Source organism: Burkholderia sp. BCC1972, from assembly GCF_905339605.1.
Classification (GTDB): domain Bacteria; phylum Pseudomonadota; class Gammaproteobacteria; order Burkholderiales; family Burkholderiaceae; genus Burkholderia.
Genome location: NZ_CAJPGH010000011.1, coordinates 113,799 through 214,412 on the forward strand (window position 1 = coordinate 113,799; position 100,614 = coordinate 214,412).

Sequence of the window (100,614 nt, forward strand, 5' to 3'; positions counted from 1 at the left end):
TTTCACGCGCGCTTGCCGCGGCGCCGGATGAAGCATTTTTCATGTAACGCCGGACGGCGGCCGCGTCGCCTACGATAGTCGCGGGCGCATCGTGTGCGCCCGACGTGACGTTCATTGCGAGGACAACCATGCGAGTGCTGACAGTCGAGGACGATGCGGTGACCGCGAACGAGATCGTCGGCGAGCTGACCGCGCGCGGGTTCGAGGTCGACTGGATCGACAACGGCCGCGACGGGATGATGCGCGCGATGAGCGCATCGTACGACGCGATCACGCTCGACCGGATGCTGCCGGGCGCGGACGGCCTCGCGATCCTCACCGCGATGCGCACGGTCGGCATCGATACGCCGGTGCTGATGCTGAGCGCGCTCGGCGACGTCGACGAGCGCATCCGCGGGCTGCGCGCGGGCGGCGACGACTACCTGACGAAGCCGTTCGATTCCGGCGAGCTGAGCGCGCGCATCGAGGTGCTGCTGCGCCGCCGGCAGGCATCGGGCGTGCCGCAGCAGACGCTGCTGAAAGTCGGCGCGCTCGAACTCGACCTCATTTCGCGCTGCGCGCGCCGCGGCGGCGACGAGATTCCGCTGCTGCCGACGGAATTCCGCGTGCTCGAATTCATGATGCGCAACGCGGGCCAGACCATCACGCGCACGATGCTGTTCGAGACCGTGTGGGGCTATCACTTCGATCCCGGCACCAACCTGATCGACGTCCACATGGGCCGGCTGCGCAAGAAGATCGATCCGCCCGGCGCGCAACCGATGATCCAGACGGTGCGCGGCTCGGGCTACATGCTCGCGTGACGGAGGCGGGAATGGACGCGGCTCGCGCGGCGAACTTCACGCGCCGCTGGCATACGACGACGTTTCGCTGGCTGTGCGCGTATGCGGCGATCTTCTCGGTGTCGCTGCTGCTGCTCGCGGGCGTGATCAACGTGGCGGCGACGCACACGATGGCGCGCGACACCGACGAGGTGCTCGCGTGGCAGCTGATCTATTTCGATTCGATCCCCGATGCCGAGCTGCCGCTCGCGATCCACCGGCGGCTCGAGCACGAGCACATGCATACGAGTTTCTACGGGCTGTTCGACGCGGCCGGGCACCGCGTGGCCGGCGACATCGCAACGCCGCCCGCGCTGCGCGCGGACCGCCAGGGGCGGACGCTGAACCGCACGCTCGCGCCGCTCGACGGCCAGCCCGCGCCGATCACGCGTGCGATGGCCGTGCGCCGCGACAACGGAATGACGCTGGTCGTCGCGCGCGACCTGTCGCATTTCATCCAGATCCGCGATGTCGCGATCCGCGGGCTCGTGATCGGCGGCGTGATGATCCTGATTGCGGGTATCGCGGGCGGCAGCATGCTCGGCATGCGGCAGATGCGCCGCGTCGCCGCGATCCGGCGCGTCACGCGGCAGATCGCCGAAGGCGATCTCGGCAAGCGGCTGCCGGTCGGCCGCTATGACGAACTCGACCTGCTCGCGCATCTGGTGAACCACATGCTCGACGAAGTCGAGCGGCTGATGGGCGAGGTGCGCCATACCTGCGACGGCATCGCGCACGACCTGCGCACACCGCTCGCACGCGTGCACACGATGCTGGCGCGGCTGGCCGACCAGCCGTTCTGCGCGGACGATCCTGCGTCGGCGGCGCTGCTGGCTTGCGCGCGCGACGAAACCGACCGGTTGCTCGAACGCTTTCGCGCGATGCTGCGCATCTCCGAGATCGGCACACTGAGTCGGCGCGGCGGCTTTGCCGCGGTCGACGTCGCGGCGTTGCTGCGCGACGTGTGCGAACTCTATGAACCGCTGGCCGAAGCCGCCGACGTGTCGTTCATGCTCGATGCGGCATCGGTCGACGGCATTCATGGCGACCGCGCATTGCTGTTCGAGGCGTTCAGCAATCTCGCCGACAACGCCATCAAGTTCACGCCGCCGGGCGGTCGCGTGCGCGTCGTGCTCCACACGACCGCGAACGGCCCGCTCGTGCGTTTCGAGGACACCGGTCCCGGCATTCCGCCCGGCGAGCGCGACGCGGTACTCGAACGCTTCTATCGCGGCGAGCGCACGCGCCATGTGAACGGGTCGGGGCTCGGCTTGAGCATCGTGTCGGCCGTGATGCGCGTGCACGGTTTCGCGCTGCGGATCGGCGCTGCACAGCCGGCCGGCGCGGCGATCACGGTCGAATGCTGGCCGCGCTCGCTCGCATGACCGCGCAGGAGAACGATCGATGCGCATCCTGCTGATTGCGCCGCCGACCCCGGAGGCCGCGCGGCTCGACAAGGCATTTCGCGAAAGCATGCACGGGGTCGAACGCGTCGACGGATGGCGCGACGGCTGTTTCGCGGCGACGCAGGACCGGTTCGATGCCGTCGTGATTGCTGCGCCCGATGCCGCGGCCGACCCGGCGATCCTCGCCGGACTGCCGCGACTCGCCGTCTCGGCCGGCGGCGCGACGATCGCCGCGATCGTCACCGGCGCAACACCCGCGCAGCGGGCGCGGATGCTGCAGGCCGGCTGCGACGTATGTCTTGCCCACCCGTGTTCGTTCGTTGAACTGCACGAGCGGCTGCGCGCGCTGTGGCGCCGCGCCGGTGCGATCGACAAGCGTGAATCGGTCCGGCTCGACGCGGCGACACGCGCACTCGAGGAGCCCGGCAGGCGGCTGGCGCTCAGCGCGCGGGAATTCCGTCTCGTCGAATGCCTGCTGCGCGAATCGGGACGGCCGGTCGGGCGCGATGTCGTGCTGCGGTATGCATGGGGCGACGCAGACATCGAACCCGAAACGGTCAATGCGCTGGTCGTGCGGTTGCGGCGCAAGCTGGCCGCGCATGCGTTCTCCGCGCGGATCGAAACGGTTGCGCGATTCGGGTTCCGGTTCGACACGGGCAGGTGACGGCGCGATATCGCGCCGCGCGTGCCGCGCGCCGCACGGCACGCACGCTTGCGTACGGTCAGTGCGAATAGAGTTCGCGATTGAGTTGCGCGAGCTGGCCGTCGCGTTCGGCGTGGACGAGTTCGCGGTAGACCTGCGCACGCGTCAGCGGCGCGGCTTGCGGGGCATTCCATGCCGATTGCGATGACACCCGTGCGGGTGCGCTGGAGGCGAGCGTCTGCGAAGCCGTCGGCGCAGCGGGCGGCATCGCGCTGGCCCGGCCGGGCAGCGCGATGCAGAGGGCGGAGAGGAGGGTGGCGGACATCAAGGTCTTCATGGCGTGATCCTTTTCAAGTGACAGTGGCCGGTGCCGCGACGGCGATGCCGGCAGGTACCACGTTATCGGGCGCGCCGGTGCGGGCACCGGGCGTGCCGATGAAGAAACGTTCATGAACGCGCGGCGTGCCAGCCGCCGCCGAGCGCGCGCACGAGCCCGACGGAGGCCTGCAGGCGTCGTGCCTCGGCATCGAGCGACGCGATCTGCGTATCGAGTTCGGTCGTCTGCGCCGTGACCACGTCGAGATAGCTGACCGCACCGTCGCGATAGCGCGACATCGCGAGTGCGAGCGACTGCCGTGCCGCGACGAGCGCCGCGTCGTCCTGGTCCGATTCGTCGCCGAGACGGTGCAGCAGCGCGAGATCGTCCTCGACCTCGCGGAACGCCTGCAGCACGACGGCGCGATAGCGTGCGCCCTGTTCGGCGAACTGCGCGCGCGACTTGCGTACGCCGGCGGCGCGCAGGCCGCCGTCGAACAGCGTCATCGCGAGACGCGGCCCGATCGACCAGATCTCGTTCGGCGCGGCGAGCCACGGCGAAAACGTATCGCTCTGGAAGCCGGCATCGAGGCCGAGCGACAGGTCGGGGAAATAGGCCGCGCGGGCGACGCCGATCCGTGCGTTCGCGGCCGCGACGCGGCGTTCGGCGGCGGCGACGTCCGGCCGGCGTTCGAGCAGCGTCGACGCGAGTCCGGTCGGAATCGACGGCACGCCCGGCAGCGCCGCGACGGGGGGCAACGTGAACGTCGACGCGGATGCGCCGACGAGCGCCGCGATCGCATGCTCGTCGAGTGCGCGGCGCGCGGCGATGTCGGACGCGCGTGCCTGGGCAAGCGAGAGTTGCGTCTGCGCACGCGACACGTCGAGCCCCGACGCGAGGCCGCCGCGATGGCGGCTGACCGTCAGCTGCCACGCGCGGCGGTACGTGTCGATCGTTTGCGCGAGCGTGTCGGCTTCGCGGTCGAGGCCCGCGAGGTCGAAGTAGGTGCTGGCCACGCCGGCCTGCAGGCTGAGCCGGACCGACGCGAGATCGTCGTCGGCCGCCTGCGCATCGTTGCGGCTGGCCGCGACCGTGTTGCGGACCTTGCCCCACAGATCGACGTCGTAGCCGATGCCGGCTTCGAGCGTGTTCGATTCGTAGACGTCGGGCTGGCCACTGCCGCGCAGCGGCCGGCGCGCCGACTGGCGGTCGCGGTCGGTTTCGGCATCGATGCCCATGGTCGGCAGCAATGCCGCATGCGCTTCGTCGAACAGCGCGGCAGCTTCGTCGTGGCGTGCGACGGCGACTGCAAGGTCGGGATTCGCCTGTGCGACGAGCGGTTCGAGCCGGTCGAGCGTCGCGTCGCCATACACGCGCCACCAGCCGTCGCGCGGCAGGCGATCGGCCGGTGCGGCATCGACCCACGGGCCCGTTTCGCGAAACGCGGCCGGTAGCGGAACGTCCGGTGCGCGATAGGTCGGCGCAAGCGAACAGCCCGCGAGCAGCGCGATGCTGCCCAGCCACGCGGCAAGCAGTCGGTCAGCCATGCGCGCGCTCCGTGGTCGTGGTGCCGGCGACGCGCACGCGGTCGCCATCTGCGAGCGAATCGGGCGGGTTGTCGATCACGCGGTCACCGGCCGAGAGCCCCGACGCGATCTCGACGCGCGTGCCGAGATCGGTCGCGATCGATACGTTGCGCAATCTTGCATGGCCGTTCGCGTCGAGTACCGCGACCTGCAATCCGTCATGGCGGAAGATCAGCGTGCTGGCCGGAATCGTCAGCGCGTGCGGGGCGCCGGGCACCGCGATCCGCACCTGCGCGTATTCGCCGGGAAACAGCGTGCCGGCCGGGTTGGCGATCGAGAACTGCGCGAGCAGCGTGCCGGAAGCCGGATCGATCGACTGCGCGGAATCCGCGAGCGTCGCGTCGAACGTCGTGCCGGGGCGCTCCGGCACGGTCAGCGCGACCTGCATGCCAGCGCGGATCGCGGCCGCGTCGTCTTGCGGCACGTGGACGTACAGCCGCAGCCGCCGTGCATCCGACACGGTGAAGAGTTCGGCGCCGTTGCCGCTGCCCGCGTCGATCAGCGCGCCGACGTCGGTCTTGCGGGCCGTCACGACGCCGTCGAACGGCGCGGTGAGCCGCTTGAACGATTCGAGTGCTTCGAGCCTTCGCACGTTGGCGGTGCTGGCCTCGACCGCCGCGCGTTTCGCGTCGAGGTCGCTGCGCTTCTCGTCGGCCTCCTGCTGCGATACGGAGTCCTGCGCAAGCATCGCGGCCCAGCGTGCGGCCGTGACGGCGGCGAGCCGCTCGTTCGCGCTCGCGCTTTGCAGGTCCGCGCGGGCCTGCTGCAACTGCTGGTCGAGATCGGGCGTGTCGATCGACGCGAGCAGCTGGCCGGCCTTTACGTGCGCGCCGATATCGGCGTACCACGCATGCAGGTAGCCCGGCACGCGTGCGTAGATCGGGGCGTCGACATACGCGTCCAGGCGGCCCGGCAGCACGAGTGCGTCGGCCGCGGCCGGCTGCGGCGCGACCGTTGCGACGGTCGGGATCGCTTGCTGCGCGGTCCATGCGGCGACCGCGTGCGCGTCGTGCAGGCGGGCAAAGACGCCGGCGGCCGCGACGGCGAGCGCGGCGGCAGCGCCCGCGATCGCGAGCGGCTTCAGGTAGCGCGGCGTGCCGGGGGGACGGACTTCGAATTCAGTGGACATGCTGTTCTCCCGGAGTAACGGAAAGGGATTCGGAGCGCGGCGCGCGATCGCGCCGATGAACGAGGCTGAACACGACGGGCACGAACACCAGCGTCGCGACGGTCGCGCACAGCAGGCCGCCGATGACCGCGCGGCCGAGCGGGGCGTTCTGCTCGCCGCCGTCGCCGAGGCCGAGGGCCATCGGCGCCATGCCGATGATCATCGCGAGCGCAGTCATCATCACGGGACGAAAGCGCGTGAAGCCGGCCTCGAGTGCGGCGACGGCCGCGTCGGCGGTGTGCGCGAGCCGTTCGCGTGCGAAGGTGACGACGAGGATGCTGTTCGCGGTCGCGACGCCCATGCACAGGATCGCGCCCGTCAACGCGGGTACCGACAGCGGCGTGCGCGTGACGAACAGCATCCAGACGATGCCGGCGAGCGCGGCAGGCAGCCCGCTCACGATCACGAACGCGTCGCGCCACGAATGGAAGTTCACGACGATCAGCAGGTAGATCAGCAGCACCGCGCCGGCGAGGCCGGCGAGCAGCCCGCCGAATGCGCTGTTCATCGTCTGCACCTGGCCGCGCACCGTCACGCGCGACCCTTTCGGCAGGTCGGCGGCGCTCGCGTGCAGCACGCGCTCGATGTCGGCGCTGACCGCGCCGAGATCGCGATCCTGTGTGGTCGCGAAGATGTCGTACTGCGGCGCGATGTCGTAGTGCGACACGACCGCGTCGGTCTGCCCGCGCACGATCGTCGCGAGGCCGCCGAGCAGTTGCGGGGCGCCCGTGCGGCCGGTGACGGGCAGCGCGCGCAGGTCGGACAGCGACGTCATCCGGTATTGCGGCGTCTGCGCGACGATCGGATAGGACACGCCGTTGTGCGGATCGAGCCAGTAGGTCGGCGACACCTGGCTCGTGCCGGACAGGCTGGCGACCACCGCATTGGTGACGTCCTGCTCGGTGACGCCGAGCTGCGCGGCGCGCGCGCGGTCGACCGACACCGTGAACTGCGGATAGGTCGACGCCTGCTGCACGCGCGCATCGGCGACGCCCGGCACCGCGCGGATGCGGCGCAGCAGCTCGGTCGCATACGCCCGGTTGGCCGCCCGGTCGGGGCCCGTCACTTGCACGTCGATCGGGGCCGGGGCGCCGAAGTTGAGGATCTGGCTCACGATGTCGGCGGGCAGGAACGAGAACGTCACGCCCGGAAAGGCACGCGGCAGCGCGGTGCGCAGCTGCTTCACGTAGCGGGCCGTCGGCGCGTGGTCGCCGGTGAGCGACACGAGGATGTCGCCGTCCTGCGGGCCGATCGTGCCGCTGTTGCTGTACGTGAGGTTGATCCCGCTGTTCGGCAAACCCATGTTGTCGACGATGCTCGCGAGCGCGCGCGGCGGCACGACGCCGCGTACCGTGCGCTCGACGCGGTCGAACAGCGCGGCCGTTTCCTCGATGCGCGTGCCGATCGGGGCGCGCACGTGGAGCGCGATCTCGCCCGAGTCGACCGACGGGAAGAAGTTGCGGCCGAGCATCGGCACCAGCACGAACGACACGGCGACCGCCGCGAGGAACGACACGACGAAGCGGGCGGGGTGGGCAAGCGCGAGGCCGAGCACGATGCGGTAGCCGCCGCGCAGCGCGGCGAAGCGGCGCTCGAAGCCCTGCTGGAACGCGACGAGCGGATTGCGTGCGCGCGGCGGCGCGAACGGCGCGCCGTGCGGTGCGAGCACGGCCGCCGGATGCGCGGCATGCGGCTTCAGCAGGTAACGGGCCATCATCGGCACGAACGTGCGGGACAGCACGAACGACGCGATCATCGCGAAGATCACGGCTTCGGCCATCGGTACGAACAGGAAGCGCGCGACGCCGTCGAGCAGCAGCATCGGCACGAACACGATGCAGATGCACAGCAGCGACACGAAGGCCGGCGCGACGATCTGCGATGCGCCGTCGAGGATCGCGCTGCGCACGTCCTTGCCCTGTTCCAGATGCCAGTTGACGTTCTCGATCGTGACGGTCGCGTCGTCGACCAGAATGCCGACCGCGAGCGCGAGCCCGCCGAGCGTCATCACGTTGAGCGTCTCGCCCGCGGCGGCGAGCGCGGCGATCGCCGCCAGCACCGCGAGCGGGATCGACGCGGCGATGATCAGCGTGGAGCGCCAGCTGCCGAGGAACAGCAGGATCATCGCGGAGGTGAGCGCGGCGGCGATCAGGCCTTCGCGCGCGACGCCGCTCACGGCGCCCTTGACGAACACCGACTGGTCGCCCATCACGACGAGCCGGAGCGACGGCGGCAGCGTCGCCTCGATGCGCGGCAACTGCGCCTTGACGCCCGCGATGATGTCGAGCGTCGACGCCGAGCCGCTTTTCAGCACGCTCATCAGCACCGCGCGGCGGCCGTCGACGCGCACGATGTTGCCCTGCGGCGGAAAGCCGTCGCGCACGTGCGCGACGTCGCGCATGAAGATCACCGCGCCGTCGACGGTCCGGATCGGCAGCGCGTTGAGCTGGTCGATGGTCAGCGGGCTGTCGTTGAGCCGGATGTTGTATTCGAAGCCGCCGATCTTCTGCGTGCCGGCCGGGATGATCTGGTTCTGCTGCGCGAGCGCGGTCGCGACGTCCTGCGCGGACAGCCCCTTGGCCTGCAGCGCCTGCGGATCGAGGTCGATCTGCACCTGGCGCACCTTGCCGCCGTACGGCGACGGAATCGCGACGCCCGCGACTGACAGCAGCTGCGGCCGGATCACGTTGGTCGCGTAGTCGCCGAGCTGCTGCTCGTTCAGCGTGTCGCTCGTCAGCGCGAGCTGCAGCACGGGCACCGTCGACGCGTTGTAGTTGAGGATCTGCGGCGGCGTGGTGCCGGGCGGCATCTGCTTGAGCACCGTCTGCGAGATCGACGTGACCTGCGCGGTCGCGGTGCGGATGTCGACGCTCGGCTGGAAGAAGATCTTGACGATCCCGAAGCTGCGGAACGACTGCGACTCGATGTGCGCGACGTCGTTGACCGTCGTGCCGAGCGTGCGCTCGTAATACGTGACGATGCGCCCCGACATGTCGGCCGGCTGCAGGCCCGCGTAGTTCCAGACGACACTGATGACCGGGATCCGGATGTCGGGAAAGATGTCGGTCGGCGTGCGCAGCGCCGCGAGCGGCCCCGCGATCAGGATCAGCAGCGCGAGGACGATGAACGTGTAGGGGCGCGCGAGCGCAAGTCGGACGAGTTTCAGCATCGGCGAGGTCTCCGCCGGCGCGGGGCGCCGGCCTGTCAGCGAAGTGCCGAAGCGTGGCGGGAACCCGATTCGGCTCGCGCAGTGTGCGTGGCGCCGCTTAACGCCGGGCGCGGGGCAGGATGAAAGATGTTTTAGGAAAGGACGCGAAGCGGGTGGGACGGGCGCCGATTGTTACAAGACGTTAGCGCGGCTTCCCGTTGCGATGCCGCGCATCAGTTCTTACAAACTTGAAATATGCGGAGAAGGGGCTTGCCGTTATAGTCGGATCACACATGAAACAACCAGAAGAGGAATCCATGAAGACTTTGCGTGTTGCCTCGCTCTTGACCGGTATGACGGCCTTGCTCGTGTCGGGCGCAGCAATGGCGGGAGTCAATGTCGGGATCAACGTCGGCGTGCCGGCACCGGTCTACGTCGCACCCGCGCCCGTGTATGTGCCGCCGCCCCCGCCGCCGGTCGTCTACCAGCCTGCGCCGGTGTATGCACCGGCCTACGCGCCGGCGCCGACGATCGTGATCGGCTGGCACGGCGACCGTTACTGGGATGGCCGCCGCTACTGGGGCCGCGACGAGTGGTATCGCCGCCATGGTCGCGGCTGGGGCGACGATCGCGGTCACTGGGATCATGGCCGCCACAACGGCTGGCGCTGATCGGCGCGCCGCGCACGCGTGATGCGTGACGCGTGCGCGCTGTCTGCCGGCAAACAGGACAAGAAAACCGCCCGCGTGGCGGTTTTCTTTTGGCCCGACGGATTGAATGGGTAGAATCGTCCCACGTTACAACCCTCATTCGACCGACAGGGCCTTTATGACGAAGGGTTCGCCCCGGGCCGCCGCCGCGCGAGCCTGCCTCGGCGCGCGGCGTGCCGTACGGGCCGCCGGCCGCGTGGCCGCGGCGTTTGCGCTGTATGCGGCGCTGGCCGCACCGGCCGCTCACGCGGCCCATGCGATTGCGCAGTACGGCGAGCCGAAGTATCCGCCGGGCTTCAAGCATTTCGACTACGTCAATCCCGATGCGCCGAAGGGCGGCACGCTGGTGCTCGCGAACCCGAACCGGCTGACGTCGTTCGACAAGTTCAATCCGTTCACGATGCGCGGCAATTCCGCGCCGGGCATCGACATGCTGTTCGAGAGCCTCGCGACCGGCAGCTCCGACGAACCGGCGTCCGCCTACGGGTTGCTGGCCGACGACATCGACATCGCGCCCGACCGCCGTTCGGTCACGTTCCACCTGAATCCGCGCGCGCGCTTCTCGAACGGCGATCGCGTCACGGCAGACGACGTCAAGTTTTCGTTCGATACGCTGAAGAGCAAGCAGGCCGCGCCGCAGTTCGGCGCGTATTTCGCGGAGATCGCGAAGGCCGTGGTGGTCGACCCGGCCACCGTGCGCTTCGAGTTCCGCAGCGCGAATCGCGAACTGCCGCTGATCGCCGGCGGCGTGCCCGTGTTCTCGCGCAAGTGGGGCTTGCGCGCGGACGGCTCGCGCATCCCGTTCGACCAGCTCGCGTTCGAGCAGCCGATCGGCAGCGGCCCGTACCTGATCGAGCGCTACGACAACGGCCGCACGATCACCTACCGGCGCAACCCTGCGTACTGGGGCGCCGACCTGCCGGTGCGGGTCGGCACCTACAACTTCGAGCGGATCGTCTACAAGCTGTACGGCGACGGCGTCGCGCGGCTCGAGGCGTTCAAGGCCGGCGAATACGACGTGCTCGTCGAGTACATCGCGCGCAACTGGACGCGGCGCGACGTCGGCAAGCGCTTCGACAGCGGCGAACTCGTCAAGCGCGAATTCCGCCAGCATAACGGCGCCGGCATGCAGGGCTTCTTCATGAACCTGCGCCGGCCGCTGTTTCGCGACGTGCGCGTGCGCCAGGCGCTCGACCTCGCGTTCGACTTCGAATGGCTGAACCGCCAGGTGTTCTACAGCGCGTACACGCGCCTCGACAGCTATTTCGCCGATACCGACCTGCAGGCCACCGGTACACCGGGCGAAGGCGAGCTGAAGCTGCTCGAGCCGCTGCGCGCGCAGCTCGACCCGGCCGTGTTCGGCCCGATGGTCACGCAGCCGGACACGAACCCGCCGGGCTCGCTGCGCGCGAACCTGCTGAAGGCGCGCACACTGCTCGCGCAGGCGGGCTGGACCTATCGCGACGGCGCGCTGCGCAACGCGAAGGGCGAGCCGTTCACGTTCGAGATCCTCGACGATTCGGGCGCCGCGATGGAAGGTATCGTGACGGCCTACCAGCGCAATCTCGCGAAGCTCGGCATCGACGCACGCTTTCGCACGGCGGATTACGCGCTGCTGCAGAAGCGCCTCGACGCGTTCGACTACGACATGACGACGATCCGCCTGCCGGGCGTGCAGGTGCCGGGCTCCGAGCAGTACTCGCGTTACGCGAGCAAGTTCGCCGACGAGCCGGGTTCCGACAACCTCATCGGACTGAAGTCGCCGGCCGTCGATACATTGCTGCACGCGCTCGGTACCGCGCAGACGCGCGAAGACCTGCTCGATGCGACGCACGCGCTCGACCGCGTGCTGATGCACGGCTACTACGCGGTGCCGCAGTGGTACAGCACGACGCACCGGATCGCGTACCGGCGCACGCTGGCCTATCCGCAGACGCTGCCGCTGTACTATTCGGCCGAAGGCTGGGTCGTGTCGACCTGGTGGGCAACGCCCGATCACTGACCCGCGCCGCCCCTTCGTCAAACCCGCCACAGATCACGAGTCGACGCCCTATGTGGAGCTACATCCTCAAACGCCTGCTGCTGATGATCCCGACGCTCGTCGGCGTGCTGACCCTCACGTTCGCGGTGATCCAGTTCGTGCCGGGCGGGCCCGTCGAGCAGGCCGTGCAGGAATTGCGCAAGGGCGCGACGGAGCAGGGCGCGGTGCCGTTCGGGATGCGTGCGCACACCGGCGTCGACGCGCAGCAGCTCGCGCAGCTCAAGGCGCTGTATGGCTTCGACAAGCCGCCGCTCGAACGCTACTGGCTGATGCTGAAGCGCTTCGCGCGCTTCGATCTCGGCGAGAGCTACTTCCGCCACCAGAGCGTGTGGTCGCTGGTCGTGCAGAAGCTGCCGGTGTCGATCAGCATCGGGCTGTGGACGTTCTTCCTCACGTACCTGATCGCGGTGCCGCTCGGCATCGCGAAGGCCGTGCGCAACGGGTCGCCGTTCGACGTCGCGACGAGCCTCGTCGTGCTCGTCGGCTATGCGATCCCGGGTTTCGTGCTCGGCGTGCTGCTGCTCGTGCTGTTCGGCGGCGGCTCGTTCTGGCAGCTCTTTCCGCTGCGCGGCCTCACGTCGGACAACTTCGCGCAGCTGTCGCTCGTCGGCAAGGTGCTCGACTACCTGTGGCACATCGCGCTGCCGATCACGGCGTCGGTCGTCGGCAGCTTCGCGGTCGTCACGATGCTCACGAAGAACGCGTTCCTCGACCAGATCCGCCGGCAGTACGTGCTGACCGCGCGCGCGAAGGGGCTCTCCGAGCGCAGCGTGCTGTGGAAGCACGTGTTCCGCAACGCGATGCTGCCGCTGATCGTCGGCTTCCCGGCAGCGTTCATCGGCGCGTTCTTCACGGGCAGCCTGCTGATCGAGACGCTGTTCTCGCTCGACGGCCTCGGGCTGCTGTCGTACGAGTCGGTCGTGCGGCGCGACTATCCGGTCGTGCTCGGCACGCTGTACCTGTTCACGCTGATCGGGCTCGCGACCAAGCTGATCTCCGATCTCTGCTATGTGTGGGTCGATCCGCGCATTCAATTCGACAACCTGGAGCGCTGACATGAAACGATCCATCCGCCTGTCCGGCGCCATGGGGCGAGGCGCGCGATGAACCGGGCCATCGCATCATCCCGCATCGACGCCGCGCGCGCGCGCGTGTCGCCGTCGCCCGCGCGGCGCGTGTGGCAGCGCTTCAGGCAGCAGCGCCTCGGCTACTGGAGCTTCGTGATCTTCGTCGTCGCATTCGCCGCGAGCCTCGCGGCGCCGCTGTGGTCGAACGACAAGCCGCTCGTCGTGCGCTACGACGGCCAGACCTATTTCCCGATGTTCCATGCGTATCCGGAAACGACCTTCGGCGGCGATTTCCCGACGCCGGCCGACTATCTCGATCCGTATGTGCGCAAGCGGCTCGAGGCGCCCGGCAACTTCGTCGTCTATCCGCCGAACCGCTATTACTACGACACGCTGAACTACTTCTCGAACGTGCCGAACCCGGCGCCGCCGTCGCGCGAGAATTGGCTTGGCACCGACGCGCAGGGGCGCGACCTGCTCGCGCGGCTCGTGTACGGGTTCCGCATCTCGGTCGAGTTCGGGCTGATCCTGACCGTGATCGGCACGCTGCTCGGGATCGCCGCGGGTGCGGTGCAGGGCTTCTTCGGCGGGCGCATCGACATCGTCGGGCAGCGGCTGATCGAGATCTGGAGCTCGCTGCCCGAGCTGTACCTGCTGATCATCTTCGCGTCGATCTTCGAGCCGAGCTTCCTGCTGCTGATCGTGCTGCTGTCGCTGTTCGGCTGGATCGGGCTCGCCGACTACGTGCGCGCGGAATTCCTGCGCAACCGCACGCAGGACTACGTGCGCGCGGCCCGCGCGATGGGGCTCACGAACGGGCAGATCATCTGGCGCCACGTGCTGCCGAACAGTCTCACGCCGGTGATCACGTTCCTGCCGTTCCGGATGAGCGGTTCGATCCTCGCGCTCACGAGCCTCGATTTCCTCGGGCTCGGCGTGCCGCCGCCGACGCCGAGCCTCGGCGAGCTGCTCGCGCAGGGCAAGGGCAACCTCGACGCGTGGTGGATCTCGCTGTCGACGTTCGGCGTGCTGGTCGCGACGCTGCTGCTGCTCACTTTCATGGGCGACGCGCTGCGCAACGCGCTCGACACGCGGATCGCCGATTCGGTGCGCGCGGCGGGAGGCCAGCGATGAGCGAGACGACCGTATCGACGCAGAGCGAACCGCTGCTGTCGCTCGAGCGTCTGCACGTGCGCTTCGGCGACACGGTCGCGGTGGACGACGTGACGCTCGCGATCGGCCGCGGCGAGCGCGTCGCGCTCGTCGGCGAATCGGGTTCCGGCAAGAGCGTGACCGCGCTGTCGATCCTGCGGTTGCTGCGCGACGCCGAAGTCGGCGGCGCGATCCGGTTCGCGGGGCAGGACCTGGTGGGCAAGAGCGAGCGCGAGATGCGCGGGCTGCGCGGCTCGGACATCGCGATGATCTTCCAGGAGCCGATGACGGCGCTCAACCCGCTGTATACGATCGGCGTGCAGATCGGCGAGACGATCGTGCTGCACGACGGCGTATCGGCGGCCGAGGCGCGCAAGCGCGCGATCGCGCTGCTCGCGCGCACGGGCATCGCGGAGCCGGACAAGCGCGTCGACAGCTATCCGCATCAGTTGTCGGGCGGCCAGCGGCAGCGCGCGATGATCGCGATGGCGCTGGCGTGCCGGCCGCGGCTGCTGCTCGCCGACGAACCGACCACCGCGCTCGACGTGACGATCCGCGCCCAGATCGTCGATCTCCTGCTGGAGCTGCAGCGCGAGGAAGCGGAAAAGCGCGGGATGGCGATCCTGCTGATCACGCACGACCTGAATCTCGTCAGACATTTCGCCGAGCGCATCGCGGTGATGGAGCACGGCCGGCTCGTCGAGAGCGGGCCGGTCGAGCGGATCTTCGCGAACCCCGAGCATCCGTATACGCAGCGGCTGCTGAACAGCCGGCCGCAGCGCACGGTCATGCCGGTGATGCCGATCGCGCCCGTCGTGCTCGACGCGCGCCACGTGAGCGTGCAGTTCGCGCGCAAGCGGCCGGGCATCGCGGGCTGGTTCGGTACGGTGCCGGTGACGGCCGTAGCCGACGTGTCGGTGTCGGTGCGGCAGGGCGAGACGCTCGGCATCGTCGGCGAATCGGGATCGGGCAAGTCGACGCTCGCGATGGCGCTGCTCGGGCTGCAGAAGACGGCCGGCGGCGAGATCGAATTCCAGGGGCGCGCGCTGTCGACCTATCGCGGGCGCGAGCAGACCGCGCTGCGCTCGAACATGCAGGTGGTCTTTCAGGACCCGTTCAGTTCGCTTTCTCCGCGTCATACGATCGAGCGGATCGTCGGCGAGGGGCTCGAGCTGCATCGCCCCGACATGACGCCCGACGCGCGCCGCGCGAAGTCGCTCCAGGTGCTGCGCGAAGTGGGCCTCGACCGCACGGTGCTGCACCGGTATCCGCACGAATTCTCGGGCGGGCAGCGCCAGCGGATCGCCATCGCCCGTGCGCTGGTGCTGGAACCGCGGATCCTGATCCTCGACGAGCCGACGTCGGCGCTCGACGTGTCGATCCAGCAGCAGGTGCTGAAACTGCTCGCGAATTTGCAACAGAAATACAACCTCGGCTATGTGTTCATCAGCCACGACCTGGAGGTGATCGGCGCGATGGCGCACCGCGTCGCGGTGATGCAGGACGGCGCCGTCGTCGAGTCGGGGGAGGTGTCCGACATCTTCGCGAGACCGTCACATCCTTACACACAAAAGCTGTTGAAAGCGGTCTGGAAAGCGTGATAGGCGTCCAATGGTCTGACCATCTCGATTGTATTTATTAATTTGTTTTGACAAACGATTACGCGCTGGCTAGTATCGACCGAAATTTTCCGCCAATCAGCTGATTTTTAAGCACATTCCATCGACCAATGCAGCATCGATCCCTGACCCAGGCATGCGCGCGCACCATCGCCGGGCTGTTCATCGGCGCCCTGTTCGCAGCTGCTCCCGGCGCGTTCGCCGACGAAGTCAGCAGTTTTAACCAGAATGTCAGCAATTCGACTCAGATCGGGTCGGGTTCCTCCCTCCAGCAGGCCAGCGCACAGCCGTCGAGCGGCGGCGCGAAGTCGTTCCTTGCCGGCATGGCGGGCAAGGCAGGCGACGTGGTCGTCGGCGCGCTGAACATGATCGGCGTCCGTTACCGCTGGGGCGGCAACTCGCCGGATTCGGGCCTCGACTGCAGCGGCTTCGTCCGCTACGTGTTCCAGGACACGCTCGGCATGTCGCTGCCGCGTCGCGCGGAAGAGATGAGCCGCGTCGGCGAGAAGGTGAGCATGAGCAACCTGAAGCCGGGCGATCTCGTGTTCTTCAACACGATGCGCCGCACGTTCTCGCACGTCGGCATCTACATTGGCGACAACAAGTTCGTGCATTCGCCGTCGACGGGCAGCACCGTTCGCGTCGACGATCTCGACAGCGGCTACTGGGAAAAGCGTTTCACCGGCGCGCGCCGGATCGAATCGGAATTCCCGATGAAGCCCGAAGATCTCCGTCAGCGCGTGCGCGCGACGATCGGCGACGATTCGGCGAACGGCAACAACTGACGTTCGCGGTCGGTCAGGCCGAAAAAAACCCTGTCACCGAAAGGCGGCAGGGTTTTTTGTTTTGGGGGCCGAGCGGGCGACGGCTGGATCTCGCACGGCTGGCTGCAGCGCGGGGGCGACCTGGGCCGCCCCCGCGCTGACGGGTGCGACTACGCGGCCGCCACGCCGCGCGCGGCCGCCAGCTTGCGCTGCAGTTCCGGCATGATCCGCGCGACCGCTTCCTCGCCCGCGAGAATCGCCGCGTTGCGCTGGTTGAAGTCGCTGCCGCCCATCGCCGCGAGGTTCGGGCGGATCACGACGTCCGCGTACTTGTCGAGCTCGTAGGTCTTGATCGTCTGGCCCATGATCGTGAAGGTCTGCAGCAGCATCTCGATCGGGTTGTTGGTCGCCGCGCCGTCCGGCCGGGCCGAGATGTCGACCGCGATCACGAAGCTCGCGCCCATCTTGCGCGCATACGACGCGGGCACCGGGCTCACGAGGCCGCCGTCCACATATTCGCGGTTGCCGATCTTCACTGGTTCGAACACCGACGGCACGCTGCACGACGCGCGGACCGCGAGGCCCGTGTTGCCCTGCTGGAACAGGATCGGCTGGCCGCTTTGCAGGTCCGTCGCGACAATGCCGAGCGGCTTCGCCATCTTCTCGATCGGCCGGTTGTTCAGCGTCTTGTTCAGGAAATTCTGCAGCGCGACGCCTTGCAGCAGGCCGCGCGAGCGGAACGGCAGCGCCCAGTCGCTGATGGCCGCCTGGTCCATGTCGAGCGCGATCTTGTTGATCTGCAGCGCGTTCATGCCCGACGCGTAGAGCGCGCCGACCACCGAGCCCGCGCTCGTGCCGGCGACGATCTCGACCGGGATGCCGCGCGCCTCGAGCGCCTTCAGCACGCCGATGTGGGAGAAGCCGCGCGCGGCACCGCCGCCGAGCGCGATGCCGATCTTCACGGGCTTCTCTTGCGGCTGGGCGGTGCCGGGGCGGGACTTGTCGCCGAATGACGTGCAGGCGGCGAGGCTGGCGGACGCGCAGGCGATCGTGAAGTGGCGGCGCGACAGGCGAGGGGACGACATCGAATGGTTCTCCGGCGGCTTGGCGGCGGGTCACACGGCCCGCGGCGGCGATAGGTTTCGAGCGGCCGCGCGGCGGGTTCCGTGCGGCCGGCGCCGCGCCGGCTGGCGGCCGCGGCGCGCACATCATAAAGCAAGCGGTGCGCTTGGCGCGATGTCCGGCGCGAGTATAATTCCGGCTTCTTTCCCGTTCCGGGCGTCGCCGGCTCCGTTGCTGTCCGGGCTGCCGCCGTCGCGCCGCGTCGAATCATTCATGCGCCCCAGGCGTTCGAGTTACCGTTTATGACCCGTCCTGTCCGTACCCGCTTCGCGCCGAGTCCCACCGGCTTCATTCACCTCGGCAACATCCGCTCCGCACTCTATCCTTGGGCGTTTGCCCGCAAGATGAAGGGCACGTTCGTGCTGCGCATCGAGGATACCGACGTCGAGCGTTCGACGCAGGAAGCGGTCGATGCGATCCTCGAAGGGATGCAATGGCTCGGCCTGGATTTCGACGAAGGCCCGATCTACCAGATGCAGCGGATGGACCGCTATCGCGAAGTGCTCGCGCAGATGCTCGAGAAGGGTCTCGCGTACCCGTGCTACATGTCGGCCGAGGAGCTCGACGCACTGCGCGAACGCCAGCGTGAGGCCGGCCTGAAACCGCGCTATGACGGCACGTGGCGTCCGGAGCCCGGCAAGGTGCTGCCGGAGCCGCCGGCCGGCGTGAAGCCCGTGCTGCGCTTCCGCAATCCGCTGACGGGCACGGTCGTCTGGGACGACGCCGTGAAGGGGCGCGTCGAGATCTCGAACGAGGAACTCGACGATCTCGTGATCGCGCGCCCGGACGGCACGCCGATCTACAACTTCTGCGTGGTGGTGGACGACATGGACATGGGCATCACGCACGTGATCCGTGGCGACGACCACGTGAACAACACGCCGCGCCAGATCAACATCCTGAATGCGCTCGGCGGCGAGCCGCCCGTCTATGCGCACCTGCCGACCGTGCTGAACGAGCAGGGCGAGAAGATGAGCAAGCGGCATGGCGCGATGAGCGTGATGGCGTACCGCGACGCGGGCTTCCTGCCGGAAGCGGTCGTCAACTATCTCGCGCGCCTCGGCTGGTCGCACGGCGACGCCGAGATCTTCTCGCGCGAGCAGTTCGTCGAATGGTTCGATCTCGAGCATCTCGGCAAGTCGCCGGCGCAGTACGACCACAGCAAGCTGAGCTGGCTGAACGCGCACTACATCAAGGAAGCCGATAACGCACGCCTCGCCGAACTCGCGAAGCCGTTCCTCGATGCGCTCGGCATCGACGACGCGGCGATCGCGACGGGCCCGGCGCTCGACGCGGTGGTCGGCCTGATGAAGGATCGCGCGACGACGGTGAAGGAGATCGCGGAGGGCGCGACGATGTTCTATCGTGTGCCGGCACCGGAAGCCGACGCGCTCGCGCAGCACGTGACCGATGCCGTGCGGCCGGCGCTGGCCGATCTCGCCGCCGCGCTGAAGGCGGCCGACTGGACGAAGGAGGCGGTGTCCGCTGCGCTGAAGGCGACGCTCGCCACGCACAAGCTGAAGATGCCGCAGCTCGCGATGCCGGTGCGTCTGCTGGTGGCCGGCACCACGCATACGCCGTCGATCGATGCGGTGCTGGTGCTGTTCGGTCGGGACGTCGTGGTGTCGCGCATCGAGGGCGCGCTCGCCTGAGGTTCGTGCGTCGATGAAGCTGTCTGCGCGTGAGCGCGCGGCAGCTTCGCAAAATATTTCGCGCGAATCGCAAAAAGGGTATTTACAAGTTCAAAGTAGGTCCATATAATCTCATTTCTGTTCTGCAAGGGGGTATAGCTCAGCTGGGAGAGCGCTTGCATGGCATGCAAGAGGTCAGCGGTTCGATCCCGCTTACCTCCACCAACAGAACAAGCTGGATTGATTTGCGAAGCAGCGGTAGTAATAAATGCTTCACAAAATGATTCAAAGCAGTTAGAATTTCGGCCTTCGCTGTTGACCAGAAGTGAATAGCGAAAGTCAGACAGGTCTGAAAAGATCATGTCCCCTTCGTCTAGAGGCCTAGGACATCACCCTTTCACGGTGAGTACAGGGGTTCGAATCCCCTAGGGGACGCCAGATTCAGCGGCGTTTCGTAGAAGTGTCGCGAGGCTTGCAGGAACGTAACCGACGTCCTGCAGGTTGGGTAAGAAAGCTGGAGCGGTAGTTCAGTCGGTTAGAATACCGGCCTGTCACGCCGGGGGTCGCGGGTTCGAGTCCCGTCCGCTCCGCCAGAACGAAGCCCGTTCAAGACGTTTTTGAGCGGGCTTTTGTATTAAGGATGTAAGCAGTACGTTGTCCCCTTCGTCTAGAGGCCTAGGACATCACCCTTTCACGGTGAGTACAGGGGTTCGAATCCCCTAGGGGACGCCAGATTCAGCGGCGTTTCGTAGAAGTGTCGCGAGGCTTGCAGGAACGTAACCGACGTCCTGCAGGTTGGGTAAGAAAGCTGGAGCGGTAGTTCAGTCGGTTAGAATACCGGCCTGTCACGCCGGGGGTCGCGGGTTCGAGCCCCGTCCGCTCCGCCAGAACGAAGCCCGTTCAAAGAACGTTTTTTGAACGGGCTTTCTCGTTAAAGATGTAAGCAGTACGTTGTCCCCTTCGTCTAGAGGCCTAGGACATCACCCTTTCACGGTGAGTACAGGGGTTCGAATCCCCTAGGGGACGCCAGATTTCGGCGTCGTTCGAACAAACGACGCGCCGGCAGGAAGTAACCGACGCCTGCCAGGCAAGCAGCAAGACTGGAGCGGTAGTTCAGTCGGTTAGAATACCGGCCTGTCACGCCGGGGGTCGCGGGTTCGAGTCCCGTCCGCTCCGCCAGAAAATGAAAAAGCCCGCCTTGTGCGGGCTTTTTCATTTGCGTCGTCGATTGCGCCCGCTGGCGGGCGGGTGACTGCGGAGCGGAGGAAGCCGCCTGCGCGGCTTCCGGCGGGACTCGAAGGGATGCGCGTGCACGCGCAGCCGCGGCCTGCGGGATGTAGGCGAGTCCCGTCCGCTCCGCCAGAAAATGAAAAAGCCCGCCTTGTGCGGGCTTTTTCATTTGTGTCGTCGATTGCGCAAGCACCTCACCGCTACGAGAAATTCGCGATTGCATCCGCACGCGACTGCGCTATCGTGGCGAGATGCGTTCTTGACCCCTGCGTGATGCTCGATCCGACCGACCTGCGACTCCTGTATCAGCTCCGGCCCGCGGAGCCCGGCGACTTCCCGTTCGCCGAAGCGCTGACGCACGGCAACATGGGCAGCTACTACAAACGCCATGGGCTCGTGTGGCGCAGCGACCTGTTCTACGCGAGCTGGCGTGAATCCGAAAACTTCATCCTCGAGGCCGACGGCGAGCGCATCGGCGTGCTGCGCGTGACCGAGGAGGGCGATTCGCTGCACATCCGCGACGTGCAGATCGCGGCCGGCCATCGCGGGCAGGGCGCCGGCACCTTCCTGCTCGACATGTCCCATCGCTGGGCACGTGCGCGCGGGCTGCACGAACTGCAGTTGCGCGTGTTCGTCGACAATCCCGCCGCGCGTCTTTACCTGCGCATGGGCTACCAGGTCACCGGGCCGCGGCTCGCGCAACTCGGCTCGATCCGCCACATGGTGCGGCCGGTCTGAAGGCCTGACGATCCGGTGCGTGCGGTCAGCGACCCGTGTCGATCACGTCGTCGTCGGGCGTTTCGTCTTCCTCGAAGCTGCCTTCCGCGCCGCGATGCTCGTAGCCGCGCAACATGAATGCGCGCGGGCTTTGACCGAATGCGCGGCGGAACATCGCCGAGAATGCGCTCTGGCTCTGGTAGCCGAGTTCGCGCGCGATATGCGACAGCGGGCGCCCCTGGTTCAGCAGCGGAATCGCACGCGCGAGCAGCGCCTGCTGCCGCCACTGCGAAAAGCTCACGCCCAGTTCCTGCTTGAAGAGCCGCGAGATCGTGCGCGTGCTCGCGCCGACCTCGCTCGCCCAGTGTTCGAGCGACTCCGCATGCGCCGGGTGCGCGAGCACCGATTCGCACAGCATGCGCAACCGCTTCTCGTCGGGCATCGGGACCGCGAGCGGCAACGGCTCGGCGTGACTCAGTTCGTCGAGCACGAGCCCGCACAGCAGCCGCTCGCGCGCGGCGCTCAGGTCGCGTGCATCGAGCGCGACGATCAGTTCACGCAGCAACCCGGTCACTTCGACGACGCGGCACGCGTCGAGGCCGTCCGGCACGATCGATTCGTCGATATACAGCGTGCGCAAATACGCCTCTTCGACGATCACGACCTCGTGCGTCACGTGCGGCGGCACCCAGATCGCACGGGACGGCGGCACCATCCACGTCGTGCCGGTCGTCGCGACGCGCAGCACGCCGCGCGACGCGTACGCGAGCTGCGCCCATGCATGCGTGTGCAGCGGGATGCGGCGGCCGGCATCGACCTGCCGTGCGCGTACGCGCATCGGATGCACGGCGGTCGGCGCGAATTCGGGCGGGATGTCGATGACGTCGTACGGGTTCGAGGCGTCGGCTTGGACGGGCGAATTCATGGGCGGTTCGGGCAGCGCGGCGGCGATGCCGTTATTTTAGAAGGCGCAGCGCTTGCGCATGCGGCGGTTTTCCGGGAGATCATGCCGTGTTCAAATGAACTTTGTATGGGCGCCGGCGATTTCCGGACGGCGGCCCGCGGCCGCGCGCCGGCGGGTTCGAACCATCGGGCCGGTATCGTGGTCTATCGATGCAGGCGCATTTTCATGTGAATCGCGCACGAACACGGCAATCACAAATCGAAGAGGAGAACCACGATGCGCTACGTATTCGTCTACGGCACCTTGCGAGCCGGACAGGCCAACGACATCGGCCATGCGGCCGCACGACACGGCATCGCGACGCCGACGCTGCTCGGCGCGGCCGCGCTGCCGGGCGAGCTGTACGATTTCGGTACGTATCCGGGGATGATCGCCGGGACGGCGGCCAGCCGGTCGCTGGTCTGGGGCGACGTCTACGAAGTCGACGAGCGGCTCGTCCCCGTGCTCGACGAGATCGAGCGTGTCTATCCGGGCGTCGACTCGCTGTTCAAGCCGGAAGAGGTGACCGTCGAGCTCGGCGGCCGGCAGTACGCGTGCCTGTATTACCCGATCGCCGCACATGCGATAGCCGGGCGTCCGCGCATCGCGTCGGGTGACTGGGTCCAGCACCGGCGCGAGCAGGAAGCCGCCTGAACGTCCCGGCAGCAGCCGGGTTCGCGTCAAAAGAAATAGCGCCCCGCAAGGGGCGCTATTTTCATGTGGCCAGCGCATGCGACGGGCAGCGTGGCATGCGAGGTTGCCGGCCGCCGGTCGCTGCGTGCCGCGTCGTCAGATTTCCTCGTACAGCGGCAGCGTCAGGAATTCGGTGAAGCCTTCCGACGTCGACATCTGTTCGAAGATCGCCGCGGCGCGCTCGTACGGCTGCGTGTTGCCGCCGACCGAGCGCTTCACGTTGTCGAGCTCGGCCTTCGCGAACTCGCGCACGAGCTCGGCCGTGACCTTGCGGCCGTCGTCGAGCACACCCTTCGGCGAGCGGATCCACTGCCACACCTGCGAGCGCGAAATCTCGGCCGTGGCCGCGTCCTCCATCAGGTTGTGGATCGGCACGCAGCCGTTGCCGTCGAGCCACGCACCGAGGTAGTGGATGCCGACGTTGATGTTGTTGCGCAGGCCCGCTTCGGTAATCGGTGCTTCCGGCTGGAAGTCGAGCAGGTTCCTGCCTTCGACCTGCACGTCGTCGCGCTGCTTCGCGATCTGGTTCGGCCTGTCGCCGAGCACCTTGACGAACTCTTCCATCGCGATCGGCACGAGGCCCGGGTGCGCGACCCAGCCGCCGTCGTAGCCGTCGGTCGCGTCGCGCTGCTTGTCCGAGCGCACGCCGCCCATGGCCTTGTCGTTCGCTTCCGGATCGTTCTTGATCGGGATCAGCGCGCTCATCCCGCCGATCGCCGGCGCGTTGCGCTTGTGGCACGTCTTCAGCAGCAGCAGCGCGTACGCGCGCATGAACGGCACCGTCATCGTGATCTTCGAACGCTCGGCCAGGCAGAAGTCGCGGTCGTTCTTGAACTTCTTGATCGCCGAGAAGATGTAGTCCCAGCGGCCGGCGTTCAGGCCCGAGCTGTGTTCGCGCAGCTCATACAGGATCTCGTCCATCTCGAACGCGGCGAGGATCGTCTCGATCAGCACCGTCGCGCGGATCGTGCCGCGCGGCACGCCGATCGCTTCCTGCGCGGCGACGAAGATGTCGTTCCACAGGCGTGCTTCGAGATGGCTTTCCATCTTCGGCAGGTAGAAGTACGGGCCCGAGCCGCGCGCGATCAGCTCCTTCGCGTTGTGGAACAGGAACAGCGCGAAATCGAAGATGCCGCCGGACACGCGCTGGCCGTCGACCGTCACGTGCTTTTCGTCGAGGTGCCAGCCGCGCGGACGCACGATCAGCGTCGCGACCTTGTCGTTCAGCCGGTACGACTTGCCGTTCTGTTCGAGCGAGATCGTGCGGCGCACCGCGTCCTTCAGGTTGATCTGGCCGTCGATCTGGTTCGTCCAGCTCGGTGCATTCGAATCCTCGAAGTCCGTCATGTACGAATCGGCGCCCGAGTTCAGCGCGTTGATGATCATCTTGCGCTCGACGGGGCCGGTGATCTCGACCCGGCGGCATTGCAGGTCGGCCGGCAGCGGCGCGACCTTCCAGTCGCCTTCGCGGATCGACTTCGTCTCGGCCAGGAAATCGGGGCGCTCGCCCGCGTCGAGGCGCTTCGTGCGCTCGACGCGCGCCTGCAGCAGCGTCTGGCGGCGCGGTTCGAACGTGCGGTGCAGCGCCGCGACGAGTTCCAGTGCTTCGGGCGTCAGGATCGCTTCGTAACCCGGCTGGATGTCGCCGGTGATCGTCATGCCTTGCGGCAGCGTGATCGGGGTGCTCATGAGTCTCATCTCCTTGGTCGGTCAGTTGCGGTTTCGGTGAAGGGGGAAGGCGGCAGCTGCGAGCGTCATGCACCCGGGCCGGGGCGCGTGCGGTTTGCGGGCTTGCCGGACGGAGCCGGGGCGGCGAGGAAGTCGAGCAGGTCGGCCATGCCGGTGCCCGTGCCGTCGGGCGGCGCGCCGAGTTCCTCGGCGGGCGCGCCCGTGCGATTGAGCCAGAACGTCGTGTAGCCGAACCAGACGGCACCGGCGACGTCCCACGCGTTCGACGACACGAACACGATGCCGCGCGGGTTCGACCCGAACGCGGCGGTGCCGAGCGCGTAGGCGGCCGGGCTCGGCTTGTAGGCACGCACGGTGTCGGCCGACAGCACGCGATCGAACAGCCCGGACATGCCGGCGCTCTTGATCGCGATGTCGAGCATCTGCGGCGTGCCGTTCGACAGGATCCCGAGCGGCGGGCGCGGTTCGAGCGCACGCAGCTTGCGCAGCGCGGGCACGGTGTCGGGATAGGTGGACAGGCACGCGTATTCGTCCATCAGCCGCTTTTCGGCCGCGCTGTTCAGCGCGAGCCCGAGCCGGCGCGCGGCGAACCGCAGCGCGTCGAGCGTGATGTCCCGGAACGGGCGATAGCGCGCGCCGGCCGGATCGGCGAGCGTGCGCAGTTGCGAGTATTCGATCTGCTTGCGTCGCCACAGCTGCGACAACCGTTCCCCGTGTCCGGGAAACATCTGCTCCGCCGCGGCCAGCACCGCACGCACGTCGAACAACGTGCCGAATGCGTCGAAGAGGATTGCGTCGGGAGAGGAGAGTGTCGTTGTGGCCGACATAGCCTTGCGCTCCAGTTTCAGAGGTCGGATCGATTCTATTCGTGATCGTATTCACTAAAAAAGACGCTATTCATCACTTGATCTTTTACTTTCATATACCTAATCTTGGCGCTTTAAGCGATTTGAAGGGCGGCCGTGCCGTCCTTGCGACTCATGGACCGGTTCAAGCAGATCGAAACGTTCGCCGCGGTCGCGGCGAAGGGCAGCCTGTCGGCGGCCGCGCACGCGGAAGGCGTCGCGCCGGCGATCATCGGCCGCCGCCTCGACGCGCTCGAGGAGCGGCTCGGCGTGAAGCTGCTGGTGCGCACGACGCGCAAGCTCACGCTGACATTCGAAGGTTCGGCGTTCCTCGAGGATTGCCAGCGGATCATCAACGACATGCAGAACGCGGAGGCGAGCGTGTCCGCCGGCGGCGTCAAGGCGAGCGGCCACCTGCGGATTTCCGCGCCGGCCGGCTTCGGCCGGCGGCATGTCGCGCCGCTCGTGCCCGAATTCAGCGGCGGGCACCCGGACGTGTCGGTCACGCTCGATCTGTCCGACCGGATGGTCGATCTCGTCAACGAGGGGTTCGATTGCGCGGTGCGGCTCGGCGAGCTGCCCGATTCGTCGCTCGTGTCGCTGAAGCTCGGCGAGAACCGCCGCGTGTGCGTCGCGTCGCCCGCCTATCTGGCGCGGCGCGGCACGCCGACCACGCTCGCGGAGCTGGCGCGGCACAACTGCCTCGCGCTTGCGGCGAACGCGAACCAGCAGCGCGGCTGGGCGTTCCAGGAGGACGGCCGGGTCGTGTCGATCCGCGTGAACGGCACGATGGAATGCTCGGACGGCGCGGTGCTGCACGAGTGGTGCCTCGAAGGCTACGGCCTGGCATGGCGCTCGTGGTGGGAGGTCGGCGAGGACATCGCGGGCGGCCGGCTCGTCAGCGTGCTCGATGCCTTCGAGGCACCGCCGATCGGCATCCACGCGGTGTTCCCGCAGCGCCGGCACTTGCCGCTGCGCGTGCGCCTGTTTCTCGACTACCTGAAGCACACGTACGAGCAGCCCGGCTATTGGGGCGAGCAGGCGGCGCGCGCCCGCGCGTTTCCGATATGAGGGCGAACCCGCTGCCGGTGCCAGTCGGGCGATTTCGCGCACTACACTCGTAGGAGGCATGTCCGGCGCGTCGCGGCCGGTCCGGAAGGGATCGTTGCGTGCGGCGTGCGATAGACGAAGGAGGGCGCGATGTTCCGGCACATCCTCGTTCCAACCGACGGTTCCGAACTGTCGCGCAAGGCGATCGACGGCGCGATCGACCTGGCACGCGCGGTCGGCGCGCGCGTGACGGCGTACGCGTGCCTGCCGCAGTATCCGTACTCGCCGTTTTCCGAAGTGATCATCGAGCCGCCCGCCGATTTCCGCGCGCGCAGCGAGCGCGAGGCGCGTGCGCACCTCGACGAGGTGGAGGCCGCCGCGCAGGCGGCCGGCGTCGCCTGCGACACGTGGACGAGCGTCCACCCGTCGCCGTATCTCGGCATCATCGAGGCGGCCGAACGCGGCGGCTGCGACGTGATCTTCATGGCGTCCCACGGACGCCGCGGGCTCGGCAGCCTGCTGATCGGCAGCGAGACGCAGCGCGTGCTGACCCATACGAAAATTCCGGTGATCGTTTATCGGTAGGGCATCGCCGCCCGTGGCTGCACGGGCAGCGTCGCAAAAAAAGGCGCGCCGGACGAAGCCGGCGCGCATCGTTGCAGGCGGCCCGCAGGCCGCGCGGCCGGTCGCGCGATTGGTATCGCGCGCCTGCCGTCTCCTCCCTGATTGTTGTCCGGTGGCCGGTGCCGCGCCGTGATGAGGCGCGCACCGGCGTGACGCCTGTGCGTGTTACGCGACCTTCTTGCCGTCGAAGAACTGTTCGTCTTCGGTCGAGCCGTGCAGCGCGGTCGTCGACGCTTCGCGCTCGACCGTCTGCGTCACTGCGTCGAAGTAGCCGGTGCCGACTTCGCGCTGGTGCTTGACGGCCGTGAAGCCCTTGTCGGCTGCCGCGAACTCGGCCTGCTGCAGTTCGACGAATGCGCTCATCTGCGTACGGGCATAGCCGTGCGCGAGGTTGAACATCGAGTAGTTCAGCGCATGGAAGCCCGCCAGCGTGATGAACTGGAACTTGTAGCCCATCGCGCCGAGTTCCTTCTGGAACTTCGCGATCGTCGCGTCGTCGAGGTTCTTCTTCCAGTTGAACGACGGCGAGCAGTTGTACGACAGCAGCTTGCCCGGGAACTGCTTGTGGATCGCTTCCGCGAACTTCTTCGCGTACTCGAGATCGGGCTTGCCCGTTTCGCACCAGATCAGGTCGGCGTACGGCGCGTACGCGAGGCCGCGCGAGATCGCCTGGCCAAGGCCCGGCTTCGTGCGGAAGAAGCCTTCCACCGTGCGCTCGCCCGTCAGGAACGGCTTGTCGTTGTCGTCGACGTCGGACGTGATCAGGTCGGCCGCTTCCGCGTCGGTGCGCGCGACCAGCACGGTCGGCGTGCCCATCACGTCGGCCGCGAGACGGGCGGCCGACAGCTTCGCGACGGCTTCGCGCGTCGGCACGAGCACCTTGCCGCCCATGTGGCCGCACTTCTTCACCGACGCGAGCTGGTCCTCGAAGTGGACGCCCGAAGCGCCGGCCTCGATCATCGCCTTCATCAGTTCGAACGCGTTCAGCACGCCGCCGAAACCGGCTTCCGCGTCGGCGACGATCGGTGCGAAGAAGTCGACATAGCCCTCGTCGCCCGGGTTCTTGCCTTCCGACCACTGGATCTGGTCGGCGCGCGTCAGCGTGTTGTTGATGCGCTTCACGACGAGCGGCACCGAGTTCGCGGGGTACAGCGACTGGTCCGGGTACATTTCGCCCGCGACGTTCGCGTCGCCGGCCACTTGCCAGCCGGACAGGTAGATGGCCTTCAGGCCGGCCTTCACCTGCTGCATCGCCTGGTTGCCGGTCAGCGCGCCGAGTGCGTTGACGAACGGCTCGTGATTGATGAGGCTCCACAGCTTTTCCGCGCCGCGCTTGGCCAGCGTGTGCTCGATCGGGACCGAGCCGCGCAGGCGGACCACGTCCTCGGCCGAGTAGCCGCGCTTGATGCCCTTCCAGCGCGGATCGGTTTCCCATTGCTTTTGCAGTTCCTGTGCCTGTTGCTGACGCGACATGATGAGCTCCTTGATGCGGTGTGTTGCCTGATGTGCCGAATCCGACGATCGTGATGCGGTTCCCGAAGCGGGGCGCGAGGCATTCCGTTTCGCGAGGTCTTGTATAAGAGTCTAGGCAAATCGGCAGGCGCGAGACAGGGGGCTTGTCCGTCGAGCGGGTAAATTTTTAAGTGTTTTAAATCAAACACTTGCATTTCTTATTTCGAGATAAGAAACGCTTTTTTTCATCCCGCAATCGTGCGGGTTGTGCCGTGCAGCATGATTTTTTACGACGCAAAAAATTTTTCCGCATCGTGAAATGTGGGGCGGGACGAAAAAAAACCGGCGCAGGTGCGCCGGTTGGCTGGATGGGTAGGCGCCCATCCGTGGGGCGGCGGCGAGGCGCCGCCCGTGCGTGCTTACGACGCGGAGTTGCTGCGGCGCGGGCCGCCGCTGCGCTGACCGTCGCGACGCGGGCCGCCGTCACGGCTGCCACCCGGCTTGCCGCTCCAGCCGCCGCCATTGCCGCCGCCGTAGCTGCGGCCGTTGCCGCCACCGTTGCCGCCATAACCGCCGCCCGGCTTGCCGCCGAAACGTCGACCACCGCCGTTGCCGCCGCCCGGACGGCCGCGGCCGCCGGTGCCGCCGTTACGCGGGGGCGCCTTGCGCGGCTCGAAACCTTCGATCACGTTGACCGGCAGCGGCGCGCGCACGAAGCGCTCGATGCGCTTGAGCGCGCCTTGCTCGGCGTGGTGCACGAGGCTCACCGCCGTGCCCGAACGGCCTGCACGGCCGGTACGGCCGATACGGTGCACGTAGTCTTCCGCGAACTTCGGCAGGTCGTAGTTGAACACGTGCGTGATGCCCGGGATGTCGATGCCGCGCGCCGCGACGTCGGTGGCCACCAGCACGCGCACACGGCGCTCGCGCAGCGCACGGATCGTGCGGTTGCGCGCGCCCTGCGGCAGGTCGCCGTGCAGCGCAGCCGATTCGAAGCCTGCGTCGGCGAGACGGCCGGCGAGCTGGTCGGCGTCGATCTTCGTTGCCGTGAAGATGATCGCCTGGTCGAGCGCGTCGTCGCGCAGCAGGTGATCGAGCAGGCGATCCTTGTGGTCGCGGTCGTCGACGTAGTGCACGGTCTGCGCGATGTTGGCGCGCGACTCGAGGCGCTGCTGGATCTCGATGCGTTCCGGATCCTTCAGCAGGCGGCTCGTCAGCGAACCGATCTTGCCGTCGAGCGTGGCCGAGAACAGCATCGTCTGGCGCGACTCGGGCGTGGCGGCGACGATCGTTTCGATGTCTTCGATGAAGCCCATGTCGAGCATGCGGTCGGCTTCGTCGAGCACGAGCATCTTCAGTTCCGACAGGTCGATACGGCCGCGCTCGAGGTGATCGAGCAGGCGGCCCGGCGTGGCGACCAGGATTTCCGGGTTCTTCGCGAGCAGCATCAGCTGCTGGCCGTAGGCGACGCCGCCGAGGATGCTGACCGTACGCAGGCGCTTCAGGTGCTTGCCGTACGTCGATGCGGCCGTGGTGACCTGCATCGCGAGTTCACGGGTCGGCGTCAGCACGAGCAGGCCCGGGCGCGCGACGGGTTGCGGGCGGCGCGCACGGCGGTCGCCCTGGTTCGGTTCACGCGGCGTGCGCGGTTGCTGCGCCTGCGTCTTCTGGAGCTGCGCGAAACGTTCGATCGCGGGCAGCATGAATGCGGCGGTCTTGCCCGAACCGGTCGGGCTGGACACCAGCAGGTCGCGGCCGGCGATGCCGGCCGGAATCGCGCGCTGCTGGACCGGCGTCGGCTTCACGTAGCCGGCGGCCTGCAGCGCGGAGACGATCTCCGGCGACAACCCGAGCGACGCGAAGCTCGGCTCGTCCGACGCCGGTTCGACCGCGGCCGGTGCGGCGGCGTCGTCGAGACCGAGCGCCTGGTCGGCGATCGCGTTGAGCGGGCTGGAGTTGATGCTCGAAGTCATAACAATCCTTGAAACACAGTGGGTGAAACGTCGGCGCCAATCGCGCATACCCAAGTCGTCGGATTCAGCGAGCAAATCGGGAAACGGGTGCAATCCGCCGAACCGTCGGCGGATGAGGCATTAGAAGCTGTTTTGGGTGCGGCGCGCTTCAGGAGCGGGGCCGCCAGCCTAGTTGACGACCGCAAGGGTCGAAGCAGGAGGGGACAGGTTCTAAACCGGATTGGAGCTTAACGCTACGAGGCGTCTTGCCGGAACGGCTTGAAGCCGAGCGCGGGGGGTGACGCAGGCAGCATTATAAAGAGATTTGCTGCGCTGCGCCAGTGATTTGATTGCCTATTGTGCCGGCGGGCGATTCGGTCAGGAAGCCGTGCCGTTTTTCAGCGATTCGACGAGTTCGACGTACTGCTGCTTGGCCGCATCCGGCGACGTGCCCTTCAGCGCGTCCCACGCGTCGTACTTGTACTTGCCGACGATGTCGGTGAAGCCCGGCTTGTCGCCGTGCGCGTCGCCATCGGTCGCCTGCTTGAAGAGCGCGTAGAGGCGCAGCAGGGTCAGGTTGCCTGGGCGTTCGGTCAGTTGCTTGACGTCGATCTGGGCCTGGTCGAATTGGGCGGTGAGGTCGCTCATCGGGTGTCTCCGTAAGGGTTTCAGGTCGGGCGATCTTAACAAGCGGACCGCCGCGCGGGGTCGAGCGATCCTTCCAAACCGCCGCCGGTGCCGCGCGGGCGCACAGATCGGTCCCGATCGCCCGTTGGAGCGGGGCGCCGCATTACAATGTCGGCCATGACGCAAACAGTGCTCCTCGCCATCGATACGTCGACCGAATACTGCTCGGTCGCGCTGCTGCGCTCGGCCCACGCCGATGACGCCGTTTCCTCTCCGCAAACCTGGGTCCGCCACGAACCGACGGGCGCCGTGTCGAGCACGCGCGTGCTGCCGGCGATCCAGGAACTCTTCGCCGAATCCGGGCTGACGCTCGCCGACTGCGACGCGATCGCGTTCGGCGCGGGCCCCGGCTCGTTCACGGGCCTGCGCACCGCGACGGGCATTACGCAGGGCCTCGCATTCGGCGGCGGGTTGCCGGTCGTGCCGATCGGCACGCTGCTCGCGTGCGCCGAGCACGCGCGGTTGCGCGCACCCGGCACGACCCGCGTGCTGGCCGCGCTGGACGCGCGGATGGACGAAGCCTACTGGGCCGATTTCGAATGGGACGACGGCGCCGGCGACTGGCGCACGCTGCATCCGGCTTCGCTCGATGCACCGGGCGCCGTCGGCGTGCCCGATGTGCCGTTCACGCTCGCGGGCAATGCGGCCGCCGCGTTCGGCGCGCAGTTGCCGGCCGCGTCGCGTGCGGCCGTAATCGACAGCGACGCGATGCCGCATGCGCTCGCGGTCGCGCATGCCGCGCTGCGCGCGTTCCGCGCCGGGCGGGCGGTGCCGGCCGATCAGGCTGCGCCTGAATACGTGCGCGACAAGGTCGCGCAGACGACCGCCGAGCGCATCGCGGCACGCGCCGCGCAGACGGGCGGAGCGAAGGGATGACGGGTGTCTTGCTGAGCGACCGCTATCTGGCGCCGATGACGGACGCCGATCTCGACGAGGTCGTCGCGATCGAGCGCGTCGCGTACGAATTCCCGTGGAGCCGCGGCAACTTCGAGGATTCGTTGCGCAACGGCTACCTGGGCGTGTGCCTGCGGCACGTGACGGGGGCGCTCGTCGGCTATTGCGTGCTGATGCCCGTGGTCGACGAAATGCACCTGCTGAACCTGTGCGTCGCGCCGGCCGCGCAGCATGCGGGCGCGGGCCTTGCGCTGCTGCGCGAGGCCGTGCGAATTTCGCGCGCGGAGCGGCTCGACGGCATGCTGCTCGAGGTGCGGCCGTCCAATCCGCGCGCAATCCAGCTGTACGAGCGGTTCGGTTTCGTGACGATCGGCCGCCGCAAGAACTACTATCCGGCGAAGCATCGCAGCCGGGAGGACGCGATCGTGATGCGTCTGACGTTGAACAAGGACGAGGGGGACGCGCATGGCGTGGGCTGAAGCGGCGCTCGAGGAACTGGGCCTCGCGCAGATCTGGGTGCGGCGCGGGCAGCGCGCGGATGAAGGCGCGGCGGCCGAAGCGCCCGCCATGCCGCAAGCCGGTGCGGCGGGCAGCGCCGCCGCCGGCGGGGACGAACGACCGGCGCGCCAGGCACGTCAGCCGGTGCAGGACGACAGGCCGGCGGCGGATGTGCGTGCCGCCGATGCCGCACCGGCGCGAGTGTTCGAGCGCGATCGCGTGCCCGTGCCGGTTGCCGCGGCCGGCACGATGCCGCCGATGGACGACGCGCCGCTTGCCGGCGCCGACGATTTCGCGTGGTTCGACGCGGCGCCGCCGGGTGATCCCGTGCCCGTGCCGGCCGCCGAATCGCGCCCCGCCGGCACGCCGGTTGCCGCGCTCGACTGGGACGCGCTGGCCGCGCGCGTGGCCGACTGCACGCTGTGCCGTCTGTGCGAGAAGCGGACCAACACCGTGTTCGGCGTCGGCGACCGCGAAGCCGACTGGATGCTGATCGGCGAGGCGCCGGGCGAAAACGAGGACAAGCAGGGCGAGCCGTTCGTCGGCCAGGCCGGCAAGCTGCTCGACAACATGCTGCAGTCGCTGTCGCTCAAGCGCGGCGACAACGTATACATCGCGAACGTGATCAAGTGCCGCCCGCCCGGCAACCGCAACCCGGAACCGGACGAGGTCGCGAACTGCGAGCCTTATCTGCAGCGCCAGGTCGCGCTCGTGAAGCCGAAGCTGATCGTCGCGCTCGGTCGATTCGCCGCGCAGACGCTGCTGAAGACGGACGCGAGCATCGCGTCGCTGCGCGGTCGCGTGCATGCGTACGAAGGCGTGCCGGTGATCGTCACCTATCATCCGGCATACCTGCTGCGCAGCCTGCAGGACAAGTCGAAGGCGTGGGCCGACCTGTGCCTGGCGCGCGACACGTTCCAGCGTGCAGAGGGCGCCGACACGAGCGGGCCGGCCGGGCAATGACGACCGGCGCGGCGTACGCATTCGTCGATACGCTGCGCGACGCCGCGGTGCGCGACCTGGGCTGGCTGCTGGCCAGCCCGAGCCTGCTGACCGCGGTGCCGGGCGCGCCGCTTGCGCGACCGTGGCCGGATGCGGCCGGGCGCTCGGCCGTTCAAGCGTGGCTCGCCGCGCTCGATGCGCAGCCCGAGCCGCTGCATCGCGCGCTCGACGGCTTCCGGCCGACCCGGCTCGGCCGTTACGCGGAATGCCTGCTCGAATATTTCCTCACGCACGGCCCGTCGCTGCGGCTCGTCGCGGCCAATCTCCCGCTGCGCAGCAACGGCAGGACGCTCGGCGAAGTCGATTTCCTCGTCGATGCGCCGGACGGGCAGCGCCTGCACTGGGAACTCGCGGTGAAGTGCTATCTGTGCGCACCGGTGCACGAGGGCGCGACGCTCGCCGATTTCGTCGGCCCCAATCTCGTCGACCGGTTCGACCTCAAGCGCAGCCGGCTGCTCGATCACCAGTTGCGGCTCGGCGAGCACGACGGCTTTGCGCGGCTCGGCTATGGCGCACCGTCCGACGCGCAGATGTTCATCAAGGGCTGGCTGTTCTATCCGCACGGCGCGCCGTTGCCGCCGGTGTCAGCGGAAATCGCGCCGGATCATCCGCATGGCTTCTGGCTGACGCACGCGCAGTGGCCGGCGTGGGCGGCCGCGCAGCCTGCCGGCGCCGCGTGGAGCGTGCTGCCGAGGCTGGCGTGGCTCGCGCCGCGATTGACCGCCGCCGGCGCCGGTTTCGCGCCCGAACCGCTGGCGGCCGCGTTGGAACTGCCGCACGTGTTGACGACACGCGAGGCGCCGGCGCTGATCGGCATCCATGAAAAGGGCAGTGACGGCACATGGCGCGAAAGGGCGCGCGGCTTCGTCGTGCCGGACGACTGGCCGGCACGCGCGCAGGCGTTCGCCGCGCAGGATCACTGACGCCGCTTCAGCCGGCGCTTACCACCAGCGATGGAAGTGATGGACGGGGCCGACGCCGTGGCCGACGTCGAGGCGGCCGCTCGCGGCGATCGCGCCGGTCAGGTAGGTCTTGGCTTCGCGCACCGCGCTTTCGAGGTCGGGCTGCTGCGGCAGCAGGGCGGCGATCGCCGACGACAGCGTGCAGCCGGTGCCATGCGTGTTGCTGACCGGCACGCGCGCACCGTCGAGCCGCACGGTACGCGCCGCTTCGACGAGCCAGTCGGGGCTCGCGGACGCATCGGGCAGGTGGCCACCTTTCATCAGCACGGCGCGCGCGCCTGTTTGCAGCAGCGCCTGGCCTTGCCGGACCATGTCGTCCTCGGTGGCGGCGGGCGCATCGTCCAGCAGGGCGGCCGCTTCGGGCAGGTTCGGCGTGACGACCGTCGCGAGCGACAGCAGCACGTTGCGCAGCGCATCGACCGCGTCGGGCGCGAGCAGCGCGTGCGCGCTCTTCGAGATCATCACCGTGTCGAGCACGACGAAACGCGGCGCGTAGCGCCGCAGCGCGTCGGCCACCGCGTGGACGATCGCCGCGTTCGCGAGCATGCCGATCTTGACCGCATCGACGCGGATGTCGTCGAACACCGCGTCGAGCTGCGCGGTCACGAACGCGGCGTCCGGCGCATGCACGCCCGTCACGCCGCGCGTGTTCTGCGCGGTCAGCGCGGTGATCACGCTCGCGCCGTATGCGCCGAGCGCGGAAAACGTCTTCAGGTCGGCCTGGATGCCTGCGCCGCCGCCCGAATCGGAGCCGGCGATCGTCAGGATGTTGGGGATCGGATGCGTCATGAGGGCAACGCGCCGGTTCGAAGACCGGCGCCGGCGGACGGAAACGGAAAGTGTAGCCTTAGTGCCGCGATTCGCCGATCAGCGCGACCGAGTCGAACTGGCGCTGGTTCGCCTGGTGGCGGCGCATCACGAGCCACATCGTCAGGCAGACGAACGTGCCGAACAGCACGATCACGACGCCGACCGGCACGTCGAGCCAAACGAGCACCGCATACAGGCACAGCATCACGAGCACCGACAGGTTCTCGTTGAAGTTCTGCACCGCGATCGAGTGGCCGGCCGACAGCAGCACGTGGCCGCGATGCTGCAGCAGCGCGTTCATCGGCACGACGAAGTAGCCCGACAGCGCGCCGACGCACATCAGGAAGATGTACGCGATGATCAGGTAGACGGGCATGCGCAGATGGCCGACGTGCACGGCCCAGTTCGACGGGAACAGGTCGCGCGTGTAGAACGCCATCAGCATCACCGCGATGCCCATGATGATGCCGACGGGCAGCACGGTCAGCGACTTCTTCAGCGGGATGCGCGCGGCGGCGGCGATCGCGCCGGCCGCGACACCGACCGCGACGACGGCCTGCAGGATCGCGCCTTCCGACAGCGACATGCCGAGCGACACTTCGGCCCATTTCAGCACGATGAACTGCAGCGTCGCGCCGGCACCCCAGAACAGCGTCGTGACGGCGAGCGAGATCTGGCCGAGCTTGTCGCGCCACAGCACCATGAAGCAGTCGGCGAAATCCGTGAGCAGCTTGACCGGGCCGCGCTCCTGCTTCGGGTAGCGGGCGCCCGTGTCGGGAATGCGCAGGTTGAACAGTGCGGCGATCACGTAGATCGCCATGATGATCGCCATCGCGGCTTCGGCGGGCGTGCCGATCCAGTCGGGCGTGTGCGCGATCACGTGCGATGCGATGTGCGGGCTGATCAGCGCGCCGCCGAGCACGGTGCCGAGGATGATCGAGCTGACGGTCGTGCCTTCGATCCAGCCGTTCGCGGCGACCAGCCGGTCGGCCGGCAGCAGCTCGGTGAGGATCCCGTATTTGGCGGGCGAGTAGGCCGCGGCGCCGAAGCCGACGATCCCGTATGCGATCAGCGGATGGGCGCCGAACAGCATGATCATGCAGCCGACCACCTTGATCGAGTTGGTGATGAACATCACGCGGCCCTTCGGGCGCGAATCCGCGAACGCACCGACATATGCCGCCAGCACCACGTACGACAACACGAAGAACAGCTTCAGCAGCGGTGTCATCCAGTTGGGGGCGTGGAGGTCTTTCAGCAGGGCGATGGCGGCGATGAGGAGCGCATTGTCGGCCAGCGACGAGAAAAACTGCGCGGCCATGATGGTGTAAAAACCTTTTTTCATCTGATGCGATGCTTTCGTCGCCGGGGCAGGGCCGCGTAGGCCGCCTGGTATGCGATCGGCTTATTCCGTTCGAAATGGGTTGTGCGCACGGCTTTATAACATGAAAATACGCCAATTCGGACTAGCAAGATTCCCCGATCGTTCCGCAAATTGTCGGCTTCGGTGCTCAAAAGGCGCGGTAAGCTGATGATTCGCAAGCGTCTTTACGTAAATTTCCCATGCCGCGCCCGATCTCCGCCACCATCCACACCGCCGCTCTCGCGAACAATCTCTCCGTGGTCCGCCGCTTTGCCGGCCCGTCCAAGGTCTGGGCGGTCGTCAAGGCCAACGCGTACGGCCACGGTCTCGCCCGCGCGTTTCCGGGCCTGCGCGGCACCGACGGCTTCGGCCTGCTCGACCTCGACGAGGCCGTGAAGCTGCGCGAGCTCGGCTGGGCCGGCCCGATCCTGCTGCTCGAAGGCTTCTTCCGCTCGACCGACATCGACGTGATCGACCGCTACAGCCTGACCACCACGGTCCACAACGACGAGCAGATGCGGATGCTGGAAACGGCGCGGCTGTCGAAGCCGGTCAACGTGCAGCTCAAGATGAACAGCGGGATGAACCGGCTCGGCTACATGCCGGAAAAGTACCGCGCGGCGTGGGAGCGCGCCCGCGCGTGCCCCGGCATCGGCCAGATCACGTTGATGACCCATTTTTCGGACGCGGACAACGAGCGCGGCGTCGCCGAGCAGCTCGCGACCTTCGAGCGCGGCGCTGAAAGCATCGCCGGCGCGCGCAGCCTCGCGAATTCGGCGGCCGTGCTGTGGCATCCGGACACGCACTTCGACTGGGTGCGGCCGGGCATCGTGCTGTATGGCGCGTCGCCGTCCGGGCTGTCGGCCGATATCGCCGACACCGGGCTCAAGCCCGCGATGACGCTCGCGTCCGAGCTGATCGCGGTGCAGACGATCGGGAAGGGCCAGGCGATCGGCTACGGTTCGACGTTTTCCGCGCAGGCGCCGATGCGGATCGGCGTCGTCGCGTGCGGCTATGCAGACGGCTATCCGCGCGTCGCGCCCGAAGGCACGCCGGTGATCGTCGACGGCATCCGTACGCGGATCGTCGGCCGCGTGTCGATGGACATGATTACCGTCGACCTGACCCCGTGCCCGCAGGCCGGTGTCGGTGCGCGCGTCGAGCTGTGGGGCAACGCGCTCCCGATCGACGACGTCGCCCGCCAGTGCGGGACGATCGGTTACGAGCTGATGTGCGCGGTCGCCGGCCGCGTGCCCGTGCGAGCGGAATAAGGGCGTCGCGCGTGGCCAAACAGAAAACCGTTTATGTCTGCAGCGAGTGCGGCGGACAGACCCCGAAGTGGCAGGGCCAGTGCCCGTCGTGCCAGGCGTGGAACACGCTGGTCGAATCGGTCGCCGAAACGCCCGCTGCCCATCGTTTCCAGTCGCTCGCGAAGCGGGCGCCCGTGCAGCGTCTCGTCGACATCGAGGCGGCCGACGTGCCGCGCTTCTCGACCGGCATCGGCGAATTCGACCGCGTGCTCGGCGGCGGGCTGGTGCCGGGCGGCGTCGTGCTGATCGGCGGCGATCCCGGCATCGGCAAGTCGACACTGCTGCTGCAGTCGCTCGCGGACATCGCGAGCGAGCGGCGCGCGCTCTATATCAGCGGCGAGGAATCGGCCGCGCAGATCGCGTTGCGCGCACAACGGCTTGCGCTGCTCGACGGCGGTGCGCCGGCGGACGAGCTGAAGCTGCTCGCCGAGATCCAGCTCGAGAAGATCCAGGCCGCGATCGACGCGGAGCGGCCGGACGTGGCCGTGATCGACTCGATCCAGACCGTCTATTCGGAAGCGCTCACGTCGGCGCCGGGCTCGGTCGCCCAGGTGCGCGAATGCGCGGCGCAGCTCACGCGCATCGCGAAACAGTCGGGCACCGCGATCATCATGGTCGGGCACGTGACGAAGGAAGGCAACCTGGCCGGCCCGCGCGTGCTCGAGCACATCGTCGACACGGTGCTGTACTTCGAAGGCGACACGCATTCGTCGTTCCGGCTCGTGCGCGCGTTCAAGAACCGCTTCGGTGCGGTCAACGAGCTCGGCGTGTTCGCGATGACCGAGCGCGGGCTGCGCGGCGTCGCGAATCCGTCCGCGCTGTTCCTGTCGCAGCACGAGCAGGTCGTGCCGGGCTCGTGCGTGCTCGTCACGCAGGAAGGCACGCGGCCGCTGCTCGTCGAGGTCCAGGCGCTCGTCGACACTGCGCACGTGCCGAATCCGCGCCGGCTCGCGGTCGGCCTCGAACAGAACCGGCTCGCGATGCTGCTCGCGGTGCTGCACCGGCATGCGGGCATCGCGTGCTTCGACCAGGACGTGTTCCTCAACGCGGTGGGCGGCGTGAAGATCACCGAGCCGGCGGCCGACCTCGCGGTGCTGCTCGCGATCCATTCGTCGATGCGCAACAAGGCGCTGCCGAAGGGGCTGATCGTGTTCGGCGAAGTGGGGCTGGCGGGCGAGATCCGGCCGTCGCCGCGCGGGCAGGAGCGACTGCGCGAGGCGGCGAAGCTCGGCTTCACGTCCGCGCTGATTCCGAAGGCGAATGCGCCGAAGCAGCCGATCGAAGGGCTGAACGTGATGGCCGTCGATCGGCTCGAGCAGGCGATCGACCGCGTGCGCGATCTCGAGTGACCGGCCGCGCCGGCACGCGGGCCGGGCCTGCCGGCGATCTGGCGCGTAATTCGCTGTAAAGAATATGTAGGCTGCTGTAACCCGCCGGACATCGCTTTTCCCTATCCTTTGCCGGATTGTCGAACCGCGCAATGCGAAGGGAACCTATGTTGAAATCGTATGGTGAAGCGCCGGGCGGACGCCTTTACAACCTGCGCGGCTGCCGCGTGTCGGAGCCGATTCGCCAGCCGTGGGGCGGCGGATGCCGGATCGTCGAATGGATCGACGACGAAGGGCGCCTCGCGCGCAAGGTCGTGTCCGAGGACGTGACGGAAGCGGAAGTCGCTGCCGCGATCCGGCGGCCGACCGAGGGGCGCCGGCACCTGATGGGCGACGACGAGCAGATGCCGCGCGATACGCTGCCGCGGCGCTGAGCCGGCGGCGCGGCGAATCGCCGGGCAGCGGCATTCCAGTCAACAGGCCGGGCCAGTGCGCCCGGCCTTGTCGTATCGGGGCAAGGACAAGGCCCGGCGGGGTGTCGATCACCCGCGGCGGCCGGCGCGCCATGCGCGCGTATCGGCCGCGGCGTTCAGCCTCAGCCGATCTGCTCGAGTTCTTCCTGCGCGGCGAGCCAGTCGGCCTCGACCGTCTCGAGGCGCGTGTTGACGTCGCCGAGCTTGCGGATCGCGTCGGTCAGCTCGGTCTTGCGCTCGGCTTCGTAGCTCGCCGGATCGGCGACGAACGCGTCGAGGCGCGCCTTCTCCGCGTGCAGCGTCTCCATTTCCTTTTCGAGCTTCGTGATCCGGTTCTGCAGCGGCTTCTTCAAGACCGACAGGCGTTGCCGTTCCTCGGCAGCCTGCCGCTTCTGGTCCTTGCGGTTGGCCGCGGCGCCGGCGCCCGACGACGCCGCGCTGTCGGCCTTCGCGGCCGCGCGTTGCTCGGCCGCGTGCTGCAGCAGCCAGTCGCGGTAGTCGTCGAGGTCGCCGTCGAACGGTTGCAGCCGGTGCTTCGCGACCAGCATGAACTGGTCGGTCGTCGCGCGCAGCAGGTGGCGGTCGTGCGACACGAGGATCAGCGTGCCTTCGAACTGCGCGAGCGCCATCGTCAGCGCGTGGCGCGTTTCGAGATCGAGGTGGTTCGTCGGTTCGTCGAGCAGCAGCAGGTTCGGCTTCTGCCAGATGATCAGCGCCAGCGCGAGGCGCGCCTTTTCGCCGCCCGAGAACGGGCCGACCGCGCTCGTCGCCATGTCGCCCGAGAAATTGAAGCCGCCGAGGAAGTCGCGCAGTTCCTGCTCGCGCGTGTCGGGTGCGAGCCGCGCCAGGTGCGCGAGCGGCGAATCGTCCTCGCGCAGCGTTTCGAGCTGGTGCTGCGCGAAATAGCCGATCGTCAAACCCTTGCCGTCGCGCACGTGGCCCGACAGCGGCGCGAGCGTGCCGGCCAGCGTCTTGATCAGCGTCGACTTGCCCTGGCCGTTCGCGCCGAGCAGGCCGATGCGCTGGCCGTTCTGGATCGACAGCGCGACGCGCTCGACGATCGGGATGTCCGTTCCGTCGTCGGCATGGTAGCCGCAGCGGACGTCTTCCATCACCATCATCGGATTCGGCGCGGCATCGGGCGTGCGGAATTCGAACGTGAACGGCGACGCGATGTGCGCGGGCGCGATCAGCTCCATCTTCTCGAGCGCCTTCATCCGGCTTTGCGCCTGCTTGGCCTTGGTCGCCTTGGCCTTGAAGCGGTCGACGAAGCTCTGCAGGTGCTCGATCGTCTTTTGCTGCTTTTCGTAGGCGCTTTGCTGCAGCGCGAGTTGTTGCGCGCGCAGCACTTCGAACTGCGAGTAGTTGCCGCCGTAGCGCTTCACCTGGCGGTTTTCCAGGTGCAACGTGACGTTGCAGATCGAGTCGAGGAATTCGCGGTCGTGCGAAATCACGACGAGCGTGCCGGGGTAGCGGTGCAGCCAGTCCTCGAGCCAGACGATCGCGTCGAGGTCGAGGTGGTTCGTCGGTTCGTCGAGCAGCAGCAGGTCGGAGCGGCACATCAGCGCCTGCGCGAGGTTCAGGCGCATGCGCCAGCCGCCGGAGAAGCTGGCCACGGATTCGCGCGTCTGCGCGAGCGTGAAGCCGAGGCCGAGCAGCAGCGCTTCGGCGCGGGCCGGTGCGGTGTAGCCGTCGGCGTCGGCGAACGCCGCGTGCGCGTCGGCCTCGGCGGCGCCGTCATGCGCGGCCGAAGCGGCGGCGATGCGCGCCTCGATCTCGCGCAGCGCGGCGTCGCCGTCGAGCGTGTAGTCGAGCGCCGAGCGCTCGACGGCGGGCGTTTCCTGCGACACATGGGCGATCCGCCACGACGGCGGCATCGAGAAATCGCCTCCGTCGGAATGCAGCTCGCCGCGCAGGACGGAAAACAGCGTCGACTTGCCGGCGCCGTTCGCGCCGATCAGGCCGGCCTTCTCGCCGGGATTGAGCACGAACGACGTCGACTCGAACAGCGGCTTGGTGCCGCGTGCAAGGCTGAACTGATTGAAACGGATCACGGCGGAAATGACTGGCCAAAACCGCTATTCTAGACTGCGCGCCGGTCGCGCCGGGCATTGGCCGCTCGGCGGATGCCGCAACGGCGCAATTTCGCCTAGACTCCACGTCGATCCGGTTTCATAAAAGGAGTGCCCGATGTCCACCCTGTATTCGTTCAGCGCAGAGACGCTCGCCGGTGCGCCGGTATCGCTCTACGCGTATCGCGGCAAGGTGCTGCTGATCGTCAATACCGCGAGCGAGTGTGGTTTCACGCCGCAGTACGCGGGCCTGCAGAAGCTGTACGACCAGTACGCGGCGCGCGGCTTCTTCGTGCTCGGTTTCCCGTGCAACCAGTTCGGCAAGCAGGAGCCGGGCGACGCTGCGCAGATCGGCGCGTTCTGCGAGCGCAACTACGGCGTCACGTTCCCGATGTTCGCGAAGATCGACGTGAAGGGCGATCATGCGCATCCGCTGTACCGCTACCTGACCGACGAGGCGCCCGGCATTCTCGGCCTCAAGGCGATCAAGTGGAATTTCACGAAATTCCTGGTCGATCGCGACGGGCGTATCGTCAAGCGCTACGCGCCGTCGACGAAGCCCGACGAAATCGCCGCGGATATCGACAAGCTGCTGTGAGGGCGGCGGGCGGCGCCAGCGCCGCCCCGGCCGTTACAGGATCGGCGCGAACAGCCGCGCGACGTGCATCGCGATGCGCCGCCACGCGGGCGACTGGCGATATTCGTTCGCATCGACCTCGTATGCCTGCGCGAAGTCGGCATCGAGCATCGTCTCGACTTCGCCGGCGAACGCGCGGTCGACGGTCAGCACCATCACCTCGAAATTGAGCCGGAACGAACGGTTGTCGAGGTTCGCGCTGCCGATCGCCGCCGCGATAGCGTCGATCAGCACGACCTTCTGGTGCAGGAAGCCCGGCCGGTAGCGGAACACCTTCACGCCCGCATCGACGAGGTCGCGCGCGTACAGCTTCGACGCCTCGAACACCACGTAGTGATCGCGCCGGCTCGGGATCAGGATGCGCACGTCGACGCCGCGCATCACCGCGAGCTTCAGCGCGGAGATCACGGCTTCGTCGGGGACGAGATACGGCGTGGTGATCCAGACCCGCTCGCGCGCGGCATTGATCGATTCGACGAAGAACAGCGAGCCGGTTTCCTGCTTGTCGGCCGGCCCCATCGGCACCGCGAGGCAATGCATGCCGTCGCCGGGCTGCGCGGGCGGCGGCAGCGCGATCGGCGGCAGCTTCTGCGTGGCCCAGTGCCAGTCCTCGGCGAATACGTACTGGATGCTCGCGACCACCGGGCCGCGGATCTCGATGTGCGTGTCGCGCCAGGGTGACAGGCGCGGCTTCGCGCCGAGATACTCGACGCCGACGTTGTGACCGCCGACGAACGCGCGATTGCCGTCGACGACGACGATCTTGCGATGGTTGCGGAAGTTCAGCTGGAAGCGGTTGACGAACTTCCGGTTGGTCGCGAACGGATGGACTTCGACGCCGCCCCGGCGCAACGTGTCGACATAGCTGTGCGGCAGGTCGAAGCTGCCGATGCTGTCGTACAGCAGGCAGCAGCGCACGCCGGCCGCCGCGCGTGCGAGCAGCGAGTCGCGCAGCATCCGGCCGAGCGCGTCGTCGCGCACGATGAAGAACTGAACGAGCACGTAGTCGCGCGCCGCGTCGATCGACGACAGGATGGCGGAGAACGTCGCGTCGCCGTTCACGAGCGTGCGCACCGAGTTGCCGCCGAGGAACGGCATGCCGCCGAGTCGCGTGAGCGCGAGCACGGCAGCTTGGCCGAGCGCGTCGGCGGCCGGCCCGTCGGTCGCGTCGGTAGCGCGCCACGGCGAGCGTGGCGTGTGCGTGCGCAACATTTCCAGCTCGTGGCGCCGCGCGTCGACGTAGCCGGAGAACTTGCTGCGGCCGAGGAACAGGTACGGCACGAGCGTCAGGTACGGCATGGCCGCGAGCGAGACGGCCCACGCGATCGCGCCTTGCGACGTGCGCGTGTTCATGATCGCGTGGCACGCCGCGACGATCCCGAGCACGTGGATGGTCAGGATCAGGGTGCCGAGATGTAGCCAGTCGAGGGTCATGGGCGCGTGACGGACTCCTGAAGTCGGGCGGCCGGGCGGCCGCCTACGCGCATCTTACCCAACCGTGCGGCGCAATGGTGCGCCGCACGGCGGGCGGGCCGGAAGGGCTCAGGCCTTGCGCGGCAGGTCCGACGCCTGGATCAGGAACACGGCGTCGTCGCCCGCGCTGGTGGGCAGCCACGTGAGTTCGAGGCCGCCGAACGCGGCTTCGACGTTCTCGCGCTCGTTGCCGATCTCGACGACGAGCACGCCGTCGTCGTGCAGCCAGCGGTGCGCTTCGGCGACGATGCGTCGCACGATGTCCATGCCGTCGTCGCCGCCCGCGAGCGCCATCTCCGGCTCGTGCCGGTATTCGGGCGGCAGCGCGGCCATCGACGATGCGTTCACGTACGGCGGGTTCGTCAGGATCACGTCGTAGCGCGAGCCCGGGTCGGTGCGGAAGGCGGGCAGCGGGGCGTAGAGGTCGCCGCGGTGCAGCCCGATGCGGTCTTCGAGACCGTAGTCGCGCACGTTGATCTCGGCGACTTCGAGCGCCTTGTCCGACAGGTCGACCGCGTCGATCTCGGCGTTCGGGAACGCGCTTGCCGCCAGGATCGCGAGGCAGCCGGAACCGGTGCACAGTTCGAGCACCGCGCCGACCTGTTCGGGATCGGCGACATACGGCTGCAGCCCGTCGTCGAGCAGTTCGCCGATGAACGAGCGCGGCACGATCACGCGTTCGTCGACGTAGAAGCGGTGGCCGTGCATCCACGCTTCATGCGTGAGGTACGCGGCCGGCACGCGATCGGTCGCGCGCCGCTCGATCACCGCGAGCACGGCCGCGATCTCGTCGGGCAAGAGGCGCGCGTCGAGGAACGGCTCGAGCGTGTCGAGCGGGAGGTCGAGCGTGCGCAGCACGAGGTAGGCCGCTTCGTCGTACGCGTTGTCGGAGCCGTGGCCGAACGCGAGCTTCGCCTTCGAGAAGCGCGTGACCGCGTAGCGCAGCAGGTCGCGGACAGTGGCAAAAGGTGTCGTCATGCGGGGCTCCATCAGGCGATCAGTTGTTCGAGCACGCGGCGGTACACGTTCTTCAGCGGATCGACGAAGCGCACTTCGATGTGCTCGTCGATCTTGTGGATGCTGCCGTTCGGCGGGCCGAATTCGATCACTTGCGGGCAGATGCGCGCGATGAAGCGGCCGTCCGACGTGCCGCCCGTCGTCGACAGCTCGGTCGTGATGCCGGTCTCAGTGCGGATCGCGTTTTCCAGCGCGCCCGACAGCTCGCCGCGCGGCGTGAGGAACGGCAGGCCGCTGACCGACCACTTCAGCGTGTATTCGAGGCCGTGCTTGTCGAGGATCGCGTGCACGCGTGCCTGCAGGCCCTCGACCGTGCTGGCGGTCGAGAAGCGGAAGTTGAACAGCAGGTCGGCGTGGCCGGGGATCACGTTGGTCGCGCCGGTGCCTGCGTGCAGGTTCGACACCTGCCAGGTGGTCGGCGGGAAGTATTCGTTGCCTTCGTCCCACTGCTCGGCGGCGAGCTCGGCGAGCGCCGGCGCGAGCAGGTGGATCGGGTTCTTCGCGAGGTGCGGATACGCGATGTGGCCCTGCACGCCCTTGACGACCAGTTCGCCCGACATCGACCCGCGGCGGCCGTTCTTGACGACGTCGCCGAGCTCGGCGGTCGACGTCGGCTCGCCGACGATGCAGTAGTCGAGGCGCTCGCCGCGTGCCTGCAGCAGTTCGACGACCTTCACGGTGCCGTCGGTGGCCGGGCCTTCCTCGTCGCTCGTGATCAGGAACGCGATCGCGCCGCGGTGGCCGGGGTGGGCCGCGACGAATTCCTCGGACGCGACGACGAACGCCGCGAGCGACGTCTTCATGTCGGCCGCGCCGCGTCCGTACAGCTTGCCGTCGCGATGGGCGGGAATGAACGGCGGCGAGGTCCACTGCTCGAGCGGGCCGGTCGGCACGACGTCGGTGTGGCCCGCGAACGCGAGCAGCTTGCCGTCGCGGCCGTCGGTGCCGCGCTTGACGGCCCACAGGTTGGTCACGCCGTGCGACGCGATGGTTTCGCACTCGAAGCCGAGCGCGGCGAGGCGCTCGGTCATGATCTGCTGGCAGTGCTGGTCGTCGGGCGTCACGGACGCGCGGGCAATCAGCTGTTCGGTAAGGGCTAGGGTGGCGGACATGGTTCGGACCACTTTCGATAAAAAATGCCGGCGCGGTGGCCGGCAGCGACAGGACGTCGGGCTGCGCCGGCGGGCGCAGCGCGGGCGACCCTATGCGGCAAACAGCGCCGCGTATTGATCGGCCACGAAGCCGAGCGATTTCACGCGGCCGTTGACGACGAGCACGGGGCGCTTGATGACCGACGGCTTGTGGATCATCAGTGCGACCGCGCCGGTCTTCGTTTCGGCCGCGGCCTTCATCGCGTCGTCCAGGCCGCGCCACGTCGTGCCGCGCTTGTTGACGAGCGCGTCGAGCGACACGTCCTTCAGCCAGTCTTCGACCAGCGGCGCGCTGACGCCGAGCTTCTTGAAGTCGTGAAACTCGAACTCGACGCCGTGATCGTCGAGCCACACGCGGGCCTTCTTCACGGTGTCGCAGTTCGGAATGCCGTAGACGACCACGGTGCGCGGCTTGGCCATCAGTCGCCTCGCAGCAGCTCGTTCAGGCCGACCTTCGCACGCGTCTTCGCGTCGACCTTCTTGACGATCACCGCGCAGTACAGGCTGTGCGAACCGTCCTTCGACGGCAGGTTGCCGGCGACGACGACCGAGCCGGCCGGGATGCGGCCGTAGCTGACTTCGCCCGTCTCGCGGTCGTAGATCTTCGTGCTCTGGCCGAGGTACACGCCCATCGAGATCACCGAGTTTTCCTCGACGATCACGCCTTCGACGACTTCCGAGCGCGCGCCGATGAAGCAGTTGTCTTCGATGATGACCGGGTTCGCCTGCAGCGGCTCGAGCACGCCGCCGATGCCGACGCCGCCCGACAGGTGCACGTTCTTGCCGATCTGCGCGCACGAGCCGACCGTCGCCCACGTGTCGACCATCGTGCCTTCGTCGACGTATGCGCCGATGTTGGTGTACGACGGCATCAGCACGACGTTCTTCGCGATGAACGAGCCGCGGCGCGCGATGGCCGGCGGCACGACGCGGAAGCCGCCCGCGGCGAAATCTTCAGCCGTGTAGTTCGCGAACTTCGACGGCACCTTGTCGTAGAACTGCGAGTAGCCGCCGGCCGGCATCGGTGCGTTGTCTTCCAGGCGGAACGACAGCAGCACGGCCTTCTTCAGCCACTGGTGCACGGTCCAGTTGCCGTCGATCTTCTCGGCAACGCGCAGCGCACCTTTGTCGAGTTGCTCGATCGCGTGAGCGACGGCCTCGCGGACGTCGGCGGGCGCGGCCTTCGGCGACAGCTCGGCGCGGTTGTCCCAGGCGGTATCGATGATTTGCTGAAGTTGTTGCGACATGTTCGTTTTCGCAGGAGATGGATGGAATTGATCGGGATGGACGATTACCGCGCGAGAGCCCGGCAGAAATCGACGATGCGTTGCGCGCCCTCGACGCATTCGGGGGTGCCCGCGACGAGCGCGATCCGGATGAAATCGCGGCCCGGATTCGACCCGTGCGCATCGCGCGCCAGGTACGAGCCGGGCAGAACCGTCACATTATAGTCGGCGTACAGGCGGCGGGCGAACTCGGTGTCCGACAGCCCGGTGCGCGACACGTTGGCCCACAGGTAGAACGCGGCATCGGGCAGTTTCACGTCGATCACGTCGGCGAGCATCGGCGTGACCGTATTGAACTTCTGCAGGTACAGCGCGCGGTTCTCGCGCACGTGCGCCTCGTCGTTCCACGCGGCGATGCTCGCGTGCTGCCAGACCGGCGACAGCGCCGCGCCGTGGTACGTGCGGTACAGCAGGAATTGCTTCAGCAGCGCCGCGTCGCCTGCGACGAAGCCCGAGCGCATGCCCGGCACGTTCGAGCGCTTCGACAGGCTCGACAGCATCACGAGGCGCTCGAAGCCGCGGCCGAGGCGGTGCGCGGCCTCGAGGCCGCCGAGCGGCGGCGCCGCTTCGTCGAAATAGATTTCCGAATAGCACTCGTCGGACGCGATCACGAAACCGTGGCGGTCGGACAGCGCGAACAGTTCGCGCCAGTCGTCGAGCGTCAGCACGGCGCCCGTCGGGTTGCCCGGCGAGCACACGTACAGCAGCTGCGTGCGCGCCCAGACTTCATCGGGCACGGCCGCGTAGTCGCACGCGAAGTTGCGGGTCGGGTCGCTGTTCGCGAAATAGGGTTCGGCACCGGCCAGCAGCGCCGCGCCTTCGTAAATTTGATAGAAAGGATTCGGACAGAGTACGATCGCCTTCTCGCCCTGCGCGGCCGGGCGCGCGTCGATCACGGTCTGCGCGAGCGAGAACAGCGCCTCGCGCGACCCCGACACGGGCAGCACCTGCGTGGCCGGATCGATCGCCGGCAGCCCGTAGCGGCGCTCGAGCCAGTGTGCGATCGACGTGCGCAGCGCATCCGAGCCGGCCGTGGCCGGGTACGACGCGAGACCGTCGAGCGCGGCCACCACGGCGTCGCGGATCAGCGCCGGCGTCGGGTGTTTGGGCTCGCCGATGCCGAAGCTGATCGGTTTGAGGTCGCCGGAAGGCGTCACGTCCTTGAACAGGGCGCGCAGCTTTTCGAAGGGATAGGGCTGGAGCGAGTCGAGTCGAGGGTTCACGGGCGAAGCGGCCATCGCGGCCGGTTGGTGCGAAAGAAGCGGCGGGCGTGCCGCGCGGCTGCGAACGGGCGCCGGTGGCGCGCGGGTCGCAGCGGACGATTATAGCGTGACGGAAGGCGGTCACGGCCTGCCGGAACGGCGGCCGGGCCGGCCGAATAAAGGGTATCGAACCAAATGAATAACGCAGTACGCGGCAGCCTGCCGACGCTGGCCATCCTGATCGGCGCGTCGGTATGGGGCCTGATCTGGTATCCGTTGCGGATCCTCGCTTCGCTCGGCGTGACGGGCACGCTCGCGAGCGCGCTGACGAGCCTCGTGGCGTTCCTGTTCGTGGTCGTCGCGCGGCATCGCACCATCGCGACGCTGCGCTGGCACTGGGTGCTGCCGGGCATCGCGGTGACGGCCGGCGTGACGAACCTCGGCTTCGTCTGGGGCACGATCCACGGCGAGGTCTTGCGCGTGATGCTGCTGTTCTACCTGACCCCGGCGTGGACCGCGATCTACGCGCACTTCCTGCTGCGCGAGCGGCTGACCTGGGCCGGCGCGGGGCTCGCGGCGCTGTCGATCGGCGGCGCGATGCTGATGCTGTGGTCGCCGCAGCTCGGCCTGCCGCTGCCGGCCAATCCGGCCGAATGGGCCGGCCTCGCGGCCGGGCTGAGCTTCGCGATGAGCAACGTGCTCGTGATCAAGGCGAGCCGCGAGCTGCCGGAGATGCGCGCGGAAATGCGCACCGCGACGCTGTTCGGCGGCGCGGCCGTGTTCGGTGCGATCGCGTCGCTGTTCGAGGGGCTGCCGGCCGCGCCGGCGGGCGGCCAGCTCGGGGTGGCCGTGCTGATCATCGCGGCGATCGGCGTGACGATGGCGTCGAACAACCTGCTCGTGCAATATGGCCTCGCGCGGGTGCCGGCGAACCGGGCGTCGATCATCATGCTGTTCGAGATCGTGATCACCGCGCTGTCGGCGTGGGTGTTCGCCAGCGAGCTGCCGACCGCGCGCGAATGGGCCGGCGGCGTGTGCATCGTGCTGGCGACGCTGCTGTCGAGCCGGGTCCATCGGGCCGCGCCCGCACCGGGCAAACCCGGCGACGGTCGGGACGGCGCACGCGCGATGGTATGATGGAAGCCGTTTGCGGGGCCCAACGCTGTATGCGCGCGGCCCCGTTTTTGAATTCCGGGGCGCGTCGCGCGCATGGGCCGTCCGGCCCCGCGCAGTGCGGCCCCGTCCGTTTCACACCTTCTTCACATCCGATACCGCCGTGCGTCTGAGCTCGATCAAACTCGCTGGCTTCAAATCCTTCGTCGATCCCACGCATTTCCAGGTTCCGGGCCAGCTTGTCGGCGTGGTAGGCCCGAACGGGTGCGGCAAGTCCAACATCATCGATGCCGTGCGCTGGGTGCTCGGCGAGTCGCGCGCCTCCGAGCTGCGCGGCGAGTCGATGCAGGACGTGATCTTCAACGGCTCGACCGCACGCAAGCCCGGCAGCCGGGCCAGCGTCGAGCTGATCTTCGACAACTCCGACGGCCGTGCGGCCGGGCAGTGGGGCCAGTACGGCGAGATCGCCGTGAAGCGCGTGCTGACGCGCGACGGCACCTCGAGCTACTACATCAACAACCTGCCGGCGCGCCGCCGCGACATCCAGGACATCTTCCTCGGCACGGGCCTCGGGCCGCGTGCGTACGCGATCATCGGGCAGGGCATGATCGCGCGGATCATCGAGGCGAAGCCGGAAGAGCTGCGCGTATTCCTCGAGGAAGCCGCCGGCGTGTCCAAGTACAAGGAACGCCGCCGCGAAACCGAGAACCGCCTGCACGACACGCGCGAGAACCTGACGCGCGTCGAGGACATCGTCCGCGAACTCGGCGCGAACCTCGAGAAGCTCGAGGCGCAGGCCGTCGTCGCGACCAAGTACAAGGAACTCGTCGCCGACGGCGAGGAGAAGCAGCGTCTCTTGTGGCTGCTGCGCAAGAACGAGGCCGCCGGCGAGCAGCAGAAGCAGCAGCGCGCGATCGAACAGGCACAGATCGACCTCGAGGCGCAGACTGCGAAGCTGCGCGAGGTCGAGGCGCAACTCGAGACGCTGCGCGTCGCGCACTACGCGGCAAGCGACGCGATGCAGGGCGCGCAGGGTTCGCTGTACGAGGCGAATGCCGAAGTGAGCCGCCTCGAGGCCGAGATCAAGTTCATCGTCGAATCGCGCAATCGCGTGCAGGCGCAGATCGCCGCGCTGAACGCGCAGCGCGAGCAATGGCGCGCGCAGGCCGAGAAGTCGCAGGACGAGCTCGAGGAAGCCGAAGAGGCGCGCGCGATGGCCGACGAGAAGGCCGCGCTCGCCGAAGACAACGCAGCCGCGAAGCACGACGCGCTGCCGGCGCTCGAAGCGAAGTGGCGCGATGCGCAGGCGCAGCTCAACGACGAGCGTGCGCGGATCGCGCAGACCGAGCAGTCGCTGAAGCTCGAGGCCGCGCACCAGCGCAACGCCGACCAGCAGCTGCAGCAGCTTCAGCAGCGCCACGAGCGCCTGAAGAGCGAGGCGGGCGGGCTCGACGCGCCGGACGAGGCGCAGCTCGAGGAGTTGCGCATGCAGCTCGCCGAGCAGGAAGAGATCCTCGCCGAAGCGCAGGCGCGCCTCGCCGACGCGCAGGAAACGGTGCCGCGTCTCGACGGCGAACGCCGTGCCGCGCAGGAGCGCGTGCAGGCCGAAGCCGCGCAGATCCACCAGCTCGAAGCGCGCCTCGCCGCGCTGAAGCAGCTGCAGGAAAACGTGCAGACCGAAGGCAAGGTCCAGCCGTGGCTCGACAAGCACGAGCTCGGCGCGCTGCCGCGTCTGTGGAAGAAGCTGCACGTCGAGGCCGGCTGGGAAGCGGCGCTCGAGGCCGTGCTGCGCGAGCGCCTCGCGGCGCTCGAAGTGTCGAATCTCGACTGGGTGAAGGCGTTCGCGACCGACGCGCCGCCCGCGAAGCTCGCGTTCTACGCGCCGCCCGCGGCCGGCGAAGCGCCCGCCGCGGTAGCCGGGCTGCGCCCGGTGCTGTCGCTCGTGCGCATCGACGACGCGGGCATCCGCGCGGTGCTGAACGACTGGCTCGGCAACGTGTACGTCGCCGACGACGTCGCCCAGGCGCTTGCCGCGCGTGCGCAGCTGCCGGCTGGCGGCGCGTTCGTCGTCAAGGCCGGTCATGTCGTCACGCGCGTCGGCGTGCAGCTGTACGCAGCCGATTCGGAGCAGGCCGGGATGCTGGCCCGCCAGCAGGAAATCGAAAACCTGACGCGCCAGGTGCGTGCGCAGGCGCTGCTCGCCGACGAGGCGCGCACTGCCGCCGTGCGTGCGGAAGCCGCGCACACGCAGGCCACGCAGGCGCTCGGCGACGTGCGCGCGCAGGCCGAACGTGCGACGCAGCGCGTGCATGCGCTCCAGATGGACGTGCTGAAGCTCGCGCAGGCGCACGAACGCTACACGCAACGCAGCACGCAGATCCGCGAGGAACTCGAGGAAATTGGCGCGCAGATCGAGGAGCAGCGCGCGCTGCGCGCGGAGTCGGAAGCGAATTTCGAGCGTTTCGACGGCGAACTCGCCGAACTGCAGGCACGCTTCGAAGACAACCAGCTCGCGTTCGAATCGCTCGACGAATCGCTGACGCAGGCGCGCCAGGAAGCGCGCGACCTCGAGCGCGGCGCGAACGATGCACGCTTCGCCGCGCGCAACGCGGTGACGCGGATCGACGAGCTCAAGCGCAGCATCCAGGTCGCGCACGAGCAGAGCGAGCGCGTCGCCGGGTCGCTGGAAGACGCACGTGCCGAACTCGAGACGATCAACGAGCAGACCGCGCATACGGGCCTGCAAGACGCACTCGAGATTCGCGCGGTAAAGGAAGAAGCGCTGCAGGCTGCGCGGATCGAGCTCGACGACCTGACCGCGAAGCTGCGCGCGTCGGACGAGCAGCGCCTCGTGGCCGAGCGCTCGCTGCAGCCGCTGCGCGACCGCATCACCGAATTGCAGTTGAAGGAGCAGGCCGCGCGCCTGTCCGTCGAGCAGTTCGCCGAGCAGCTCGTGACGGCCGAGGTCGACGAGGCCGCGCTGTCCGCGAAGCTGACGCCGGACCTGAAGCCGTCGTACCTGCAGGGCGAAGTCACGCGCTTGAACAACGCGATCAACGCGCTCGGCCCGGTGAACATGGCCGCGCTCGACGAGCTGAAGGCCGCGAGCGAGCGCAAGGTGTTCCTCGACGCGCAGTCGGCCGACCTGATCGACGCGATCACGACGCTCGAGGACGCGATCCACAAGATCGACCAGGAAACCCGCACGCTGCTGCAGGGCACCTTCGACGAGGTCAACCGCCACTTCAGCGACCTGTTCCCGCGCCTGTTCGGCGGCGGCCAGGCGAAGCTGATCATGACGGGCGACGAGATTCTCGATGCCGGCGTGCAGGTGATGGCGCAGCCGCCGGGCAAGAAGAACGCGACGATCCACCTGCTGTCGGGCGGCGAGAAGGCGCTGACCGCGACTGCGCTGGTGTTCGCGATGTTCCAGCTGAACCCGGCGCCGTTCTGTCTGCTCGACGAGGTCGACGCGCCGCTCGACGACGCGAACACCGAGCGTTTCGCGAATCTCGTGCGCGCGATGTCCGACAAGACGCAGTTCCTGTTCATCTCGCACAACAAGATCGCGATGGAAATGGCGCAGCAGCTGATCGGCGTGACGATGCAGGAGCAGGGCGTGTCGCGGATCGTTGCGGTGGACATGGAAACGGCCGCGGGTTTTGCCCAGAATTGACGTTTGACGAAACCGGATCGCGTTCGCGCGGCGCATGACGCGCCCGTTCGCGGTCCCGACGAAAAAGAATTGCTGATGGAGCGTGCATGGACGAGTTGACACTCGGTTTGATCGGCGCGGGTGCTGTCGTGGTGGGCGGCGTCGTGGTCTACAACGCGTGGCAGGGTGCGAAAGTGCGGCGCAGGATGCCGCGCCCGATGCCGGAGGAAGCGGCCGAGGCGATGAACCGCCCCGAGCGCGACGAAGAGTTGCCGTTCATCGAGCCGGTGCGTCAGCCGGTGCGCCGCGAGCCTGCGGCTCCGGCCGCGACGGCGGCCGCTGCGCCGTCCGAAGTCGCGCGCGTCGAGCCGACGTTCGGCGGCGCGGCGCCGGCCGACACACCGGCCGATCTGCAGGCCGAGGCGACCGGCGTCGACACGCCGGCCGAAGTGCCCGGGCCGGCTGCCGGCGAGGAAGCCGTGCCGGCGGCCGCGCACGAAGCGCCGGCCGAGGCGGCCGAGCCGTCCGAACCCGTGCTGCCGGCCGCGACGACGATCTCGTCGGCGCCGCCGGCGATCGTCGATCGCCGGATCGACTGCATCGTGCCGATCCGTCTCGCCGGGCCGCTGCCGGGCGACAAGATCCTGCCGGCCGCGCAGCGGCTGCGCCGCGCGGGAAGCAAGCCCGTGCACATCGAAGGCAAGCCGGAAGGCGGCCAGTGGGAGCTGCTGCAGAACGGCGTGCGCTACGAAGAACTGCGCGCGGCCGCGCAGCTCGCGAACCGCAGCGGCGCACTGAACGAACTCGAATTCTCCGAATTCGTGACGGGCGTCCAGCAGTTCGCCGACACGATCGACGGCGCGCCGGAATTCCCGGACATGATGGAAACGGTCGCGATGGCGCGCGAGCTCGATGCGTTCGCCGCGCAGTGCGACGCGCAGCTGTCGATCAACGTGATGTCGGATGGCGCGCCGTGGTCGGCGAACTACGTGCAGGCGGTCGCGTCGCAGGACGGGCTGCTGCTGTCGCGCGACGGCACGCGGTTCGTGAAGCTCGACGCGAAGCAGAACCCGGTGTTCATGCTGCAGTTCGGCGATACGAACTTCCTGCGTGACGACCTCACGTACAAGGGTGGCAACATGATCACGCTGGTGCTCGACGTGCCGGTCGCCGAAGAGGACATCCTGCCGTTCCGGCTGATGTGCGATTACGCGAAGTCGCTGTCCGAACGCATCGGCGCACGCGTCGTCGACGATTCGCGCCGGCCGCTGCCGGAATCGCAACTGCTCGCGATCGAGCAGCAGCTGATGAAGCTGTACGCGAAGCTCGAGGAAGCGGGCATCCCGGCCGGTTCGTCGGTCACGCGCCGACTCTTCAGCCAGTAACGCGAGGGTGCGGACGGCGGGCTTCGGCGCCGCCGTTCGCCGTTGCGGCGCACACTCTCCGGTGTGCACTGCAACACGCTCATCGGGCCCGCATTGCACGCCCCGCCGCGGCGTCAAACTGAGATAATCGGAAATCCGATTTTTTCAGAACGAATCAGCCGCCAGCATGGCCCGAACCCAAGCCGAACCGCCAGCCAGCCAGCCCGACGCGCGCGCCGCGTGGCTGCGCGACCAACTCGAGCGGGCGAACTACGCCTATTACGTGCTCGATCAGCCGGATCTGCCCGACGCCGAATACGACCGGCTGTTCCGTGAGCTGCAGCAGCTCGAAACCGACCATCCCGAACTCGTGACGCCCGATTCGCCGACGCAACGCGTGGGCGGCGAAGCGGCCGGCGGCTTCACGCCGGTCGTCCACGACGCGCCGATGCTGTCGCTGAACAACGGTTTCGCCGACGAGGACATCGTCGCGTTCGACAAGCGCATCGCCGATGCGCTCGACAAGACGACCGATCTCGCCGGCTCGGTGACGGAGCCCGTCGAATATGCGTGCGAACTGAAGTTCGACGGTCTCGCGATCTCGCTGCGCTACGAGCAGGGCGTGTTCGTGCAGGCATCGACGCGCGGCGACGGGACGACGGGCGAGGACGTGACCGAGAACGTGCGCACGATCCGCTCGATCCCGCTGAAGCTGAAGGGCAAGAACGTGCCGGCCGTGCTCGACGTGCGCGGCGAGGTGCTGATGTTCAAGCGTGATTTTGCACGCCTGAACGAACGCCAGCGCGCGGCCGAGCAGCGCGAATTCGCGAACCCGCGCAACGCGGCGGCCGGCAGCCTGCGCCAGCTCGACTCGAAGATCACCGCACAGCGCCCGCTGTCGTTCTTCGCGTACGGGATCGGCGTGCTCGACGGGATGCCGATGCCCGACACGCACAGCGCGCTGCTCGACTGGTACGAGTCGCTCGGCCTGCCCGTGAACCGCGAACGCGCGGTCGTGCAGGGCGCCGAAGGCCTGCTCGACTTCTTCCGCAAGGTCGGCGAGAAGCGCGACTCGCTGCCGTACGACATCGACGGCGTCGTCTACAAGGTCAACCGGCGTGACGAGCAGGAGCGGCTCGGCTTCGTGTCGCGTGCGCCGCGCTTCGCGCTCGCACACAAGTTTCCTGCGCAGGAAGCGCTGACGAAGCTCGTCGCGATCGACGTGCAGGTCGGCCGCACCGGCGCGATCACGCCGGTCGCACGCCTCGAGCCCGTATTCGTCGGCGGCGCGACCGTCACCAATGCGACGCTGCACAACGAGGACGAGGTGCGCCGCAAGGACATCCGGATCGGCGACACCGTGATCGTGCGCCGCGCGGGCGACGTGATCCCGGAGGTGGTCGGCGCGCTGCTCGACCGGCGTCCGGCCGACGCGGCCGAATTCGTGATGCCGACCGAATGCCCGGTGTGCGGCTCGAAGGTCGAGCGCCTGCCGGACGAGGCGATCGCCCGCTGCACGGGCGGCCTGTTCTGCCCGGCGCAGCGCAAGCAGGCGCTGTGGCATTTCGCGCAGCGCCGCGCGCTCGACATCGACGGGCTCGGCGAAAAGATCATCGACCAGCTCGTCGAGCTGAATCTCGTGCGCACGCCGGCGGACCTGTTCAATCTCGGCTTCGCGACGCTGGCCGAGCTCGACCGGTTTGCCGAGAAGTCCGCGCAGAATCTGCTCGATTCGCTCGAGAAGGCGAAGCACACGACGCTCGCGCGCTTCATCTACGGGCTCGGCATCCGCCACGTTGGCGAATCGACCGCGAAGGATCTCGCGAAGCATTTCGGCTCGCTGACGCCGATCATGGACGCGTCGATCGAGGAACTGCTCGAAGTCAACGACGTCGGGCCGATCGTCGCCGAGTCGCTTCACCAGTTCTTCGCGGAAGAGCACAACCGGACCGTGATCGAGCAGCTGCGCGCGCCGGGCAAGGTCACGTGGCCGGAAGGACCGCCCGCGCCGAAGGCGCCGCAGGGCGTGCTGGCCGGCAAGACGGTCGTGCTGACGGGCACGCTGCCGACGCTCACGCGCGATGCCGCGAAGGAGATGCTCGAGGCGGCGGGCGCGAAGGTCGCGGGCTCGGTATCGAAGAAGACGGATTACGTGGTCGCGGGCGCCGAAGCCGGCAGCAAGCTCGCGAAGGCCGAGGAACTCGGCATCCCCGTGCTGGACGAAGACGGTCTGCACCAACTTCTGGAGGGCAATACGCCATGATTCGCGAGATTCTGAAGATGGGCGATCCGCGCCTGCTCGAAATCGCCAAGCCGGTCGAGCGGTTCGATACCCCCGAACTGCACGAGATCGTCGCGGACATGTTCGAGACGATGCACCACGCGAACGGCGCCGGGCTGGCCGCGCCGCAGATCGGCATCGGGCTGCAGATCATCATCTTCGGCTTCGGCAACAACAACCGCTACCCGGATGCGCCGCCGGTGCCCGAGACCGTGCTGATCAACCCGAAGATCGAGTACATGCCGCCGGACATGGAAGAGGGCTGGGAAGGCTGCCTGTCGGTGCCGGGCATGCGCGGCGTCGTCAGCCGCTACGCGAAGGTGCGCTACAGCGGCTTCGACCAGTTCGGCGAGAAGATCGATCGCGTCGCCGACGGGTTCCACGCACGCGTGGTCCAGCACGAATACGATCACCTGATCGGCAAGCTGTATCCGATGCGGATCACCGACTTCACGCGCTTCGGCTTCACCGAGGTACTGTTCCCGGGGCTCGATCCGGCCGACGACGACTGATCGCCCGGTCTCCGGCAAACAAGAAAAAAGCCCGCGTTCGCGGGCTTTTTCATTGCATGGCGCACGTTGCGTGCCTGCGTCAGAACGTCTCGTCGGCCGACAGATAGCGCCATTGACCCTGCGGCAGCGCGCCGAGCATCACGCGGCCCATGCGCACGCGCTTCAGGCCGATCACGTCGAGGCCGACCAGTTCGCACATGCGGCGGATCTGGCGCTTCTTGCCTTCGCGCAGCACGAAACGCAGCTGCTCGCCGTTCTGCCAGCTCACCATCGCGGGCTTCAGCGCGACGCCGTCGAGTTCGAGGCCGTGGCGCAGCTTCGCGAGCGATTCCGCCGGGAAGTGCTGGTCGATGTCGATGAGTCGTTCGCCGAAGCGCACGCGCACCAGGTACTCCTTGTCGATGTCCGACTGCTCGCCGATCAGCTGCTTCGCGATCACGCCGTTCTGCGTCAGCACGAGCAGGCCGGTCGAGTCGATGTCGAGCCGGCCTGCCGGGGCGAGTGCGTGCAGGTGCTGCGGCGAGAAGCGCACCGGCGAATGGTCGCCGCTCCAGCGATTGGCGCGCGTGATCAACACGGCCGCCGGCTCGTAGCCGTCTTCCGCCTGGCCCGACACGTAGCCGACCGGCTTGTGCAGCAGGATCGTCACCTGCGCGGCTTGCGCGGCGCTCGCACGCTCGTCGATCTCGATCTTCTGGTCGGCGCGGACCTTGGTGCCGAGCGTGTCGATGCGTTCGCCGTCGACGAGCACCCAGCCCTTTTCGATCCATTCGTCGGCTTCGCGGCGCGAGCACATGCCGAGCTCGGACATCCGCTTCGACAGGCGCATCAGGCCCGTTTCGTCGCCGTAGTCGACGTCGGCCGCGGCGGCACGCTTGACCGGCTGCGCGGTCTTGACCGCGCCGAACGAGCGGCGCTCGCCGTCGCGTGCGGGGCGGGCCGGGCGGTCGCCGAAGCTGCGCTTCGCGCCTTCGCCGGCCGTCTTGTCGCGATACGACGGGCGCTTGCCTTCGTCGCTACCTGCTGCACGGCGCGGACGGGCATCGTCATCACGGCGCGGCGGACGATCGGACGACGTGCGGCGGTCGCCGAAGCTGCGTTTTGCGCCTTCGCCGGCTGCGTTGTCGCGATAGGACGGGCGCTTGCCTTCCTCGGTGCCTGCGCGGCGCGGACGTGCGTCGTCGTCGCGGCGCGGCGGGCGATCCGACGACGTACGGCGGTCGCCGAAGCTGCGTTTTGCGCCTTCGCCGGCTGCGTTGTCGCGATAGGACGGACGCTTGTCGTCGGCACCCGCGCGGCGCGGACGCGCGTCGTCGTCGCGGCGCGGCGGACGATCCGACGACGTACGGCGCTCGCCGAAGCTGCGCTTTGCGCCTTCGCCGGCTGCGTTGTCGCGATAGGACGGGCGCTTGTCGTCGGCGCCTGCGCGGCGCGGACGCGCATCGTCGTCGCGGCGCGGCGGACGATCCGACGACGTACGACGGTCGCCGAAGCTGCGCTTCGCACCTTCGCCGGATGCGTTGTCGCGATAGGACGGACGCTTGCCTTCATCGGTGCCTGCGCGACGCGGACGTGCATCGTCGTCGCGGCGCGGCGGACGATCCGACGACGTGCGACGCTCGCCGAAGCTGCGCTTAGCGCCTTCGCCGGCTGCGTTGTCGCGATAGGACGGACGCTTGCCTTCATCAGCACCTGCGCGGCGCGGACGTGCATCGTCGTCACGGCGCGGCGGACGATCCGACGACGTGCGACGGTCGCCGAAACTGCGCTTAGCGCCTTCGCCGCCTGCGTTGTTGCGATAAGGAGCACGCGTGCCGCGTTCGGCACCGCCGTCACGCGGCGCACGCTTGGCCGGTGCGCGATCCGCGCCCGGGCGCTCGGCGCCTGCGGCCCCGCGCGGCTTGAACGAGCGCTCGCCGGCCGCTGCCGGGGCAGCCTTGTTCGGGCGGGCCGGCTTGTCCCCTGCGGGCGGCGGCGCAGGACGTACCGCCTTGCGGGCGACGAGGCTGCCGGAGCGGACAGGGGCGCGGGTCGGCGACGCCGGCTTCGGATTCTTGACGGTTAGTTTGGTGCGCATAAACGCTGGGATTCATTCAGACTGCGATCGCACGCAGCAATTCGGTTTCGAGCTGGATCTGCAGGCGGTTGTCGGACAGGCCGGCACCCGCGAGCAGGAAGATGTCCTCGACGCGTTCGCCGAGCGTGTTGATCCGCGCCGCATGGACGCCGATCCGATGCTCGGCGAGTACGCGCGCGATCGAATAGAGAAGGCCCGGCCGGTCGTTGGCCGACACGGACAGGATGTAGTACTGGCCGCGCTCGTCGGCCCGCAGGTCGACGCGCGGCGTGATCGGAAACGTCCGGGACAGCCTCGACAGGCGGCCCTTGGACGGCTCCGGCAGCGGGGCGGTTTCGGCGAGCCGCGTCGCGAGCTGCTGCTCGACGAGATTCGCGATGTCGCGATACCGCACGTCGCGCTCGGTTTGCGTGACGATGAAGTTGTCGAGCGCATAGCCGTGCCGCGTCGTGCTGACGCGCGCGTCGAGCACCGACAGCCCGTTGCGGTCGAAATACGCGCAGATGCCCGCGAACAGGTCGGGGCGGTCCTTCACGTACACGAGCACCTGCAGCGCGTCGCCGATCGGCGACGGCCGCGCGCGGACGATCGCGGTTTCGGCGTTCACGTGCCGGTACAGCACGCGCGTCTGCCACGCGATGTCGGCCGCGTCGTGACGCAGGAAAAAGCCGACGTCGAGCTGATCCCACAGTGCGCGGTGGGCGTCGTCGGGCACGGTCTCGAGGCGCAGCAGCGCGAGCGCCTGCTCCTGCCGCGACTTCAGCTCCGAATGCGCGTCGGGGTTCGCGCCGCCGAGCACCGCGAGCGTGATGCGGTACAGGTCCTCGAGCAGCTTGCCCTTCCACGTGTTCCACACCTTCGGGCTCGTGCCGCGGATATCGGCGACGGTCAGCAGGTACAGCGCGGTGAGGTAGCGCTCGTTGCCGACGACTTCTGCGAAGCGCTTGATGACTTCGGGATCGCTCGTGTCCTGCTTCTGCGCGACCTGGCTCATCGTCAGGTGATGCTGGACGAGCCATACGATCAGCGACGCGTCGTCGCCGGCGATGCCGTGCTCGCGGCAGAAGCGCCGCGCATCGGCCATCCCGAGCGTCGAGTGGTCGCCGCCGCGGCCCTTCGCGATGTCGTGGAACAGCGCCGCGACATACAGCACCCACGGACGCTCGAAGTTGCCGATCAGCTGGCTGCAGAACGGATATTCGTGCGCATGCTCGGCCACCGCGAAGCGGCGGATGTTGCGCAGCACCATCAGGATGTGCTGGTCGACCGTGTACACGTGGTACAGGTCGTGCTGCATCTGGCCGACGATGCGGCGGAAGTTCAGCAGATAGCGGCCGAGCACGCTCGTCTGGTTCATCAGCCGGAACGCGTGCGTGATGCCTTCGGGCTGCTGCAGGATCCGCATGAACATGTCGCGGTTCTGCGGGTCGCGGCGCCACGCGTTGTTCATGACGTCGCGCGAGTTGTACAGCGCACGCAGCGTGCGGGCGGACAGGCCTTTCACGCCGCGGGTCGTCTCGTACAGCAGGAACGCTTCGAGGATCGCGTCGGGATGGCGTTCGAACACGCCGTCGTCGACGATCTCCAGCATCCCCTGCTTCTCGACGAAGCGGTCGGGCGACAGCACGCGCGTGATGCCGCTCGTCGCCGGGAAGAGTTGCGCCTCGATGTTCTGGATCAGGATCGTCGCGAGCTGCGTGACGGCTTTCGCGGACCAGTAGTAGCGGCGCATCAGCTGCTCGCTCGCGCGCTTGGTCTGCGTCGGCTGGTAGCCGAAGCTCTCGGCGGCCTGCGTCTGCAGGTCGAACACGAGCATGTCCTGGCGGCGGCCGGCGATCACGTGCAGCCGCGCGCGCAGCGTCTTCAGGAATCCTTCGTTGCGGCGCAACTCGCGCGCTTCGCGATCGGTGATGAGCCCGCGCGTGTCGAGTTCGCGCCAGCTGCTGCCGAAGCCCGCCGCGCGTGCGATCCACAGGATCGTCTGCAGGTCGCGCAGCCCGCCGGGGCTTTCCTTCACGTTCGGTTCGAGGCTGTACGGCGTGTCCTGGAACTTCGCGTGGCGCTGGCGCATCTCGAGCACCTTCGCGGTGAAGAATGCGCGGGCGTCGAGCGCCTCGTGGTAGCGCACCGTGAAGCGCTCGAACAGCGCGGTGCTGCCGACGATGCGGCGCGCTTCCAGCAGCGAGGTCTGCACCGTGACGTCCTGCGACGCCTCCTCGATGCACTGCCCGACCGTGCGCACGCTGCTGCCGATCTCGAGGCCGAGATCCCACGCCATCCCGATGAAGCGTTCGATGCGCGCGTCGAGCGCCGGATCGTGCGCATCGGGCAGCAGCACGAGGATGTCGACGTCGGAATAGGGCGCGAGCTCGCCGCGCCCGTAGCCGCCGACGGCGACGAGCGCGAGCGTCGCGGGCAGCCCGCAGTCGTCCCACACGCGCTTGAGCGCGTCGTCGGTGAGTTTCGACAGCGCGTGCATCAGCGCCGCGACGTTCGTCGCGCGGCGAAAGCGCTCGAGCATCTCCGTCTTGGCGGCCTTGAATTCGGCGCGCCGCGACAGCGCGTCGGGCGAGGGGGCAGCGTGAGCGCTCATGGGCAGCCGTTCAGGTGCGGGTGGGGCGGGCTGGCGCGACGGCGCTCAGACGGCGGCGGCCGGTTGTGCGAACACGGGGCGCGCGGGCGTGCCGGCCGACACGGTCAGCACGTCGTAGCCGGTTTCGGTGACGAGCACCGTGTGCTCCCACTGCGCGGACAGGCTGCGGTCGCGCGTCTTGACCGTCCACTGGTCGGGCATCGTGCGGATGTCGCGCTTGCCGGCGTTGATCATCGGCTCGATCGTGAAGATCATCCCGGCCTTCAGTTCGATCCCGGTGCCCGGACGGCCGTAGTGGACGACCTGCGGATCTTCGTGGAACACCGTGCCGATGCCGTGGCCGCAGTATTCGCGCACGACGCTGTAGCCCTGCGCTTCCGCGTGCTTCTGGATCGCGTAGCCGATGTCGCCGAGGTGCGCGCCGGGCTTGACCTGGTCGATGCCGAGCCACATGCATTCGTAGGTGGTCTGCACGAGGCGCTTCGCGAGGATCGAGCCTTCGCCGACGATGAACATCCGGCTGGTGTCGCCGAAGTAGCCGTTCTTGATCACGGTGATGTCGATGTTCAGCGCATCGCCGTTCTTGATCACCTTCTCGCCGGGAATGCCGTGGCAGATCACGTCGTTGACCGAAATGCAGGTGGCCTTCGGGTACGGCGGGTAGCCGGGCGGCTGGTAGTTCAGCGGCGCGGGGATCGTGCCCTGTACGTCGAGCATGAACGCGTGGCAGAGGCGATCGAGTTCGGCGGTCGTGACGCCCGCGACGACGTGCGGCGTGATGAAGTCGAGCACTTCGCTGGCGAGACGGCAGGCGACGCGCATCTCCGCGATATCGTGTTCGTTTTTGAGCGTAATAGCCATCGAGGTATGCCTGGAATGCGGTGAATTGACGGATTATCGCACCTTATGGCGCCCCTCGCAGCCCCTGCCGGCCGCGCGGATGCGGGTTTTCGCGGATTGTTCGGCCAGCTGGCGCGCGGCAGCGAAAGTGCCGGGCGACTTGAGAGCGGACAAATCGGCGTGCTATACTCTTTGGCTAAGTCGATATCCAAATGCCGAGCTTTCCCCGTTTTGGGGCGGCATGGCGGTGAAAGGCTTGCGGCACGGGCGTTTTGCACGTGTCGAATCGCAAGCCGGCGCAACCAGGGTGCCGGCCGCGTGGAATTCGCGCCTTTCGGGGCAGGTTCGCGCGGCGGTACGGCGGCCGGCTTAAGACCCAACCCTCGTGGAGAATTTACATGGCAGTTACGATGCGCCAAATGCTGGAAGCGGGTGTCCACTTCGGTCACCAGACGCGCTTCTGGAACCCGAAGATGGCTCCGTTCATTTTCGGTCACCGCAACAAGATTCACATCATCAACCTCGAAAAGACGCTGCCGATGTTCACGGACGCACAGAAGTACGTGCGCCAGCTGGCAGCGAACCGCGGCACGATCCTGTTCGTCGGCACGAAGCGTCAATCGCGTGACACGATCGCCCAGGAAGCGCAGCGCGCAGGCATGCCGTTCGTCAACGCACGCTGGCTCGGCGGCATGATGACCAACTTCAAGACGCTGAAGGTATCGATCAAGCGCCTGAAGGACATGGAAGCGGCAGTCGAGGCAGGCGAGCTCGAGAAGATGAGCAAGAAGGAAGCGCTGCTGTTCGAACGCGAAATCGCCAAGCTGCAGAAGTCGATCGGCGGCGTGAAGGACATGGGCGGCATTCCGGACGCAATCTTCGTCGTCGACGTCGGTTACCACAAGATTGCCGTCACGGAAGCGAACAAGCTGGGCGTGCCGGTCATCGCCGTGGTCGATACGAACCACTCGCCGGAAGGTGTGGATTACGTGATCCCGGGTAACGACGACTCGAGCAAGGCAGTCGCGCTGTACGCCGAAGGCGTGGCCGACGCGATCCTCGAAGGCCGTGCGAACGCGGTCAACGAAGTGGTCCAGGCTGCACGCGGCGACGACGAGTACGTCGAGGAAAACGCGTAACTGGCCCCGAGCCGGCGCAAAAAGGGGGCTCTCAACAGGCCCCCTTTTTTTAAGCTTGTGCGCCGGACCTGATCGCGCCGAATCGGCGCGGGTCCGGAAACGAATCTCGGCCGTTCGCGTCCAAGCGGGCGGCGTTGTGAATACAGACTCAAGGAGCGAATGATGGCGGCAATTACCGCAAGCATGGTGGCAGAACTGCGCGCAAAGACCGACGCACCGATGATGGAGTGCAAGAAGGCGCTGACGGAAGCCGACGGCGATCTGGCCAAGGCTGAAGAGCTGCTGCGCGTCAAGCTCGGCAACAAGGCGAGCAAGGCCGCATCGCGCGTGACGGCTGAAGGCGTCGTCGCATCGTTCGTCGGCGGCAACGCAGGCGCGCTGGTCGAACTGAACTGCGAAACCGACTTCGTCGCGAAGAACGACGACTTCCTCGCATTCTCGAAGACGGTTGCGGAACTCGTCGCGACGCAAAACCCGGCCGACGTGGCTGCGCTGTCGGCGCTGCCGCTCGAAGGCTCGACGGTCGACGCAGTGCGCCTGGCACTGATCGGCAAGATCGGCGAGAACGTGTCGATCCGCCGTTTCGTCCGTTTCGAAACCGCGAACAAGATCGCAACGTACCTGCACGGCGCGCGTATCGGCGTGATCGTCGAGTACACGGGCGCGGAAGAGCAGGTCGGCAAGGACGTCGCGATGCACATCGCGGCCATGAAGCCGGTCGCGCTGTCGTCGGCCGACGTGCCGGCGGAACTGATCGAGACGGAACGCCGCGTGGCCGAGCAGAAGGCTGCGGAATCGGGCAAGCCGGCTGAAATCGTCGCGAAGATGGTCGACGGCAGCGTCCAGAAGTACCTGAAGGAAGTGTCGCTGCTGAACCAGACGTTCGTGAAGAACGACAAGCAGACGATCGAGCAGATGCTGAAGGCAGCGAATGCCGCAGTGCAGAAGTTCGCGCTGTTCGTCGTCGGCGAAGGCATCGAGAAGCGCCAGGACGACTTCGCCGCCGAAGTGGCCGCGCAAGTCGCAGCAGCAAAGCAGCAGTAAGCAGTCAGGCAGTATCCGCGGCGGGCGTCCGCTCCGCCGCGGCCGGCGGCGCCGCCGGCCGGCCGGGAACCCCGGTCCGGTCGTCGGCGCTTGCCCGAATCAGTATTTCGCCCCTACAGTTCGTGGTTGTCATCCTCTCGTCGCTCGGAAGCCCCTATGTCCAATGCCTATAAACGCGTCCTTCTCAAACTCTCCGGCGAAGCGCTGATGGGCGACGATGCCTTCGGCATCAATCGCGCGACGATCGAACGGATGGTGGCCGATATCGCCGAAGTCGTGCGTCTCGGTACGCAGCTCGCGGTCGTGATCGGTGGCGGTAATATTTTCCGCGGTGTCGCGGGTGGCGCGGCCGGCATGGACCGTGCGACGGCCGACTACATGGGGATGCTCGCGACGATGATGAACGCGCTGGCGCTGCAGGACGCGATGCGCCACGCCGGCATCGAGGCGCGCGTGCAGTCCGCGCTGCGCATGGACCAGGTCGTCGAGCCGTACATCCGGCCCCGTGCGATCCGCCAGCTCGAGGAAGGCCGCGTCGTGATTTTCGCGGCCGGTACGGGCAACCCGTTCTTCACGACGGATACGGCCGCCGCGCTGCGCGGTTCGGAAGTGGGCGCCGAGGTCGTGCTGAAGGCGACCAAGGTCGATGGCGTATATTCTGCCGATCCGAAGAAGGATCCGTCGGCCACGCGCTACACGACGATCACTTTCGACGAGGCGATCAGCCGCAACCTGCAGGTGATGGACGCGACGGCCTTCGCGCTGTGCCGCGACCAGAAGCTGCCGATTCGCGTGTTTTCGATCAACAAGCCGGGCGCGCTCAAGCGCATCGTGCTGGGCGAGGACGAAGGTACGCTCGTCCACGTGTAAACTCCCGCGGATGCGGGTCGTCGGCCGCGGCGTCTATCCTGCGCCGGGCGGGGCCCGCGTTCTTTGAAGGTTTGAAGGTTCGGAGGTTGAAATGAGTGTCGCTGATACCAAGAAGGGCGTCGAGCAAAAGATGCAGCGCTCGATCGAAGCGTTCAAGAACGATCTGGCAAAGATCCGTACGGGCCGTGCACACACCGGCCTGCTCGATCACGTTCAGGTCGACTACTACGGCTCGATGGTGCCGATCTCGCAGGTCGCGAACCTGACGCTCGTCGACGCGCGCACGATCGGCGTGCAGCCGTGGGAAAAGAACATGGTCGCGAAGGTCGAGAAGGCCATCCGCGAAGCCGATCTGGGCCTGAATCCGGCAACGGCCGGCGACCTGATCCGCGTGCCGATGCCCGCGCTGACGGAAGAGCGCCGCCGCGAGCTGACCAAGGTCGTGAAGAGCGAAGGCGAGACGGCCAAGGTCGCGATCCGCAACCTGCGCCGCGACGCGAACGAAGCGCTCAAGAAGCTCGTGAAGGACAAGGAAATCTCGGAAGACGACGAGCGCCGTGCGAGCGACGACGTGCAGAAGCTGACCGACAAGCACGTCGCCGAGATCGACAAGCTCGTGCAGAGCAAGGAAGCCGAGATCATGACGGTCTGACGACCGTCCTCGCGCGCCACCTTCTTCCCGCATTACTGTCTCAACGGCCATGACCTATACCAGCTCTACCGTTCGCGTGCCTGACGTCGGCGTCGTGCCGCGTCACATCGCGATCATCATGGACGGCAACGGCCGTTGGGCGACCGAACGCCGCTTGCCGCGCGTCGCGGGGCACACCCGCGGCGTCGATGCCGTACGGGCGGTGGTCGAAGGTTGCGCGCGCGCCGGCGTCGAATACCTGACGCTGTTCGCGTTCAGTTCCGAAAACTGGCGCCGGCCGAACGACGAAGTGTCGTTCCTGATGCGGCTGTTCATCACCGCGCTCGAGCGCGAGGTCGGCAAGCTGCATGCAAACGGGATCCGCCTGCGTGTCGTCGGCGATCTCGACCGTTTCGAGCCGCGCATCCGCGAACTGATTCGCCGCGCCGAAACCAAGACGGCGCGCAATACGCGCCTGACGCTCACCATCGCGGCCAACTACGGCGGCCGGTGGGACATCCTGCAGGCGACGAAGAAGCTCGTCGAGCAGGCCGTGCGCGAGGGTCGCGAGGTCGAAGTGACCGAGGACGCATTCGCGCCGCACCTGGCGATGGCCTATGCGCCGGAGCCCGATCTCTTCATCCGTACGGGCGGCGAGCAGCGCGTCAGCAACTTCCTGCTGTGGCAGCTCGCGTACGCCGAATTCTATTTCACCGACAAATACTGGCCGGATTTCGACGGCGCGGCGCTGGCCGACGCGATGGCGTCGTATACCGAGCGCGAGCGCCGTTTCGGGCGCACGAGTGCGCAGCTCGAACCGCAATCGCAGAACGCCGACTCCCTTTCATGCTGAAAACCCGTGTGATCACGGCGATCGTGATGCTGGCAGTGCTGCTGCCGGTGACGCTGTTCGCGCCGCTCACCGCGTTCGGCGCGCTGATCGGCGTCGTGCTCGTGTTCGCCGCGTGGGAGTGGGCGCGCCTGCTGAAGCTCGGTGGCGCCGCTCCGATCGTCTATGCGGTCGTCGCGGCGCTCGCGCTCGCGGCCACCGCGCCGCTCGGCGTCGATGCGGCTTCGTCTCGTCCCCTTTTCATGGCGGCCGGCGTGTTCTGGCTGCTGGTCGGCCCGTTCGCGCTGTGGCGCAAGCCCGAACTCGCGGGCGGCGTCTGGCGGCCGTTCCTGCTGGCCGCCGGCCTCGTCGTGTTCGCCGCCTGCTGGCACGCGCTCGTTGCAGCCCGCGCGCAGGGCGTGCCGTTCGTGCTGTCGCTGCTTCTGGTCGTCTGGCTGGCCGATATCGGCGCATACTTCGCCGGCAAGGCCTTCGGAAAGCGTAAACTGGCCATCACGATCAGCCCCGGCAAGAGCTGGGAAGGCGCGATCGGCGGCTGGTTCGCGGTGGTGGTCGTCGCCGGTGTCGCGATGGCTGCGCATGCATTCGAACCGACCCTGTTTTCTGCATTCGCCGCGCGCTACGGGATGGCCGGCGCGTGGGCCGCGCTGACGCTGCTGGTCGCGTACAGCGTGATCGGCGACCTGTTCGAGTCGCTGCTGAAGCGGCAGGCGGGCGTGAAGGATTCGAGCGGACTGCTGCCGGGCCACGGCGGCGTGCTCGATCGTGTCGACGCGCTGCTGCCGGTGCTGCCGCTCGCGATGCTGCTGCTTGGTTAAACCATTAATTCTGTTATGCAAAAACGTCTGACATTGCTCGGTTCCACGGGCTCGATCGGAGACAGCACGCTCGATGTGGTCGCGCGCCATCCCGAGCGCTTCTCGGTCTACGCGCTGACCGCGCACCGCAACGGCGACAAGCTCGTCGAGCAGTGTCTGCGCTTCGCGCCCGAAGTGGCGGTGGTCGGCGATGCCGCGACGGCCGCGCACGTCGACGCGAAACTGCGCGCGGCGGGCAGCAAGACGGTCGTGCTGCACGGGCCGCAAGCGCTCGTCGACGTGTCGAAGAGCGACGGCTGCGACACGGTGGTCGCGGCGATCGTCGGCGCGGCCGGCCTCGCGCCGAGCCTGGCGGCTGCGCGTGCCGGCAAGCGGATCCTGCTCGCGAACAAGGAAGCGCTCGTGATGTCGGGCGCGATCTTCATGGACGCCGTGCGCGACCATGGCGCGATCCTGCTGCCGGTCGACAGCGAACACAACGCGATCTTCCAGTGCATGCCGCGCGACGCGGCCGAGCACGGCGGCATCTCGAAGATCATCCTGACCGCGTCGGGCGGCCCGTTCCGCACGCGCGAACCGGCCACGCTCGTCGACGTGACGCCGGACGAGGCGTGCAAGCACCCGAACTGGGTGATGGGCCGCAAGATCTCGGTCGATTCCGCGACGATGATGAACAAGGGCCTCGAGGTGATCGAGGCGCACTGGATCTTCGGGCTGCCGGGCGACCGCATCGACGTGCTGATCCATCCGCAGAGCGTGATCCATTCGCTCGTGTCGTACCGTGACGGCTCGGTGCTCGCGCAGCTCGGCAATCCCGACATGCGCACGCCGATCGCGCATGCGCTCGCGTTTCCCGAGCGTGTCGACGCCGGCGTCGATCAGCTCGACCTCGCGCAGATCGCCCAGCTGTCGTTCGAGAAGCCCGATTACGCGCGCTTCCCGTGCCTCGCGCTCGCGCTGAAGGCGCTCGAGGAAGGCGGTATCGCGAGCGCCGCATTGAACGCGGCGAACGAAGTGGCGGTCGAAGCCTTTCTCGAGCGCCGGATCGGCTTCATGGCGATCGCGGCGACGGTCGACGCGGTGCTCAACACGCTGCCGAACCGCGCGCCCGACGGGCTCGACGACGTCCTGGCGGCGGATGCCGAGGCACGCCGCCTTGCCGCCGAGATCATTGCGAAAGCGCCTGCGCCACGCGTGGAGCGTACTGTCTGAATGGGGTGCTCATGAACGTGCTGGTCGAACTGGTCGCGTTTGCAGTGGCGATCGGGGTACTGGTCGTCGTGCATGAGTACGGGCACTATCGCGTCGCGCGCTGGTGCGGCGTGAAGGTGTTGCGTTTCTCGATCGGCTTCGGCCAGCCCGTCGCGCGTTGGGTCAGCCGCCGGACGGGCACCGAGTGGACGCTCTCCGCGCTGCCGCTCGGCGGCTACGTGAAAATGCTCGACGAGCGCGATCCGGGCCCCGGCATCCAGCCCGAGGAGCTCGGGCAGGCGTTCAACCGGCAGTCCGTCTACAAACGGATTGCGATTGTCGCAGCCGGGCCGATTGCGAACTTCCTGTTGGCAATCGCACTGTTCTCGATCGTGTTTGCCACCGGCGTGACCGAGCCGACCGCGATCGTCGCGCCGCCGGCCGCCGGGACGGTCGCGGCCCGCGCGGGCTTCGACGGCAACGAGACGATCGTGTCGATCCGTAACGCGCAGGGCGGCGAGTCCGAGCCTGTGCGGTCGTGGTCGGACCTGCGCTGGAAGCTGCTGTCGGCCGCGTTCGATCACCGCGAGATCGTGCTCGGCGCCCGCGACGGCAACGCGACGTTCGACTTCCGCGTCGACCTCCGCAATGTTCCCGAAAGTCAGCTTGATGACGATTTCATGGCCCACCTGGGCTTCGAGACCGGCGGCGGCACGCTGTCGGTCGCATCCGTGCAGCCGGGCAGCGCGGCCGAGCAGGCGGGCCTGAAGGCCGGCGACAAGCTGCTGGCGCTCGACGGCAAGCCGATCGGCGGCGCGACGCGCTTCATCGATTCGGTGAAACACCATGCGGGACAGGCGCTCGACCTGCAGATCGAGCGCGACGGCGCCGCGCGGACGGTATCGATCGTGCCGCAGATGCAGCGCGACGACGAATCGGGGCAGCAGGTCGGCCGGATCGGCGCGGCGCTGGCGATGCACGCGCCGTCCGTGGACGTGCGCTACGGGCCGATCGAGAGCCTGCGGCTCGGCGCGCACCGCACGTGGGACATCTCCGTGTATTCGCTGAAGATGTTCGGGCGGATGATCACGGGCAACGCGTCGCTGAAGAACCTGTCCGGCCCGGTGACGATCGCCGACTACGCAGGCAAGAGCGCGCGGCTCGGTCCGTCGGCGTTCCTGTCGTTCCTCGCCCTTGTCAGCATTAGCCTTGGCGTCCTGAACTTGTTGCCGATTCCCGTTTTGGACGGGGGGCATCTGTTATATTATGCGGTTGAAGCCGCGACCGGGAAAGCCGTCTCGGAGCGCTGGCAGCTGATTCTGCAAAGAGCCGGGTTGATCTGCATCGTCGCATTGTCGGCGATCGCGCTGTTCAACGATCTGGCTCGGTTAATCCATTTCTGAAGCGTCAGGCGGCCGCCGCTCGGCAGTCGCCCGATTTGATGCAGCTAAATATTGGGGATGCATGTTGTTCAAACCTCATCGCTTTGTACCTAAGACAGTTGCAGCGGCCGCGCTCGCCGCGCACGGCCTCGCGGCGCATGCAGCGGCACCGTTCGTGGTGCAAGACATCAAGATCGAGGGGCTGCAGCGCGTCGAAGCGGGTTCGGTGTTCGCCTATCTGCCGATCAAGCAGGGCGATACCTTCACGGACGACAAGGCATCCGAAGCAATCCGCGCGCTGTACGCGACGGGCTTCTTCAACGACGTGCGCATTGCCACGCAAGGCAACGTCGTCATCGTGCAGGTGCAGGAGCGTCCGGCCATCGCGTCGATCGACTTCACCGGCACGAAGGAATTCGACAAGGACAACCTGACGAAGGCGCTGCGCGCCGTCGGCCTCGCCGACGGCCGCTATTACGACAAGGCGCTCGTCGACAAGGCGGAGCAGGAGCTCAAGCGCCAGTACCTGACGCGCGGCTTCTATGCGGCCGAAGTCAAGACGACGATCACGCCGGTCGACGCGAACCGCGTGTCGATCCTGTTCGCGGTCGCCGAAGGCCCGAGCGCGAAGATCCGCCAGATCAACTTCATCGGCAACAAGGCGTTCAGCACCAGCACGCTGCGCGACGAGATGCAGCTGTCGACGCCGAACTGGTTCTCCTGGTACACGAAGAACGACCTGTACTCGAAGGAAAAGCTCACGGGCGACCTCGAGGCCGTGCGCTCGTACTACCTGAACCGCGGCTACCTCGAGTTCAACATCGAGTCGACCCAGGTGTCGATCTCGCCCGACAAGAAGGACATGTACCTGACGGTCACGTTGCACGAAGGCGAGCCGTACACGGTGTCGGGCATCAAGCTGTCGGGCAACCTGCTCGATCGCGAAGCCGAACTCAACAAGCTGATCAAGATCAAGCCGGGCGATCGTTTCTCGGCCGAAAAGCTGCAGCAGACCACCAAGTCGATCGTCGACAAGCTCGGTGAATACGGTTACGCGTTCGCGACCGTCAACGCGCAGCCGGACATCGACCAGGCGAACCACAAGGTGAACCTGAACCTCGTCGTCGATCCGAGCCGCCGCGTGTATGTGCGCCGCATCAACGTCGTCGGCAACACGCGCACGCGCGACGAAGTGGTGCGCCGCGAAATGCGCCAGCTCGAGAGCTCGTGGTTCGATTCGAACCGCCTCGCGCTGTCGAAGGATCGCGTGAACCGTCTCGGCTACTTCACCAACGTCGACGTGACGACGATACCGGTGGAAGGCACGAACGACCAGGTCGACGTGAACGTGAAGGTCGACGAAAAACCGACCGGCGCGATCACGCTGGGCGCGGGCTTCTCGTCGACGGACAAGGTCGTGCTGTCGGCCGGCGTGTCGCAGGACAACGTGTTCGGTTCGGGTACCAGCCTGTCGGTGAACGTCAACACCGCGAAGAGCTACCGTACGCTGACCGTCACGCAGGTCGACCCGTACTTCACGGTCGACGGCATCAAGCGGATCACGGACGTCTTCTACCGCACGTACCAGCCGCTCTACTATTCGACGAGCTCGAGCTTCCGGATCATTAGCGCGGGCGGCAACCTGAAGTTCGGCATTCCGTTCTCGGAAGTCGATACCGTCTACTTCGGCGCCGGCTTCGAGCAGAACCGCCTCGACGTCGATTCGAACACGCCGCAGAGCTACCAGGATTACGTGAACCAGTTCGGCCGCGTGTCGAACACGGTGCCGCTGACCGTCGCATGGTCGCGCGACGCGCGTGACAGTGCGCTGATCCCGAGCCGCGGCTACTTCACGCAGGCGAACATGGAGTACGGCGTGCCGGTCGGCAAGATCCAGTACTACAAGGCCGACCTGCAGGCGCAGTACTACTATTCGTTCTCGCGCGGCTTCATCCTGGGTCTGAACCTGCAAGGCGGCTACGGTAACGGCATCGGCAACCCGTACCCGATCTTCAAGAACTACTACGCGGGCGGTATCGGCTCCGTGCGTGGCTACGAGCCGAGCTCGCTGGGCCCGCGCGACACGAAGACGAACGATCCGATCGGCGGTTCGAAGATGCTGGTCGGCAACATCGAGCTGACGTTCCCGCTGCCGGGCACGGGCTACGACCGCACGCTGCGCGTGTTCACGTTCCTCGACGGCGGTAACGTGTGGGGTAACGCGCCGGGCGGCACGAGTACGGGCGCGAACGGCCTGCGTTACGGCTACGGTGTGGGTCTCGCGTGGATCTCGCCGATCGGCCCGCTGAAGCTGAGCCTCGGCTTCCCGCTGCAGAAGCACGAAGGCGACCAGTACCAGAAATTCCAGTTCCAGATTGGGACGGCGTTCTGACCGAACGCATGACAACAGCAACGAGAGGGTAATTTTGCTAACCGGTAAGTTTTCGAAACGAGTGATGTGCGCGCTGACCGTTGCGCTGGCGCTGGGCGCGGCGACGGCACACGCACAGGACGTCGCCCGCATCGCGGCGGTCAATTCGGATCGGATCCTGCGCGAGTCGGCGCCCGCGAAGGCGGCGCAGACGAAGCTCGAAGCCGAGTTCGCGAAGCGTGACAAGGATCTGCAGGACCTGGCCGCGCGCCTGAAGTCGATGTCCGATTCGCTGGACAAGAACGGCACGTCGCTGTCGGCAGCCGATCGTGCGCAGAAGCAGCGCGATCTCGCCCAGCTCGATACCGACTTCCAGCGCAAGCAGCGCGAGTTCCGCGAAGACCTGAACCAGCGTCGCAACGAGGAACTGGCGGCCGTGCTGGAGCGGGCGAACAAGGTCATCAAGCAGATCGCCGAGCAGCAGAATTACGACCTGATCGTGCAGGAAGCCGTGTACGTCAGCCCGCGCATCGACATCACCGACAAGGTGCTCAAGGCGCTCGCGTCCGGCTCGACGAACTGAACGGAGCAGACGACGAATGGCATTGACGCTTGAGGAACTCGTAAAGCGGTTCGGCGGCGAGATCGCCGGCGACGCACAGTGCAAGGTGGGCGGGCTCGCACCGCTCGACCAGGCAGGCCCTCAGCAACTCGCGTTCCTCGCGAATCCGAAGTACCTGTCGCAGGTCGAGACGACCCGCGCCGGCGCGGTGCTGATCGCGCCGAAGGATCTCGAAAAGCTGGGCGCGGCCGCTAGCGGCCCCCGCAATTTCATTGTCACGCCGAACCCGTACGCGTACTTCGCGCGCGTCGCGCAGATGTTCATCGACCTGGCCACGCCGCAGCGCGCCGCCGGCGTGCATCCGAGCGCGACGATCGATCCGGCCGCGAAGGTCGCCGCGAGCGCGGTGATCGGCCCGCACGTGACGGTCGAGGCCGGCGCGGTGATCGAGGACGGCGTGCAGCTCGACGCGAACGTGTTCGTCGGCCGCGGCACGACGATCGGCGCCGGCTCGCACTTCTATCCGAACGCATCGGTGTACCACGGCTGCAAGATCGGCCCGCGCGCGATCGTCCACGCGGGCGCCGTGATCGGTTCCGACGGCTTCGGCTTTGCGCCGGATTTCGTCGGGGACGGCGAGGCGCGTACCGGCAGCTGGGTCAAGATCCCGCAAGTCGGCGGCGTGACGATCGGCCCGGACGTCGAGATCGGCGCGAACACGACGATCGATCGCGGCGCGATGGCGGATACCGTCATCGAGGAATGCGTGAAGATCGACAACCAGGTCCAGATCGGCCACAACTGCCGGATCGGCGCCTATACGGTGATCGCCGGCAGCGCGGGCATCGCGGGCAGCACGACGATCGGCCGCCACTGCATGATCGGCGGCGCGGCCGGGATCGCCGGCCACGTGACGCTCGGCGACTATGTCATCATCACCGCGAAGTCGGGCGTATCGAAGTCGCTGCCGAAGGCCGGCATCTATACCAGCGCGTTCCCGGCCGTCGACCACGGCGAATGGAACAAGAGCGCTGCGCTCGTGCGCAACCTCGACAAGCTGCGCGAGCGCATCAAGGCGCTCGAAGCCGCGCTCGCCGCCCAGGGCGGCACGGACGCCTGAGCGCATCATGCGAGACCACGAACCGGGCACGGCCAGCGCAACCGGCCCGGTTTGCCAGACAGGGCCGCGCGGCGGCCCGCTTCAGCCTTTGCATCACCACCGCGCAGCATCTGCGTGAGACGAACCATCATGAGCACTGAAAAAATCAATCTCGACATCCACAAGATCCTCACGCTGCTGCCGCATCGCTACCCGATTCTGCTCGTCGACCGCGTGCTCGAACTCGAACCGCACAAAGGCATCAAAGCGCTGAAGAACGTGTCGATCAACGAGCCGTTCTTCCAGGGGCATTTCCCGAAGCGGCCGGTGATGCCGGGCGTGCTGATCCTCGAGGCGCTCGCGCAGGCTGCCGCACTGCTGACCTTCGCGGAAGAGCAGCCGAAGGATCCGGAGAACACGCTGTACTACTTCGTCGGCATCGACGGCGCGCGCTTCAAGCGCGTGGTCGAGCCGGGCGATCAACTGATTCTGAACGTGACGTTCGAACGCTATATCCGCGGCATCTGGAAGTTCAAGGCGGTGGCGGAAGTGGACGGCAAGGTGGCGGCGGAAGCCGAACTGATGTGCACGGTCAAGACGGCCGACGCGGCGCCCTGAGCGACGCGGCACGCATGGGCAACGCAACGCGACACATCACATCGAGAGGCAACGGCGCATGACCAGGATTCATCCCACCGCGATTGTCGAGCCGGGCGCGCAGATCGACGAATCGGTCGAGATCGGCCCGTACGCGATCGTCGGCCCGCACGTCACGATCGGCGCGCGCACGACGATCGGCTCGCACAGCGTGATCGAAGGCCATACGACGCTCGGCGAAGACAACCGCATCGGCCATTACGCGTCGGTCGGCGGCCGTCCGCAGGACATGAAGTACAAGGACGAGCCGACGAAGCTCGTGATCGGCAACCGCAACACGATCCGCGAATTCACGACGATCCACACGGGCACCGTGCAGGACATCGGCGTGACGACGCTCGGCGACGACAACTGGATCATGGCCTACGTGCACATCGGCCATGACTGCCGCGTCGGCAACCACGTGATCCTGTCGAGCAACGCGCAGATGGCCGGCCACGTCGAAATCGGCGACTGGGCGATCATCGGCGGCATGTCGGGCGTCCACCAGTTCGTGCGCATCGGCGCGCACTCGATGCTGGGCGGCGCGTCGGCGCTCGTGCAGGACATCCCGCCGTTCGTGATCGCGGCCGGCAACAAGGCCGAACCGCACGGGATCAACGTCGAAGGGCTGCGCCGGCGCGGCTTCTCGGCCGATGCGATCTCGGCGCTGCGCAGCGCGTACCGCGTGCTCTACAAGAACGGCCTGTCGTTCGAGGAAGCGAAGGTGCAGCTGCGCGAGCTGGCGGAGGCGGGCGGCGACGGCGATGCGCCGGTGAAGGCGCTCGTCGATTTCATCGACGCGTCGCAACGCGGCATCATCCGCTAAGCGATGCCGCTTCCGACCAATCAGCTCCGGCTCGCGATGGTGGCCGGCGAGCCGTCGGGCGACCTGCTCGGGGCGTCGCTGCTCGGCGGCCTGCGCGAGCGGCTGCCCGACTCGGCCCAGTATTACGGGATCGGCGGGCAGCGGATGATCGCGCACGGCTTCGACTCGCACTGGCAGATGGACAAGCTGACCGTGCGCGGCTACGTCGAGGCGCTCGGCCAGATTCCCGAGATCCTGCGGATTCGCGGCGAACTGAAGCGCCAGCTGCTCGCCGAGCGGCCGGATGCGTTCATCGGCGTCGACGCGCCCGACTTCAACTTCAACGTGGAACAGGCTGCGCGCGACGCGGGCATCCCGTCGATCCACTTCGTGTGCCCGTCGATCTGGGCATGGCGCGGCGGCCGGATCAAGAAGATCGCGAAGTCCGTCGATCACATGCTGTGCCTGTTCCCGTTCGAACCGGCGATTCTCGACAAGGCAGGCGTCGCGTCGACGTATGTCGGCCATCCGCTGGCCGACGAGATTCCGCTCGAACCCGACACGCACGGCGCGCGCATCGCGCTGGGCCTGCCCGCCGACGGGCCCGTGATCGCGGTGCTGCCGGGCAGCCGGCGCTCGGAGATCGCGCTGATCGGCCCGACGTTCTTCGCGGCGATGGCGCTGATGCAGCAGCGCGAGCCCGGCGTGCGGTTCGTGATGCCGGCGGCGACGCCCGCACTGCGCGAACTGCTGCAGCCGCTCGTCGATGCGCATCCGCAGCTCGCGCTGACGATCACCGACGGCCGGTCGCAGGTCGCGATGACGGCTGCCGACGCGATCCTCGTCAAGAGCGGCACCGTCACGCTGGAGGCCGCGCTGCTGAAGAAGCCGATGGTGATCTCGTACAAGGTGCCCTGGCTGACCGGGCAGATCATGCGCCGGCAGGGCTACCTGCCGTACGTCGGCTTGCCGAACATCCTGGCGGGGCGTTTCGTCGTGCCCGAGCTGCTGCAGCATTTCGCGACGCCCGAGGCGCTCGCCGATGCGACGCTCACGCAGCTGCGCGACGACGCGAACCGCCGCACGCTGACCGAAGTGTTTACCGAAATGCATCTTTCGCTGCGGCAGAATACGGCCGCGAAGGCAGCCGAAGCCGTCGTGCGCGTGCTCGAACATCGCAAGGGGCGCGCATGACCGCAGTACGTGCATCACGCCGCCGCGCGCCGGGCGACGAGCAGGGCGGTTTCGACTTCAGTCGCCCCGACGAGATCGTCTGCGGCGTCGACGAAGCCGGCCGCGGCCCGCTCGCGGGGCCGGTGGTGGCCGCCGCGGTGATTCTCGATCCGGCGCAGCCGATCGACGGGCTCGACGATTCGAAGGCGCTGTCCGCGAAGAAGCGCGACGCGCTGTACGACCTGATCGTCGCGCGGTCGGTTGCGTATTGCGTTGCGTCGGCAAGCGTCGACGAGATCGACACGCTGAACATCCTCCACGCGACGATGCTCGCGATGAAGCGGGCCGTCGAGGGGCTGTCGGTCCTGCCGACGCTCGCGCAGATCGACGGCAACCGCTGCCCGACGCTGACCGTGCGGGCCGAGGCGATCGTCAGCGGCGACGCGCTGGTGCCGAGCATCTCGGCCGCGTCGATCCTCGCGAAGGTCACGCGCGACCGCATGCTCGTCGACCTGCACGCACGCTTTCCGGTGTATGGCTTCAACGTGCATGCGGGCTACGGCACCGCGAAACACCTTGCCGCACTGCGCGAGCACGGCCCCTGTGAAGCGCATCGGCGCTCGTTTGCACCGGTGCGTGCGGCACTCGACCTGATTCGATGAAAAGCATTACTTCCCGCGACAACCCGCTGTACAAGCGCCTGAAGGCGCTCGCGGGCTCGACGCCCCAGCAGCGCCGCAGCGGCCAGGCGCTCCTCGAAGGATTCCACCTCGCGAGCGCGTATCTCGATACGGGCGCGACGCCCGAGCTGTGCGTCGCAACAGAAGGCGCGCTCGGCCACGCCGAAGCGCAGGCGATCGTCGCGCGCGTCGATGCGCAGCGGATCGTCACGTTGCCCGACGCGCTGTTCGGGCAGTTGTCGAACGTCGTCAACGGCGTCGGCTTCCTGCTGCTCGTCGACCGGCCTGAGCAACCGCTGCCGACTCGCGTGACGCACACGTCGGTCGTGCTCGACGGCGTGCAGGATGCCGGCAACGTCGGCTCGATCCTGCGCAGCGCGGCGGCGGCCGGCGTGCGGCATGTGTTCTGTGCGCCGGGAACGGCGTACGCGTGGTCGTCGAAGGTGCTGCGCTCGGGCATGGGTGCGCATTTCCTGCTGTCGATCCACGAAGACGTCGACGCCGCCGCGCTCGCGGAACGGCTCGACGTACCGGTCGCGCTGACCGACTCGCACGGCGCGCAGGCGGTCTACGACTGCGACCTGTCGCGGCCGGTGGCCTGGGTATTCGGCAACGAGGGTGCCGGCGTGTCGGCGTTCTGGCGCGACGCGGCCACGCATCGCGTGACGATTCCGCAGCCGGGCGGGATGGAGTCGCTGAACGTCGCGGCCGCCGCCGCGGTCTGCCTGTTCGAGCAGGTGCGCCAGCAGCGACCTGCCTGACATGTCACGCGTCACGCGCGCATACGCCGCGCGATGAACAAAGGCCGCGTCCATCGACGCGGCCTTTTCGTTTCCGGCGGCGGCCAGGCGGCCGCCCGTGCGGCGGTGCCTAGTACGACTGCCGGTCGAGACGGACTTCCTGCAGGATCGTCGTCGCGATTTCCTCGATCGACTTGTGCGTCGACGACAGCCACTTGATCCCTTCGCGGCGCATCATCGCCTCGGCCTCGTTGATCTCGTAGCGGCAGTTCTCGGGCGCCGCGTACTTGCTGCCCGGCCGGCGTTCGTTGCGGATCTCCGACAGGCGCTGCGGGTCGATCGACAGCCCGAACAGCTTCTCGCGGTGCGCGGACAGCGCCGACGGCAGCTTGCCGCGCTCGAAGTCTTCCGGAATCAGCGGATAGTTCGCCGCCTTCACGCCGTATTGCATCGCGAGGTACAGGCTCGTCGGCGTCTTGCCGCTGCGCGACACGCCGACGAGGATCACGTCGGCTTCCGACAGGTTGCGGTTCGACTGGCCGTCGTCGTGCGCGAGCGAGAAGTTGATCGCCTCGATCCGCGTCTTGTATTCCTCGGTGTCGGCGTTCTGGTGGCCGCGCCCCATCGCATGGCTCGACTTCAGCTCCAGCTCCTGCTCGAGCGGTTCGACGAAGCGCTGGAACATGTCGAGCACGAGCGCGTTCGAGCGCTTGACGATGTCGTTCGATTCGCTGTCGACGAGCGTCGTGAACACGATCGCGCGGCGGCCGTCGTGCACGGCGGCCTCGTTGATCTTCTCGACGGTCGCATAGGCCTTGTCGAGCGAGTCGACGAACGGCACGCGCACGAGACGGAATTTCTGGTCGAACTGGGAGAGGATCGAATGCGCGAAGGTTTCGGCAGTGATCCCGGTGCCGTCGGAGACGATGAATACGGTAGGCAGCATGAATCTGGGCGTCGAGCGTGAAGGGCGGTTGCGCGGGCGGCTGGAGGTTCGCCTCCAGGCGCAGTGACAAGGTCGCGCCACATCCGGCAGCCGGCACGGTAGAATAGCGGCAACCTGTTGGATAAGCAATTGCGGGGGCAGGGCGCGAACGGCGCCCCGTGGCTTGCCGCGCGATTCCAGAATTCCCGGCAAGTTTGGCGATTTGTCTGCAAATATCGCCCTTCTGCCGGGATTTTTGCAAATCGGGTCGGAATATTTTTCGCCGCTGCGAGTGTTTATCTAACAGGTTGCGCAAGACGCGCCGCGCTTTTTTGCAAGCGCCCGCGTCCGAGCCCACTTGCGCAATCGAGCATTTTTTTCACACTTAGGGGCTTGTATGACTAACGCAGCAAACGTCGCAAAGGACCAGGCGTATGTAATTCCGTTCGAGCAGTTGCGGATGACCGATGTGGAGATCGTGGGCGGCAAGAATGCGTCGCTCGGCGAGATGATCAGCCAGCTTTCCGAAGCAGGCGTTCGCGTACCCACCGGTTTCGCCACGACCGCGCTCGCGTTCCGTGATTTCCTCAAGCACAACGACCTGACCGATCGTATCGCCAAGCGTCTCGAGTCCCTCGACATCGACGACGTGAAGGCGCTCGCCGAAGCCGGTGCCGAAATCCGCAAGTGGATTGTCGACGCGCCGCTGCAGGCACGCCTCGAGCAGGAAATCCGCGAGCAGTTCGAAGTGCTGAAGAACGGCTCGCCGGCCGAACTGTCGTTCGCCGTGCGTTCGTCCGCGACCGCGGAAGACCTGCCCGACGCATCGTTCGCCGGCCAGCAGGAGTCGTACCTCAACGTCGTCGGCATCGATGACGTGCTCGACCGCATGAAGCACGTGTTCGCGTCGCTGTACAACGACCGCGCGATCTCGTACCGCGTGCACAAGGGCTTCACGCACGCCGAAGTCGCGCTGTCGGCCGGCGTGCAGCGCATGGTCCGCTCGGACGTCGGCGCCGCCGGCGTGATGTTCACGATCGACACCGAATCGGGCTTCAAGGACGCCGTGTTCATCACGTCGAGCTACGGCCTGGGCGAAACCGTCGTGCAGGGCGCCGTGAACCCGGACGAGTTCTACGTGTTCAAGACGACGCTCGCACAGGACAAGTACCCGATCATCCGCCGCTCGATCGGCTCGAAGCTGATCAAGATGGAATTCACGCAGCCGGGCGAGCCGGGCCGCGTGAAGACGGTCGACGTGCCGCACGAGCAGCGCAACCGCTACTCGATCACGGATGAAGACGTGATCGAGCTGGCGAAGTACGCGGTCATCATCGAGAAGCACTACCAGCGTCCGATGGACATCGAGTGGGGCAAGGACGGCCGCGACGGCAAGATCTTCATCCTGCAGGCGCGTCCGGAAACGGTGAAGAGCCAGGCAACCGGCAAGGCCGAGCAGCGCTTCAAGCTGAAGGGCCAGTCGCAGGTGCTGGCGACGGGCCGTGCGATCGGCCAGAAGATCGGCGCGGGCCCCGTGCGTGTGATCCAGGATCCGTCGGAAATGGAACGCGTGCAGCCGGGCGACGTGCTGGTGGCCGACATGACCGACCCGAACTGGGAGCCGGTGATGAAGCGTGCGGCCGCGATCGTCACGAACCGTGGCGGCCGGACCTGCCACGCGGCGATCATCGCGCGTGAGCTCGGCGTGCCGGCAGTCGTCGGCTGCGGCGATGCGACCGACATCCTGAAGGACGGCGCGCTCGTCACGGTATCGTGCGCGGAAGGCGACGAAGGCAAGATCTACGACGGCCTGCTGGAGACGGAAGTCACGGAAGTGCAGCGCGGCGAGCTGCCGGAAATCCCCGTCAAAATCATGATGAACGTCGGTAACCCGCAGCTCGCGTTCGATTTCTCGCAACTGCCGAACGGCGGTGTGGGTCTCGCGCGTCTCGAGTTCATCATCAACAACAACATCGGCGTTCACCCGAAGGCGATCCTCGAGTACCCGAACATCGACCAGGACCTGAAGAAGGCGGTCGAGAGCGTGGCGCGCGGCCACGCGTCGCCGCGCCAGTTCTACGTCGACAAGCTGACGGAAGGCGTCGCGACGATCGCGGCCGCGTTCTATCCGAAGCCCGTGATCGTGCGTCTGTCCGACTTCAAGTCGAACGAGTACAAGAAGCTGATCGGCGGTTCGCGTTACGAGCCGGACGAGGAAAACCCGATGCTGGGCTTCCGCGGCGCGTCGCGCTACATCGCTGAAGACTTCGCGCAGGCGTTCGAGATGGAATGCCGTGCCCTGAAGCGCGTGCGTGACGAGATGGGCCTGACCAACGTCGAGATCATGGTGCCGTTCGTGCGGACCGTGAAGCAGGCGGAGCGTGTCGTCGGCCTGCTCGAGAAGTTCGGCCTGAAGCGCGGCGAAAACGGCCTGCGCCTCGTGATGATGTGCGAAGTCCCGACCAACGCGATCCTCGCCGAAGAGTTCCTGGAACACTTCGACGGGTTCTCGATCGGCTCGAACGACCTCACGCAGCTCACGCTCGGCCTCGACCGCGACTCGGGCATGGAGCTGCTGGCCGTCGACTTCGACGAACGCGATCCGGCCGTCAAGTTCCTGCTGAAGCGCGCGATCGATACCTGCCGCAAGATGGGCAAGTACGTCGGTATCTGCGGCCAGGGCCCGTCCGATCACCCGGACTTCGCGCAATGGCTGACCGACGAAGGCATCGTGTCGATTTCGCTGAACCCGGACACGATCATCGATACGTGGCAGGCGCTTGCCGCCAACCGGAAGTAACGGTCGGTCAGGCATTTTCGGCGAAGGAGCGGCGCCGTCGCTCCTTCAATGAAGGCAAAATGCAAGGTTCATGCTATAAACACCCCGGTAAGCACCGGGGTGTTTTTTTTCGCCGGTACTCGCCGGGTCGTCCCGGGTGCGCCGACCGCTTCGCACAGCTGCGAGCGCAACGAATATAGTGAGCATCGGGGACGTTTTTCTGGAGACCACAATGATGTCGGGGCATCTGTTCTGGTGGGTCGCGGTGGGCGTGCTGGTCGTCGCCGAGTTGCTGACGGGCACGTTCTATCTGTTGATGATCGCGCTCGGCTTTCTCGCGGGCGGGTTGCTGCAACTGGCCGGTTTCGCGCCGCACGTGCAGTTCGGTGCGGCGGCGGCGGTCGCGATCGTCGCGATGATCGTGCTGCGCCGGTCGGGGCTCGGCCGCAAGCAGAAGCGCGACACGTCGATGAATCCCGACGTCAATCTCGATATCGGCTCGACCGTCACGGTCGACGCGTGGCACGACGGCCGTGCACGCGTGCAGTATCGCGGTGCCGACTGGGACGTCGAGCTCGCGAACGGCGAGCGCGACGATGCGCGCGTCTATCAGGTGAGCGCCGTGCGCGGCAATTGTCTCGTGGTCGTGGCGAAACCCGCGGGCTGATCGTCCGCTGATACAACAAGGAGGGAATATTTCATGGATTCGCTGATCGTCTGGGTTGTCCTGCTCGTCATCGCGATCGTGATCGTGTCGAAGACGGTGAAGATCGTGCCGCAGCAGCATGCATGGGTGCTCGAGCGTTTCGGGCGCTACCACGCGACACTGTCGCCCGGCCTGAATATCGTGCTGCCGTTCGTCGATCGCATCGCGTACCGGCACATCCTGAAGGAAATCCCGCTCGACGTGCCGAGCCAGGTCTGTATCACGCGCGACAACACGCAGTTGCAGGTCGACGGCGTGCTGTACTTCCAGGTGACCGATCCGATGAAGGCGTCGTACGGGTCGAGCAACTTCGTGCTCGCGATCACGCAGCTGGCACAAACCACGCTGCGCTCGGTGGTCGGCAAGCTCGAACTCGACAAGACGTTCGAGGAGCGCGATTTCATCAACCACAACATCGTGTCGGCGCTCGACCAGGCCGCGGCGAACTGGGGCGTGAAGGTGCTGCGCTACGAGATCAAGGACCTGACGCCGCCGAAGGAAATCCTGCACGCGATGCAGGCGCAGATCACCGCGGAGCGCGAGAAGCGCGCGCTGATCGCCGCATCGGAAGGCCGCAAGCAGGAGCAGATCAACCTTGCGTCGGGCGCGCGCGAAGCGGCGATCCAGAAGTCCGAGGGCGAGCGGCAGGCTGCAATCAACCAGGCGCAGGGCGAGGCCGCGGCGATCCTGGCGGTGGCCGAGGCGAACGCGCAGGCGATCCAGAAGATCGCTCAGGCGATCCAGTCGCAGGGCGGGATGGATGCGGTGAATCTGAAGGTCGCCGAGCAGTACGTGGGAGCGTTCTCGAATCTCGCGAAGCAGGGCAACACGCTGATCGTGCCGTCGAACCTGTCGGATCTCGGCACCGCGATCTCGTCGGCGCTGACGATCGTCAAGAACGCATCGACGCCCGCGAAGGGCTGAACCGTGCGGACCCGGTGCGTCGATCGCCGCCGCGCGAGCGGCATGCGGCGAATCGTCGCGCAGCCGGGCAGCCGGCAGATACCGATCACGTAGCCCACAGCAACACGGCCCGCTTCGAGCGGGCCGTGTCGTTTGCGATGGGCATGCTGTGCGTCAGGTGCCGGCGCGCATGATGCGTGCCTTTTCGCGTTCCCAGTCGCGCTTTTTCTCGGTTTCGCGCTTGTCGTGCAGCTTCTTGCCCTTCGCGAGCGCGATGTCGCACTTCACGCGACCGCCCTTGTAGTGGAAGTTCAGCGGCACGAGCGTGTAGCCACGCTGCTCGACCTTGCCGATCAGTTTCTTGATTTCCTCACGGTGCAGCAGCAGCTTGCGTGTGCGAACCGGGTCGGGCGTGATGTGCGTCGAGGCTTCGGGCAGCGGGCTGATATGGGTACCGATCAGGAAGATCTCGGCGTTCTTCACCACGACGTAGCCTTCCTTGATCTGGCCGCGCCCGGCGCGCAGCGCCTTGACTTCCCAGCCCTCGAGCACGAGCCCCGCCTCGTAGCGTTCCTCGATGTGATAATCGAAGTGCGCTTTCCTGTTGTCGATGATGCTCATGAAAGGATCGGGCCAACTCGTTTAAAATCACGATTTTAGCAAAGCGGGGCGAGAATCGCCCGGCTTGGCGTTTCCACCTTCAGCGATGCCGCGCGATTTATGGCAGATGTCCAGAAAACCGTATTGATCCGCCACTCGGCGGAACAGATGTTCGACCTCGTCACCGACGTGGCCGACTACCCCAATTTCCTGCCCTGGTGCGGCGGCGTCGAGATTCGCCGTCAGGACGAGCGCGGGATGGAAGCGCGCATCGATATCAACTTCAAGGGCATCAAGCAGCATTTCGCGACGCGCAACACGCAGGAACGCCCGACGCGGATCGACATGGAGTTCACGGACGGCCCGTTCAAGAAGTTCACGGGCGCGTGGCGCTTCACCGCGCTGCGTGCCGATGCGTGCAAGATCGAATTCGCGTTGCACTACGAGTTTTCGAGCATCCTGCTCGAGAAGATCATCGGGCCCGTGTTCAGCCACATCGCGAACACGTTCGTCGATTCGTTCGTGAAGCGCGCGGACCAGCGCTACGGGAAGGGGTGACGCGATGCTGTCGATCGAAGTCTGCTACGCGCTGCCGGACCGCCAGACGCTGATCCCGCTGTCGCTGCCCGAAGGCGCGACCGTTCGCTCGGCGATCGACGCGAGCGGCGTGCTCGCGCTGCATCCGGAGATCGATCTCGCGCATGCGAAGACGGGCGTGTACGGCAAGCTCGCGCCGCTCGACGCGCCGCTCGCCGACCACGACCGTGTCGAGATCTACCGCCCGTTGATCGTCGATCCGAAGCTGGCGCGCCAGCGGCGCGTCGACAAGTCCCGCCGTGCCGGCTCGATCGAGGGCCGCAAGTGGATGCACAAGGACGCGCGCTGACGCGTGTTTCGTCCCGATTCGCCTGATCAAACGCCGCGGCGCGCTCAGCGGGCCGCGGCGTTTGCGTTGGGCGACGCGCTGCCCGGCGTGTCGCCGTGCTGTCGCACCGAGCCGTACACGCCGGCGAGCAGCAGCACGAGCGCGGCAACCTCGAGCGTGTGCGGCATCCGCTGGTCGTACACGAACGCGTACAGCATCGCGAACACGGTTTCGAACACGATCAGTTGTCCCGACAGCGTGAGCGGCAAGCGCTTCGACGCGGCATTCCACAGCCCGTTGCCGAGCCACGACGCGCCGATCGCGAGCACCAGGTTCAGCAGCCAGAACAACTGCCAGCGCGACGCCGGGACGGCCGCCTGTACCATGCCCGCCGGCAGCGCGAGGATCGCAATCCAGCAGAGCCCGCCGATCAGGCCCGTCACGACACCCCACAGCACCGACCACTCGTTGCCGCCGAAACGATGATGGCGCTGCAGGTAGCGCGCGTTCGCCACCGCGTACCAGGTCCAGCTCGCGAGCGCGCCGGCCGCGCAGGCGATGCCCGCGAGTTTCTGGCCGAGCGTCGTCGCATGGGAGGCCTCGGACGTGAACAGGTCGACGTTGATGCAGGCGATGCCTGCGATCACCAGCGCGAGCGGCGCCGCGAGCCGCCGCAGCGGCACGGCGCCGTGATCGCCGAGGCCCGCGAGCGTGACGGTCACGGGCAGCACGCCGACGATCAGCGAGCTGGGTGCGATGCCGATCAGGTGGACGGCGCCGGACAGCAGCATGTAGTACGCGACGTTGCCGACGACGGCGAGCCGAACCAGCGCGACGAGATCTTCGCGGGTCAACCGCGCGAGCAGCGAGCGGACGGCCGGCAGCGCGGCCGCGAGCGACACGAGGCCGTACATCGCGTAGCGGCCGGCGCTCAGCAGCAGCGGCGAGAAGTCGGTCAGCAGCCGCGGAACGAGAAACACCATGCCCCACAGGGCGCCTGCCAGGACTCCATAAATCACGCCGCGCTGCATCGACCGCTCCGAACCAATGACTGATGTGCGCGCATCTTAGCGACGCCGTCGCGGCGGCGTCTTGTTCATTCCTGCACTCGGCGTATCGCAGCGCTTCGCCGCGTTGCGTGGTGGAGCGATGTGGACCGGCGACGAATCAACCTTCTGCCGGATCGAGCGTGGCGCCGGCGTCGTCGCCCGCCGCACGCGTGCGCGACGGGCGCCGCACGGCGCGCAGCTTGCCGCTGTTGCCGCCGCCGCAGTAGAAGCGGTCGTGGCCGTCCGATTCGAGCCCCGATACGCCGACGCCGGCCGGCATGTCGACCTGCTCGAGCACCTGGCCTGTATGCGGGTCGATGTGCCGCAGGTTGCTCTGGTCGGCTTCCCACGTGCCGTGCCACAGCTCGCCGTCGACCCACGTCACGCCGGTGACGAAGCGGTTCGACTCGATCGTGCGCAGCACGGCGCCCGACTCCGGATCGATCTGATGAATCTTGCGTTCGCGGTACTGGCCGACCCACAGCGTGCCTTCGGCCCACGCGAGCCCCGAGTCGGCACCGCCGCCGGGGGCCGGGATCGTCGCGAGCACGCGGCCCGATTCGGGATCGAGCTTCTCGATGCGGTCCTCGACGATCTGGAACAGGTGGCGGCCGTCGAACGCGGTGCCCGCATGCGCGGCGACGTCGAGCGAACGGACGGTCGTGCCGCGCTCGGGATCGAGCGCATTCAGCTTGTCGCCTGACGCGTACCACACGTGCTGTCCGTCGAACGTGACGCCGTGCACGCCGTCGACGCCCGGAAACGGGCCGTATTCGCGGATGATCTCTGCATTGGAGCGTTTCATGTTCGTCACCTCGTCGTTCGGTGAGGTCATCCTAATCTCCCGGCAGCGGAGCCGGGAGTAACAAGGTCGTCGCGAATCCGGGCAGCGGCGGCGTCATCCAGCGGCGCGCGCGGCCGCGGCCGAGCGCCTGCACCTTGTCGGCCTCGGCGAGCGCGTCGAGCGCGCGCTGCACGGTGCGCTGGCTCGCGCCGAGCGCGAGCGCCAGCGCGGAGCTCGACCACGCTTCGCCGTCGGCGAGGAGGGCAAGCACGGCCGCGTGGCGATCGTCGACCGGGCGTGCGAGAACGACGGTCTCGCGCACGCCGAGCGGTTCGAGCGCGAAGCCGCGCGGCGTCGCGACGACGTTCGCGAGCGGGCGCAGCACCGCGCGCAGCCGGCCGATCTCGACGCGCAGCCGCGCGCGATGCGATTCGTCCGCATGTTTCGCGCGGAACGCGGCGGCCACGAGCGCGTTGCGCGACACGTCGGCCGGCCAGGCCTCGCCGAGTGCACGGGCCAGCACGAACAGCACGGGACGCCGCGCGAGCGACACGGTCGTGCGCGCATCGCGCACCGCGTGGCGGCACGCATCGACGACGAGCGCGTTCGACGCGAACAGCGTCTCGACTTCGTCGAGCTGCACGAGCCGCGACGTGCCGCGCGCGATGAGGCGCGCGGCCGGTGCGTCGAGCACGCGCGCCGCGGTGTCGACCTCGGCCGTCAGCGCGGCGATGCCGGCGTCGCGGGCGGCCGCGCGTGCACGGGCGAGCGCCGCGCGGGCCGCGTGCGTGCGGATGCGGCGCATCGCGATGCCGGCAGCGATCAACTCATGGGCAGCGCGCGACGCGGCCGGCAGCGGCGCGGGATCGAGATGCGCGAGCAGCCGTTCGGCATCGTCGAGATGGCCGATCAGCAGCAGCCGGCGCACGCCGAGATAGCGTGCATGCGCGGCATTCGCGCGGTCGCCGTGCGCGTCGAGCGTCGCGCAGGCCGCATCGAGCGCGCGTGTCGGCCAGCGCAGGTCGCGCGACGCGAGCGCGATCTCGGCTTCCGCGACGACGCAGCGCGCCCGTGCAACGGCTTCCTTCGCGCCGAATGCGCGGGCGGCACCACGCACGAGGGCACGCGCGCGCTCGAAATCGCCGAGTTGCGCCATCGCGATGCCGCGCAGCGCGAGCGCCGGCGCATCGTCGCGCAGCGCGACGCGGTTCAGCGCGCCGAGCGCGTCACCGGCCGCGAGCGCGCGCGCGGCCGCGGTGATCAGCGAATCCATCCGAATCCCGACACACTTGTCACTCCCTCCGGTCCGATGCCCGCCACTAATCTAGCACCACGCACACGGCACCGTCCGCCGTGCCGGATACCCACCGAAGGAGGAACCCGCAATGACGACCCATCTCACCGGAACGCGCGACGAATGGCTGGCCGGGCGCCGCGCACTGCTCGATGCCGAAAAGGCGCTGACGCGGCAAAGCGACGAACTCGCGCGGCAGCGCCAGGCGCTGCCATGGGTGCGCGTCGACAAGACCTACCGGTTCGACACCGAAAACGGGGAGGCGACGCTCGACGACCTGTTTCTCGGCCGCTCGCAACTGCTCGTCTATCACTTCATGTTCGGTCCCGACTACAAGGCCGGCTGCCCGTCGTGCTCGGCGCTCGCCGACGGGTTCGACGGCTTCGCCGTGCACCTGGCGCACCACGACGTGACGCTCTCGGCCGTGTCGCGCGCACCGCTCGCGAAGCTGCTCGCGTACCGCGAGCGGATGGGGTGGACTTTCCCGTGGGCGTCGTCGGTCGGCAGCGATTTCAACTTCGACTTCAATGTGTCGTTCACCGAAACGCAGCAGCGCGCGGGCGACGTCGAATACAACTACGCGCGGGCCGGCCACGCGATGGACATGGACCCGCCGCCGGCGCCCGTCGTGCAGTTCGCGGCGACCTGCGGCACCGACGCGGCCACGTATGCCCTCGACCGGCCGGGGATGAGCGCGTTCGTGCGCGAGGACGGCGCCGTCTATCACACGTACTCGACCTACGCGCGCGGGCTCGACGGGCTGTGGGGGATGTACCAGTGGCTCGATCGCGCGCCGCGCGGGCGCAACGAGGCCGGCCCGTGGTGGCGCCGCCACGACGAGTACGCGCGCGGCTGAGCGCCAGCCGGCGACGAACGGGAGCGCGCGATGACACCGCCGGCAACCGGCGGGGCGAGCCCAAGCCCTGATCCGCGGGCGTTCGGGGCCGTGCTCGCGGCCGTGTTCGCCGTCGCCGTGACGGCGACGCTGGCGCAGCATGCGTCGATGGCCGCGATGGGCGGCGAGCCGATGGCCGGCGGCTGGATCGCGTCGGCCGCATGGCTGCGGCCGTGCGGCCGGGACATCGGGCGCGCATTCGCGGCGTTCGCGGGAATGTGGGGCGCGATGACGCCGGCGATGATGCTGCCGGTGCTGGCGCCGACGCTCTGGCGGTACCGGCAGCGCATCGGCCCGATGGCCACGGTGCGTTCCGCCTGGCTCGTCGTCGTCGCGGGCGCCGGGTATTTTGCGGTGTGGATGGCGCTCGGGGCGCTCGTGTTTCCCGCCGGCGCCGCGCTGACGGCCGCTGCCGCCCGGCTGCCGGCGCTTGCCCGCGCGCTGCCGTTCGCGGCCGGCGCGATCGTGTCGGCCGCGGGCATGCTGCAATTCTCCGCGTGGAAGGCGCGGCGGCTGGCGTGCTGCAGGCATGCGGCAGGCGACGTACGCGGGGCACGGGCAGTCGCCGGCGCGGCGTGGCGGCACGGCGTGCGGGCCGCCGTGCATTGCAGCGCCTGTTGCGGGAACCTGATGGCGATTGCGCTGGCGGCCGGCATGATGGACCTGCGCGTGATGGCCGCGGTGATGGTCGCGATTGCCGCCGAGCGCGTCGCACCGTCCGATGGACGTGTTGCGCGGACCGCCGCCGGTTGCGTGGCGCTCGGCGGCGGCGTCGCGATGATCGTGCGTGCGGCAGGGCTGCTATAACACAGGGTAGGCAGGCCGGTTCGGCACGTTGCCGGACCGGTTTCACCATGGCCGCTGCCGTCGCGCGGCCCGTGTGCAACAGGCGAATGAGCCGTTTTGCCGCCGGTTGCGCGAATGGCTCGATGCGGCAGTGAAACGAAAAGCGATCGAAAACGAACCGAACGGCGATCCGAACGATTCGGCCCCCGAACGGCCGGAACCGGCTAAGCCGTTGTTCGTGTTGTGAAAATTCACGGCGCTTCGCGTATAATTCGCTTTTGCGCCCATAGGATTTGCCATGCGTCTGATCCAAAAAGCACTCACTTTCGATGACGTGCTCCTCGTTCCCGCCTTCTCCGACGTTCTCCCGCGCGACACCAGCCTCAAGACCAAGCTGACCCGCAACATCTCCCTGAACATGCCGCTCGTGTCCGCCGCGATGGACACGGTCACCGAAGGTCGCCTCGCGATCGCGATGGCCCAGCAGGGTGGCGTCGGTATCGTCCACAAGAACCTCACGCCGGCCGAGCAGGCCCGCGAAGTCGCCAAGGTCAAGCGTTTCGAGTCGGGCGTCGTCCGCGACCCGATCACGGTGCCGCCGCAGATGAAGGTGCGCGACGTGATCGCGCTGTCGCGCCAGCATGGCATCTCGGGTTTCCCGGTCGTCGAAGGCCCGCAGCTCGTCGGTATCGTCACGAACCGCGACCTGCGTTTCGAAACGCGCCTCGACGAGCCGGTCAAGTCGATCATGACGCCGCGCGAGCGCCTCGTCACGGTCAAGGAAGGCACGCCGCTCGCCGAAGCGAAGGCGCTGATGCACAGCCACCGCCTCGAGCGCGTGCTGGTCGTCAACGACGCGTTCGAACTGCGCGGCCTGATGACCGTCAAGGACATCACGAAGCAGACCGAGCACCCGGACGCGTGCAAGGACGAGCACGGCAAGCTGCGCGCAGGCGCGGCGGTCGGCGTCGGCCCGGACAACGAAGAGCGCGTCGAGCTGCTGGTGCAGGCCGGCGTCGACGTGATCGTCGTCGATACCGCGCACGGTCACAGCAAGGGCGTGCTCGAGCGCGTCCGCTGGGTCAAGCAGAACTTCCCGCACGTCGAGGTGATCGGCGGCAACATCGCGACGGCTGCCGCCGCGAAGGCGCTGGTCGAATACGGTGCGGACGCGGTCAAGGTCGGTATCGGCCCGGGCTCGATCTGCACGACGCGGATCGTCGCCGGTGTCGGCGTGCCGCAGATCAGCGCGATCGCGAACGTCGCGGAAGCGCTGAAGGGCACCGGCGTGCCGTGCATCGCCGACGGCGGCGTGCGCTTCTCGGGCGACGTGTCGAAGGCCCTCGCGGCCGGCGCGAACGCGGTGATGATGGGCAGCATGTTCGCGGGCACCGAAGAGGCGCCGGGCGACGTGTTCCTGTACCAGGGCCGCCAGTACAAGTCGTACCGCGGCATGGGTTCGGTCGGCGCGATGAAGGACGGCGCGGCAGACCGCTACTTCCAGGACAACTCGGCGAACATCGACAAGCTCGTGCCGGAAGGCATCGAAGGCCGTGTCGCGTACAAGGGTTCGGTCAACGCGATCCTGTTCCAGCTGGTCGGCGGCGTGCGCGCGAGCATGGGCTACTGCGGCTGCAAGACGATCGACGAGCTGCACGACAAGGCCGAATTCGTCCAGATCACCGCGGCGGGCATGCGCGAGTCGCACGTGCACGACGTGCAGATCACGAAGGAAGCGCCGAACTACCACGTGGACTGACCGCCGATGAAACCGCTGCTGCGAGCCGTGCTGATCCTCGATGCCGTGCTGCTGCTGGCGTTCGGCGTGCTGTTCGTGCTGACGCCCTGGCAGTCGCTGTTCAACGCGCTGCAGTTGCAGAACATCCAGCCGGCGATGCTCGGCCAGGCGTTCGGCATCGCGTTGCTCGGTCTCGCGTGGCTCGCGTTTCATGCGGCGTTCAACGGTGACCTCACGGCGCCGGTGGCGCGGTCGGTCGGCCATGTGTACTGGCTGACCGGCGTGCTGACGATCGTCTGGTCGCTCGGCGCCGGCAGCGGTCCCGCGCTGGCGGCCGCCGGCCGGGTGCTGTCGGTCGTGGCCGGTGTCGCGCTGATCCTGCTGGGCCTCGGCGGCGTGCGGATCGCATCGGCCGTGCGCCGGCGCGAGAAGGCGCAGGCGCTCGAGGCGCGCGCACCGGCGCAGCGTCCGGCCGAGCCCGCGATGGCGCCGGCGTCGTCGCCCGCACCGCAGCGCGTCGAGCCCGTCGTCAGCCGTCCCGCGGCGCCTGCTGCATCGTCGCCGGCTTCATCCGGTTCCCGTCAGTCGTCAGGCGGCGTCGCACTCGACGAACGCCCGCCGATGCAGGATTGACCGGCGATGCGTCGCGCGAGCCGCCTGCCGCCCGACGCCGCTGTCCATGCTTTTGACGCAGCGCTTGATGCGCTGCTTTTCTTATTCTCTTCATCCCGTCCGCAGCCATGCACGACAAAATCCTGATTCTCGACTTCGGTTCGCAAGTCACCCAACTGATTGCGCGTCGTGTGCGTGAAGCGCACGTCTACTGCGAAATCCATCCGAACGATGTATCCGACGACTTCGTCCGCGAGTTCGCGCCGAAGGCGGTGATCCTCTCGGGCAGCCACGCGAGCACGTACGAGGACCATCAGCTGCGTGCGCCGCAGGCCGTGTGGGATCTCGGCGTGCCGGTGCTCGGCATCTGCTACGGCATGCAGACGATGGCCGTGCAGCTCGGCGGCAAGGTCGAGTGGAGCGACCATCGCGAATTCGGCTATGCGGAAATGCGCGCGCACGGCCATACGCGCCTGCTCGACGGCATCGAGGATTTCACGACGGCCGAAGGCCACGGCATGCTGAAGGTGTGGATGAGCCACGGCGACAAGGTTGCCGAGCTTCCGCCGGGCTTCGCGCTGATGGCGTCGACGCCGAGCTGCCCGATCGCCGGCATGGCCGACGAGGCGCGCGGCTACTACGCGGTGCAGTTCCACCCGGAAGTCACGCACACGGTGAAGGGCCGCCAGATCATCGAACGCTTCGTGCTGCAGATCGCCGGTGCGAAGCCCGACTGGATCATGAAGAACCATATCGAGGAAGCCGTCGCGAAGATCCGCGAGCAGGTCGGTGACGAGGAGGTGATTCTCGGCCTGTCGGGCGGCGTCGATTCGAGCGTCGCAGCCGCGCTGATCCATCGCGCGATCGGCGACCAGCTGACCTGCGTGTTCGTCGACCACGGCCTGCTGCGCTTGAACGAAGGCAAGATGGTGCTCGACATGTTCGAGGGCCGCCTGCATGCGAAGGTCGTGCACGTCGATGCCGCCGATCAGTTCCTCGGCCACCTGGCCGGCGTGACCGATCCGGAAGCAAAGCGCAAGATCATCGGCCGCGAGTTCGTCGAGGTGTTCCAGGCCGAAGCGAAGAAGCTGTCGAAGGCGAAGTGGCTCGCGCAGGGCACGATCTACCCGGACGTGGTCGAATCGGGCGGCACGAAGACGAAGAAGGCGACGACGATCAAGAGTCACCACAACGTCGGCGGCCTGCCGGAAACGCTCGGCCTGAAGCTGCTAGAGCCGCTGCGCGACCTGTTCAAGGACGAAGTGCGCGAGCTGGGCGTCGCGCTCGGCCTGCCGCCGGAGATGGTGTACCGCCATCCGTTCCCGGGCCCGGGCCTCGGCGTGCGGATTCTCGGCGAGGTGAAGCGCGAGTACGCGGACCTGCTGCGCCGCGCGGACGCGATCTTCATCGAGGAACTGCGCGGCACGATCGCGACCGCGCAGGATGCGGCAGCGGGCCTGTGCGGCGAAGCCGATGTCGGCAAGAGCTGGTACGACCTGACGAGCCAGGCATTCGCGGTGTTCCTGCCGGTCAAGTCGGTCGGCGTGATGGGCGATGGCCGGACCTACGACTACGTGACGTCGCTGCGCGCGGTGCAGACGACCGACTTCATGACCGCACACTGGGCGCACCTGCCGTACGCGCTGCTCGGCCGCGCGTCGAACCGGATCATCAACGAAGTACGCGGCATCAACCGGGTCGTGTACGACATCTCGGGCAAGCCGCCGGCTACGATCGAGTGGGAGTGAAATCAGGTCCTTCGGGGACTATCGTCAGCTATCGGAAAACTGTCGTAACGTGTTGATTTGGAAGGAAATGCGTCGCGATAGCTATCGGTGACTATCGCCGGCCAGCGGAATAGGTTGGCGGTAGAAGTGGCGGTAAGAACTGGAGGCCGGATTAAGACCGTCCCGTTCACTATTCAGACCAAAGCCGTCTTTGACGGTAAAAGTCTTCTCGGGAAAGCTGGTTTTATGCGGCTTTCCGAGCATCAGCAGGTCTCCTGGCCCCTGACGGTAAAAGCCGTCACAAACAGGAGAAAAACGCCGATGCTCACCGACACCGCACTGCGCAACCTCAAGCCTAAGTCCAAGACTTATAAGGCTTCCGACCGTGATGGGATGTATGTGACGGTATCGCCTACCGGTACCGTCACCTTCCGCTACGATTACCGTCTCAACGGTCGCCGCGAGACGCTCACCATCGGCCGCTATGGGCCTGCGGGCGTCTCGCTGGCGTTGGCCCGCGAAAAACTGATCGACGCCAAGAAGGCCGTCGCCCAGGGCAAGTCCCCGGCGCTGGAGAAGCAGCGCGAGAAGCGCCGGCTGACCGCCGCCAAGACCTTTGGCGAGGTGACCGAGAAGTGGCTGGCGGGCGCCAGGATGGCCGACAGCACGAAGGCCATGCGCAAGAGCATCGTTGATCGGGACATCCTGCCGGCCCTAGAGAACCGGCAGCTCAACGAAATCACTGCCGATGACCTGCGCGCCCTGTGCAACAAGGTGAAGGCGCGCGGTGCGCCCGCCACCGCGGTACATATCCGCGACATCGTGAAGCAGGTCTATGCCTTCGCCATCCTGCATGGCGAGAAGGTGGACAACCCCGCCGAGGATGTGGGCGCCGCGTCGATTGCGACCTTCGTGCCGAAGGATCGTGCCTTGTCGCCGCTGGAGATCCGGCTGATGGCGCGGCAGATGGAATCGGTGGCGACCTATCCGACCATTCGACTGGCACTGCGCATGATCCTGCTGACGCTGGTGCGCAAGAGCGAACTGATCCAAGCCACCTGGCATGAAGTCGATTTCGAGAGCGCGACCTGGACGATTCCGAAGCAGCGGATGAAGGGGCGCAACCCGCATGTGGTCTATCTGTCACGCCAAGCGCTCGACATCTTCGTGGCGCTGCATACCTGTGCGGCCGGTTCCAAGTTCGTGCTGCCGTCGCGCTATGACGCCGACCGCTGCATGTCGAACGCGACCTTGAATCGGGTCACACAGATCGTTGCGGAGCGGGCGAAGGCCGCAGGCCTGCCGCTGGAGCCATTCACCGTCCACGACCTCCGCCGTACCGGCTCGACGTTGCTGAACGAAATCGGCTTTAACCGCGACTGGATCGAGAAGTGCCTGGCGCACGAGGACGGGCGTTCCTCGCGCTCGATCTACAACAAGGCCGAATATGCCGAGCAGCGGCGCCACATGTTGCAGGAGTGGGCCAACATGGTCGATGCCTGGATCGACGGGCAGACCTATGTGCCGAAGCTGATGCCCGCCAATGTCGTGGTGCCGGCATTGAGCGCGACGGTCTGAAAACGGTTTGAAGGCCGCCGCCGGCCTCATTTCTCGCCCGAACCCGCCCTAACAGGGCGGGTTTTTCGTAGATGGACGTCCGGCTTCGAGACGCCGCCGCGAGGGGCTTGCTTGCGTTCGTCGATCCACGCTTCCACTTCGGCCAAATCCCACACAACGCAGCGCGGCGTCAGGTTGAAGCGACGTGGGAAGTCGCCGCGGCGCTCCATTTCGTAAATCGTCGTCTCGGCCAGGGGGACGATTTGCCGCAGCTCTTGGCGGCGAATGGTGCGGCGAAAGGGCAAAACACTGAGCTTTGGAAACTGCGGGAGTTCGTTGTAAGTGTCCGAGCCGGGCAGGGGGATGGATGCGGGCCGTAGAGATTCCTTGGCATCGTTGTCTCGGTTGATTGGCTGTAACGGGTTATTCTCCATGTCGCACTCCGTGAGTGTTCAGTGCTGCAAGGCTTACTGGCGCACGAAGCAATGGTGGCTTTCATTGGCTATCGCGGAAACTCGCTGGAGCGTAGAGGAGCGTATTGAAGAACAGGTAGCCGCGGAAAAGAGGGCAGGGGCATGGTTACGGTGACGGTTTCTCCGATTCATTTCGAGGATTACAGTGGTGTCCAGTTCGAGCGCCTCGTCTTTGCCTATCACGTGCGCGCTGGCTGGCGTGACCTGATCTGGCACGGCCAATCGGGGGGCGACCAAGGGCGGGACATCTCGGGTATCGAGCCATTTGATGACCAGCCGGCACGCAAGACCATCATCCAATGCGCAAACCGGGATACGCTAACGCTGGCGAAAGCCAAAGGCGACATGGGTAAGGCGATCAAGGCCGCAGGCGGGATGCCAGATGTCTTCAAATTTGTCTCTCGTGGCGCCGTTTCGGACACCAACCGAACACGGATCGAGCAAGCCGCAGCTTCCATAGGGATTGCGCATGTGACGATATGGTCGGCTGTGGAGTTCGAGGAAAACCTGCGGCTCCGCGCAGAGTACCTGTTGCACCGCTTCGTCCACGGCATCGAGTTCCCTGACGCCGAAGCGGAGATCCGCAAGTTCGTTGACGACTTTCCTGACCTCTCGGATGCCGATGCGCTGCAATTGATGGCGGCCGTGTTCGATCGGCCGGCTTTTCGCACGCCGTTTCATCAGGAAAGCTCTCTACCTGCCTTTCAGCAGGCGATCGAGGACACCATTGCCGCACTCAATACTGGCGTGTGGCGGACGCGCGAAGGCGACGAGATCAGGCGCATCCCTTCGATCCATCATCTTCGAGATCAACGCACCCGCGCAGTGCTGGAAAAGGTAGTTCGTCAGGTCGACGAGCTGCGTCGCATCTTCGTAACCCGCATCAAGGAAGGGGAGATCAGGCACTGTGGATGCGGTCAGCCGGATTGCCCCACGTACATGCTCACGCATCACGTTGCCGACGAACTGGACGAAGCCAGGCGGAAAATCCTGACGATGTTTCGGTCAGTGTATGCGTCCTTCGGTGTGAGCCTGCGATAGCATGGACAGTATGGAATCGAAGGGCTTGCTGTAGAGAAAGGCCGACGGAATTTATTAATTGTGTGAGCGTGGTGATGGCACTATCCCCCGATCAAGTTCAGTATCTCCACCGTCATTCGCCAGGTGAGGCCGTGGCACACGCGCTATCTGAACTGTTGGTCACTGACCATGACTTACTCAGTGCCGACGCTAACGAACGCTCCATCACCTTTCGCTTCGCGATGTATCTCCAGCTACGTTTCCCTGATTGGACCGTAGATTGCGAGTACAACCGGGATAGCACTGAGCCCAAGAGACTCGGACATTTGGAGCTTTACCCCGATGGCGAGGACGATGAAGCGAAGACGGTGTTCCCAGATGTGATCGTGCATCGGCGAGGTACAAGACAGAACCATCTGGTCTTGGAGTTCAAAAAATCAACGAGCCGCGTTGACAGACAGATCGACCTTCGGAAACTTCGAGGCTACAAGCAGCAGCTTGGCTACGAGCACGCTCTGTTTGTGGAGGTTGGCACCGAGGGGCAAGCGATTGTCACTGCGCTTGAATGGGCCTGAGGGGTGACAAAGGGATAACTCATTATTATGTTCATCAACCGCGCGATGAATCCGGTGAACTACGCCCGCGATCCTGGTGCGTTCGCTTGGCGACGCGACGAACTCAATGTTGTGTTGGCATTCTCGGGTTTCTACGTGCGCGAGGATGGCAAGGTTGGCTATGCTGATAAGGCGACAACATTGGATGCTGCCCGTGCGCGCGCCGGGCGGCTCAAAGCTGCCCTGGAAAGCCGGGCTGTACATGCGGAAGTGTTGCACTACTGCCGTGCCGAATTGCTCGACGAAAATTACTTCCATGCGGTCTTCGAGGCGGCGAAAGGTGTCGCCGAGCGGATTCGCACGCTGTCAGGCCTAAGCGGCGACGGCGCCGACTTGGTGAACAAGGCATTTGCTGGCCAACAGCCTGTCCTAGTGACGCTCGCCAAGTTGATCGGGACCTCGTCAGCATGTTCCATCAAGGGCAAAGCCTGGCAAACCGGGGGCGTCCATGCATGACAAAGCCATTAGCGCGACAGAACCCGCGCTGGGTGCGGGTCACCCGCCATAGACAGTTTTCCCCCCATCGATCACAAAGGCCGAGCCTGTCATGTAGGGGTGGTCGTCGGACGCCAGCATCAATGCCGCGGCCGCAATCTCTTCGGGCTTTGCCATGCGCTGCAGTCCCGGCACGTGACTCTTGGCCCATTGGGCTGCGCCGACTTCCCAAATCGCGTCCGGCATATTCTCCATGCCTACGACGCGTCGTACAAGTGCTGTGTCTGTAGTGCCCGGCACGAGGGCATTGACGCGGATCTTATGGGCCGCATAGTCGAGAGCGGCACACTGAACGAGACCGATAAGGCCGCGCTTGCTCGCGGTATAGGCTCCGCGCTTCGGACCGGTGGAAATTTCGTTGGACGAGGATGTCACAACGATGTTTCCGCCTCCGCCAGCCAGCATATGGGGGATTTCATATTTCATCGCGAAGAACACCCCGCGCAAATCGGTGTTGACGACGTCGTCCCATTCAGCGGCCGTTAGTTCGTGAAGAGGCCGTTCCAGAGTGATACCGGCGTTGTTGAAGGCCACGTCGAGCCGGCCGTAGTGTGCGACCGACCGGTCGACGAAGGCTTTGACCTCCTTTTCTACCCGAACGTCGGCCCGAATATAGATCGCATCGCCGCCCGCCTGCCTGATCTGTTGCTCAACTTCGTGCCCAAGGTTTTCCCGACGGCCACAGAACGCGACCTTCGCCCCTTCGGCAGCGAACTGGATTGCAGCCGCCTTGCCGATGCCCGAGGTCGCTCCGGTGATCAGAACGACCTTGCCAACAAACCTCGGACGGTCGATTCGTTCGATCACGGCAACCGACTGCGATCCTGCGGCCATTGCGCCACCGGCCAAGCCTACGGCAAGCCCCGCGGCCCCGACAGCAGCGGTTCCCAGCAGTTTGCGGCGGCCTGGAGATAGGTTCTTGTCATCCATGGCTTTCGTTCCTCCGTCACGGCATGTGAACTTCCAGTTTCGCTCCGTCGACACCCACGTCGAAGGCTGCGGCGCCAAACTCCGGTAGCCCCGTTCTTCCTTTGACGTTGTTGGAAAATGCGTAGGGTTCCGTGGGAATGCCGAGGAAGTTCCTGGCAAGTTTTCCTGTGCCGTCGAGGTCGTGGAACATCTTGATCGCGTATTTTCCGGGGCTTGGCGCCACCAGATGAAGGGTGGTCTCAGGGCCGTCCACCACGACATGTGCCGCGCTGAGAAAATGATCGTTTCTCCAGGTCGAGGCGTCGTAGAGCCCGGCAAAAACTTCACCCTTCTGTTTTTCTATGCCAACAACATGCACGGTAATGTCGATGCCGCCCGCCGTCGCAATTGTCGGGATCGACACTGCGATCAGAGCGGCAATAATTTGCAGAATGTTCATCATCTTTGGCTCCTGTCCTGGCGGTTGAGTCTCGACGGTCGCGACGCAAACGACTTCAAGTGGTCCTGGTGATAGCTGGAGTAATCACGGCCTTGTAATATCCAGAACCGGAAACGTTGCCCGTGCCGTGAAAGACCAATTTGTAATAGCCCGTAAAGCTCTTGTCCTTAAGGTCGATTCTGTCGATCGACAGATCTGCATTGACAAGGACGTTGCCGACCACCATCCAGTTACAGTAGAAATTGCTCGCCTGAATCAATGCGGTATTGTTGTTTCGCAGGATGATCTTCCCGTCGGCGGTTGCGCAGATCGCGGGGATGCCGTCGGCATTCGAATCGAACGACACCTTGATAGCAAAACCGTCGGCTGATGGGCGCTCCTGGCTTACACGCATTCCGTGCACATGCAGGACAAGAGGAATAAACAGACCGCCTACGCCC

90 protein-coding genes and 7 tRNA genes are annotated in these 100,614 nt (G+C 67.0%); 64 read left to right on the forward strand and 33 right to left on the reverse strand.

Annotated elements, in window-relative coordinates; translation table 11 throughout:
- The first annotated feature begins 128 nt into the window (after positions 1-128).
- The 3 genes from U5798_RS17710 to U5798_RS17720 are packed head-to-tail and all read left to right on the forward strand — an operon-like array spanning position 129 to position 2,891.
- On the forward strand, positions 129-803 hold the full coding sequence (locus U5798_RS17710) for a response regulator transcription factor (RefSeq protein WP_124455413.1): 675 nt from the start codon (positions 129-131) through the stop codon (positions 801-803).
- Between the two features lie 11 nt (positions 804-814).
- Entirely contained in the window at positions 815-2,206 is a 1,392-nt protein-coding gene (locus tag U5798_RS17715; protein ID WP_322082763.1) for a HAMP domain-containing sensor histidine kinase, read from the forward strand.
- A 19-nt stretch (positions 2,207-2,225) separates the two neighbouring features.
- Entirely contained in the window at positions 2,226-2,891 is a 666-nt protein-coding gene (locus U5798_RS17720) for a response regulator transcription factor (protein ID WP_124455411.1), read from the forward strand.
- 58 nt (positions 2,892-2,949) lie between these two features.
- Here the strand turns inward: U5798_RS17720 and U5798_RS17725 are convergent, their stop codons facing one another.
- The 4 genes from U5798_RS17725 to U5798_RS17740 form a co-directional block, all read right to left on the reverse strand.
- Entirely contained in the window at positions 2,950-3,207 is a 258-nt protein-coding gene (locus tag U5798_RS17725; protein ID WP_322082764.1) for a DUF4148 domain-containing protein, read from the reverse strand.
- Between the two features lie 110 nt (positions 3,208-3,317).
- Positions 3,318-4,733, reverse strand: coding sequence for an efflux transporter outer membrane subunit (locus tag U5798_RS17730; protein WP_322082765.1), 1,416 nt, complete (start codon positions 4,731-4,733; stop codon positions 3,318-3,320).
- The gene (locus U5798_RS17735; protein WP_322082766.1) at positions 4,726-5,901 is read right to left on the reverse strand and encodes an efflux RND transporter periplasmic adaptor subunit; all 1,176 of its coding nucleotides are present in this window, start codon (positions 5,899-5,901) and stop codon (positions 4,726-4,728) included. Before U5798_RS17735 ends, U5798_RS17730 begins: the two co-directional genes overlap by 8 nt.
- Positions 5,891-9,109, reverse strand: a complete 3,219-nt coding sequence (locus U5798_RS17740) for an efflux RND transporter permease subunit (protein ID WP_322082767.1) — start codon at positions 9,107-9,109, stop codon at positions 5,891-5,893. Before U5798_RS17740 ends, U5798_RS17735 begins: the two co-directional genes overlap by 11 nt.
- 296 nt (positions 9,110-9,405) lie before the next feature.
- On the opposite strand from U5798_RS17740, the gene U5798_RS17745 reads away from it, so the two are divergent.
- From U5798_RS17745 to U5798_RS17770, 6 genes are all read left to right on the forward strand, one after another.
- The gene (locus tag U5798_RS17745; protein WP_124455406.1) at positions 9,406-9,759 is read left to right on the forward strand and encodes a hypothetical protein; all 354 of its coding nucleotides are present in this window, start codon (positions 9,406-9,408) and stop codon (positions 9,757-9,759) included.
- 157 nt (positions 9,760-9,916) lie between these two features.
- Positions 9,917-11,800, forward strand: a complete 1,884-nt coding sequence (locus U5798_RS17750; RefSeq protein WP_322082768.1) for an extracellular solute-binding protein — start codon at positions 9,917-9,919, stop codon at positions 11,798-11,800.
- A gap of 50 nt (positions 11,801-11,850) precedes the next feature.
- Complete coding sequence (locus U5798_RS17755) at positions 11,851-12,894, forward strand: microcin C ABC transporter permease YejB (RefSeq protein ID WP_124455404.1); 1,044 nt, start codon at positions 11,851-11,853, stop codon at positions 12,892-12,894.
- Positions 12,895-12,942: 48 nt separating this feature from the next.
- Positions 12,943-14,040, forward strand: a complete 1,098-nt coding sequence (locus U5798_RS17760) for an ABC transporter permease (protein ID WP_124455403.1) — start codon at positions 12,943-12,945, stop codon at positions 14,038-14,040.
- Entirely contained in the window at positions 14,037-15,659 is a 1,623-nt protein-coding gene (locus U5798_RS17765) for an ABC transporter ATP-binding protein (RefSeq protein ID WP_124455402.1), read from the forward strand. Before U5798_RS17760 ends, U5798_RS17765 begins: the two co-directional genes overlap by 4 nt.
- A 128-nt stretch (positions 15,660-15,787) precedes the next feature.
- The gene (locus U5798_RS17770; RefSeq protein ID WP_124455401.1) at positions 15,788-16,462 is read left to right on the forward strand and encodes a C40 family peptidase; all 675 of its coding nucleotides are present in this window, start codon (positions 15,788-15,790) and stop codon (positions 16,460-16,462) included.
- A gap of 149 nt (positions 16,463-16,611) precedes the next feature.
- Here the strand turns inward: U5798_RS17770 and U5798_RS17775 are convergent, their stop codons facing one another.
- The gene (locus tag U5798_RS17775) at positions 16,612-17,526 is read right to left on the reverse strand and encodes a patatin-like phospholipase family protein (RefSeq protein ID WP_124455400.1); all 915 of its coding nucleotides are present in this window, start codon (positions 17,524-17,526) and stop codon (positions 16,612-16,614) included.
- Positions 17,527-17,805: 279 nt separating this feature from the next.
- On the opposite strand from U5798_RS17775, the gene gltX reads away from it, so the two are divergent.
- From gltX to U5798_RS17820, 9 genes are all read left to right on the forward strand, one after another.
- The gene (gene gltX / locus U5798_RS17780) at positions 17,806-19,215 is read left to right on the forward strand and encodes a glutamate--tRNA ligase (RefSeq protein ID WP_124455399.1); all 1,410 of its coding nucleotides are present in this window, start codon (positions 17,806-17,808) and stop codon (positions 19,213-19,215) included.
- Between the two features lie 128 nt (positions 19,216-19,343).
- A tRNA-Ala gene (locus U5798_RS17785) sits at positions 19,344-19,419 on the forward strand.
- Between the two features lie 137 nt (positions 19,420-19,556).
- Positions 19,557-19,632, forward strand: a tRNA-Glu gene (locus U5798_RS17790).
- Positions 19,633-19,710: 78 nt separating this feature from the next.
- Positions 19,711-19,787: transfer RNA gene (locus tag U5798_RS17795), tRNA-Asp, on the forward strand.
- Between the two features lie 63 nt (positions 19,788-19,850).
- Positions 19,851-19,926: transfer RNA gene (locus U5798_RS17800), tRNA-Glu, on the forward strand.
- A gap of 78 nt (positions 19,927-20,004) precedes the next feature.
- Positions 20,005-20,081: transfer RNA gene (locus U5798_RS17805), tRNA-Asp, on the forward strand.
- 66 nt (positions 20,082-20,147) lie between these two features.
- Positions 20,148-20,223 (forward strand) — tRNA-Glu (locus tag U5798_RS17810).
- 73 nt (positions 20,224-20,296) lie between these two features.
- Positions 20,297-20,373 (forward strand) — tRNA-Asp (locus tag U5798_RS17815).
- Positions 20,374-20,697: 324 nt separating this feature from the next.
- On the forward strand, positions 20,698-21,162 hold the full coding sequence (locus tag U5798_RS17820; protein WP_124450650.1) for a GNAT family N-acetyltransferase: 465 nt from the start codon (positions 20,698-20,700) through the stop codon (positions 21,160-21,162).
- A 25-nt stretch (positions 21,163-21,187) separates the two neighbouring features.
- On the opposite strand, the gene U5798_RS17825 is transcribed toward U5798_RS17820, so the two are convergent.
- Positions 21,188-22,066 carry an AraC family transcriptional regulator gene (locus U5798_RS17825; RefSeq protein WP_124450648.1) on the reverse strand — a complete coding sequence of 293 codons (879 nt, stop codon included), beginning with the start codon at positions 22,064-22,066 and terminating at the stop codon, positions 21,188-21,190.
- 255 nt (positions 22,067-22,321) lie between these two features.
- On the opposite strand from U5798_RS17825, the gene U5798_RS17830 reads away from it, so the two are divergent.
- Positions 22,322-22,738, forward strand: a complete 417-nt coding sequence (locus U5798_RS17830; protein WP_124450646.1) for a gamma-glutamylcyclotransferase — start codon at positions 22,322-22,324, stop codon at positions 22,736-22,738.
- A 135-nt stretch (positions 22,739-22,873) separates the two neighbouring features.
- Here U5798_RS17830 and aceB read toward each other — a convergent pair whose 3' ends face one another.
- Together aceB and U5798_RS17840 are read right to left on the reverse strand one after the other, a co-directional pair.
- Positions 22,874-24,466: a malate synthase A gene (gene aceB / locus U5798_RS17835; RefSeq protein ID WP_322082769.1), complete on the reverse strand. Its 1,593-nt coding sequence runs from the start codon at positions 24,464-24,466 to the stop codon at positions 22,874-22,876.
- 65 nt (positions 24,467-24,531) lie between these two features.
- Positions 24,532-25,293: a haloacid dehalogenase type II gene (locus tag U5798_RS17840; protein WP_322082770.1), complete on the reverse strand. Its 762-nt coding sequence runs from the start codon at positions 25,291-25,293 to the stop codon at positions 24,532-24,534.
- 153 nt (positions 25,294-25,446) lie between these two features.
- Here U5798_RS17840 and U5798_RS17845 point away from each other — a divergent pair, with 153 nt between their 5' ends.
- Positions 25,447-26,382, forward strand: a complete 936-nt coding sequence (locus U5798_RS17845) for a LysR family transcriptional regulator (RefSeq protein ID WP_322082771.1) — start codon at positions 25,447-25,449, stop codon at positions 26,380-26,382.
- A gap of 129 nt (positions 26,383-26,511) precedes the next feature.
- Positions 26,512-26,946 carry a universal stress protein gene (locus U5798_RS17850; protein ID WP_124450640.1) on the forward strand — a complete coding sequence of 145 codons (435 nt, stop codon included), beginning with the start codon at positions 26,512-26,514 and terminating at the stop codon, positions 26,944-26,946.
- 204 nt (positions 26,947-27,150) lie between these two features.
- On the opposite strand, the gene aceA is transcribed toward U5798_RS17850, so the two are convergent.
- From aceA to U5798_RS17865, 3 genes are all read right to left on the reverse strand, one after another.
- On the reverse strand, positions 27,151-28,458 hold the full coding sequence (aceA, locus tag U5798_RS17855; protein ID WP_124450638.1) for an isocitrate lyase: 1,308 nt from the start codon (positions 28,456-28,458) through the stop codon (positions 27,151-27,153).
- A gap of 398 nt (positions 28,459-28,856) precedes the next feature.
- Positions 28,857-30,410 carry a DEAD/DEAH box helicase gene (locus tag U5798_RS17860; RefSeq protein WP_124450634.1) on the reverse strand — a complete coding sequence of 518 codons (1,554 nt, stop codon included), beginning with the start codon at positions 30,408-30,410 and terminating at the stop codon, positions 28,857-28,859.
- 357 nt (positions 30,411-30,767) lie between these two features.
- On the reverse strand, positions 30,768-31,037 hold the full coding sequence (locus U5798_RS17865) for an acyl-CoA-binding protein (RefSeq protein WP_124450632.1): 270 nt from the start codon (positions 31,035-31,037) through the stop codon (positions 30,768-30,770).
- A gap of 147 nt (positions 31,038-31,184) precedes the next feature.
- Between U5798_RS17865 and tsaB the strand changes: the two genes are divergently transcribed.
- Genes tsaB through U5798_RS17885 form a run of 4 tightly spaced genes read left to right on the forward strand, consistent with a single transcriptional unit; the run spans position 31,185 to position 34,393 of the window.
- Positions 31,185-31,952, forward strand: coding sequence for a tRNA (adenosine(37)-N6)-threonylcarbamoyltransferase complex dimerization subunit type 1 TsaB (gene tsaB / locus U5798_RS17870; RefSeq protein ID WP_124450630.1), 768 nt, complete (start codon positions 31,185-31,187; stop codon positions 31,950-31,952).
- On the forward strand, positions 31,949-32,449 hold the full coding sequence (gene rimI, locus U5798_RS17875; RefSeq protein WP_124450628.1) for a ribosomal protein S18-alanine N-acetyltransferase: 501 nt from the start codon (positions 31,949-31,951) through the stop codon (positions 32,447-32,449). Before tsaB ends, rimI begins: the two co-directional genes overlap by 4 nt.
- Entirely contained in the window at positions 32,436-33,431 is a 996-nt protein-coding gene (locus U5798_RS17880; RefSeq protein WP_322082772.1) for a uracil-DNA glycosylase, read from the forward strand. Before rimI ends, U5798_RS17880 begins: the two co-directional genes overlap by 14 nt.
- Positions 33,428-34,393, forward strand: a complete 966-nt coding sequence (locus U5798_RS17885) for a DUF1853 family protein (RefSeq protein ID WP_322082773.1) — start codon at positions 33,428-33,430, stop codon at positions 34,391-34,393. Before U5798_RS17880 ends, U5798_RS17885 begins: the two co-directional genes overlap by 4 nt.
- An 18-nt stretch (positions 34,394-34,411) precedes the next feature.
- Here the strand turns inward: U5798_RS17885 and thiD are convergent, their stop codons facing one another.
- Both thiD and lplT read right to left on the reverse strand, forming a co-directional pair.
- Positions 34,412-35,221: a bifunctional hydroxymethylpyrimidine kinase/phosphomethylpyrimidine kinase gene (gene thiD, locus U5798_RS17890; RefSeq protein ID WP_322082774.1), complete on the reverse strand. Its 810-nt coding sequence runs from the start codon at positions 35,219-35,221 to the stop codon at positions 34,412-34,414.
- 58 nt (positions 35,222-35,279) lie between these two features.
- Entirely contained in the window at positions 35,280-36,587 is a 1,308-nt protein-coding gene (gene lplT / locus U5798_RS17895; protein WP_124450620.1) for a lysophospholipid transporter LplT, read from the reverse strand.
- A 218-nt stretch (positions 36,588-36,805) separates the two neighbouring features.
- Between lplT and alr the strand changes: the two genes are divergently transcribed.
- The 3 genes from alr (at position 36,806) to U5798_RS17910 (ending at position 39,677) form a co-directional block, all read left to right on the forward strand.
- Positions 36,806-37,876 carry an alanine racemase gene (gene alr, locus U5798_RS17900; RefSeq protein ID WP_124450618.1) on the forward strand — a complete coding sequence of 357 codons (1,071 nt, stop codon included), beginning with the start codon at positions 36,806-36,808 and terminating at the stop codon, positions 37,874-37,876.
- An 11-nt stretch (positions 37,877-37,887) separates the two neighbouring features.
- Positions 37,888-39,264, forward strand: a complete 1,377-nt coding sequence (radA, locus tag U5798_RS17905) for a DNA repair protein RadA (protein ID WP_124450616.1) — start codon at positions 37,888-37,890, stop codon at positions 39,262-39,264.
- Between the two features lie 146 nt (positions 39,265-39,410).
- A complete protein-coding gene (locus U5798_RS17910; protein ID WP_059904429.1) occupies positions 39,411-39,677 on the forward strand; it encodes a DUF2866 domain-containing protein in 267 nt (88 codons plus the stop codon).
- Positions 39,678-39,838: 161 nt separating this feature from the next.
- Here U5798_RS17910 and abc-f read toward each other — a convergent pair whose 3' ends face one another.
- Entirely contained in the window at positions 39,839-41,770 is a 1,932-nt protein-coding gene (gene abc-f, locus U5798_RS17915; protein WP_124450614.1) for a ribosomal protection-like ABC-F family protein, read from the reverse strand.
- 136 nt (positions 41,771-41,906) lie between these two features.
- Here abc-f and U5798_RS17920 point away from each other — a divergent pair, with 136 nt between their 5' ends.
- On the forward strand, positions 41,907-42,386 hold the full coding sequence (locus U5798_RS17920) for a glutathione peroxidase (protein ID WP_322082775.1): 480 nt from the start codon (positions 41,907-41,909) through the stop codon (positions 42,384-42,386).
- Positions 42,387-42,419: 33 nt separating this feature from the next.
- Here U5798_RS17920 and cls read toward each other — a convergent pair whose 3' ends face one another.
- From cls to dapC, 6 genes are all read right to left on the reverse strand, one after another.
- On the reverse strand, positions 42,420-43,859 hold the full coding sequence (cls, locus tag U5798_RS17925) for a cardiolipin synthase (protein ID WP_322082776.1): 1,440 nt from the start codon (positions 43,857-43,859) through the stop codon (positions 42,420-42,422).
- A gap of 108 nt (positions 43,860-43,967) precedes the next feature.
- The gene (gene prmB, locus U5798_RS17930; protein WP_039342673.1) at positions 43,968-44,876 is read right to left on the reverse strand and encodes a 50S ribosomal protein L3 N(5)-glutamine methyltransferase; all 909 of its coding nucleotides are present in this window, start codon (positions 44,874-44,876) and stop codon (positions 43,968-43,970) included.
- Positions 44,877-44,887: 11 nt separating this feature from the next.
- A complete protein-coding gene (gene dapE / locus U5798_RS17935; protein WP_124450606.1) occupies positions 44,888-46,027 on the reverse strand; it encodes a succinyl-diaminopimelate desuccinylase in 1,140 nt (379 codons plus the stop codon).
- A 90-nt stretch (positions 46,028-46,117) separates the two neighbouring features.
- Positions 46,118-46,486 carry an ArsC family reductase gene (locus tag U5798_RS17940; protein WP_124450602.1) on the reverse strand — a complete coding sequence of 123 codons (369 nt, stop codon included), beginning with the start codon at positions 46,484-46,486 and terminating at the stop codon, positions 46,118-46,120.
- Complete coding sequence (gene dapD, locus U5798_RS17945) at positions 46,486-47,313, reverse strand: 2,3,4,5-tetrahydropyridine-2,6-dicarboxylate N-succinyltransferase (protein ID WP_014896723.1); 828 nt, start codon at positions 47,311-47,313, stop codon at positions 46,486-46,488. Before dapD ends, U5798_RS17940 begins: the two co-directional genes overlap by 1 nt.
- A 44-nt stretch (positions 47,314-47,357) precedes the next feature.
- On the reverse strand, positions 47,358-48,590 hold the full coding sequence (gene dapC / locus U5798_RS17950; RefSeq protein WP_124450600.1) for a succinyldiaminopimelate transaminase: 1,233 nt from the start codon (positions 48,588-48,590) through the stop codon (positions 47,358-47,360).
- 159 nt (positions 48,591-48,749) lie between these two features.
- Here dapC and U5798_RS17955 point away from each other — a divergent pair, with 159 nt between their 5' ends.
- The 5 genes from U5798_RS17955 (at position 48,750) to def (ending at position 57,479) form a co-directional block, all read left to right on the forward strand.
- A complete protein-coding gene (locus tag U5798_RS17955; protein ID WP_124450598.1) occupies positions 48,750-49,691 on the forward strand; it encodes a DMT family transporter in 942 nt (313 codons plus the stop codon).
- Between the two features lie 139 nt (positions 49,692-49,830).
- On the forward strand, positions 49,831-53,343 hold the full coding sequence (gene smc, locus U5798_RS17960; protein ID WP_124450596.1) for a chromosome segregation protein SMC: 3,513 nt from the start codon (positions 49,831-49,833) through the stop codon (positions 53,341-53,343).
- A gap of 86 nt (positions 53,344-53,429) precedes the next feature.
- Positions 53,430-54,707 carry a cell division protein ZipA C-terminal FtsZ-binding domain-containing protein gene (locus tag U5798_RS17965; protein ID WP_322082777.1) on the forward strand — a complete coding sequence of 426 codons (1,278 nt, stop codon included), beginning with the start codon at positions 53,430-53,432 and terminating at the stop codon, positions 54,705-54,707.
- A gap of 166 nt (positions 54,708-54,873) precedes the next feature.
- The gene (gene ligA / locus U5798_RS17970) at positions 54,874-56,949 is read left to right on the forward strand and encodes an NAD-dependent DNA ligase LigA (RefSeq protein WP_124450592.1); all 2,076 of its coding nucleotides are present in this window, start codon (positions 54,874-54,876) and stop codon (positions 56,947-56,949) included.
- Positions 56,946-57,479 carry a peptide deformylase gene (gene def / locus U5798_RS17975; protein WP_322082778.1) on the forward strand — a complete coding sequence of 178 codons (534 nt, stop codon included), beginning with the start codon at positions 56,946-56,948 and terminating at the stop codon, positions 57,477-57,479. Before ligA ends, def begins: the two co-directional genes overlap by 4 nt.
- Before the next feature lie 79 nt (positions 57,480-57,558).
- Here the strand turns inward: def and U5798_RS17980 are convergent, their stop codons facing one another.
- The 3 genes from U5798_RS17980 to map are packed head-to-tail and all read right to left on the reverse strand — an operon-like array spanning position 57,559 to position 63,010.
- The gene (locus U5798_RS17980; RefSeq protein WP_322082779.1) at positions 57,559-59,556 is read right to left on the reverse strand and encodes a pseudouridine synthase; all 1,998 of its coding nucleotides are present in this window, start codon (positions 59,554-59,556) and stop codon (positions 57,559-57,561) included.
- A gap of 16 nt (positions 59,557-59,572) precedes the next feature.
- Entirely contained in the window at positions 59,573-62,149 is a 2,577-nt protein-coding gene (locus tag U5798_RS17985; protein ID WP_322082780.1) for a [protein-PII] uridylyltransferase, read from the reverse strand.
- A 45-nt stretch (positions 62,150-62,194) separates the two neighbouring features.
- On the reverse strand, positions 62,195-63,010 hold the full coding sequence (gene map / locus U5798_RS17990) for a type I methionyl aminopeptidase (RefSeq protein WP_322082781.1): 816 nt from the start codon (positions 63,008-63,010) through the stop codon (positions 62,195-62,197).
- 377 nt (positions 63,011-63,387) lie between these two features.
- Here map and rpsB point away from each other — a divergent pair, with 377 nt between their 5' ends.
- From rpsB to U5798_RS18070, 16 genes are all read left to right on the forward strand, one after another.
- Positions 63,388-64,128 (forward strand): 30S ribosomal protein S2, encoded by a 741-nt coding sequence (gene rpsB, locus U5798_RS17995; protein WP_006752149.1) that lies wholly within the window; start codon positions 63,388-63,390, stop codon positions 64,126-64,128.
- Positions 64,129-64,290: 162 nt separating this feature from the next.
- The gene (tsf, locus tag U5798_RS18000; RefSeq protein ID WP_021159104.1) at positions 64,291-65,172 is read left to right on the forward strand and encodes a translation elongation factor Ts; all 882 of its coding nucleotides are present in this window, start codon (positions 64,291-64,293) and stop codon (positions 65,170-65,172) included.
- Between the two features lie 156 nt (positions 65,173-65,328).
- Positions 65,329-66,042: a UMP kinase gene (pyrH, locus tag U5798_RS18005; RefSeq protein ID WP_011352459.1), complete on the forward strand. Its 714-nt coding sequence runs from the start codon at positions 65,329-65,331 to the stop codon at positions 66,040-66,042.
- A gap of 91 nt (positions 66,043-66,133) precedes the next feature.
- Positions 66,134-66,694: a ribosome recycling factor gene (gene frr / locus U5798_RS18010; RefSeq protein WP_039342717.1), complete on the forward strand. Its 561-nt coding sequence runs from the start codon at positions 66,134-66,136 to the stop codon at positions 66,692-66,694.
- A gap of 49 nt (positions 66,695-66,743) precedes the next feature.
- Positions 66,744-67,526, forward strand: coding sequence for a polyprenyl diphosphate synthase (uppS, locus tag U5798_RS18015; RefSeq protein ID WP_006478494.1), 783 nt, complete (start codon positions 66,744-66,746; stop codon positions 67,524-67,526).
- Positions 67,520-68,341 (forward strand): phosphatidate cytidylyltransferase, encoded by an 822-nt coding sequence (locus tag U5798_RS18020; protein ID WP_322082782.1) that lies wholly within the window; start codon positions 67,520-67,522, stop codon positions 68,339-68,341. Before uppS ends, U5798_RS18020 begins: the two co-directional genes overlap by 7 nt.
- Positions 68,342-68,356: 15 nt before the next feature.
- Positions 68,357-69,553, forward strand: coding sequence for a 1-deoxy-D-xylulose-5-phosphate reductoisomerase (locus U5798_RS18025; protein ID WP_124450578.1), 1,197 nt, complete (start codon positions 68,357-68,359; stop codon positions 69,551-69,553).
- Between the two features lie 11 nt (positions 69,554-69,564).
- Positions 69,565-70,935: an RIP metalloprotease RseP gene (rseP, locus tag U5798_RS18030; protein WP_322082783.1), complete on the forward strand. Its 1,371-nt coding sequence runs from the start codon at positions 69,565-69,567 to the stop codon at positions 70,933-70,935.
- 61 nt (positions 70,936-70,996) lie between these two features.
- Positions 70,997-73,306, forward strand: a complete 2,310-nt coding sequence (bamA, locus tag U5798_RS18035; RefSeq protein ID WP_124450574.1) for an outer membrane protein assembly factor BamA — start codon at positions 70,997-70,999, stop codon at positions 73,304-73,306.
- 64 nt (positions 73,307-73,370) lie between these two features.
- The gene (locus U5798_RS18040) at positions 73,371-73,868 is read left to right on the forward strand and encodes an OmpH family outer membrane protein (protein WP_185658144.1); all 498 of its coding nucleotides are present in this window, start codon (positions 73,371-73,373) and stop codon (positions 73,866-73,868) included.
- Positions 73,869-73,884: 16 nt separating this feature from the next.
- Positions 73,885-74,967, forward strand: coding sequence for a UDP-3-O-(3-hydroxymyristoyl)glucosamine N-acyltransferase (gene lpxD, locus U5798_RS18045; RefSeq protein ID WP_322082784.1), 1,083 nt, complete (start codon positions 73,885-73,887; stop codon positions 74,965-74,967).
- 129 nt (positions 74,968-75,096) lie between these two features.
- Complete coding sequence (gene fabZ / locus U5798_RS18050; RefSeq protein WP_006495559.1) at positions 75,097-75,564, forward strand: 3-hydroxyacyl-ACP dehydratase FabZ; 468 nt, start codon at positions 75,097-75,099, stop codon at positions 75,562-75,564.
- A 58-nt stretch (positions 75,565-75,622) separates the two neighbouring features.
- On the forward strand, positions 75,623-76,411 hold the full coding sequence (gene lpxA / locus U5798_RS18055; RefSeq protein ID WP_322082785.1) for an acyl-ACP--UDP-N-acetylglucosamine O-acyltransferase: 789 nt from the start codon (positions 75,623-75,625) through the stop codon (positions 76,409-76,411).
- A 3-nt stretch (positions 76,412-76,414) separates the two neighbouring features.
- Positions 76,415-77,584 (forward strand): lipid-A-disaccharide synthase, encoded by a 1,170-nt coding sequence (gene lpxB, locus U5798_RS18060; RefSeq protein WP_322082786.1) that lies wholly within the window; start codon positions 76,415-76,417, stop codon positions 77,582-77,584.
- Entirely contained in the window at positions 77,581-78,225 is a 645-nt protein-coding gene (gene rnhB, locus U5798_RS18065) for a ribonuclease HII (RefSeq protein WP_322082787.1), read from the forward strand. The genes lpxB and rnhB overlap by 4 nt, the downstream gene beginning before the upstream one ends.
- The gene (locus U5798_RS18070) at positions 78,222-79,004 is read left to right on the forward strand and encodes an RNA methyltransferase (RefSeq protein ID WP_322082788.1); all 783 of its coding nucleotides are present in this window, start codon (positions 78,222-78,224) and stop codon (positions 79,002-79,004) included. Before rnhB ends, U5798_RS18070 begins: the two co-directional genes overlap by 4 nt.
- A 109-nt stretch (positions 79,005-79,113) precedes the next feature.
- Here U5798_RS18070 and U5798_RS18075 read toward each other — a convergent pair whose 3' ends face one another.
- Positions 79,114-79,929: a pyruvate, water dikinase regulatory protein gene (locus tag U5798_RS18075; RefSeq protein ID WP_124450560.1), complete on the reverse strand. Its 816-nt coding sequence runs from the start codon at positions 79,927-79,929 to the stop codon at positions 79,114-79,116.
- 376 nt (positions 79,930-80,305) lie between these two features.
- On the opposite strand from U5798_RS18075, the gene ppsA reads away from it, so the two are divergent.
- The 3 genes from ppsA (at position 80,306) to U5798_RS18090 (ending at position 84,317) form a co-directional block, all read left to right on the forward strand.
- On the forward strand, positions 80,306-82,708 hold the full coding sequence (gene ppsA / locus U5798_RS18080) for a phosphoenolpyruvate synthase (protein WP_124450558.1): 2,403 nt from the start codon (positions 80,306-80,308) through the stop codon (positions 82,706-82,708).
- A gap of 211 nt (positions 82,709-82,919) precedes the next feature.
- Entirely contained in the window at positions 82,920-83,354 is a 435-nt protein-coding gene (locus U5798_RS18085) for an NfeD family protein (RefSeq protein ID WP_124450556.1), read from the forward strand.
- A 33-nt stretch (positions 83,355-83,387) separates the two neighbouring features.
- Complete coding sequence (locus U5798_RS18090) at positions 83,388-84,317, forward strand: SPFH domain-containing protein (RefSeq protein WP_124450555.1); 930 nt, start codon at positions 83,388-83,390, stop codon at positions 84,315-84,317.
- 153 nt (positions 84,318-84,470) lie between these two features.
- On the opposite strand, the gene smpB is transcribed toward U5798_RS18090, so the two are convergent.
- Positions 84,471-84,917 (reverse strand): SsrA-binding protein SmpB, encoded by a 447-nt coding sequence (gene smpB / locus U5798_RS18095; protein WP_006758548.1) that lies wholly within the window; start codon positions 84,915-84,917, stop codon positions 84,471-84,473.
- Positions 84,918-85,016: 99 nt separating this feature from the next.
- Between smpB and U5798_RS18100 the strand changes: the two genes are divergently transcribed.
- Positions 85,017-85,454, forward strand: a complete 438-nt coding sequence (locus tag U5798_RS18100) for a type II toxin-antitoxin system RatA family toxin (protein ID WP_124450554.1) — start codon at positions 85,017-85,019, stop codon at positions 85,452-85,454.
- 4 nt (positions 85,455-85,458) lie between these two features.
- Complete coding sequence (locus tag U5798_RS18105) at positions 85,459-85,782, forward strand: RnfH family protein (protein ID WP_282505395.1); 324 nt, start codon at positions 85,459-85,461, stop codon at positions 85,780-85,782.
- 44 nt (positions 85,783-85,826) lie between these two features.
- Here the strand turns inward: U5798_RS18105 and U5798_RS18110 are convergent, their stop codons facing one another.
- The 3 genes from U5798_RS18110 to U5798_RS18120 form a co-directional block, all read right to left on the reverse strand.
- Positions 85,827-86,792 carry a DMT family transporter gene (locus U5798_RS18110; protein ID WP_322082789.1) on the reverse strand — a complete coding sequence of 322 codons (966 nt, stop codon included), beginning with the start codon at positions 86,790-86,792 and terminating at the stop codon, positions 85,827-85,829.
- Positions 86,793-86,928: 136 nt separating this feature from the next.
- Positions 86,929-87,615: a DUF5074 domain-containing protein gene (locus tag U5798_RS18115; RefSeq protein WP_322082790.1), complete on the reverse strand. Its 687-nt coding sequence runs from the start codon at positions 87,613-87,615 to the stop codon at positions 86,929-86,931.
- Positions 87,616-87,646: 31 nt separating this feature from the next.
- Complete coding sequence (locus U5798_RS18120; protein ID WP_322082791.1) at positions 87,647-88,867, reverse strand: helix-turn-helix domain-containing protein; 1,221 nt, start codon at positions 88,865-88,867, stop codon at positions 87,647-87,649.
- A 112-nt stretch (positions 88,868-88,979) separates the two neighbouring features.
- Here U5798_RS18120 and U5798_RS18125 point away from each other — a divergent pair, with 112 nt between their 5' ends.
- The 5 genes from U5798_RS18125 (at position 88,980) to guaA (ending at position 94,667) form a co-directional block, all read left to right on the forward strand.
- Positions 88,980-89,744 carry a DUF899 domain-containing protein gene (locus U5798_RS18125; RefSeq protein ID WP_322082792.1) on the forward strand — a complete coding sequence of 255 codons (765 nt, stop codon included), beginning with the start codon at positions 88,980-88,982 and terminating at the stop codon, positions 89,742-89,744.
- A gap of 30 nt (positions 89,745-89,774) precedes the next feature.
- Positions 89,775-90,590 (forward strand): DUF2182 domain-containing protein, encoded by an 816-nt coding sequence (locus tag U5798_RS18130; RefSeq protein WP_322082793.1) that lies wholly within the window; start codon positions 89,775-89,777, stop codon positions 90,588-90,590.
- Positions 90,591-90,867: 277 nt separating this feature from the next.
- On the forward strand, positions 90,868-92,328 hold the full coding sequence (gene guaB / locus U5798_RS18135) for an IMP dehydrogenase (RefSeq protein WP_011352433.1): 1,461 nt from the start codon (positions 90,868-90,870) through the stop codon (positions 92,326-92,328).
- 6 nt (positions 92,329-92,334) lie between these two features.
- Positions 92,335-92,940, forward strand: a complete 606-nt coding sequence (locus U5798_RS18140) for a hypothetical protein (protein WP_322082794.1) — start codon at positions 92,335-92,337, stop codon at positions 92,938-92,940.
- Positions 92,941-93,047: 107 nt separating this feature from the next.
- A complete protein-coding gene (guaA, locus tag U5798_RS18145) occupies positions 93,048-94,667 on the forward strand; it encodes a glutamine-hydrolyzing GMP synthase (protein ID WP_124450543.1) in 1,620 nt (539 codons plus the stop codon).
- Between the two features lie 81 nt (positions 94,668-94,748).
- Here the strand turns inward: guaA and U5798_RS18150 are convergent, their stop codons facing one another.
- Complete coding sequence (locus U5798_RS18150; protein ID WP_322082795.1) at positions 94,749-94,910, reverse strand: hypothetical protein; 162 nt, start codon at positions 94,908-94,910, stop codon at positions 94,749-94,751.
- A 57-nt stretch (positions 94,911-94,967) separates the two neighbouring features.
- Here U5798_RS18150 and U5798_RS18155 point away from each other — a divergent pair, with 57 nt between their 5' ends.
- Positions 94,968-96,224 (forward strand): tyrosine-type recombinase/integrase, encoded by a 1,257-nt coding sequence (locus U5798_RS18155; protein ID WP_322082796.1) that lies wholly within the window; start codon positions 94,968-94,970, stop codon positions 96,222-96,224.
- Between the two features lie 26 nt (positions 96,225-96,250).
- On the opposite strand, the gene U5798_RS18160 is transcribed toward U5798_RS18155, so the two are convergent.
- Positions 96,251-96,637: a helix-turn-helix transcriptional regulator gene (locus tag U5798_RS18160; RefSeq protein WP_322082797.1), complete on the reverse strand. Its 387-nt coding sequence runs from the start codon at positions 96,635-96,637 to the stop codon at positions 96,251-96,253.
- Positions 96,638-96,778: 141 nt separating this feature from the next.
- Between U5798_RS18160 and U5798_RS18165 the strand changes: the two genes are divergently transcribed.
- From U5798_RS18165 to U5798_RS18175, 3 genes are all read left to right on the forward strand, one after another.
- Entirely contained in the window at positions 96,779-97,717 is a 939-nt protein-coding gene (locus U5798_RS18165) for a hypothetical protein (protein WP_322082798.1), read from the forward strand.
- A gap of 74 nt (positions 97,718-97,791) precedes the next feature.
- Positions 97,792-98,271 (forward strand): hypothetical protein, encoded by a 480-nt coding sequence (locus tag U5798_RS18170; RefSeq protein ID WP_322082799.1) that lies wholly within the window; start codon positions 97,792-97,794, stop codon positions 98,269-98,271.
- Between the two features lie 27 nt (positions 98,272-98,298).
- Positions 98,299-98,766 (forward strand): TIGR02391 family protein, encoded by a 468-nt coding sequence (locus U5798_RS18175; protein WP_322082800.1) that lies wholly within the window; start codon positions 98,299-98,301, stop codon positions 98,764-98,766.
- Between the two features lie 39 nt (positions 98,767-98,805).
- Here the strand turns inward: U5798_RS18175 and U5798_RS18180 are convergent, their stop codons facing one another.
- From U5798_RS18180 to U5798_RS18190, 3 genes are all read right to left on the reverse strand, one after another.
- A complete protein-coding gene (locus tag U5798_RS18180; RefSeq protein ID WP_322082801.1) occupies positions 98,806-99,735 on the reverse strand; it encodes an SDR family NAD(P)-dependent oxidoreductase in 930 nt (309 codons plus the stop codon).
- 16 nt (positions 99,736-99,751) lie between these two features.
- A complete protein-coding gene (locus U5798_RS18185; protein ID WP_322082802.1) occupies positions 99,752-100,177 on the reverse strand; it encodes a DUF2141 domain-containing protein in 426 nt (141 codons plus the stop codon).
- A 52-nt stretch (positions 100,178-100,229) separates the two neighbouring features.
- Positions 100,230-100,614 (reverse strand): hypothetical protein (locus U5798_RS18190; protein ID WP_322082803.1); only part of this gene is annotated, 385 nt, incomplete at its 5' end.

Coding starts and splice junctions, on each gene's coding strand:
- U5798_RS18125 (WP_322082792.1), top strand. CDS start 88,980: ATGACGACCCATCTCACCGGAACGCGCGACGAATGGCTGGCCGGGCGC.
- U5798_RS17885 (WP_322082773.1), top strand. CDS start 33,428: ATGACGACCGGCGCGGCGTACGCATTCGTCGATACGCTGCGCGACGCC.
- smpB (WP_006758548.1), bottom strand. CDS start 84,917: ATGAGCATCATCGACAACAGGAAAGCGCACTTCGATTATCACATCGAG.
- rpsB (WP_006752149.1), top strand. CDS start 63,388: ATGGCAGTTACGATGCGCCAAATGCTGGAAGCGGGTGTCCACTTCGGT.
- U5798_RS18110 (WP_322082789.1), bottom strand. CDS start 86,792: ATGCAGCGCGGCGTGATTTATGGAGTCCTGGCAGGCGCCCTGTGGGGC.
- ppsA (WP_124450558.1), top strand. CDS start 80,306: ATGACTAACGCAGCAAACGTCGCAAAGGACCAGGCGTATGTAATTCCG.
- U5798_RS17840 (WP_322082770.1), bottom strand. CDS start 25,293: ATGTCGGCCACAACGACACTCTCCTCTCCCGACGCAATCCTCTTCGAC.
- frr (WP_039342717.1), top strand. CDS start 66,134: ATGAGTGTCGCTGATACCAAGAAGGGCGTCGAGCAAAAGATGCAGCGC.
- U5798_RS18140 (WP_322082794.1), top strand. CDS start 92,335: ATGAAACCGCTGCTGCGAGCCGTGCTGATCCTCGATGCCGTGCTGCTG.
- guaB (WP_011352433.1), top strand. CDS start 90,868: ATGCGTCTGATCCAAAAAGCACTCACTTTCGATGACGTGCTCCTCGTT.
- U5798_RS17830 (WP_124450646.1), top strand. CDS start 22,322: ATGCGCTACGTATTCGTCTACGGCACCTTGCGAGCCGGACAGGCCAAC.
- ligA (WP_124450592.1), top strand. CDS start 54,874: ATGGCCCGAACCCAAGCCGAACCGCCAGCCAGCCAGCCCGACGCGCGC.
- U5798_RS18020 (WP_322082782.1), top strand. CDS start 67,520: ATGCTGAAAACCCGTGTGATCACGGCGATCGTGATGCTGGCAGTGCTG.
- U5798_RS17775 (WP_124455400.1), bottom strand. CDS start 17,526: ATGTCGTCCCCTCGCCTGTCGCGCCGCCACTTCACGATCGCCTGCGCG.
- U5798_RS18100 (WP_124450554.1), top strand. CDS start 85,017: ATGGCAGATGTCCAGAAAACCGTATTGATCCGCCACTCGGCGGAACAG.
- U5798_RS18170 (WP_322082799.1), top strand. CDS start 97,792: ATGGCACTATCCCCCGATCAAGTTCAGTATCTCCACCGTCATTCGCCA.
- gltX (WP_124455399.1), top strand. CDS start 17,806: ATGACCCGTCCTGTCCGTACCCGCTTCGCGCCGAGTCCCACCGGCTTC.
- rimI (WP_124450628.1), top strand. CDS start 31,949: ATGACGGGTGTCTTGCTGAGCGACCGCTATCTGGCGCCGATGACGGAC.
- U5798_RS17820 (WP_124450650.1), top strand. CDS start 20,698: ATGCTCGATCCGACCGACCTGCGACTCCTGTATCAGCTCCGGCCCGCG.
- U5798_RS18070 (WP_322082788.1), top strand. CDS start 78,222: ATGAAAAGCATTACTTCCCGCGACAACCCGCTGTACAAGCGCCTGAAG.
- U5798_RS18150 (WP_322082795.1), bottom strand. CDS start 94,910: ATGCTCGGAAAGCCGCATAAAACCAGCTTTCCCGAGAAGACTTTTACC.
- U5798_RS18165 (WP_322082798.1), top strand. CDS start 96,779: ATGGTTACGGTGACGGTTTCTCCGATTCATTTCGAGGATTACAGTGGT.
- U5798_RS17740 (WP_322082767.1), bottom strand. CDS start 9,109: ATGCTGAAACTCGTCCGACTTGCGCTCGCGCGCCCCTACACGTTCATC.
- U5798_RS18175 (WP_322082800.1), top strand. CDS start 98,299: ATGTTCATCAACCGCGCGATGAATCCGGTGAACTACGCCCGCGATCCT.
- U5798_RS18075 (WP_124450560.1), bottom strand. CDS start 79,929: ATGCTGCCTACCGTATTCATCGTCTCCGACGGCACCGGGATCACTGCC.
- U5798_RS17880 (WP_322082772.1), top strand. CDS start 32,436: ATGGCGTGGGCTGAAGCGGCGCTCGAGGAACTGGGCCTCGCGCAGATC.
- U5798_RS18115 (WP_322082790.1), bottom strand. CDS start 87,615: ATGAAACGCTCCAATGCAGAGATCATCCGCGAATACGGCCCGTTTCCG.
- U5798_RS17965 (WP_322082777.1), top strand. CDS start 53,430: ATGGACGAGTTGACACTCGGTTTGATCGGCGCGGGTGCTGTCGTGGTG.
- U5798_RS17955 (WP_124450598.1), top strand. CDS start 48,750: ATGAATAACGCAGTACGCGGCAGCCTGCCGACGCTGGCCATCCTGATC.
- alr (WP_124450618.1), top strand. CDS start 36,806: ATGCCGCGCCCGATCTCCGCCACCATCCACACCGCCGCTCTCGCGAAC.
- U5798_RS17760 (WP_124455403.1), top strand. CDS start 12,943: ATGAACCGGGCCATCGCATCATCCCGCATCGACGCCGCGCGCGCGCGC.
- rseP (WP_322082783.1), top strand. CDS start 69,565: ATGAACGTGCTGGTCGAACTGGTCGCGTTTGCAGTGGCGATCGGGGTA.
- U5798_RS18105 (WP_282505395.1), top strand. CDS start 85,459: ATGCTGTCGATCGAAGTCTGCTACGCGCTGCCGGACCGCCAGACGCTG.
- U5798_RS18130 (WP_322082793.1), top strand. CDS start 89,775: ATGACACCGCCGGCAACCGGCGGGGCGAGCCCAAGCCCTGATCCGCGG.
- U5798_RS17920 (WP_322082775.1), top strand. CDS start 41,907: ATGTCCACCCTGTATTCGTTCAGCGCAGAGACGCTCGCCGGTGCGCCG.
- U5798_RS18160 (WP_322082797.1), bottom strand. CDS start 96,637: ATGGAGAATAACCCGTTACAGCCAATCAACCGAGACAACGATGCCAAG.
- U5798_RS17730 (WP_322082765.1), bottom strand. CDS start 4,733: ATGGCTGACCGACTGCTTGCCGCGTGGCTGGGCAGCATCGCGCTGCTC.
- U5798_RS17865 (WP_124450632.1), bottom strand. CDS start 31,037: ATGAGCGACCTCACCGCCCAATTCGACCAGGCCCAGATCGACGTCAAG.
- tsf (WP_021159104.1), top strand. CDS start 64,291: ATGGCGGCAATTACCGCAAGCATGGTGGCAGAACTGCGCGCAAAGACC.
- U5798_RS17710 (WP_124455413.1), top strand. CDS start 129: ATGCGAGTGCTGACAGTCGAGGACGATGCGGTGACCGCGAACGAGATC.
- dapD (WP_014896723.1), bottom strand. CDS start 47,313: ATGTCGCAACAACTTCAGCAAATCATCGATACCGCCTGGGACAACCGC.
- U5798_RS17910 (WP_059904429.1), top strand. CDS start 39,411: ATGTTGAAATCGTATGGTGAAGCGCCGGGCGGACGCCTTTACAACCTG.
- lpxB (WP_322082786.1), top strand. CDS start 76,415: ATGCCGCTTCCGACCAATCAGCTCCGGCTCGCGATGGTGGCCGGCGAG.
- U5798_RS17770 (WP_124455401.1), top strand. CDS start 15,788: ATGCAGCATCGATCCCTGACCCAGGCATGCGCGCGCACCATCGCCGGG.
- U5798_RS18155 (WP_322082796.1), top strand. CDS start 94,968: ATGCTCACCGACACCGCACTGCGCAACCTCAAGCCTAAGTCCAAGACT.
- aceB (WP_322082769.1), bottom strand. CDS start 24,466: ATGAGCACCCCGATCACGCTGCCGCAAGGCATGACGATCACCGGCGAC.
- guaA (WP_124450543.1), top strand. CDS start 93,048: ATGCACGACAAAATCCTGATTCTCGACTTCGGTTCGCAAGTCACCCAA.
- bamA (WP_124450574.1), top strand. CDS start 70,997: ATGTTGTTCAAACCTCATCGCTTTGTACCTAAGACAGTTGCAGCGGCC.
- lpxA (WP_322082785.1), top strand. CDS start 75,623: ATGACCAGGATTCATCCCACCGCGATTGTCGAGCCGGGCGCGCAGATC.
- U5798_RS17725 (WP_322082764.1), bottom strand. CDS start 3,207: ATGAAGACCTTGATGTCCGCCACCCTCCTCTCCGCCCTCTGCATCGCG.
- U5798_RS17845 (WP_322082771.1), top strand. CDS start 25,447: ATGGACCGGTTCAAGCAGATCGAAACGTTCGCCGCGGTCGCGGCGAAG.
- prmB (WP_039342673.1), bottom strand. CDS start 44,876: ATGACGACACCTTTTGCCACTGTCCGCGACCTGCTGCGCTACGCGGTC.
- U5798_RS18090 (WP_124450555.1), top strand. CDS start 83,388: ATGGATTCGCTGATCGTCTGGGTTGTCCTGCTCGTCATCGCGATCGTG.
- aceA (WP_124450638.1), bottom strand. CDS start 28,458: ATGTCGCGTCAGCAACAGGCACAGGAACTGCAAAAGCAATGGGAAACC.
- U5798_RS18180 (WP_322082801.1), bottom strand. CDS start 99,735: ATGGATGACAAGAACCTATCTCCAGGCCGCCGCAAACTGCTGGGAACC.
- U5798_RS18085 (WP_124450556.1), top strand. CDS start 82,920: ATGATGTCGGGGCATCTGTTCTGGTGGGTCGCGGTGGGCGTGCTGGTC.
- fabZ (WP_006495559.1), top strand. CDS start 75,097: ATGAGCACTGAAAAAATCAATCTCGACATCCACAAGATCCTCACGCTG.
- U5798_RS17860 (WP_124450634.1), bottom strand. CDS start 30,410: ATGACTTCGAGCATCAACTCCAGCCCGCTCAACGCGATCGCCGACCAG.
- pyrH (WP_011352459.1), top strand. CDS start 65,329: ATGTCCAATGCCTATAAACGCGTCCTTCTCAAACTCTCCGGCGAAGCG.
- U5798_RS18025 (WP_124450578.1), top strand. CDS start 68,357: ATGCAAAAACGTCTGACATTGCTCGGTTCCACGGGCTCGATCGGAGAC.
- U5798_RS17755 (WP_124455404.1), top strand. CDS start 11,851: ATGTGGAGCTACATCCTCAAACGCCTGCTGCTGATGATCCCGACGCTC.
- thiD (WP_322082774.1), bottom strand. CDS start 35,221: ATGACGCATCCGATCCCCAACATCCTGACGATCGCCGGCTCCGATTCG.
- lplT (WP_124450620.1), bottom strand. CDS start 36,587: ATGAAAAAAGGTTTTTACACCATCATGGCCGCGCAGTTTTTCTCGTCG.
- U5798_RS17715 (WP_322082763.1), top strand. CDS start 815: ATGGACGCGGCTCGCGCGGCGAACTTCACGCGCCGCTGGCATACGACG.
- def (WP_322082778.1), top strand. CDS start 56,946: ATGATTCGCGAGATTCTGAAGATGGGCGATCCGCGCCTGCTCGAAATC.
- U5798_RS17735 (WP_322082766.1), bottom strand. CDS start 5,901: ATGTCCACTGAATTCGAAGTCCGTCCCCCCGGCACGCCGCGCTACCTG.
- U5798_RS18185 (WP_322082802.1), bottom strand. CDS start 100,177: ATGATGAACATTCTGCAAATTATTGCCGCTCTGATCGCAGTGTCGATC.
- U5798_RS18040 (WP_185658144.1), top strand. CDS start 73,371: ATGTGCGCGCTGACCGTTGCGCTGGCGCTGGGCGCGGCGACGGCACAC.
- map (WP_322082781.1), bottom strand. CDS start 63,010: ATGGCTATTACGCTCAAAAACGAACACGATATCGCGGAGATGCGCGTC.
- U5798_RS17745 (WP_124455406.1), top strand. CDS start 9,406: ATGAAGACTTTGCGTGTTGCCTCGCTCTTGACCGGTATGACGGCCTTG.
- lpxD (WP_322082784.1), top strand. CDS start 73,885: ATGGCATTGACGCTTGAGGAACTCGTAAAGCGGTTCGGCGGCGAGATC.
- rnhB (WP_322082787.1), top strand. CDS start 77,581: ATGACCGCAGTACGTGCATCACGCCGCCGCGCGCCGGGCGACGAGCAG.
- U5798_RS17850 (WP_124450640.1), top strand. CDS start 26,512: ATGTTCCGGCACATCCTCGTTCCAACCGACGGTTCCGAACTGTCGCGC.
- dapE (WP_124450606.1), bottom strand. CDS start 46,027: ATGTCCGCCACCCTAGCCCTTACCGAACAGCTGATTGCCCGCGCGTCC.
- U5798_RS17980 (WP_322082779.1), bottom strand. CDS start 59,556: ATGCGCACCAAACTAACCGTCAAGAATCCGAAGCCGGCGTCGCCGACC.
- uppS (WP_006478494.1), top strand. CDS start 66,744: ATGACCTATACCAGCTCTACCGTTCGCGTGCCTGACGTCGGCGTCGTG.
- tsaB (WP_124450630.1), top strand. CDS start 31,185: ATGTCGGCCATGACGCAAACAGTGCTCCTCGCCATCGATACGTCGACC.
- U5798_RS18120 (WP_322082791.1), bottom strand. CDS start 88,867: ATGGATTCGCTGATCACCGCGGCCGCGCGCGCGCTCGCGGCCGGTGAC.
- U5798_RS17720 (WP_124455411.1), top strand. CDS start 2,226: ATGCGCATCCTGCTGATTGCGCCGCCGACCCCGGAGGCCGCGCGGCTC.
- cls (WP_322082776.1), bottom strand. CDS start 43,859: ATGACCCTCGACTGGCTACATCTCGGCACCCTGATCCTGACCATCCAC.
- U5798_RS17985 (WP_322082780.1), bottom strand. CDS start 62,149: ATGAGCGCTCACGCTGCCCCCTCGCCCGACGCGCTGTCGCGGCGCGCC.
- U5798_RS17825 (WP_124450648.1), bottom strand. CDS start 22,066: ATGAATTCGCCCGTCCAAGCCGACGCCTCGAACCCGTACGACGTCATC.
- U5798_RS17750 (WP_322082768.1), top strand. CDS start 9,917: ATGACGAAGGGTTCGCCCCGGGCCGCCGCCGCGCGAGCCTGCCTCGGC.
- U5798_RS17940 (WP_124450602.1), bottom strand. CDS start 46,486: ATGGCCAAGCCGCGCACCGTGGTCGTCTACGGCATTCCGAACTGCGAC.
- dapC (WP_124450600.1), bottom strand. CDS start 48,590: ATGGCCGCTTCGCCCGTGAACCCTCGACTCGACTCGCTCCAGCCCTAT.
- U5798_RS17765 (WP_124455402.1), top strand. CDS start 14,037: ATGAGCGAGACGACCGTATCGACGCAGAGCGAACCGCTGCTGTCGCTC.